This is a genomic window from Staphylococcus sp. HMSC072E01 (assembly GCF_001814125.1).
Lineage (GTDB): Bacteria > Bacillota > Bacilli > Staphylococcales > Staphylococcaceae > Staphylococcus > Staphylococcus hominis.
This window is the reverse complement of the sequence record NZ_KV814959.1, coordinates 1-115,343: the sequence shown is the minus strand read 5'-3', so window position 1 is coordinate 115,343 and position 115,343 is coordinate 1. Positions and strand designations below refer to the sequence as shown.

The window sequence follows — 115,343 nt, the reverse complement described above, 5'->3', positions numbered from 1 at the left end:
CTAGAAACAGGTTATTTTTTAGATATGACAACACAAGCGATTATTGGCACTCAAGAAGGAATTAAAGTAATTAATAAGAAGTAAAAAAGAGAGGAACATGTTTAAGTTCCTCTCCTTTTATTTATTAGATTTATGGATGTCATTGATTTCTTCTTTTACATTATCCACTACAGATGAGCGTCTATCTTCTGTATATTTAGAAGATGATTTTAAATGATGATCACTGTCTTGGATTTCAGATTCATTAGTCTGTGTATGAGTCACATTATTTTCTTGTAACGATTGATGTGACGTTTCTTTTTTATCCAATTCACTATTAGATGTCTTATTTGAATCATCTGTGTCATCATTTACATGGTCTAAATAATTATTAGGTTCTACTTCATCTAATGATTGGTTTGTTGTTTTATATAAGATAAAACGAATGACTAAACTTAAAAGAATGAAAATAATACCAACAATTGTAGTACTTAAAGCAATGACTTTCATAGAGAATAAGTCGCCAGTTTCTTCGCTAAATAAGAATACTTGAGCAAATGTCATTGCAGCATGGAATAGCATTGCAATATAAATCGTACGACCTTTAGTTGCTCTAATTAATTCACCGACAATCATTGAAAACATAAATGTATATAAGAAGTGATAACCTGCATATTGCATTCCATATGTTGTGTTAATAGTCCAAATAGAATACATTAAACCTACAATGATTGAAGCAAAAAATGTATTGACTTTACTTTCAACAATATTTTGTAAATATGAACGGAATCCAAATTCAGCAAAGAAAGCCATGAAAATATGACCAACAATAATTGTAAATACAGATACTGATAAATCATTGGCTTGTAATAAAATAAAACTATCAGCAAATCTATTGAAACTCATCATTCCAATAATAAAAATAATGAGTGGCAAAATTAACGCAAGTATTATACGTTCAATAACTCTAATATCAATAGAGAAATTCAAACCAGCTAGTTGAGTACGCTTATTTTTAAATGCAATAATACAAATTATTGCAGCAATAAAAGGCGCTAAATTATTAATACTAAACACAAAACGTTTAATACCAATAGATGCTTGAAAGTCTCGCAGGATTAAAGACAATGCCATTGTAACAACGAAAAATACAAAAATTGTTAAAGCCCATTGAAATCCTGAAATACGTTTCGTCTTCATGTATGTAACCTCCATTAGGGTAACCATATATATTCTTTCCTTAATATTATACATATTACAAGGGGATAAATAAATTGTCCATTTTAAATATCATTAAAATGTAATAGTATTGAATTATTTTTAAATTTTTGAAACTAATATTTAATGTCTGAATCATAAATTAAAGAGTGAATAATTTAATAAAAATGGGTATTGATTGTATAAAATATGTTATATGATTAAGGTAACCTTAAATAATTAGGAGGCATCTAATATTATGTACAGTAAAAGCAATCCAAAATTATGGAAAGGAAGAGTAGATAGTCAAAATGACCCTAAGCAGTTTAAGCATTTTCAGACCGTCACATTTGCTAATTTAGAAAATATAGAAAATCAATTTGATAAAGTTGGTGTAGGTTTGTTAGGCTATGCCGTTGATAAAGGGATAGAACTGAATGAAGGAAGAATTGGTGCTAAAAAAGGACCAGACGAAATAAAAAAAGCGTTTGCCCAATTACCGGATTTAAGTGAATGTGAATCTCTTGTTGATTATGGAAATGTAGAATATACAAAAGGTTCTCTAAGTGAAGTTCAAGAAGAAATGGGGCATTTGGCTGCTCGAGTTATTCAACAGCATCACCAATCTTTTTTTATTGGTGGAGGACATGATATCGCATACGCACAATATCTAGCAACGAGACAGATTTATCCTGATACTTCTATTGGCATTATTAATATCGATTCGCATTTCGAGACGCGTGCTGATGTACAATCTAATTCTGGTACAATGTTCAGACAAATTTTAGAAAAAGATGATAATATTGATTACTTAGTTTTAGGTTTATCTCAAGGTAGAAATACACGTTCTTTATATGAATATGCTGAAGAAAAAGGAATTATCTATGTATATGCAGATGAAATTTTAAATGATTTGTCTCCAACCATTAAAGATAAAATTGAACGTTTTATTCATCAGCATGAAACGATTATGTTTACAATTAGTATGGACGCCATCGATAGTGCATTTGCGCCTGGAGTAAGTGAACCTACTGTACTCGGATTGAATCCTCATTCTGTATTTGATATAGGTAAACGCGTCATATTAAGTGGAAAGACGTCTTCTATTAGTATTGCTGAAGTTAATCCAAATTATGATATTGATCATCGTACTGCTCAACTTGCAGCGAATTTTATTCACCATTTTATAGAGTAGTTATTTTAAAAATCGAAGTGAACTTTTAGATAAGAGTAGTCCACCATTCTAAGTAATGGGTATCTACTCTTATTTAGTTATAAGAAAAGTTTGATAATTATGATACTATAGACTATACAACATTTTGTTGGACTTAGAGAAAGGGAAGTGACATTGATGACAAGTTTTAACGACGTTGTAAAATGGAGACGCATGTTTCATCAATATCCTGAGTTATCAAAATACGAATATAAAACGACGCAACGTATAAAAGATATATTAACTTCATACAATATTAAAATGATTGACATTCCAATGGAAACGGGTCTAGTAGCAGAAATAGGACAAGGAGAAAAGTGTATCGCTGTTCGTACTGATATTGATGCGTTACCTATTCAGGAGCAAGTTAGTCAAGACTTTACTTCTACTAATGATGGAGTGATGCATGCTTGTGGACATGATATTCACATGGCTAGTATCTTAGCTATTGCTACCAAGTTAAAAGAAGAAGAAGAACAATTAAATGGAAGAGTAAGGTTTTTATTTCAGCCAGCCGAAGAACTTGGATATGGAGCTAAAGTCATGGCTAAAACCAATGCACTAGATGATGTACAAGCGATTATTGGATTTCACAATTATCCAACATTAGATATTGGAGAATTTGCAATTAAATCAGGTCCTATTACTTCTGCTGTAGATCGTTTTGAATTTAAAATTCATGGCAAAGGAGCTCATGCTGCCAAGCCAGAGCAAGGCAATGACCCTGTAATGGCGTTAGGGCAATTAATTACAAGTTTGCAAACAATTATTAGTCGTAATTTATCTGCCTTTGATAGTGCTGTCATTACAATAGGGGAAGTGTCTTCAGGTAATACTTGGAATGTTATAGCAGATAATGCTTATGTTCAAGGTACGGTACGTTCATTCAAACCTGACGTACAAGATTATATTGAACAACGTATGCATGACATTGCTAAAGGATTAGAACAATTATTTAATATAGAGATTGAATTAATTTATACACGTTTACCAGGCGCAGTTATTAATGACGTAGAGCTTACAAAACATGCTAAAGAAGCGGCAAAAAAAGTAGGATACACAGTAATTGATTTAGAACATCCGTATACAATTGGAGAAGATTTTTCTGGTTTATTAGAGCATCATCCAGGGGTATTTGCATTTATTGGATCGAATAGCGAATATGATTTACATCATCCAAAATACAATCCAGATGAACGTATTTTAGAAAAAACACCTGATTATTTTATAGAACTGATTTATCAATTATTAGCATAATATTTATTAGAAAATTTTTGGAATTATGATTTAATTACTATTTAATGTGGTAAAGCTGTATTGAGTGATTAAATAGGAGATGATTTTAATGGGTGCACAAGATCCAAGAACTAAATTTAAAGATTCTGATTATAAAAAACAAGAACAAGAAACACCAGGTTATCAATATAAAATGTCACCTAAACCAGATTGTGGTGAAGAATCATATGAAGGTCATGGCCGTTTACAAGATTATAAAATGCTAGTAACTGGTGGCGATTCTGGTATTGGACGTGCAGCAGCAATTGCTTATGCTAAAGAAGGCGCTGATGTAGCTCTTAACTACTTACCAAGTGAAGAACAAGATGCACAAGAAGTTAAAGAAGTCATCGAAAAAGCTGGAAGAAAAGCAGTGCTTATCCCTGGAGATGTGAGAAATGAGCAGTTTAACTATGATTTAGTAAAACAAGCTTATAATGAATTAGGTGGCTTAGACAACATTACTCTTGTTGCAGGTCATCAACAGTATCATGATGATATTCATGGATTTACGACTGAACAATTTGCTGAAACATTTGAAACAAATGTGTATCCAATTTTTTGGACTGCTCAAGCAGCAACTAAATATTTAAAACCAGGTGCTTCAATTACAACGACATCTTCAGTGCAAGGGTATAAACCTGCTGCAATTTTACATGATTATGCCGCTTCTAAAGCAGCAATTATTTCATTAACAAAAAGTCTTTCTGAAGAATTTGGAGATAAAGGTATTAGAGTGAATAGTGTAGCGCCAGGACCATTTTGGTCACCTTTACAAATCAGTGGTGGACAACCTCAATCAGCAATACCAGAATTTGGCCAAGCTACTCCACTAGGTCGTGCAGGTCAACCTGTTGAATGTGTGGGACCATATGTATTATTTGCTTCAGAAGATGGTAGTTATTTAACTGGTCAAGTTCATAGCGTTACTGGTGGTATTCAAATCGACTAATTTAGTTAAACGTTAAGTATACTGGCGAGAGATTTTTAGAAATCTCTCGCTTTTTATTTTATAAAGTAGAATTAAAAATGAAAGGGATTAATCCAAATCAATTATCAGATATTCAAAATTATAAATTATTAAGTGGTTCAGTTATACCTAGACCTATTGCGTTTGTAACATCGGAAGATGAAAAAGGTAATTTAAACGGTGCACCATTTAGCTTTTTCAATGTAGTGAATAATAAGCCACCTATGATAGCAATTGTAGCACAAAGAAGTAATGGTAAGCGTAAAGATACTGCTATAAATATTGAAAAAACAAAAGAATTTGTTGTGCATATTACAGATGAATTCAATATTGAAGATATCAATGAGACGGCTGCACCTTTAAAATACGAAGACAATGAATTAGAACGCACATCATTGACTCTTATCAGTTCATCTATTAAACAGACGCCTGCTGTGAAAGAAGCTAATATTCGTTTTGAATGTAAATTAGATCAAATGATTCAATTAGGTACTAAAAATGATGGTGCGGATTTAATTATAGGAGAAGTTGTTATGTATCATATAAATGAAGATGTCTATTTTGAGGATAGTAAAATTGATTTTAATCAGCTTAAACCCGTAGCACGTTTAGCGGGGAATAATTATTCTAAACTCGGAGACACATTTACAATTAAACGTCCAGAATCATAATAATATGAATTTTACATGTAATTGTATTGACGATGATATATGAATCTTGTACCTTTAAATATAAATTCAATTAGTATTAAGGAAAGTAGGTTAAATATGGAAGAAGGGAATAAAGGGCATGCATGGGCACTACTACCTCTTGTGCTATTTATTGCATTATTTTTAGGAATAGGAATCGCTACTGGAGATTTTAGTAATATGCCTTTAAATGTTGCGATAACGATTACTGTGATTGTAGCATTAATGATGAATAGAAAAGAAAAATTTTCAAAAAAGATTGAAATATTTACCCAAGGAGCAGGGCATTCAAATATTGTCCTAATGGTTTTCATCTTTATCTTAGCAGGTGCATTTTCAACTACTGCTGAAAAAATGGGTGGTGTTACGTCTACAGTTAATTTAGGACTATCACTCATACCACAAAATTTTATTATTGTAGGATTGTTTATAATTTGTATGTTTGTCTCTATCTCTATGGGAACCTCAGTTGGAACTATCGCAGCACTTGCACCTGTAGGATTTGGATTTTCTCAGGCAACTGATATTTCAGCTATGTTAGCGATGGGAACAGTAGTAGGCGGTGCGATGTTTGGTGATAATTTATCAATGATATCAGATACCACAATAGCAGCAGTACGTACTCAAAAAACAAAAATGAGCGATAAGTTTAAAGTTAATTTTTGGATTGTTTTACCAGGTGCAATTCTAACAATTATCATTTTATTTTTCTTAACAAATGGTGTACATATTGATCATTCTAAGCAATATGATTATAACTTAGTGAAAGTCATTCCTTATATTTTAGTGCTTGTTTTAGCCGTCATTGGTGTGAATGTTATCGTAGTTTTAATTAGTGGTACTATACTTTCTGGAATCATTGGTCTTATTGATGGTTCTTTCAATTGGAAAGGTTTATTAACTGCTATATCAAAAGGAATTATTGGAATGGAAGATATTGCAATTATAGCTTTACTTATTGGTGGGCTTGTTGGTCTTATTCAACATAATGGCGGTGTAGAATGGTTGCTTAATTTTGTGAAATCGAAAGTGAAATCGAAACGTGGTGCTGAATTTGGTATCGCTAGTCTTGTGAGTGTAGCGGATATCGCTACAGCAAATAACACAATTTCAATTATTATGTCAGGACCATTGGCTAAAAATATTGCCGATGAGTATGAAGTAGATCCTCGTAAATCAGCAAGTCTTCTTGATATTTTTGCTGGATGTTTTCAAGGTCTGTTACCCTATAGCCCTCAACTTATTGCAGCAGCGGGTGTCGCTGGAATATCTCCTTTTAGTATGATGCCATATTGTATTTATTCAATTTTATTAGGCATTTGTGGAATTCTAGCAATTGTATTTAGATTTCCACGTCTTAAGACGAAATAAATGATGTATAACAAGTTAAAATCATCTAAATTTATATTTTTTTTAATTTCTGATAGTTGAAATTTTGGTAGTATTTATAAATGCGTTAAAATATAACTAAGAGTGAAAGTAGGTGAGATGAGTGGCAAAATATAATGTAGAAAATGAACAAGTTGAGATTCATATTGAGCGTTTATTTAAATATTCTCCAGAATTGGTTTATAGTGCTTGGACAGATATAAACTTATTAAAGCAATGGTTTATGACCTCCCAACGAACAAATAAGTTATTTGATGCAGATATTCATGAAGGTGAACAATATCGTATAGTAGATGCTCGTAATGGTAAACAAAATGTAATTCAAGGTAAATATGAAGAATTAGTATCCGATGAATATATCAAAATGACTATTGGAATGCCAGAATTAAGCGATAGTCAAGATGTTATTGAAGTAGAATTTGAAGAGCGTGAATCAGGCGGTACGCAAATGTTCTTTTACTATCAATCTATAGTAGAAAAAGAACGTCGTTTAACGGCTTTAGAATATAAACATAAAAAGAAAGAATATCATGATTCTACTGCACATGGTTTAGAATTAATGTTTGATCGAATGAATGAAGTTTTAGATCAATATGTAGAGGACAATGATATGTTACTTTAATTAAAATGAAAAGACCTATTGAGTAAAAGTAAATTATTACTTAATAGGTCTTTTTATTTATTGTAATTCACCGTTTTCTTTTCGCTCATTATATTTTCTTAGTAGCGTTTCAAAGAAGATATGATAATTAATAAAGCTAGAATAATCTATATCATTGTATAAATAAAATGTATGACTAGAAACGTAAACATTATAATTTGCCTTTTGTGCTAATGTATTGTCTTTCATGGTTGTAACAGAAATAAAATAACGTTGGCGCAATTGAAGTAAATTAGTAATCTCAGTTAATTGGTGAGTTTCTCCAGATAAAGAAATCACAAAAAATAAGTCATCTTCATTAGAGTAGTTAAGTACCATTTTAATCTCATGTTCATCATGCAATACAATTACATTTTTATGCATAGTTAATAAGATACGTTGTGCCTCTTCAGCTACATTTTTCTGAGCTCGTCCAGTACCATATAAGTATACATTGGTAGCTTTATCAATTTTTTCAGTAATAAGGTTAAAATTTACCCTTTCTAGGTAAGTAAATGTTGTTTCAATTTCTTGTTTAAATTGTTTGATTGAATCGGTAGGAACTTCATGTAAAGATTGACTTTCAAATTTTAAATAAGATTTAAAATCACTATAGCCATCAAAGCCTAATTTACGGGTGAAACGATGAATCGTTGCGTTTGATGCATGTGTATGTTGCGATAGTTCTTGTATTTTTAAAGTTTTACATTGTTCTATATGTGTATTAACAAAATGAGCTATATGAAGATCATTATCATTTAATTTATCAAAGTTAGCATTAACTCTCTCATCTAATAACATATAAACACCTCAAGTTATAGTATTGAAAATTTTTTCATCTATAGAAAACATAAACTGATTATACAAAAATATTTCAAAATGAGTCAATGCCATTGTATATGTGAAAGCGTTTACTATAATAGGGTTAAGACATTAAGAAAGCGCTTAAAAAAGTGCAATATTATATGAATAACTATGATATTTAGATTTGGGGGTCAACATATGAACGCAATAAAACGTTTTGGGAGCGCAATGATAGTTCCAGTATTAATGTTTGCATTCTTCGGGATTATATTGGGGTTTGCAACACTATTTAAAAACCCAACGATAATGGGTGGTTTGGCAGACAGTCACACATTTTGGTTTAAATTTTGGTCAGTCATTGAATCTGGTGGTTGGGTTATCTTTAATCACATGGAAATTGTATTTGTAGTAGGGTTACCTATTTCACTTGCTAAAAAAGCACCAGGTCACGCAGCATTAGCAGCTTTAATGGGTTACTTAATGTTTAATACATTTATCAATGCCATTTTAACGCAATGGCCACATACGTTTGGTGCAAACTTACAAAAGGGTGTTGAAAATGTTACAGGTTTAAAAGCAATTGCAGGTATTCCAACATTAGATACTAATATTTTAGGTGGTATCATTATTTCAGCTATTGTAACTTGGATACATAATAGATATTACAGTAAGAAATTACCTGAAATGCTTGGTGTTTTCCAAGGTTTAACATTTGTAGTCACTATTTCATTCTTTGTTATGTTACCAGTAGCAGCCATTACATGTGTAGTGTGGCCAACGATTCAAAGCGGAATTGAATCATTACAACACTTCATTATTGCTTCTGGTTATATAGGCGTATGGTTATACCATTTCTTAGAACGTGTATTAATACCTACTGGACTTCACCATTTTGTTTATGCACCAATTGAAGTAGGTCCAGTTGTAGCAAAAGATGGTTTAAAAGCAGAATGGTTTAGACATTTAAATCAATTTGCCGAAAGTAGCAAACCATTAAAAGATCAATTCCATTATGGTTTCATGCTTCAAGGTAATGGTAAAGTATTTGGCGCAATTGGTATTGCTTTAGCAATGTATTCTACAACACCTAAAGAAAATCGTAAAAAAGTAGCTGCATTATTGATACCTGCTACATTAACTGCTGTTGTAGTTGGTATTACAGAACCATTAGAATTTACATTTTTATTTATTGCACCATTCTTATTTGTTATTCATGCATTATTAGCTGCAACAATGGATACAATCATGTATGGTTTTGGGGTAGTTGGTAATATGGGTGGAGGACTGCTTGACTTTATTGCAACAAACTGGATTCCACTTGGACAAAATCACTGGATGACTTATGTAGCTCAAGTTATTATTGGTTTAATTTTTTCAGCAATTTACTTCTTTGTATTTAGATATCTTATTTTAAAATTTGATATTCCATTACCAGGACGTCGTGCTGAAGAAGAAGTGAAACTATTTTCTAAAAAAGATTATAAAGAGAAAAAAGGAGAAGATAGTACAGACACTTCAGGTTTTAAGCCTAGTAATGAATATGAAGAAAAAGCATATTATTATTTAGAAGGTTTAGGTGGAAAAGAAAATATTAAAGATGTGACAAATTGTACAACACGTTTACGCTTAACTGTTAATGACGAATCAAAAGTAGAAGATACTGCATATTTTACACATCAACAAATGGCACATGGACTTGTAAAAAGTGGTAAGAATGTACAAGTAGTTGTAGGAATGACCGTACCACAAGTACGAGAAGCATTTGAACACTTAGTGTTTGATGAAAATGATAAAAAATAAGATACCAAAAGGGTCGAAACAAAATGTTTCGACCCTTTAACTACTCTAAGAAATACGTGCATTATGTAATGCGCGAGTTTTATATGTGGCTGATAAAATATCAATATTTCGACAAGCAATAAACTGAATGAGTTTCGAGAATATTTCTGGTTTACAACATACGCTAGCATAATTATTGTTTAATGTATAAGTTAAATCATATTGATTAGAGAAATATGTCATTATATCAATAACTTTATCTTTAATAAAAGCATCTTGTAATCCATCTATACATAAATTAAAGCGTTTAGAAGAAGAATAATGTTGTCCAGAATCCAATAAGATGTGTGTATTTCTAGAAGAGAGAATTTGGTAAATAGAAATTTGGTAAAAACTTAAAAAACTAATGAAATAGGGTAATTGTTGTTTAGGTAAGCTAATTTCAAGGGCTGGAGTATTGTTATATTTAATAATGTTGTATTGAAATGATTCGCAAAATTGAACATTTCTGCAAATTTTCATTAATTGTCTTTTAGTCGATCTTGATTGCAAACCTACAATATTTAGAATGTAAGTTTCAAATTTATCTATCCACATGCAAGAACCTCCCAATTCTTAATAATATGTAGTATTCATGTCATTATCATTCTTAAAATAAAACACGTCGTTCCTATATACAGTCTGATTGTATCACTCTTTATTATGATTATCACTACGACTTTTGAATGAATTTTAATTTAATATTTTTGTAATACAGTCGTAACTCTATTTAAAAAAGAAAAAATAAAAATATACATATTTTTTAAATATTCTGAAAATTTATTGTTTTACTTTTTCTCCTGTGATACTCTTATTTCATTATTTAAAATAAGAGGGTGACGTCATGTTAAGTAAAGTAAGTGAATTTGCAACTAAGACATTTTTATTGTGGATGTTTATTGCTGCTATTATAGGTTTTATATTTCCAATTCAACTAGCGACGATTGGTCAATTCGTCCCATGGCTATTAGGAATTGTGATGTTAGGCATGGGAATGACAATTAAACCTAGTGATTTTAAATTGGTTTTTAAAGAGCCGAGGTCTGTTATTATCGGAGTGATCTTACAATTCACTATTATGCCTATCTTGGCCTATACTATTGCGAAAATATTTCATTTACCAGCTGAGTTAGCAATTGGAGTGATTTTAGTTGGATGTTGTCCTGGCGGAACATCAAGTAATGTCATGAGTTATCTAGCTAATGCTAATGTTGCGTTATCTGTAGCGATTACAAGTGTATCTACTTTATTAGCACCATTTGTAACACCTGCTTTAATTTATTTGTTTGCTCATGAGTGGTTACATGTATCATTTTTAAGTATGCTATGGTCGGTCATTCAAGTTGTTTTATTACCAATAATCATAGGATTCATTCTACAACTTGCTTCCAAAAAAGTAACTCGAGAAGCTACTAAAATTTTACCAATTATTTCTGTAGTAGCGATTTCATTGATTTTAGCGGCAGTTGTTGGAGGGAGTAAATCACAAATTCTTAAAACTGGATTACTTATTTTTATTGTAGTCATTTTACATAATGCAGTGGGCTATTTATTAGGTTATGTTTTAGCACATGTATTCAAACTTGATAGAAGAGACAAAAAGGCGGTTTCTATTGAAGTTGGAATGCAAAATTCAGGTTTAGCTGTGTCTTTGGCAACTGTACATTTTAATCCACTAGCAGCAGTGCCAGGAGCCGTATTCAGTTTTGTTCATAATATTTCTGTACCTATTCTTGTCAAATATTGGTCTAAACGTTAATGTAATATGTTAAACTTACCTATAATATTAAGTTTAAAGGAGAAATATCATGTATAAAGCAATAGTATTCGATTTTGATGGTACAATTGTCGATACTGAACAACACTTATTTAATATTATTAATAAGCATCTAATTAGTCATAATGCAACACCAATTACACTCGATTTTTACCGTGAAAATATTGGTGGAGAAGCAAAGGATTTACACGAATATTTGGAACAGACGATTGGAAATGATAATAAAGAAACTATTTATAAAGAACATCATCAAACAAGCAATCAATTAGAAATTAATCCTACGATTAAACAATTGATGAAATACTTAAAGCAACGTCATATTCCTATGGCAATTGCGACAAGTAGTTATAAAAAGGATATTTTTCCAGTATTTAAGAGTTTAGGTTTAGATGAATATATAAATATTATTGTTGGAAGAGAAAGTGTAGAATATGTAAAACCAGAGCCAGAACTTTATTTGACTGCGGTTCAGCAGCTTAATTATTCTCCAACGCATTGTTTAGCTATTGAAGACTCTGTAAATGGTGCTACAGCTGCTTTTCGCGCTGGATTAGATGTTATAGTAAATACAAATTATATGACTCAAACACAAGATTTCTCAACTATTCCATATATTGGTAAAGATTTAAATAACGAAGAAATTATAAATCGTTTTTTTGAAAAGGGACATGTGTGAATGAAATGTCGTGGCAATTAATTATCTTCTTTTTAGCTGGACCCATTATTATCGGAATAGGAAATCTTGTTTTAGGTCCAATATTTAATAAACGTATTCCTTTTAGAGTTCGTATACGTTCATTCATGTTAGGATCAATGATATATCTTATACTTGCTTTTATAGCGTATTTCTTTTTGTTACAAGGCAAATTATAAAGTGATCGACCAATATAACAGTAAAAAAGGAACCTTTTTCTAAGGTTCCTTTTTTATTAAATAATTATTTTTAGAATAATTGTAAAGACTAATAAAACAATTAAAATCGCATCAATACCTACCATTACGGTAAATCTAGTACTTTTAGATCCTTGAGATTTAGCTTGTTTCATTGCATTATAATTTGGTATGAGACTTAAAAATAATAAAACAATAATTAATATTATACCGATAGTGACTGACATATATATTTATTCTCCTTTTCTTTTTTCAATCCATTCCCATATAAATCCTGCAATAATACCTACACAGATTCCTGTTAAAACACCGAACTTTGGAGAAGATAATACGATTCCTATAATTAAAAAGATTATAACAGCGATAGATAAAGTAATACTAAATTTTATTTTACGTTGATCAGAATTAAAGATTGAAAATACAATTAAGTATAGTAAGAAAAATGCTAAAGTTGCTAAAAGCGTTCGTAGTATAAGCGAACTTACCATGTGCTGTTGTTCACTAAAAAAGTTCAGTAAAAAGAACACAATAGCAAAAATAATAGATATTTTTATATCCTTTTTTAATAAATGCTGCATAAGGTTAAACTCCTTTAAGTCTATATAAGCAGTATAGCATACTGCTAAAGTATCAATTAAATATATTAATTTAGTAATATGATTCTCAACTAAAAATAACTCAATAATACAAATATTAAAGTATTCATTTTTGTAAAAAGTAAAAATATTTTAATTAAATTAAGGAAAACGCTTTCATAAGGATTTAAAAAATATATTTTATTTTCTGAAAATTATAGTATAATAACTTCAATAAGGTAAAGGATATGTCGACTAAGAAAACGTAATAAATATTTTCTAAAGTTTAAAAGTATCGCACCTTAGTCCAAATAGAGATGGGGTATTTTTATGGATAATAATGAATTACATAGGGGACTGAGTGCACGTCAAATTAGAATGATTGCGCTTGGTGGGACAATCGGTGTAGGTTTATTTATGGGGGCAACAAGTACAATTAAATGGACTGGACCGTCAGTTATTTTTGCGTATTTAATCGCAGGAATATTCTTATTTTTAATAATGAGAGCAATGGGGGAAATGATTTATTTAAATCCAACAACAGGTTCATTTGCAACATTTGCTAGTGAATACATACATCCAGCTGCTGGCTATATGACAGCGTGGAGTAATATATTCCAATGGATTGTCGTTGGGATGAGTGAAGTCATTGCCGTAGGTGAATATATGAATTATTGGTTCCCTCATTTACCACAATGGATACCAGGCGTGATTGCAGTAGTAGTATTATTAATAGCAAACTTAGCTTCAGTTAAGGCGTTTGGAGAATTTGAGTTTTGGTTTGCAATGATAAAAGTGGTAACAATCATATTAATGATTATTGCTGGATTAGGATTGATTTTTTTTGGAATTGGTAATGGAGGACACCCTCTCGGTATTTCTAACTTATGGAGACATGGTGGATTTATGCCAAATGGATTAGTTGGTTTCTTCTTTGCACTTTCAATCGTTATTGGTTCTTATCAAGGAGTTGAGCTAATTGGTATTACTGCAGGTGAAACAAAGAATCCTCAAGAGAATATTAAAAGTGCTGTAAATGGTGTTATATGGCGTATATTAATTTTTTATATAGGTGCTATTTTTGTTATCGTTTCAATATACCCTTGGAATCAATTAGAAAGTATTGGTAGTCCTTTTGTAGCTACATTCTCTAAAATTGGTATTACATTTGCTGCAGGTTTAATCAATTTTGTTGTATTAACTGCTGCATTATCAGGATGTAACTCTGGTATTTTTAGTGCAAGTCGTATGATATATACACTTGCTCAAAAAGGGCAAATGCCTAAAATCTTTACACGTGTAATGAAAAATGGTGTGCCATTTTATCCTGTATTAACTATTGCAATTGGTATTTTAATCGGAGCATTATTAAATGTTATTTTACCTTTATTTATAAAAGGCGCTGATAGTATTTTCGTGTATGTTTATAGTGCATCTATTTTACCAGGTATGATTCCATGGTTTATGATTTTAATCAGTCATATTCGTTTTAGAAAATTACATCCAGAACAGGTTGAAAATCATCCATTTAAGATGCCAGGAGGCTCAATTTCTAGTGTTATGACAATTGTCTTTTTACTCATTGTTTTAATTGGTATGTTATTTAATAAAGACACAGTTATTTCAGTAGTTATAGGTATTATTGTCTTAGCAGGGGTTACAGTGTATTACTTTATTCGCGGTCACCACAAAAATGATGCTATAAAAAAGAGTAAAATAACGATAAAACTATATATTAAAAAATCTGAGACATGCATAAACGTCTCAGATTTTTTAACGTTTGGATAGTAAATCCCTAAGTTAAACATAGACTAATATCAAGTTTTTCAATTGTAGACCGAGACCCTAACATAAAGCCATTCAAAAAGAAAGTCGACGACCAACGTAAGTTAGGAATGAAGTGGAACAATGAGTTCTATCCCACTCCTTTTTTACTAATGTTTAAATTCAATTTTTGATAAATATTTGTGATAATTATCTAATGAAATCTTTGACTGTGTTATATAGTCTAAAGAATCGTGATAATTACGTGCTATAAAGCGGTAAAAGATAATATCAATCGTATATAATTGTGCAAATAATGCAGTCGTCGCACTCATACACAGTTCGTTTTTATAATCTTCATTATACGTTAAAACTAAATCAGAATCTTTTGCAATTGAATTATTGTTAGAACTTGTAATAGTAATCATTGAAAGATTAAAATCTTTAACGACTTTTACCATTGCTTGTAGTTCGCTCTGTTCACCACTATTTGTAATAAAAACGACACAGTCATTTTTATTATGTGTAGACAACATTGTAGTAAGTAAATGTGTATCTTGAACTAATTGAATATTGAGACCAATACGGGATAATTTCTGATAAAATTCAAGCGCACACACATATGAACTCCCATAACCATATAAAAAAATGGTATGTGCCTGTTTAAATGTTTCACAAATAGCGTCAATAGTTTGATGATCTATAAAATGATTACTTTGTTTTAACGACGTTTTAGTTTGAAAATATAATTTTTGTTTTAAACTTTCTACTGATTCATTTTCTACTAACTTGATATTATACGGTGTAACTTGCTTAGGAAACCATTGCTTAATTTCATCGCGTATAGCTTTAAAATTTTGATTAATTAATTTTTGACTATAACGATTCATAGTAGATATACTAATATTAAGCTCATCTGCAATTGCTTCATTAGACATTGAAACTAATTTGTGTGGAGAATTTAATATGAAACGTGAAAGTTTCTGTTCACTTTTAGAAGACGAAGCGTAGACTTCATCTATCCTACTTAAAATATTTGTCATCCAATCACCTAATTTATTAAAAGTTTTTCTTTCATCATAAATAGATAGATGAAAATGAAAACATCTCTATCTAGGCATGTGAATACATCATATATTACATCTAAATTCCCACAAATATCGATAAATAACTGTAAAGTGATTAAGTTAAGTAAAGGTTTACGTAACAGGATTACCGAAATAATATGATATTCTCCCATCAATATGACATTATTTCGAGAATTAAAAAACAGTATGCATTTTTACTTAATATTAATCAAGCATTATTATACATACTATCAATTACAATGACAATTCACCTACTAAACTTATCAAAAAAATAAGGTTATTGATAATTATTAATCTGATTATAAACTTTATAAATATGATTTTGACGTTCTTGCAAATCAACGATTAAATTTCCATTTTTAAAATTTTGAAGAGGGATTTGTTTTAAGTGAGTCACCAATTCATTGTATTGCTCGAAACAATACATTTGTGAATCAGAACAATGAGATGAAATACTATTTATTTGATTATGTTTAAAATGAGCACGGCAATGAGTAATAAAATTATTGTAATCTTTAATTCCCAAAGATAAATGTGCTATGTCCATAAAATAATAATATTTAGCTTTTTCTAGTAAAATTAATAATTGAATTAAAATGTGTTGATCGTATATTAAGGTTTTATAATGCATGGTACACTCATCCTTTAAAAGAGAATGTTAAGGATATATGGTGTGTAAGCATTTAGTATTTAAGAATGAAAGTGAGAATATATGGAAATTTCTTCAATACTCACTTTATTCATTATTCACTGTTTTTAGGCTGTAGAAATTCCTTATAGTTATGAATAGTAATATCGTATGTTTGAATCTTTTTTTCAAATGAATAAGAAATATCAACAATATTTAATATTGATAATTCACGAGTTCTACCGAATCCAATTTCATAAACAATAGCAAACCATTGACCGTTACGGCATAGTAAACCGATGAATATCACATTTTCTGCAGTAATTTCATTATTTTCTAAAAAGTCAACAAGCATAACATGTCTTTCGTTACTATAAATTAAAATATCTGAAAATAGATGTGGTAATGTTAGAGAATGTGTATCTTCTAGTTTAATATTATTGGAGATATGTTTCAGTATTTTTAGCATTTGTGTATTAGGTGTTTTTAAACATTGGTTCATAATTGAATGAATGTCTTGAGTGTAAGGTAATGTAGAGTAAGATTGACTTTCTTGCAAAGTTAAAAATAGTGCAATAAGTTCGGATTCATTTAATTTAAGTTGAAAATAATGATCAGTATTTTGAATTTCATATCCACCGCGTCTTCCTTTATGAGCGTATATATGAACCCCTTTAGATTCTAAGTCATCAATATCTCTAGTAATTGTACGGGTAGAGACATTAAATTGTTTTGCTAAATCAGACGCATTGATTTTATGTCCTTGTTGAATGAATGAAATAATTTGATTTTGTCTTTCCATTTTATTCAATATACTCACCACCTATGAACATTACATATTACATTAATTATAACATAAGACTGGTATTCAAGACATTTCTAATAATAAGTTGATTGAAAGTGTAATAATAAACTATTTTTCTTTTGGAAAACGCTTACAATTTTTAGGTAATTATGCTATTATAATATTTGTAACAGGGTAGAACGATTTCAAACAAAGGGGTAGGAGCTATATAACAGATAGCTCAGGGTGAGTCGTTCGGGTTACATCGAAACATCTTCAATATTTATTACTTACTTTCCTTTCTATTTTGTCGGCTAGCAAATGACTAGCCGATTTTTTATTTTAAAAAAATAATATGTTGTATGATAAGATGAATAAAAACGTTGAGGTGACATCATGCAAAATCAACAACTTCAATTTATAGATAAGCATATTACGAATTGGTTCCAGCATTTAGATGATATTATTCCTAATTTAATTAAAAACATGGTTACAGAAACAAAAGAAAATCGATTCGATTTAGTTACAAATGTAGATAAACAAATACAAAATGATTTCGAAGCCTATCTTGAAAAGTATTTTCCTACACACCAGTTATTAGCTGAAGAAAAAAATAATGAGGGTATTGAACCCTATCAGGGGCACCTTTGGATTATGGACCCTATTGATGGAACAGCCAATTTAGTGAAACAACAAGAAGATTATTGTATTATTTTAGCTTACTTTGAAAATGGACAACCTAAATTATCTTATATTTATGACTACGCTCATAAAATTATATATAAAGCAATTGAAGGTAAGGGCGCCTTCATGAATAATGTCAAACTTGAGTCTCCAGAAGTATTATCGCTTAAAGATACTATTGTTTCATTTGGTTCAGAATATGTGAGTGAAAATTTAAGTAAAGCTTTGTATCAATCGTCTTTTAGTGTGAGATATATAGGAGCTTGCGGATTAGATTCAGTGCGAGTAATTAAAGGACAATTTGGAGCACATTTTAATACCAATCCTAAACCTTGGGATATCGCAGCACAGTTTTTATTCGCTAAAGAATTAGGATTAGTGATGACGCAAATGGATGGGCAACATCTTGATTTCGCTAAAGGTGGTCCCTTTATTATTAGTAATAAAGGGTGCTACGAGGAGATATTAGCTATTATTAATGATGAACACTAATACTTCTATTCTTAGTTATTTGATATATTTCCTACTAAAGTTGTATAGTAAATTAAATCATTTAATATATAATAATGGAGATATATTTTAATATAAATAGAATAGGAGGAGGAAGATGCAACGTCCTGATAAGAAAAAACATTCCTCTAGTAAAATAATGAAATGGGTTATTAGTATACTTGTTGTGTTAGCTATCGTTGCTGTAGCCATTATCGCAGCGACGATATTGATAACAGGTAATAAAATTCATAACCCACTTCATCGTCAACAATCTGAATTGCGTTCTCATAATGTTAATTTAAGAAATGGAGATCCATTTACAATTGCCTTATTTGGTGTTGACTCTAATGTACAACGTAAAAGCACAAATGATGGTGAACGTAGTGATACAATAATGGTTTTATCAGTGAATCCAAAGAAAAAAACGACTGAGCTTGTAAGTATTCCACGTGATACTCAAGCGGAAATCGTAGGAAGAGGTACAACTGAAAAAATTAATCATGCTTATGCTTATGGGGGTCCTACCATGGCAGTTAAATCATTAGAAAAACTAATGAATGTGCCAATAGATCACTATGCTACTATTGATATGGATGGATTACACGACATGATTGATTCGGTAGGCGGTGTTAACATAGTAAGTAATGATACATTTACAGTTCAAGGTACAACATTTACTAAAGGGCAATCTACTCATGTTGATGGAGATACAGCCATGGCATTTATTAGAAGTCGTAAAGAAACTGGTGCAGGTGGCGATTTTGGACGTCAAGAACGTCAACAACTAGTTTTACAAGCTATGGCAAATAAAATGGTGAGTTCTTCAGCGATTACACATTTGCCATCATTAATTACTCAAATTCAAAAGAACGTCACAACCGATTTAACATTAGGTGACTTAAATGAAATTAGAAGTCATTATAAAGAGGCTAATGATACAGTTAATCGTCATCAGCTAGAAGGTACAGGTAGTATTCAAAATGATGGATTATGGTATTTTATTCCTAATGAAAGTTCAAAAGTACAAATGACAGAGGTATTAAATAATAATTTGAAAAAATAAAAGATTTATATAGAAATTAAAAAATCTGAGACTCATTTATATGTCTCGGATTTTTTATTTAAAGAGATAAAAATTTAAGAGCATATTCTTTATTTAAAAGAATAAAAAAAGATCAATAGATATGATTGAAAGCCTTAACATGATATGATTTTAGTTATACAATAATATTAATTCTGTATTGAATATGGGGAAACAATACAGAATCTTAATGAAATTAGTTGTGTATGGAATATAAATATAAGGTGGGGAAAGCAATGCAAGAACATTTAGTTTTAACCCTAGATGATGTGGATTACCTTGTAGAACCTGGAACAAATTTACTGGAATTTATTAAATCTCGTGATACTTTCGTACCTTCAATTTGCTATAACGAATCCATGGGTCCAATTCAAACCTGTGATACTTGCGTGGTTGAAATTGATGGTAAAGTTGAACGAGCGTGTAGTACAGTAGTTGACCGTCCGATGTCAGTCAATACTCAAAATAAACGAGTGAAAGCTAGCCAAAAAGAAGCATTAGATAGAATTTTAGAAAAGCATATGCTGTATTGTACGGTATGTGATTATAATAACGGTGATTGTGAGATTCACAATGCCATGGATGCATGGGGATTACAAGAACAATCATATGAATATAAAACAAAACCTTATGAAAAAGATTATGGTCCTTTCTATCGTTATGACCCAGACCAATGTATCCTATGTGGCAGATGTGTAGAAGCATGTCAAGATGTGGAAGTTAACGAAACACTTTCTATAGACTGGGATCGTGAGCACCCACGTGTGATTTGGGATAATGATGTTCCAATAAATGAATCGTCTTGTGTATCATGTGGTCAATGTGCGACAGTATGTCCATGTAATGCAATGATGGAAGTCAATATGGAGGGTAATGCAGGATATTTAACTGATACAGAACCGGGTTCATTAGCATCTATGATTGATTTAACTAAAAAAGCTGAACCAGGAGATGGATTGTTATTTGCTGTGTCGGATTCTGAGGCAGAGATGCGCAAAGAAAGAATTAACAAAACTAAAACAGTATGTACATATTGTGGTGTAGGATGTTCATTTGATGTATGGACAAAAGATAGAGAAATCTTAAAAGTTCAACCATCACACGACTCTCCAGCAAATAAAATCTCTACTTGTGTAAAAGGTAAATTCTCATGGGGACACATTAATTCGGATCAACGTTTAACTAAACCTTTAGTACGTAAAAATGGTGAATTTCATGAGGTTGAATGGGAAGAAGCCCTTGATGTTATAGAAGAGAACTTTAAGCGCATTAAAAATAAATATGGTGGCGATCATCTAGCATTTATCGCCTCTTCAAAAGGTACAAACGAAGAGTCATATTTAATGCAAAAACTTTCTCGCCAAGTATTTGGTTCAAATAATATTGATAATTGTTCGAGGTATTGTCAAGCACCTGCTACAAAAGGATTATTTAGAACGGTAGGACATGGCGGGGACTCAGGTTCTATTGATGACTTGGAAAAAGCAGCTATGACGGTACTTATTGGTACAAATACAGCAGAAGCACATCCAGTTATTGCTTCAAGAATTAAACGTGCACAGAAATTGTTTGGACAAAGAATGCATGTCTTTGATATTCGTAAACATGAAATGGCTGAACGTGCAGATGAATTTTATCAACCTAAACCTGGTACAGACTTAGTATGGTTGAGTGCTGTGACAAAATATATTATCGATCATCATTTACATGATATCGAATTCATTAAAAAGTGGGTTGACAATTTTGATGAATACTATGAGTCGTTAACTCCATTTTCATTAGAATTTACTGAAGAGGTTACAGGAATTTCAAAAGCGCGGTTAATTAGTTTCGCGGAAGAATGCGCAAAAGCAGAATCTGTAGCTATTTGTTGGGCAATGGGTGTCACACAACAAGATATTGGTAGTGATACAAGTACAGCAATTTCAAATCTTCTTCTTGTAACAGGTAACTATAGAAGACCTGGCACAGGAGCTTATCCATTACGCGGCCACAATAATGTTCAAGGTGCAAGTGATATGGGAAGTATGCCAGATCAATTTCCAGGTTATCAAATGATACACAATGATGAAATTAGAGCGAAATTTGAGAAAGAGTATGGTGTCACATTGAATCCAACGCCTGGTCGTGATAATCATCAAATGATGGATGGTATTCATGAAGGACAAATTCATTCACTATATTTGTATGGTGAAGATACAGGAATTGTAGATTCAAATATTAACTATGTACAATCTGCATTAGAAAAAGTTGAATTTTTGGTAGTTCAAGATGAATTTTTAACATTTACAGCAACGTATGCGGATGTTGTGTTACCAGCTAGTCCTTCGTTAGAAAAAGATGGCACATATACAAATACAGAGCGTAGAATTCAACGTATTAATCAAGCATTATCACCTTTAGGTGACTCAAAACCTGACTGGGTAATTTTCCAATTGATTGCTAAAAGAATGGGCTTTGATTGGAATTATAGTCATCCTTCAGAAATTATGGACGAAATTGCACGCTTAACACCTTCTTATTCAGGTGTCAGCTATGAAAGATTAGAAGGTTTTAACAGTTTACAATGGCCTGTAGCACCAGATGGTATAGATCAACCTACATTATATCTTGATGGCTTTAATTTCGATAATAAACGTGCAAAATTATTTAAATTAACATTTGATAATTTCTTTAAAGAAGATGAAGTATATGATTTACATGTGAATAATGGTCGCGTACTAGAACATTTCCATGAAGGAAATATGACATATCAAACAGAAATGATTAAATATAAAATGCCTCATGCATTTGTAGAAATTTCACCTGAATTAGCAAAAGATCGCGATATCCATGAGGGTGCAGAAGTAAAACTTATTTCTGATACAGGAGAAACTACTTTAGTTGCTACAATTACTGATAGAGTTAAAGGAAAAGAAATATATATTCCTTTAAATAATGATGCTATGAGTAATGGCGATATAGGCGCTATAAATAAATTAACTAATAGTGACGTGGATTATGCTACACACACGCCATCTTATAAACGTACACATTGTCGTTTAGAGGTTATAACTAGAAAAGGTAAGTCGCCTTTAAATCCAACGAATTTCCGTGTAGATAAACATCGTCATCCGCAATATAGTGTCCAAGTTCAGAAAAAATGGAAACGTAAGGATTATATTTTCCCGGGAAACGTGGTGGATTAATATGGCTGAAAGAATAACTAAAATTAATCGTCTTGAAAAATCAAAAGAACAACTTAAATTGGAAAGTTTGAATGAAGTTACAGATGCAATTGTTGAAAATAAGGATAGTATTTTAAAAGCTATTCGTATTATTAAAAATTTAGATGATGCAAAACTCTTAGATGCTGTTAACGGTGGTATTAAAGGTCGTCAAGTTATTATAAATAAATTCGCTACAGAATTAAATAAAGAGATGTATACTGGACTCATTACAAATTTAGCTCCAATGGTATTTATGCTTGGAAATTTAGAAGTTAAAGAACTAAATCAATTTTTAAATAAACTTAATAGTGGCTTACACGTAGCTAATCAAGCAAGTCCAAATGCCAAAACGACGATACGAAGCTTAATGAGTGTATTAAAAGATGATGATATGAATCGTAGCTTAACGTACATGCTAAATTTACTTAAAGGTATGTCTAGAAAATAAATTGAATATATATGACTCCTTAATATAAGAATGAGATGACTTATGTTAAGGAGTTTTTTTAGAAATGAATTTGTAAAACATAGTATACATCTATTATGATAAAGTAGAGTGTATAAATTAAAGTGTAAGGAGAGAGGACTTATTCATCCAAATATTATTAAAATAATGACTATTATTTCTAATATTTTTGTTGTATTAGGAATTATATTTTTAATTATGATGAAATTAATGTTAGCGATAGCAATGTTTGCCGTTTCATTGGCAATTAGTCTTGTTATTTTTAATGTATTATTTCGAGATCGTACGGGCATGAAAATTATTATTAATATTTCGTTTGCCATCGTTGTTATTGCTATTATAGTTGCATACAGTATGTTATCTAAATAAGACAATTAGAGGAATTTCAATTTATGAAATATAGAAATAGTAATCATTTACGTTTATCTATTATACTTTTTATGTTTGTTCTCATCATATTGATTGTATTACTTTGTATCAATCATAAGGATATACTACGTAATGATCGAAGATACAGTTTTCAAAAGGCCTTTCAAAAGCAAACCCAATCAAACCAATTAAATACCATTGATAAAAATAATCAGTTTGTTCTAGCGAATAATAATGAAGTGAAAAGAGCAATGAGTATTTCTAAAAAAGATAATGATTTAAAATATATGGATTTATCTAAAACGGTTCCAATGAATGAAGATGAGGTAAAACATATACTTAAAAATAAAGGTGTTTTAACAGATCAGGCTCAAACATTTTTAAAGGCCCAAGATAAGTATCAAGTGAATATTATATATTTAATGAATCATGCAATAATAGAAACAGCAAATGGTCAATCCGAACTAGCTAATGGTATTAAAGAGAATAATCATAAATACTATAATTTTTTTGGAATTGGTGCATTTGATCAAGATGCCATTGCTACGGGCCATAGTTATGCTAAAGAGCATAAATGGACAACACCCAGTAAAGCAATTATGGGCGGTGCAGCTTTTATTCGTCATCAATATTTTGAAAACGAACAAATTACGCTTTATCAAATGAGATGGAATCCTAAAAATCCAGGAGCTCATCAATATGCGAGCGATATTGAGTGGGCAGATAAAATTGCAGATAATATGAAAAAAGATTATGAACGTTTGGGTATAAAAAAAGATAAGATACGTAGGAATTACTATATATCTAATAAATAGAGATATTGAGGTGTAATAGAATGAAAGTTGCAGTGATAGGTGCTGGTATCGGAGGTTTAACGGTTGCAGCCCTTTTACAAGAACAAGGGCATGATGTCAAAGTCTTTGAGAGAAAGACTGATATTAAAGAAGTAGGTGCAGGTATTGGTATCGGTGATAACGTTTTAAAAAAACTTGGTAATCATGATTTAGCTAAAGGTATCAAAAATGCAGGACAAAATTTAAAATCATTAAATATTTATAGCGATAAAGGTGATTTGCTTACATCTGCTAAGTTGAAAGAGGGAACATTAAATGTGACGTTATCTCGTCAATCATTAATAGAGTTAATATATTCATATGTAAAACCTAATACTGTATTTACAGATTATGAAGTGACTAAAGTGGATGTTCAATCTGAACTGCCAATGCTTCATTTCTCAAAACATGCAAGTCAGACGTTTGACTTATGTATTGGAGCAGATGGTATTCATTCAGTTGTTAGAAAAGCATTATTCCCAGATTCTAAAGTGATTTATCAAGGTTATACGTGCTTTAGAGGAATGGTAGATGAAGCGGACATAATGAATCAATATACAGCAGATGAATATTGGGGAAGACGTGGACGCGTGGGCATTGTGCCTCTAATTAATAATCAAGCTTATTGGTTTATTACAATTAATGCAAATGAAAAAGATGCTAAATATGTATCATTTGAAAAACCACATTTGCAGGCTTATTTTAATCATTATCCTAATCAAGTGAGAGCATTGTTAGATAAACAAAGTGAAACAGGTATTATTAAAAACGATTTATATGATTTAAAACCTTTAACTTCATTTGTACATCGTCGTACAGTCTTACTAGGCGATGCTGCCCATGCAATGACGCCAAACATGGGGCAGGGCGCAGGACAAGCAATGGAAGATGCTATCGTTTTAGCTAATTGTATCGCTTCTTATGACTTAGAAAAAGCATTACAGCGATATAATAAATTACGTGTAAGACATAATAAAAAAGTAATAAAACGCTCTCGAAAAATCGGAAATATCGCTCAAAAAGATAATAAACTAGTTGTTGCATTGCGCAATTCTATCATGAAACATATGCCAAAACGATTTTTTAGTGGTCAAACTAAATTTTTATATAAGACAAAAGATAAATAAGGAGTTATCATAGAATTCACTATGGATTCTATGATAACTCCTTATTTTATTTAATCTTATTTTTTATTAACAACAAATTGCGGTTCTTCACCATTCAATTTTTTAATTGTATCATTAGCTACAATTTTAGACATCATTTCACGAGCTTCAAATGTAGCATTACCGATGTGTGGCGTAATGACTACGTTATCTAAAGATTTCAACCCCTCAGTAATATCTGGCTCGAATTCATACACATCGAGAGCTGCACCTTCAATATCTTTATGTTTCAATGCATCAACAAGTGCCTGTTCATTAACGATTGGTCCACGTCCTGCATTGACTAAATAAGCAGTAGATTTCATTTTTTTAAATTGTTCTGAATCAATCATATGATGTATATCTGGATTGTAAGCAGCGTTGATTGTAATAAAATCAGAGTGTTCTAATAATGTATCTAAATCAACGTATTTAGCACCAATTTCACGTTCTTTTTCCTTTTTTTGGTGAGGTCCTGTATAAAGGATATCCATATCAAATCCTTTTGCACGTTTAGCTACTGCACTACCAATTTCTCCAAATCCGATAATACCAAGTGTTTTGCCTGAGACTTCACGGCCTCTAAAGAATAATGGCGCCCAACCATCAAATCCTTTTGTACGAGAAAGTTTGTCACCTTCAACGATACGACGAGCAATTGCTAATACTAAGCCGAATGTTAATTCAGCAGTTGCAGCAGTAGATGCCTTTGGTGTATTTGTAACATCAATATTTTTTTCACGTGCATAATCTACATCTACATTATTAAATCCAGCACCATAATTGGCAATAATTTTAAGATTTTTACCACTGTCAATCACTTCTTTGTCTACATTAGTGGATAAAATGCTAATTAAAGCAGAAGCATCTTTGACACCTTTTTTTAATGTTTCTTTATCGATGATACCTTCACCTTCATACATGTTTACTTCAAAATGTTCTTTAAGTAGATTTAAACCAGCTTCTGGAATTTTACCAGCTATATATACTTTTTCCATCCATCTCACTCCTTTGTATTCTTTCAAATTAAGTATAATGGAAGAAAGATAGGGACACAAAGAATTTATATGAATAAAGTTACTGTATTATTTTTAAAGCAATTACCGATATTAAGATTAAAGCAATACAAAATATGCGAATAAATTTTTTTGATTCATTATAGAAAATCATACCTACAATGGTACCTCCAGCAGTCCCGATTCCTGTCCATATTGCATAGGCAGTTCCCATCGAAATCGTGTGCATAGATAGTTTTAAAGTACTAAAACTAAATATAAAAGTAAGCGCACCTAGTAGAATATATATTTTTTTATGCGTACGATTCAGTTCATTTAAGAAGACAACACCTAAAATCTCAAAGCATCCTGCAACTAAAAGGTATAACCACGCCATTTTATAGACCTCCTTCAGATTGGTCATCAGTAGAAAGCTTTAATCCGATAATACCTATAATTAATAAAATAATAAATAATAATTTCATAAGTGAAATAACGTGATTAATAAATAACATATCAACGATGACTGTTCCTGCAGCGCCTATACCAACAAAAACAGCATAAACAGTACCTACTGGAAGTTGTTTTGTAGCAGAAAGCATTAAATAAAAACTTAAAGCAATAAATAATAAAGTGATAAGCCAAGTAAACGTATTATGAGCGTAATTTAAACACGTAACCCAAACAACTTCTATCAATCCAGATAAAATGACCTTTAACCATTGCATTACATCCATTACTCCTTATAGTATTTTTGATAAGTAAAAACATTTTCTCAAACAATTATGAGTTATGCAATTTTAGAAAATAAAAAAGTGAGAAAGAATTCATTATGAATTCATTTTCTCACTTTTAAATTAATGAAAATATAATCTTAAAGGTGATATTAAACGGTAATATTAAACGGTAATATATTTATATTCAAGTTATATTAATCTTAGATATTTATGATAAATGAATATAATTATAAGAACGTACTTCGCTTGCTGAAATTGTACGTGTATCAGTCACGTATGTACACTTGTATAATTCATTTCTGAAATTGTAATTGATCCATCACTATTTACACTTTCTACATAAGCCACATGTCCTAAACTTCCTGCTGTCAGTGTTGATAATGTAATTCATTTTTTCATAAATAAAGTCCTCCCAAATACTATTCAACAATAGGATAATTTTAGCGATATGTTGAATATGTTTTAACATTAACTTGTCGCTGTTAACGATAAGTCATACTTTATCAGATGAAAACATGTAGTAGGGCATTGTTACTTTACCGTAAATGAAATTCAAAATTCTTGCACAACTATGTAATAAAAATCTGTTTAATATTTCTTAATGAAATATTTCTTGCAAACTGCATGTTTGCTATACATTTTCTAATTTTTTGAGAATATTAATAGAATTTATATTACAGCACCTTGTAATAAACTTATTTTATATAAAGATATATACATAAAGGATAAGCGGTTACATTTATGGAGATTTATTTGATATCATACTACTAATAGTGTTTGTAAAAATTTAAATTAGGCTATAGAATAAAATAATACTATTTTGAAGATGCAGTATTTATATCTGCATCTTTATTTATTGATAATAATTTTTTAGATGACTATTAAAAATTCTAAATAAAGAAATGAGGAATGATAACTATGAAAATTGCAATAGTAGGTTCAGGAAATGGTGCGGTTACAGCTGCAGTAGATATGGTCAATCAAGGGCATGAAGTCAAATTATATTGTCGAAATTCATCAATTCACAAATTTGATAGAGCGTTAGAAAAAGGTGGATTTGATTTTAATAATGAAGGCCATGAAACGTTTGTACCTTTTACAAATATTAGTGATGATATTCAATATGTGTTAAAAGATGCAGAAGTGATACAAGTAGTAATTCCTTCATCTTACATTGAATATTATGCGAAAGTGATGTCTCATTATATAACGGAAGAACAAATTATTTTCTTTAATATCGCAGCAGCTATGGGATCAATTCGATTTATGAATGTATTAGAAGAACGACATATTAATATTCAACCTAAATATGCAGAAGCTAATACCCTTACTTACGGAACACGTGTAGATTTTGAAGAGGCTCGAGTGGATTTATCTCTTAATGTAAGAAAAGTCTTTTTCTCAACATACAATAAGAGAGAGTTAAATGAATGTTTTGATAAAGTGAGCCAATTGTATCCACAATTAGTAAAAGAAGAAAGTTTGTGGAAAACGAATCTAGAAAATGGAAATCCTGAAGTTCATCCAGCTCCTACACTATTAAATGTAGGTCGTATAGATTATGCAGATACATTTGCATTATATAAAGAAGGTATCACAAAACATACAGTGCGACTTTTACATGCTGTAGAATTAGAACGTCTAACTTTAGGGCGTAAATTAGGATTTGAATTATTAACTGCTAAAGAAGCGCGTATTCAACGAGGTTATTTAGAACGTAAAGACGAGGATGAACCGCTAAATCGTTTATTTAATACAAGTCCTGTATTTTCACAAATTCCAGGACCGAACTCTGTAGAAAATCGTTATCTTACTGAAGATATCGCATATGGACTTGTATTATGGTCAAGTTTAGGACGTGAAATTGGTGTAGATACACCGAATATTGATGCGATAATTACCATTGCCTCTACTATTCTCGAACGTGATTTCTTTAATGAAGGATTAACAGTAGAAGAACTTGGTTTAGATAAATTAGGATTAAAATAAGTATAATGTTTGGTATGGAAAAGAGGTCTTAAGAAAAAAGAAAAAGGAGCAGATATATGAAAAGAAAACCCACATTTCTAGAAGCAATATCTACAATTATTGTCATGGTAATAGTTGTTACAATTGGATTTGTTAAATTCAATATCCCTATTCAAGTATTGTTACTTATCGCTTCAACCTACGCTGCTTTTATTGCTATGCGTGTCGGTTTAAAATGGAAAGACTTAGAAGAAGGAATTACACATCGATTGACAACAGCTATGCCTGCTATTTTCATTATTTTGGCTGTAGGTATCATTGTAGGTAGCTGGATGTACGCAGGCACTGTACCTGCATTAATCTACTATGGGCTTAAGTTTTTGAATCCTAGTTATTTTCTAATTTCAGCATTTATCATTTCGGCTATATGTAGTTTAGCAACCGGGACAGCTTGGGGATCTGCATCTACAGCTGGGATTGCCTTAATATCTATTGGGAGTCAACTTGGTATAAATCAAGGGATGGCAGCAGGTGCAATTATTGCAGGTGCAGTATTTGGAGATAAAATGTCACCTTTATCAGATACAACCAATCTTGCTGCACTCGTAACAAAAGTAAACATTTTTTCTCATATTAGAGCAATGATGTGGACAACCATTCCAGCATCAATCATTGGATTTATCGTATGGTTTTTTGCTGGATTAAACTCCCAAGGTAATGTAAATACAAAGCAAATAAAAGTACTTTTAAATGAACTAGCTAGTATTTATAATATTAATTTTTTCGTATGGATTCCCTTAATTGTGATTATCATTTGTTTAATACTAAAAATTTCAACTGTTCCATCTATGCTTGTTTCAGCGTTGAGTGCTATTTTTATAGGTAAGTTTAATAATGGATTTAAATTTGTAGATGGTTTTAAAGCAACGTTTGATGGCTTTACATCATCTATGACTGGTCATTCTCATGTCACCGAAAATGCAAAAACATTGATTGAACAAGGTGGAATGATGAGTATGACACAAATCATTGTGACCATTTTTTGTGGTTATGCATTTGCAGGTATTGTAGAGAAATCTGGTTGTTTAGATGTAATGTTACAAACTGTTGCAAAAGGTGTTAAATCTGTTGGTACCCTCGTTCTTATTACTGTTCTATCGTCTCTAATGTTGGTATTTGCTGCTGGTGTGGCGTCAATTGTTATTATTATGGTTGGGGTACTTATGAAAGACATGTTTGAAGATATGAATTTAGATAGAAGTAATTTATCTCGTACATTAGAAGATTCCAGTACTATGGTCCTACCATTAATTCCTTGGGGAACATCAGGTATTTACTATGCGCAACAATTAGGAGTTTCAGTTGATCAATTCTTTATTTGGGCAATACCATGTTATTTATGTGCTATATTAGCAATTATTTATGGATTTACTGGCATTGGAATACGTAAAAAAATAAATTAAATGATTAATTTGATGTTTAATTCCCCTATAATATGGAAATAACAAATTAGGATTAAAGTATTGATGAGCAACATAGTAGCGATGTTATTTAAAAAATACATTAATTTTAGATATCCTAAAAAATGAATTAAAAGTGGATTTAATTTTTGTGGCGAGAATTCAATCCATAATAATGAATTTGATTAATATTATAACTTAAAGCGTTCGAAACACTAAATTAAAGTAAAGTTTCGAACGTTTTTTGTATTATGCATAAAAAAAAGATTTAGAATTCATATTGAATTCTAAATCTTTTTTCTTTATCAATTTAATTAATGAATGAAATTATATGAAGCAGCTTCACTTGAAGAAAGTGTACGAGATGTTACTACACCTACACCATGTCCATAATTCATTTCAGACACTGTGATTGAACCATTACTATTTACACTTTCAACATATGCTACGTGACCGTAAGCACCAGCAGTAGATTGCATAATTGCGCCTGCAGATGGACGGTTATTTACTGTGTAACCAGCAGATGCTGCAGCATTTGCCCAGTTATTTGCGTTACCCCAAGTCGAACCGATTTTACCACCTACACGGTCATATACATAATATGTACATTGGCCAGAAGTATAGTAGTTTCTACCTGAGCTAACAGAGTTAGAAATTGAAACACCTGTTGATGACGGTGCAGTTACAGTAGTTACTTTTACATTATTATTAGAAGTAGAAGCAGAACCTAAACCACCAGTGTGTTGATTATTTGTTGTGTAAGATTGTGTTGGATTACTAACAACTTGATTTGAGTTATTAGTATTATAGTTGTTATAACTATAAGTTGAATTTGTATTAGAATAATTATTATATGTATTGTAGTTATAATTGTAATTATAGTTAGAATGATTTAAACGATCTGGGCTCCAGTTACCTTTCCAAGTGTAATGGTAGTTACCTTGTTGATCGATAGTGTAAGAGTAGCTATATGAAGTAGGATCATTTGGATTATATCCTTGTTCAGCTGCATGAGCTTCATGTCCTTGTCCGGCGATAGCAATTGCGGCAACTCCTGCAGTAGCGATTGTAGCTGTAGCGATTTTTTTCATTATAAATTTCCTCCTGAGAATTAAATTAATATTATTTTATATTTAATAGTCATTTGTTAACTTAGTCTTTAAATCATTTTACTTAACGACAAGAAATACTTTATCAAAAAAATTACAATTTGTGGGGAATGTTAATGATTTGTAATTTTTCGATAATATAAAAGCTTGTAAATTTAATTCTTAGTAATATTTTTTAATATAAAAAAAGCTATTATGACAGTGTTTGCAGAAGAATATGAAAAAAATACTCATTTTCTTGTAATCTTTTTGTAAAATAATAGAAAAATAAGTTAAAACAAAATAATTCAGCCTATTGAATTATTACTTGATTAAACAATTACTAAAAAATCATTTTATATGTCATCCTTATATATAAATAAAGTAAGTTTATATTGAAAAATAATAAAATCATACTATAAGATAATAAAGTGATAAAATAAGTCAAAATATTGCTACTGCTAATACCGAAATAAAACATAAAATTGTATATGAAGATAGATCTCCGATACGCATACATAAGTATCGAGGCGATAATTCAATAGAATTAAGTGGTGAATAAAGGGGAGAAATGTCATCGCTTATATCTAGTCTTTATATTACAAACGAGAGGAAAGACGTATGATAGATAATTTTTCGGTAAAGCTTTTAAAAAATACGAGAATATTAAAACAAAAAGAATCCAATATCAAACTTATATATTGGTTAAAGGGTTCTGGAAAAATAAATTTAGACTTAGATACATATAATATGAAAAAAAGAGATCTCGTATTTATTATGTTAAATGATTTATATTCGATAGAAGGCGAAACGAACTCTGTTATTGCAATAATTGAAATTTCATTCACAGATTATTTAAGATTTGCAGACGATTATATCAGACAAAAAGGATATAAATTTTCTTCTATTGAACGAAAACAATTAGAATCATTTATTATTAATCTTCTTGAATTTGAAAGTCGAAAACCTCGACTTCCACACATAAGGGATAAATTAGTTAAACATTTATGTGTAGAATTAGGTTATATTCAAAGAAAACATCGTCAAAACTATAAACTAGACAATCCACTTGTAGATGAAGTTCATGAATATATTATCGAACATCATCATGAAAAGATTAATAAACAAGCATTAGCGAATTCACTTGATATGTCTAACAAAGAGTTAAGTCAAGTGATTAAATTTCATACACCTTATCATAATATTGCTCAATATATTAATGATATTCGTTTGAAATTATGTTTACTTGATATTTTAGATAGTAGTGAATTTATTCAAGATATTGCTTATAAACATGGATTTAATCATTTTCCGAGATTTATTGCATTATTTAGTAAGAAATATGGGATGACTCCAGGTCAAGCACGAAAAAAACAATTTGCTCCAATATATAAGACTACCGAAACGGTTGAAATATCTTTAGATTATGAAGCACAGTTACTTATAGCTGAGGCCAAAAGTAACTATCATACCTAAAATAGGATTAAGTCCATTAATAAGTAAAAAGATAAAGTATTTAGACCTTTACTCATACTTAATATGAAGTAAGTATATGTATGATATAAAGATAAACTGGTAACACTTTAAAATTGTATCGCAATACTAAAGTCTGTCTTCTAGAATTGTTGTATAAATTGCGAGGTGGCAACTATCATGACAAAAAATGATATGAATGTACTATTATTTTATCTTTTATTTTATAAAGCAGTCGATGAACTTTTAAAATATTCTAAAAACCTAAATATTGAACACCTAAATGTACTATATGCTATTATTGATTATCATAAAACGAACCATCAAGGTATGGATATTGAAACATTAATGAAAAAAACGTGTTTATCTAAACGAACTTTATTCCATCTTGTTAGCCATTTATACCACGAAAATTGGATTTTTAAATCTTATGATGCAAATGATCAACGAAGATTAAGAATCTTACCTGTAGAAGTATATGAAAGAAAAATGAATCATTTATTATTAGAAATTGGAGAATTACTTGAAAATAACTATCTTAAAACATCAATCAAGAATATGAATTATTGTAAGTTAACATATCTAATTACTATTTATAAAGTTTTAAATAAGATTGAAAAAAGTATTAAGCATTATCAGTTAAGTTTAAATGATTTGCTTGTTTTAGGCATTATTTGGTCGAATCAAAATGACATCTCGTTGAAATCGATAAACTATTTTTCGCGTTGTCAGTCTATAAATATAAATTTAGTAATTAAACGATTACAACAAGGTGGTTATATTTTGAAAGAAAGAGATGTTATAGATGAACGTAGAGTGTGTATAAAGTTAAATATGTCAAAAAAGGAAGAGATTCATTATATCTTGAGACATTGTAGTAAAATGATAAAAAAGGAATTAATATTATAATTTGTTCTAAAAATAAAAATAACTAGTGATGTAAGAAAGGCTTGTCTCTTACATTACTAGTTATTTTAGGTGTATAACACATGAAATAATTATGTATAATTTAATTTGGCAAATGAGATTTTAATATATAATATCATTTTAATTTCATAAAAATATTGAAATATTATACTTAAATGTTATAAAATAATTTTTATAGCATAAGAAATGTTTAGTGTTGTAGTAGTTAGTATACATGAACCTTGTAGCAACTAGATGTACATCAGAGGAGTGGTTTAGAATATGGGACAAATTAAAGACATCAATGATTTAGTTAACGCAACATTTCAAGTGAAAAAGTTTTTTAAAGACACTAAGAAAAAATATAATCTGAATTATGAAGAAATTTATATTTTAAATTATATTGTTAAAAGTAAAAAAGATGAAATTACTTCAAAAGAAATTGCAACGTATTCAGAATTCAAACCTTATTACTTAACTAAAGCATTACAAAAATTAAAAGATTTACAATTATTATCAAAAAAACGTAGTATACAAGATGAAAGAACAGTTATTGTTTATGTAACAAAAGAGCAACGCGAGAGAATTAATGCTTTAATTGCTGAATTAGAGAAATATATACAATAGAATGATGATGGGGTAAATGAGTGAGACAGAATTTCTGTCCACTCTTTTTTAATTCTAATATACTATGTTAATGAGATACTTTATATTATTAAAACCGAGTGTTAAACTATGATTAAATATATCAAATATCGAATAGGTGATAGTCATGTTAGATTCATTTTTAATAAGTAGTGATATTCAAAGAAAATGGATTAAAAAATTTAAAACAATTGAAGATACATTTAAACAAAGAGCAGCAGAAGAAGATATTGACTCTAAATTCCCATTTGACAATATAAAATGGCTTGTAGAGGAAGGTTATAGTGTGTTAACTTTACCTAAATCATATGGTGGAGAAGGTGCAACAATAGAAGATATGGTCGTTTTACAATCGTATCTTGGAGCTATAGATGGTGCTACAGCACTGTCTATAGGCTGGCATCTAAGCGTTGTAGGACAATTATATCAACAACATATGTGGAGTCAAACTATGCTTGATCAATTTGCAATAGAAGTAAAAAATGGTGCGCTTGTAAATAGAGCAGTAAGTGAAGCGGATACTGGTAGTCCTACTCGTGGTGGGAGACCTGCTACCCATGCAATAAAAACTAAAGACGGATATAAATTAAATGGTGTAAAAACGTTTACTTCTATGAGTAAAGCATTGACACATTACATTGTTGCTGCATTTGTAGAAGATATTCAAGAAGTAGGCTTCTTTTTAATTCCTAGAGAGACTAAAGGTTTAGAAATTGCAGATAATTGGAATATGTTAGGGATGCGTGCAACGGAAAGTCATGATTTAGTATTAAATGATGTTATAGTTCCGTTTGAAAACTTTGTAGAAACAAAACATAAACCGCAACCCAATGGATGGATTTTACATATACCAAGTGTATATTTAGGTATTGCCCAAGCAGCGAGAGATTATGCTATTGAGTTTGCCAAAATACATTCTCCTAATAGTATTGAGGGAACAATTGCTACGCTACCTACTGTACAACAAAATGTTGGGAAAATGGAATCACTCTTATTATCTGCACGTCATTTTTTATGGAGTACAGCTAGAGGTTACAATCAATATAATGAAACACTTAATATTTGGAATGAAACATCTGCAAGTAAAATTTTAGTCATGAATCAAGGATTAGAAGTAGTGGATCTTGCTATGCGAATAGTAGGGGCAAAAAGTTTAGAAATGGATCGTCCATTACAACGCTATTATCGTAATATGCGTGCTGGCCTACATAATCCTCCTATGGAAGATGCAGCATATACGAATATTGCAAAATCTATACTTGATTTAATGTAGAATGAATTTTTTATTTATAATATGTTTAAAGAAAGCTATGATTACGTATAATGTAGTCATAGCTTTTTTTACATATTTTTTGGAGGGATTTAATGACTAAAATATATTTTAATCATGATGGCGGCGTTGATGATTTAATATCGTTATTCTTATTACTACAAATGGATAATATTGAATTAGTAGGTGTAAGTACAATCGGTGCAGATTGTTATTTAGAACCTTCTCTAAGTGCTTCATGTAAAATTATAAATCGTTTTTCAAATTTATCTATTGATGTAGCTCCTTCATATGAAAGAGGAGTTAACCCTTTTCCGAAAGACTGGAGAATGCATGCCTTTTTTATGGATGCGCTGCCTATTTTAAATGAGGAATGGATTGATAAACGTTCTATAACGAGTACATTTGAAGCTTATGAGGATATGATTAATGTATTAAATAATAGTAAAGAAAAGGTGACTTTATTGTTTACTGGTCCGTTAACTGATTTAGCCAAAGCAATCAAATATGATAAAGCAATAGTAAACAATATTGAAAAGTTAGTTTGGATGGGAGGAACATTTTTAGAAAAGGGCAATGTAGAAGAACCCGAACATGATGGCACAGCTGAATGGAATGCTTTTTGGGATCCTGAAGCTGTTAAAACAATATTTGATACGTCTATCAAGATAGAAATGGTAGCGTTAGAAAGCACTAATCAAGTACCATTGACACCAGCTATTCGTCAAATGTGGGCAAATCAACGTCAGTTTATAGGAGTTGATTTTTTAGGCATCAGTTATGCAGCTGTACCTCCTCTTACTCATTTTGTCACCAACTCTACTTACTTTTTATGGGATGTATTGACGACTGCTCAAATTGGTAAAGAAAACTTAACAGATTCTATAGAACTTAAAGTAGATGTATGTACAAAAGGACCAAGCCAAGGACGCACATATGAGAGCGATGATGGACGTATGGTGCGTGTCGTTAATCATGTCAATCATGATGAATTCTTCAACTATATCACATCTTTAGCTAAAAAAGTATCTCATTAACTTTAAATGTAAACTTTTTATATAAAATAGTTTACATAAGTGGTATAATTTTCTTCATAAAAGGAGGAAATCAAATGAGTACAAAAAATTTAGTATATACAGCGTTAATGACAGCGGTTATTTGTATTTTAGGCCTAGTACCCGGAATACCGTTACCATTTATGCCTGTACCAATTGTATTACAAAATATAGGTATCTTTTTAGCAGGAGTTATATTAGGACGTAAATACGGCGCACTCAGTGTTATTATCTTCTTATTATTAGCAGCCACAGGTTTGCCATTATTATCAGGTGGACGTGGTGGAATAGGTGTGTTTGCAGGTCCTTCAGCAGGATTTTTATTCTTATATCCGGTAGTGGCATATCTTATAGGTTTAGTAAGAGATCATTTTAAAAATCATATTAATTTCTTTACATTATTTATTGGTATGCTTATATTTGGTGTTTTATTATTAGATATTGTAGGAACAATCATTATGGGATTCATTATACATATGCCTATAAGTAAAGCATTCTTATTATCATTTACATTTATTCCAGGAGATATCATTAAAGCAATTATTGCAAGTTTAATCGGCACAACATTACTTAACCATTCACGTTTTAAGAATTTGATATAATAGTACAAAATATACATAGTTGGGTGATGGTTGCTATGACATACATAACAATGAAGCAGATTAAAGAAAATGGAAAAATATACTTAGAAGATGAGTTGAATATTATATATTTAACACCTTCTGATCCAATTACATATCACATGAATAAGTGGCAGTACAAAATGTTACCTTCAATTAATCAGTGGTATTCAGATATAGAGAAACAACGAATTTTGCATAAAAAACAACATTCTTCTCATTTATCTTTTACATTTCCAGAGAACCAGTTACTTCATTCTACATGGTTAGAAGCGATACGCAATGAAGGATTTCAATTAGGACTACTTGAATTGTATGCGATAGATAGTGTTACATTAAAACAATTTGAGAGAAATATTCAGGTAGATATTGAACCCGTAACTTCATTTAATATGGAAGATTATTTAAGTGTTTACAATGAATTTTCAAAACCGTATGGCGAAGCGTTTGTTAAAGAAAGTGAAGAACGAACGAGAGAGGCAATATTAAATCAAATAGATGATGTCACTCGTATAGTTGCATATTATCTTCATAAACCTGTGGGGATTTTGGATATTATAGTTACAGATGAAACCGTTGAAATTGATGGGTTCGGCGTTTTAGAAGACTATCGTCATAAGGGAATAGGTACTACGATGCAGTCCTATGTAGGCCATTTAGCTGGTTCTCGACCAGTTATATTAGTGGCAGATGGCGATGATACAGCAAAAGATATGTATATAAAACAAGGCTATATTTTTCAAAGCTTTCAATATCAGATAGTCAAAGAAGATGCAATATAAATAAAAGTAGGGAGTGAAAAATGAATTTATAATAAATTCTATTTCACTCCTTTTACACGTTCTGGATGACTATAAATATTAAAAGAATTACCTCTAATAAAACCAATAGCAGTAATATTTAAGTCATGTGCCAGTGTTACTGCTAATGTGGTAGGTGCAGATTTTGATAATATAACACCAACACCGATTTTAGCTGCTTTTAGTAAAATTTCAGATGATATACGTCCACTAAAAATAAGCACTTTATTTCTAACAGGAATTTGATGAGTAAGACAAAAACCGTAAAGTTTATCTAAGGCATTATGTCTACCTATATCTTGACGATGTTCAAAAAATGCCTCACCATCACTAATCGCTGCATTATGCAAGCCACCTGTTTGTTTAAATAAAGTACTTGCACTTTGTAAACCTGTCATCATATTTAAAATTTGTTTTGGAGTGAGAACGATATTAGACATAGATGTTTTAGCAATTGCCGCATCATTTTGAAAATAAAATTCTCGACTTTTTCCACAACATGAAGCAACCATGCGCTTTGTAGAATACTCAAAACGATCACTTAATGACTTAGTTAATTCTACATGAGCAAACCCTTTACTATCATCAATTTGTAAATATTTAATTTCTCCTTTTTTATAAATGGCTCCTTCAGATGCTAAAAATCCTATGACTAACTCTTCTAAATGTGTCGGACTGCAGATTACTGTAGCAAATTCTTTTCCATTTACCATAATCGTTAATGGAAATTCGGTTACATAGCTGTCTTCAGTTTCGATGAGTTGCTCATCTTCATACCTAATAATTGGTTGATTTTGAACGGCATCTTTATCCATGAATATCTCCCCTTTGGTTATAACTACTTTATACTGTATCATTATATTCACAAAAAGTATTTCAATATTGAATGATTATATAAAACTTTATATTTCAAAATTTAGAAATAAATATAAAATATGGTGAAACTTTTCAAAAGATATAAAAAGCGTATAATATTTGATTGAATAGGGGGCATAAAAATAAATGACTGTAAAACGATTATTAGCGGTGTTAGGGACTTTCATTATCATTATGGCAGGTTGTTCAAATTCAAAAGATAATGAGAATAGCAAGCAATCTTCAAAGTCAAATAATAGTGATAATCCTAAAACTGAATTGAAAGTGTCAGCAGCAGCAAGTTTAAGTGGTGTAAGTAAAGCATTAAAGAAAGAGTTTGAAAAAACACACAAAAATGTAAATGTAACATTTAATTATGGTGGATCAGGGGCCTTAAGACAACAAATTGAAAAAGGTGCACCAACTGATGTCTTTATGTCTGCAAATACGAAAGATGTAGATATGTTGAAAAAACATAATCAAGCTCATAATACATATAAATACGCACATAATCAGTTGGTATTGATTGGTGATAAAAACAGTGATCAAGCTTCAGTAAAAGATTTAAAAGACAACGAAAAATTAGCTATTGGTGAAGTGAAAACTGTACCAGCAGGTAAGTATGCGAAACAATATTTAGATGATCAACATTTATATAGTGATGTAAAAGGTAAAATTGTGTATGCCAAAGACGTTAAACAAGTATTAAATTACGTTGAAAAAGGTAATGCTCAAATGGGATTTGTATATGAGACCGATTTATATACGAATAATGAAAGAACAGATAAAGTAAATGAGATTAAAAAAGCGGATTTGAAAAAATCTATCACTTATGAAGCGGGAGCAACATCAGATAACAAATTTGCTAAAGAATGGATGGAATTTTTAAAATCTAAAAAAGCGAAAAATATTTTAAAAGAATATCACTTTAAAGTATAGGGGGATGACATATGCCTGATTTAACACCTCTATGGATTTCTATTAAAGTAGGATTTATCAGTACGATAATTGTCTCTATATTAGGAATTTTTATTTGTAGAACGTTATATAAAAGAAAAGGGCATGCAACTCAATTTCTTGAAAGCTTAATATTATTACCTATTGTTTTACCACCGACAGTACTAGGGTTTATACTTATTATTGTTTTTTCACCTAGAACATTTGTGGGACAATTCTTTCAAAATATACTTCATTTACCCGTAGTATTTACAATGACAGGTGCAGTAATTGCATCTGTCATTGTTAGTTTTCCACTAATGTACCAACATACTATTCAAGGATTTCGAAGTATTAACCCTAAAATGTTAAATACTGCACGAACAATGGGAGCAAGTGAACGTAAAATCTTCTATCGTTTAATTCTACCATTATCTAAACGTTCAATTATTGCGGGTATTATGATGAGTTTTGCGAGAGCTATTGGAGAATTTGGTGCAACATTGATGGTTGCAGGATATATTCCAAATACAACCAATACCCTGCCACTTGAAATCTATTTTTTAGTAGAGCAAGGAAAAGAAAATCAGGCATGGTTATGGGTACTTGTACTCGTTGCTTTTTCTATTACAGTCATTAGTATGTTGAATTTTGCGAATCGTGATAAAGCTCAGGAGGTAGACTAGATGTTACAAGTTAAATTAAAACATCAGTTAAAACAAACATTGATTCATATTAACATTGAAGATACAAAAGCTAAAATATATGCAATACAAGGTCCCTCCGGCATTGGAAAAACAACAATATTAAATATTATTGCGGGATTAAGACAACCAGATGAGGCCTATATCAATATTGATAATCATCTATTAGTGGATACTGAAAACCATATTAATGTAAAGATTCAACAACGCCAAATTGGCTATTTATTTCAAGATTATCAACTTTTTCCTAACATGACGGTTCTCCAGAATATTACATTTATGACTAAACAGTCTAAACATATTGATGAGCTTATTCAACGTTTAAATATTAGCCATTTAATGAATCAATTTCCGCCGACACTGTCTGGTGGGGAAGCTCAACGTGTAGCACTCGCTCGAACTTTAAGCACGAAACCCAATTTAATTTTACTTGATGAACCTTTTTCAAGTTTAGATGATATTTCTAGAGATGAAGGCATCCATCTAGTTAAGCAAATTCATGAGGAATGGTGTATACCTATTATTTTTGTAACGCATTCTAATTATGAAGCAGAAGTATTAGCAGATGAAATTATTCAAATTAAATAAATAAGAGTAGGATATCGAAGTCTAGAATGTTTTAGATTTCTGTCCTACTCCTATTTCGTTATAATAAAAAGAAGAGAGAATGTTGAGAGAGGTTTCAAATAATGACTCAAGAACGTTATTCAAGACAAATTTTATTTAAAGATATTGGAGAACATGGACAACAAACCATTAATCAGAAACATGTATTGATTGTTGGAATGGGCGCTTTGGGCACCCATGTAGCTGAAGGACTTGTTCGTGCTGGTATTCGAGAGTTGACTATTGTGGATAGAGACTATATTGAATATAGTAATTTACAAAGACAGACATTGTTTACAGAAAGTGATGCAGATCGTATGTTGCCAAAAGTGGTTGCTGCACAAGATCACTTAAAACATATTCGCTCTGATATAAAAGTGAATAGTTATATTGAACATGTAGATGCCCCATTTTTAGAGCAATATGCCACGAGTGTAGATTTGATTATTGATGCAACGGATAATTTTGAAACAAGACAATTAATCAATGATTTTTCCTACAGATATCGCATTCCTTGGATTTATGGTGGAGTAGTTCAAAGTACCTATGTAGAAACTGCATTTATTCCAGGTCAAACACCTTGCTTTAATTGTTTAATGCCTCAGTTACCAGTGATAAATCTGACATGTGATACAGTCGGTGTGATTCAGCCAGCCGTAACGATGACCACAAGTTTTCAATTACGGGATGCTTTAAAGATATTGATTGGTAAACAGATTCCCACGAAGCTGACATATGGAGATATTTGGGAGAATACACATTTTTCTTTTGGTTATAGTAAAATGCGTCGTGATGATTGCCCAACTTGTGGCAAAAATGCTAGCTTTCCGTATTTATATACTCATTCGACTTCATATGCAACTTTGTGTGGTAGAGATACAGTTCAATATGAAAATAAAGACATTACAAAAAAAGTATTGGTTGATTTTCTTATAGCACTCGATATTCGTTATCATGAAAACCAATATATGTTAGTATTTGAATTTAAAAAACATAGAATTGTATATTTTGAAGGTGGGCGAATGTTGATTCATGGTACAACTAAGAAATCTGAAGCAATACATTTAATCAATCAACTATTTGGATAAGGAGAGAATGATGATGCATCAGCATGAAAATAAAGAAGTTAAAAAAACAATTCAATGTGCAGTGTTAACAATTTCTGATACACGAAATAAAGAAACAGATAAAGGCGGTCAATTAGTTCAAAAGTATTTGAAAGAACTGAATATAGAAGTGACAGAAGAACACTATAATATCATTAAAGATGACAAGGAAGACATCCAATCTCAAATTGAGGAATGGTTAGCATCAGATATTGATGTCATTATAACGACTGGAGGTACTGGTATAGCACAACGTGATGTGACTATAGAAGCTGTAAAACCACTTTTAGATAAAGAAATTGAAGGATTCGGCGAACTTTTTAGATATTTAAGTTATACGGAAGATGTAGGAACAAAAGCGCTTCTCTCAAGAGCATTAGCGGGAACTGTTATGAGTAAATTAATCTTTACGTTGCCGGGATCAACTGGGGCAGTAAAGTTAGCAATGACTAAACTCATTATTCCGGAATTAAATCACATGGTTTATGAACTCAATAAATAAAATAGTCATAAAAAGCATTGTAAATCATAGGTTTCCCTAATTGAAAATGCTGCTTATGACTATCATAATAGAAGACAATCATATAGATTAATCTAATTGACGGTGATAATCTCCAGATTTGCCTCCAGATTTTGATTCAAGGTATGTATCACCAATGATCATTCCTTTATCAGCTGCTTTTGTCATATCGTATACTGTGAGAGCTGTAACTGAAGCAGCTGTTAAAGCTTCCATTTCAACACCAGTCTTACCTGTAGTAGAAACTGTAGCAGTAATGCTTAATTTATAGTGGCGTGGTGTGTTCGCTTGATTCCAAGAGAATTCAATATCTATTCCAGTTAAGGGCAATGGATGACACATTGGAATAATAGTCGAAGTATTTTTAGCAGCCATTATACCTGCAATTTGAGCAGTATTAAGTACATTACCTTTTTTATTTGTATTGTCAATAATTTGATGGTAAATCGCTTCATTCACTGTGATGCTTGAATGCGCTTTAGCAATACGTTTTGTAATACTTTTATTCGAAACATCAACCATTTTTGCATTACCTTGATGATTGATATGTGTAAAATTTGACATAAATAGCCTCCTATAGAAGTATCTAAAAAATCATAACATAAAAATAAAGTTATAAACATTTATTTTGAATGAGTTCTTCATTATCTTACTGAGTTTATAAAATAGTATAGCATGAATTTATCGTGTAATTGGAGTTGATAAAATGGTAGTTGAGAAAAGAAAACCAATACCTATTAAAGAAGCAATTGAACGTATTGTAAAACAAGATATATATACTCAACAAAGTAATATATCATTAGAGGACAGTTTAGGATATGTCTTAGCAGAAGACATTGTAGCAACTTATGATATACCACGTTTCAATAAATCACCGTATGATGGTTTTGCTATAAGAAGTGAAGATTCGGCTGGTGCCTTTTCAAAAAATCGTAAAACATTTAAAGTGATAGATCATATTGGTGCAGGCACAGTATCTCATAAAACAGTTGGAGAAAATGAAGCAGTTCGTATTATGACAGGCGGTCAAATTCCTGAGGGTGCAGATGCAGTAGTGATGTTTGAACAAACTGTCGAAAACGGAGATACATTTACTATTAGAAAACCGTTTGAAGAGAATGAAAATGTGTCGCTAAAAGGAGAAGAAACTAAAACAGGAGATATCATTTTAAAAAAAGGACAAGTCATTAATCCTGGAGCTATTGCAGTACTAGCGACCTATGGTTATACAGAAGTGCCTGTGTTTTTAAAACCAAGTATTGCAGTCATTGCTACTGGAAGCGAATTATTGAATGTAGACGAAGAATTACAACCAGGAAAAATTAGAAATTCTAATGGTCCGATGATACAAGCGTTAGCTGATAAAATGGGATTAACGATAGAGCCTTATAGTATACAACAAGATGACTTAGAAAGTAGTATTCAAATCATTACTAAAGCAATGAAAGATCATGATATTGTCATTACTACTGGAGGTGTTTCGGTAGGGGATTATGATTTTTTACCAAAGATATACAAAGCAATTCAAGCAGAAGTGTTATTTAATAAAATTGCGATGCGTCCTGGAAGTGTGACAACTGTGGCAGTTGCAAATAATAAGTATTTATTTGGTTTATCTGGGAACCCATCGGCTTGTTTTACTGGTTTTGAATTATTTGTTAAACCAGCAGTGCAACATATGATGCAAGCCAAAGCAGTTTACCCTCAAGTTGTGAAAGCAACATTAATGGAAGATTTTGCGAAAGCCAATCCATTTACAAGATTTATTCGAGCAACTGCATCTTTGACTCATAATTGTGCGACTGTGGTTCCATCCGGATTTAATAAATCGGGTGCTGTAGTAGCAATAGCACATAGTAATGCAATGATTATGTTGCCAGGGGGGACAAGGGGATTTAAAGCCGGTCACACTGTAGATGTTATTTTAACTGAATCGAATGTTTTCGAAGAGGAACTATCATTATGATTTTACAAATAGTCGGTTTTAAAGATTCGGGTAAAACAACATTGTTACAACAATCTATTACATTTTTAAAATCTCAAGGCTATCACATTGTGACGATTAAACATCACGGACATGATAAAGATGATATTACGCTTCAATCTTCTAATGTGGATCATATGAAACATTTTGAAGCTGGTGCAGATCAGAGTATTGTTCAAGGATCTGCTTATCAACAAACGGTAACACGTAGAAATCAGCCATCGCTTGAACAGCTGATAAAAGAAAGTGTAACTATTCGTTATGACGTTATTTTAGTTGAAGGATTTAAAAATGAGGATTATGACAAAATCGTGGTATATAAAACCCAAGAAGAATTAGAAAAACTGAGACTTCTTACACATGTTCAATATTTTTATAATTATAATAATGAGAATGCTTTAAAAAACTATGAGCAATGGTTACTAAAATGGTTGAAACAAAAGGATGAATATAAAAATGAAACAATTTGAAATCGTGAAGAATCCAATTGAGCCCGAACAATACAGAACATTTACTTTAAATGAACATCAAGGAGCTGTTGTTGTCTTTACAGGTCATGTTCGCGAATGGACTAAAGGGGTGAAAACAGAATATCTTGAGTATGAAGCTTATGTTCCAATGGCTCAAAAAAAACTAGAACAAATTGGAGAAGAAATTACACAGCGTTGGCCAGGAACGATAACAACGATTGTACATCGTATTGGTCCCCTACACATTTCTGATATTGCAGTATTGATTGCTGTCTCTTCGCCACATCGTAAAGACGCCTATCGTGCAAATGAATATGCGATTGAAAGAATTAAAGAAATTGTGCCGATTTGGAAAAAAGAAATTTGGGAAGACGGTGCAGAATGGCAAGGACATCAAAAAGGAGATCACAGTCAAGCAACTAAAGGAGGGGCTTAAATGAGAGTGTTATATTTTGCAGAAATAAAAGAAATATTAGAAATGAATTCAGAGGACATTGATTTAATAGAAGATATTACAGTAGAAACATTTAAAGAATTATTATTTGAACGTCACCCATCCATTCGTAATAAAAAATTTCAAGTAGCTGTGAATGAAGAATTTGTTCAACTTAATGATATTGTAAAGCAAGATGATATTGTTGCGTTAATACCTCCAGTTAGTGGTGGTTAAATATGAAAGCAATTATTCTAGCTGGGGGACACTCTAAACGTTTTGGTACTCCTAAAGCATTTGCTTGTATTCACGGGCAAATGTTCTATAAACGAATTATTAACACATTAACAGAAACGAATTTATTTGACGATATTATTATAAGTACAAACAAACAACTTAAAAATGAATTTGAGTATAAACATATTATGGTAGATGAAGAAACACATGCAGATAAAGGCCCGTTATCAGGGATCTACACAGTTATGAAACATTATAATAATGAAGAATTATTTTTTGTGGTCTCTGTAGATACTCCTATGATTACTAAAGAAGCAATAAGTCAACTATATCAATTTACAATTTCACAGCGTATTGAACACCAAGCTGATATTATAGCTTATTCAGACAATGATAAACCTATACCGACCATTGCGTTTTATAGTCGAGGAGTCATTTCGAATATTGAAAAAGCACTCAATTCTAATGATTATAGTTTACGGCATGTATATAAAAATGTGATAACATGTTTTCTAGATACTAAAGAGGTTCAACCTTTAAAAAATTGGTCTAAAAATATTAATTATCAAGAGGATTTGAATACTTTACTTCATCAGATTAATGATTAAAGGGGGACGCGTTAATGACGATCCAAATTAAAGATAAATTAGGACGTCCTATAAGAGATCTACGAATTTCTGTAACAGATCGTTGTAATTTCCGATGTGATTATTGTATGCCAAAAGAAATATTTGGTGATGATTTTGTTTTTTTACCTAAAGAGGAATTACTTACATTTGATGAAATTACAACAATTGCCAAAGTTTATGCTGAATTAGGCGTGAAAAAATTAAGAATCACTGGTGGAGAACCCTTATTACGACGTGATTTATATAAATTAATTGAAAAACTCAATCGTATTGAGGGTATTGAAGATATTGGTATGACCACTAATGGTTTACTTTTAAAAAAACATGGTCAAAAGTTGTATGATGCAGGATTACGTAGAATTAATGTAAGTTTAGATGCAATTGATGATGAAGTATTTCAAGCAATTAATAACCGTAACATTAAAGCTTCTACCATCTTGCAACAAATTGATTATGCGATATCTATTGGGTTTCATGTAAAAGTAAATGTAGTTATACAAAAAGGGATTAATGATGATCAAATTCTACCTATGATTGAATATTTTAAAGATAAACATATTCAAATAAGATTCATTGAATTTATGGATGTAGGTAATGACAATGGTTGGGATTTTAGTAAAGTTGTGACGAAAGAAGAAATGCTATCGACTATTGAAGAAGAGTTTGATATAGAACCACTTCCACCTAGATATTTTGGTGAAGTTGCCACATATTATAAACATAAAGATAATGGTGCACAGTTTGGTCTAATCACAAGTGTTTCAGCTTCATTTTGTTCTACTTGTACAAGAGCAAGGCTATCATCTGATGGAAAATTTTATGGATGTTTATTTAGTGTGATTGATGGTTTTGATATTAAATCATTATTGCGTAGTGGTGCTACACATCAAAAATTAAAAGATACGCTCATTTCATTATGGCAAGCACGTGATGATCGTTATTCAGATGAACGTACAGAACAAACAGTAAAAAATCGACAACGAAAAAAAATTAATATGAATTATATTGGCGGTTAATCTATACAGAAGCAAGTGATAATCATATGTGATATCACTTACTTCTGTATTTTAATTTGATAGTATCTTTAAGTAATTTTAATAATTTCAAAGTAATTTATATTAATCACTAAACAGATATAAATTAATATTTGTAATAGATTAAATTGTACATATGTTATATAATTAAATTAAGCAATTTTATTATATTATGTATTTATACAACTTAGAATCAACTTTGGAGGCATGTACTATGAATAATAAAGTGACTCGCTTTATTGAAGCGGAAAGAGAACTTAGTCAATTGAAACATTGGTTGAAAATGACGTATAAAATTTCTATTGAGGAATTTGTCGTTTTATTTAAAGTGTATGAAGGTAAAAAAATTAGTGGAAAAGAGTTACGCGATACATTACATTTTGAAATGTTGTGGGATACAAGTAAAATTGACGTAATCATCCGTAAAATTTACAAAAAAGAATTAATTTCTAAATTACGTTCTGAAACAGACGAGCGACAAGTATTTTATTTCTTTAATGCGTCTCAACAAAAAGTATTAGATAAAATGAAAAATGAAATTGAAGCTATTAGTATTGCAAATTAATTAAATAAAAAGAGCACCTCTAATATTCTATAACGAATAATAGGGGTGCTCCTTTTTATATATTAAATGAAATATTAATACGTATTACCATTCACTTTTCTACCATGAACAATTAAATAAAGTACCGTACATAAAGCGGCTACAATGGCCATAATGAGATAAACTTGAGTATACGTAATTGCACCTGTAAATAACCCAAGCAACGATGGACCAAAACCAATACCGATATCTAATCCAATAAAGTAAGTTGAAGTGGCAATTCCATATTTACTTGAAGGTGAGACTTTAATTGCAATGGCTTGCATTGAAGATGAGAGATTTCCATAGCCAATACCTAAGAACACGCCAGCAAGTAATAATACCCAACCATTATAGCTAAATACTAATAAAACAAATGTAATAATTAAGGCAAGAAATGCTGGATAAACCACAACGTTTTCATTTTTTGCATCAATCATTCTACCAGCAATAGGTCGAGTGATTAATGAAGCGACCGCATAGAAAATAAAGAAATAACTAGATGCTTCTAACAAATGACGTTGCTCAGCAAAGGATTTTAAAAATGTTAGGATTGATGCATAGTTTACCCCGATAATCATCATAACAATTGCTACTGGTATAGCTTCTTTAGCAATGAAATGATGAATGCTGAAACCAGAAGCTTGGGCTACTTTTCTATCAATTGCATTTTTAGTAGGATTAAAGTCAATTTTAATAAAGACTGAAACAATTAAACTTGCAATTCCTAGTATAAGACAGATAAGAAATAGTAAATTAATTGAGAATGATTTCAATAATAAAATTCCAAAGAAAGGACCAATGGCTGATCCAAGAACAAGACTTAGTGAAAATAAGCTAATGCCTTCACTTTTACGTTCTACAGGGGTAACATGTGCAGCAATTGTACCTGTAGCTGTCGTTGCGATAGCTGTAGCAATTCCATTTAGGAGTCGTACTAACATCAAGATGGTTATCGATCCTGGGATAAAATAAAGTAACTGAGTAATGATTAGAAAAATTAAACCAGCAATTAAAATCTTTTTAGGACCAAAACGATTGACATACTTTCCCGTTCCAAAACGTCCTATCAATGATCCAATAATAAATAGTCCTACAACAAGTCCAGATAAGCTGTCTGACACATGGTAGGATGTTTTAGAATAATCAGCGATGATAACTAATAATAAGTACATACATAAATAAACAAAGAAGTTAATAATAAAATTGATCGTAAAACTTTTAGTAAAAATAGGTTGTTTAGTGGTACTAGTCTGATTCATGAGGATCCCCCTTCGATAATGTATAATGTAATTTTTTCATAATTGCTATAACGTGATCCAAGTCATCATTAGATATATTAGATTGATGGATTAAATCTTCTTGAATAGGTGTAATACAAGTATTAATATCCTTAAATAATTGCTGTCCTTTTTCAGATAAACTTAATAGCTTTTCACGTTTGTCAGTCCCTGGAGTAACCAAAAGTAAATCTTTTTCAAATAGTACTTTAATAATTTTACGCGCAGTCGGTTTTTCAATAAAACGACGTTTAGATATTTGAACTAAAGTCGTTTGATCATATGTAGCAATATCTTTAAGCACTAACCACTGCCCTGTATGTAGGTCAAATTGATCTAATATAGGTTGAGTACGTTTAATATAAGGACGATAAATACCAATAAAACTATTGAAAAATTCATTTGTGAGCATTTTGAATTATCTCCCTCGAAAATAGTTAGCAAGGCTAACTAATTGATGCCGAAAAATATTATACGCCGATTTCATTCGTTTTTCAACACTAAATATAAGTTATAGAGTAAAGTATAGTGAAATTTGTTAAAATACAATTAAGTTTAAATTAGTAAAGGGGATATTGATAAATGAAGTTGAAATTTGATCATATGATTCATTACGTCGATCAATTAAAAGGATTTAAATATCCAGGTGAGTTATTAAAAATTCATTCTGGAGGCAAGCACCATCAATATGGCACTTTCAATCGTTTAGCTTATATAAATGGAAATTACATCGAACTCTTAGATGTTGAAGATGTTGAAAAGTTAAAGAAAGAAGCTAAAACTGAAGAGGGTAGAGTCGCTTTTGCAACGAAAATTGTTCAAGATGATTTTAAGCAAGGATTTAAAACAATGGCATTTAGAACGGAAGATATAGAGAGAGTAAAACAATCTTTAAACGAACGTCATATTGATACGATTGGTCCTATAAATATGGACAGAGAAAATAAAAAGGGTGAAAAGATAAGATGGAAGTTACTCTACATCGCTGATCCCGACTATATGGTAAGGCCTCCTTTTTTTATTGAGTGGAATAAAAATAAAGTCGATCATATGCAAAATTTGGATTCATTTTTTCAGAAACAATTTAAAATTGATAAAATTATTATAGATAGTTCTAAACGCTCTAAAACCTTAACTAAGTGGCAAAGCTGGTTTAATATGGATATTATAGAAGAAAATGAGAACTACACTGATTTAAAATTAGAGGGGGATACTATCGTTTATCGGATTCAAGATGCGGCTCAATCTGGATACAATACCATTGTTTTTAAAGATAATGAGACTATGACTCCTTATTCAATCATTATTAAAGGAGCCAAATATCGTTTCGAACCTAATGAAGGAACTAATTAAATAGATAGGTATAAGTACTATGTGCAATAAAAGCAATATGAATAAAAACTAGTACTAAAGAAATTAAGCTTAGTATTAAAGAAAAACGATTTGTTTTTAATAGTATAAATAAAATGGTAAGTACAAGTGATAAAGCGACAAACATCACTCTCAGACTAAAAAAATTTATAGTTAATGGATGAGCCATTGTATAAATTATTGCAATAGCATTACATACAATAAATATAAGTAAAATAATATTTCTCAAATTTAAAAACCTCTTTAATAAAAAATAGTAGTATTTTTCATTCATTAAGTATAACAAAAAGAATAGCTTTTTGAAGAAAATACAACTTCTATTATGAGTTTGTCGACACTCTCAAATCTACAATGTATAATGATAAGTAATGCAAAGATAAAGGAGTTTTATATAGCATGGAAAAGATGAATATCACAAATCAGGAACATGACGAATTTGTAAAAACTCATCCGAATGGTGATTTATTGCAACTGACAAAGTGGGCAGAGACAAAGCGCTTAACTGGATGGTATTCAAAACGTGTGGCAGTAGGTGAAAATGGTGAAATTAAAGGTGTAGGACAGTTATTATTTAAAAAGATACCGAAGTTACCATTTACATTATGCTACGTATCACGTGGATTCGTAGCCGATTATAATGATAGAGACGTACTGAGAGCACTTTTAAATGAAACAAAAAAAATTGCTAAAGAAGAAAAAGCGTACGCGATTAAGATTGATCCAGATGTTGAAGTAGAACATGGCACAGAAGCACTTAAAAATTTAAGAATGCTTGGATTTAAACATAAAGGGTTTAAAGAAGGATTATCAAAAGACTATATTCAACCTCGTATGACAATGATTACACCTATTGATAAAACCGATGATGAAATTATTCAAAACTTTGAACGTCGTAATCGTTCTAAAGTTAGATTAGCGCTTAAACGAGGTACTAAAGTTGAACACTCAAATCGTGAAGGGCTTAAAACATTTGCGAAATTAATGCAAATTACGGGTGAACGTGATGGCTTCTTAACACGTGATATTAGCTATTTTGAGAATATTTATGACTCATTACATGAAGATGGGGATGCAGAATTATTCTTAGTGAAATTAGAGCCACAACAAGTGCTTGATGGAACGAATAAAGATTTAGAAGCTCAAGAAGCAGAAAAAGCTAAATTAGAAGCGAAGTCAGAAGCACGGCCAAATGATAAAAAAACAGCTAACAAATTAAATGATGTAAAAAATAAGATTTCTAAGACGACTGAATTAAAAGAAGATTTAGAAAGATTAAATCAAGAACATCCAGAAGGCGTATATTTATCAGGCGCATTACTTATGTTTGCAGGTGAAAAATCATATTACTTATATGGAGCTTCTTCAAATGATTATCGTGATTTCTTACCGAACCATCATATGCAATATGAAATGATGAAATACGCAAGAGATCATGGTGCAACAACGTATGACTTTGGTGGCACAGACAATAATCCATCAAAAGATTCTGAACACTATGGATTATGGGCTTTTAAACGTGTATGGGGCACTTATTTAAGTGAAAAAATTGGTGAGTTTGATTATGTCTTAAATCAACCATTATATCAATTAATCGAACAAGTTAAACCAAGACTTACAAAAGCCAAAATTAAACTTTCTCGCAAATTAAAACGTAAATAATTAATTTACAGTATTGTAGATACAGTATTTAATCTGAACGATTCTATGAAGAAACGTTCAGATTTTTTTACCAATATTAATAACTTATTATAGGAGAAATAACTAAATGATTAAAAAGATGCTTCAATTTTCATTAGGTAATAAGTTTGCTATTTTCTTAATGGTTCTTTTAGTTATTATAGGTGGCATATATTCAAGTGCTAAACTTAAATTAGAATTATTACCTGATGTTGAAAACCCAATTATTTCTGTCCAAACGACGATGCCAGGAGCTACACCTCAAACGACACAAGGTGAAATTAGCTCGAAAATTGATAAACAAGTCAGATCACTCGCTTATGTAAAAAGTGTAGAAACACAATCGATATCTAATGCTTCAATTGTGAAAGTTGAATATAACAACGGAACTGACATGGATAAAGCTGAAGAAGTACTGAAAAAAGAAATAGACAAAATCGATTTTAAGGATGGAGTAAGTGAACCAGAATTAATACGTAATTCCATCGATGCCTTTCCTATCGTAGCTTACTCATTTACAAATGAAAGTAATGACTTAAGAACTACTACAAAGGAAATTAATGAACAATTAATACCTAAACTTCAAACTGTTGATGGTGTTCAAAGTGCACAACTGAATGGACAAACTACACGTCAAGTTACTTTAAAATTTAAACAAAAGGAATTGGATAAAGTAAGGTTATCTGCGGATGATGTTGAAAATTACATTAAGACAGCGACAAGAGAAACACCACTCGGTTTATTCCAATTTGGAAATAATGAAAAATCCCTTGTTGTGGATGGTCAATTTAAATCAGTCAGTGCATTAAAAGATTTAAAAATCCCGCTTTCTATAGCAGGCCAAGGACAATCAAGTGATTCTAACGATAATAGTATTAGTAGTACTGGCCAAGAGGGTAGTCAATCATCTAGTTCAAGTCAATCGCAAGCGAATAGCTCTTTAAAAGGAACAAGTGGTCAAATGCCAAGCGTGCCACTTAGAGATTTAGCTAAAATCACTGTGGGCGATGAACGAGATTCTATTTCAAAAACAAATGGTAAAGACGCAGTTAACGTACAAGTAATGAAAGCACAAGATGCAAATACAGTTCAAGTGGCTAGAGCAACGCAAAAGAAAATAGATGAGTTTGTTAAAAATAATAGTGATATCAAAGCCACAAAGACAATGGACACAGCTAAACCAATTGAAGATTCACTATATACTATGATTGAAAAAGCGGCATTAGGTACCATCGTCGCAATTATTGTTATTTTATTATTCTTAAGAAATATTAAAACAACAGCGATATCTATCGTTTCAATTCCGTTATCTATTTTGATTGCACTTATTGCACTGAAATTAAGTAATGTATCACTTAATATTTTAACTTTAGGTGCATTGACTATTGCGATTGGTCGAGTCATAGATGATTCTATTGTTGTAGTAGAAAATATCTATCGACGATTATCAGATCCAGGTGAACAATTAAAAGGGGACAATTTAGTTATTAATGCAACGAGAGAAGTATTTAAACCTATTTTATCTTCTACGATTGTTACAATTATAGTTTTCTTACCGCTAGCTTTTGTTTCAGGCTCAGTAGGTGAAATGTTCCGACCATTTGCGTTAGCTATCACATTTAGTTTACTAGCTTCGCTTCTTGTTTCTATTACTGTTGTGCCAGCCCTTGCCTCAACGTTCTTTAAAAATGGAATAAAAATAAATAGCAATGTTAATGAAGAAAATAAATTAGGGGGGATGAGTAAGGGATATAAACGAGTACTTGGTTGGTCACTTAATCATAAATGGCTTGTTCTTATTATTAGTATTGTTATATTAATTGCGAGTATAGGAATTGGTGCAGCTAAATTAGGAACAAGTTATATTTCTACAGGGGAAGATAAGTTTTTAGCGTTAACTTATACGCCTAAACCAGGAGAAACTGAAGAAGCAGTACTTAAACATGCTGAAAAAGCTCAAAAATACCTTCAAAGTAAAGATAAAGTTAAAACAGTTCAATTTTCTGTAGGTGGACCTTCTCCAGCGGATCCAACGGGAAGCACGAATAGCATGGCTATTATGGTGGAATATGATTCGGATACGCCTCACTTTGAGGAAGAACCAGATAAAGTGGTTACATATCTTTCTAAAATGAAAGGCCCAGGTGAATGGAAAAATCTAGACTTAGGTACAGGAGCTGGAAACAATTCAGTGGACGTAACTGTTAAAGGACCTTCTACTGATGCAATTAGAAGTACAGTAACTAAAGTTGAAAGTAAAATGAAATCCATTAAAGGTGTAGCAGATGTCAATTCAGATTTATCACAGACCTATGATCAATATGAAATCAAAGTAGATCAAAATAAAGCAACAGATAAAGGTATTTCAGCTGCACAATTAGCATTGAATTTAAATGAAAACTTACCAGAAAAAACAATTACAACTGTTAAAGAAAATGGTAATAATATAGATGTAAAAGTAAAACAGAATAAACAAACAAATTGGTCTCAAAATAAACTAGAAAACATTGACTTACATGCACCAAGTGGAGAAACTGTTAAATTAAAAGATATCGCACGTCTAAACAAAACAACAACACCAAGTAAACTTGTTCAAAAAGATGGCGATTATGCTACAACAGTTTCAGGTAAGATTACCGCTTCTGATGTTGGTGGAACCTCTAGTAAAGTGATGCGTGAAATCAATACAATTGATAAACCTAATAACGTTAAGTTTAATGTTGGCGGTGCAACAGATGATATTAATACAGCAATGAGCCAACTCGCTTTTGCAATGCTTATTGCTATTGTTATTGTGTATCTTGTGTTGGTTATCACATTCAAAGGTGGTTTAGCACCATTTACAATTCTATTCTCATTACCATTTACAGCTATTGGTATAGTATTTGCATTATTGATTACCAGAGAAACCATTTCAGTACCAAGTTTAATTGGTATGTTGATGTTAATTGGTATTGTTGTTACAAATGCAATTGTATTAATTGATAGAGTGATTTCAAATGAACATCAAGGTATGTTAATGAAAGAAGCTTTAATTGAAGCGGGTGGAACTCGAATTAGACCTATTTTGATGACTGCAGTTGCAACAATCGGTGCATTATTACCATTGTTATTTGGGCAAAATAGTTCAATTCTAATTTCTAAAGGAATGGCTGCTACAGTCATAGGTGGATTAGTATCATCAACACTACTAACCTTAATCGTAGTGCCTGTTATCTATGAAATACTCTTTACTTTAAAAAACAAACTTACACGTAAATAAAGATAAATTTAGGATAAGTCAAAAAAAGCAATTGAGACGTATGTACATACGTTCAATTGCTTTTTTATTAATACATAGTAAAAGTTAAAATAATATATATTACAAAAATAATGATAGATATAATATTTAAAATCGAAACACCTTTATGATCGTTTTTAAGTGCTTTAAAAGCTGTAACTTCTACATTTCCTACAAGAAGAAGCAATACAACAAATACCCACCAATTTTCACTAGGAAATTGGATCGTAGTGATAGCTACTACAAATAATAATAATATTCCCATAATAATACGTAAAATATGTACGAACATTGATTTCATTTTAAAAATACTGATATAACTTACAATAAGATACAGTATGGGTAATAAAATTAAGTATATTTTCACTTGATGACATCCTTTCTATTACGACTAATATCATAGCATTCATGAACTTTAATGCCTAGATATATTGAAAAATTATTTCTGACGTAATTTTGAACGTATGTCTGAAATTTCTTTTTCAATTTCTTCTAATTGTTTTACTAAAGGATCAATCTGTTGATTTAGTGATTCTTTTTTCTCTAAATCATTTTGTAAACGAATATAATCGTATTTAAGCTCAGCTAATTGTGATTCTAAGTCCATGTCTAGTCGAACTCCTTATTTATTAATATGATTAGTAATGATTATAGCATGAAACAAGTAACTTCTAAAAATACTGTTAATTGTGTTAGAGTAATTAGTTGTAATGGAATATTAGGGAAGAAGGGATGAATTGTGACTGAGCAATTTATAATCATTATTTTGTTAATTGCATTAGGTTACTTACTTAAACGTATTAACTTTATTAAATCTGCAGATAGTCAAGTATTGTCTACGCTTGTATTGAATGTCACATTACCTTCTTTAGTTATTGTCAATTTAAATAGTGCGAATCTTGATTTATCATTTTCTATTTTACCAATTATGATGCTCATCTATGGCATATTAGCCAAAGTAATTATGGTTGCATTATTTAGAAAATATGATAATCATGTCAAGGGTTCAGTAGGTATGATGGCAGCGTCATTAAACATTGGTTTATTTGCTTATCCACTTGTAGAAACAATTTGGCCTAAAAATGGTATGATTTATTTTGGTATGGCTGATATCGGTGGGGCAATTATTATGTTTGGAGTCACTTACTTTGTAGGTAGTTATTACAGTGAAGGAAGCGATCAATTTAATTTCAAATTTTTAGGAAAAAAGTTAATTTCTTCAGTACCACTCGTTACTTATATTGTAATGTTTATACTTAATATGGCTAATATTCATTTACCAAAAGCTTCAATTGACTTTTTTACAATAATTTCTAAAGCGAACATGCCATTATCAATGATTTTACTTGGAATTATGTTGAGCTTCAGAATTGAAAAACAATTTTTACCAATTGCAGTGAAATATTTAATTGTCCATTACGGACTTGGATGTATTGCTGGTTTATTAGTCCACTTTTTCTTACCAACATCAGATGATATGATTAAAACAACGTTATTAATTACATGGTTACTTCCTGTGGGTGTGGCAATTATTCCATATTCAATTCAATTTAAATATAAAACATTACCGTTAGTGGGAATGGTTACTAATATTTCTATTGTGATAAGTATTATTATTATATATATTTATCAAGCTATCTTTGTATAAAAACTACATATATACATGAAAAAAGCAAGCGATTTTTAATTATCGCTTGCTCTTTTACTTTATAGTATGATTACCCTTTTCCACCCATAAATGCAGGATAGTTCATCATACCACCATCAACATATAATGTTGTTCCATGAACATAGCTAGCTAAATTAGAAGCTAAGAACAATGCACCGTTTGCTACATCTTTTGCATCACCGATTTCTCTAGCTGGAATCATTTCTAATGTTTCGGCACGTGTTTTTGGATCGGAGAATTTTTCTTTTGTATGCTCAGTCACAACGGCACCTGGAGAGATATTATTAATACGAATGCCATATTGGGCATATTCCATTGACATTGTTTCCATCATTAACTTAAGACCGCCTTTACTTGCAGCATAGTTAACGTAATTTGGCCAAGGAATTGTATCATGCACGCTTGAAGTATTAATAATAATACCTTTCTTATCTTCTTTTAAAAATTGTTTTACCGCTTCACGTGAACCAATAAATGCACCTGTTAAGTTAATATCAAGGACTTTTTGCCATTCAGCCATAGACATTTCATGACTTGGAGTGGCTTTTTCAAAACCAGCATTATTAATCATGATATCAACTGTTCCAAATTCTTTAACAGCCGTTTCTACTAATCGTTTCACATCTTCTTCGACTGAAACATCGGCTTGCACCGTAATTGAGTCACCGCCAGATTTTTTGATTGTTTCTTGAAGGGCATCAAGTTCTTCCATATGATTTTCTGATCTATAATTTAAGACTACTTTCGCTTTTTCTTTACCAAAAACTTCCGCCATTGCTTTTCCTATGCCACTGCCAGAGCCAGTAATAACCACAACTTTATTTTCTAATTCAGAAAACATTGTATGACCTCCTCAATATACCTATTTTAAGTTTCCTAATATAATTGCTGCGATGATAATCAACGCAATACCTGACCAAATCCCAATCATTTGGCGTCGATCTTTTTTCTCACCTAATAAGAATATACCACCAAGAGTAGAAACTATAACTAATAATTGTGATAATGAGAAACTTGTTGCTACACCAACTTTAGGTTGAGAATAGAACATAAATAAGTTACCTATTCCCCAAACAATCCCTGGAATAATATTAAGTGCGGTAGACTTAATATTTGTTTCATGTCTCATTGAAAGTAAAAATCCACCAATAGCCATACCAACTGATTGGAAGAATAAGGCATCAGTACCATTTACGCCAAATATATTGCCGATTACTACATAACCTACATAACCTAATGTACCTACCACTAGAATAACCATTGCTTTACTAAAATTAGGATCTTTTGTAGAACGCTCATTTTTTCCTTTTAGTGATGTAAGTGTAATCCCTGTTACTAATAAAACCATTGCAATAAGTCCTAACGTAACTTGTAATCCAGTACTCCATTCACCTAAAAAGATAGCACTAAATAAAGTTGTACCTACTAATTGTAAACCAGTAGAAATAGGCATTGTTTTAGATACGCCGACAAGGTTAACAGATTGTAATTGAGTTCCTTGACCGAATGCCCACATTGCACCAGAAATTAACCCTACAATGATGACAGTAGGGTTATCAAATTGTGCATGACCTGTAAGAAGTAAGATTAGACCAATAACCAGTGTACCTAACGTTGTACCTCTAATTTGATTGTATGGACCTCCTCCTACAAATACATTGATTAATACGAGACTTCCCCAAAATAATGCAGGTAATAAGGCGATTAATATGTTAATAATCTGCATTTATTACTCACTCTCCTTTTCAAAAATAAGTGCTTTCCTTTCCATAACACTTGGTGAATATTTTATATTATTTGTGATTGATATAAAACGCAATTGCTCATTTTTTTATAAAATATAAAAGACTAATATTATAAAAATGTATAGCCTAAGTATTTTAGTAAGCTGAATTTAAATATAGGGGTTTTACTTTAAATTAATAAGATGAGATGGAAAGTAACACTATTGCTATACATGTTACAATATTAAACGTATGAAAATAAAAAGTAAGAATGTGAAAGGAAATTTGAATGAAATCATTAATTCTAGCGGAAAAACCCTCAGTAGCGAGAGATATTGCAGAAGCACTAAATATTAAAGAAAAACATAATGGATATATTGCAAATCAGCGCTATATAGTGACATGGGCTTTAGGTCATTTAGTAACAAATGCTCAACCAGAACATTATGACAAAACATATAAAGAATGGAAATTAGAAGATTTACCTATACTACCTAAGCAAATGCATACTGTGGTCATAGGGAAGACAAGTAAACAATTTAAAATTGTAAAATCTTTAATATTAAATAAAGATGTGAAGGACATTATTATTGCTACAGATGCTGGGCGTGAAGGAGAGCTAGTAGCACGTCTCATCTTAGATAAAGTAAAAAATAAAAAGCCAATTAAACGTTTATGGATTAGTTCGGTGACTAAAAAAGCAATACAACAAGGCTTTAAACATTTAAAAGATGGACGTGAATATAATCACTTGTATCAAGCAGCTCTTGCACGAAGTGAAGCGGACTGGATAGTGGGTATTAATGCTACTAGAGCACTGACAACTAAATATGATGCTCAACTTTCATTAGGAAGGGTACAAACACCAACGATTCAACTGGTTTATCATCGACAACAAGAAATTAATCATTTTAAACCTCAAAAGTATTACACACTTTCTTTAAATGTAAATGACGCTACATTTGATATTCAAACTAATAAAAGATTTACTAATAAAGAAGAAATACAAAAATTATCTGAAAAAATAGAAGGACAATCAGGTCAGATTGAAGATGTTTCAATTAAGCAAAAAAAATCTTACGCAAAACCTTTATATAATTTAACTGATTTACAACAAGCATCTTACCAACGATTTAAAATAGGACCCAAAGAAACTTTGAATATTTTACAGAGTCTTTATGAACGTCATAAATTATTAACATATCCAAGAACAGATTCTAACTACTTATCTAACGATATGACAGATACCATACAAGAACGTCTCCAAGCCTTATTAGCGACTGATTATAAATCACATGCTCGTCAGTTAATGACTAAGTCATTTACAACTAAGATGCATATTTTTAATAATCAAAAAGTGTCAGACCATCATGCGATTATTCCAACTGAAATTAGACCCAACTTTGATACATTAACTAACAGAGAAACAAAAATATATTTAATGGTTGTACAACGATTTTTAGAAACATTAATGGATCCTTATCAGTATGAAGCGACACAGGTTATTTTAAAAGTGGGAGAATATCAATTTAAACATGCCGAAAACGTCACACGTAAATTAGGATTTAAAGCACTTAGTAACAATGATTCTACTTCTAATAAGACTATCACTTTTAGCAAGAATGAAACCTATCATGTACAACAAGTCAAAGTAAGCGAACATGAAACCACACCGCCTGAATATTTCAATGAAGGTAGCTTACTTAAGGCGATGGAAAATCCACAAAATTATATTCAATTGAATGACAAAAAGTATGCTAATACCCTTCATAAGACGGGAGGAATTGGAACAGTAGCGACGCGCGCAGATATTATTGAAAAACTATTCAAGCTTAATGCAATAGAATCAAAAGATGGGAAATTAAAAGTGACATCTAAAGGAAAGCAAATATTAGAGCTTTCTCCTAAAGCGCTGACTTTTCCTTTAATGACTGCGGAATGGGAAGAAAAATTACTTTCTATTGAGAAAGGTAAATATAATGCTAAACAATTTATTAATGAGATGAAAGATTTTACTAAAGAAATTGTTGGGGAAATCAAACATAGTGATCAAAAATATAAACATGATAATTTAACTTCTACTGAATGTCCTAATTGCGGTAAATTTATGATAAAAGTAAAAACGAAAAACGGGCAAATGCTAGTGTGTCAAGATCCTACCTGTCATACTAAAAAGAATATTCAACGTAAAACGAATGCACGTTGTCCTAACTGTAAAAAGAAAATGACATTGTTTGGAAGAGGAAAAGAAGCGGTCTACCGATGTGTATGCGGTCATACTGAAACACAAGCACAAATGAATCAACGATTGAAAAATAAAAATAATGGTAAAGTTTCTAAAAAAGATATGAAAAAATATATGAATAATCACGATGAATTGGATAATAATCCTTTTAAAGATGCATTAAAGAACTTGAAACTTTAAATAAAATCGAACTTATAATGAAATAAATCGATAAAAGTTCGTTTTTAGTATTGTTTTTTTAAGTAAGTAATATTAAACTGTTAAAGTATTTTAAAAAAAGGAGTTTAAAGCTGTGAAAAAATACTTCCAATTCGACGAGTATGGTACTAACTACAAAAGAGAAATCATCGGTGGTATCACAACTTTCTTATCAATGGCTTATATATTAGCCGTGAATCCTCAAGTCTTAAGTTTAGCAGGTGTTAAAGGTATATCTGGGGATATGAAAATGGATCAAGGTGCCATTTTTGTAGCGACAGCATTAGCAGCCTTTGTAGGATCTTTATTCATGGGACTAATTGCAAGATATCCGATTGCGCTTGCCCCAGGGATGGGGTTAAATGCGTTCTTTGCATTTACAGTTGTTTTAACAATGGGAATTCCTTGGCAAATCGGTTTAACAGGTGTGCTGTTTTCAGGTATATTCTTTGCGATATTAACAGCAACTGGATTGAGGGAAATAATTATTAATGCAATACCCTATGAAATGAAAATGGCAGTTTCGGCAGGTATAGGGCTATTTATTACTTTTGTAGGTTTACAAAGTGCAGGTATTATTGTAAAAAATGATTCAACGCTTGTAACATTAGGTCATTTAACTAAACCATCAGTACTTTTAGCTATATTTGGGATTGCTATAACAATCATTTTATATGCTAGAAAGGTTCCAGGTTCAATCTTTATTGGTATGATTATAACTGCAATTGTAGGGATGATTACAGGTCAAATTCATACACCATCAGGCATTGTAGGTAAAATTCCAAGTATTACACCTACATTTGGAGCAGCTTTTGAAGCATTTAAAGATCCAGGCCAATTATTTACAATCCAATTTCTTATTGTTATTTTAACGTTCTTCTTTATTGATTTCTTTGATACTGCAGGTACTTTAGTAGCAGTAGCAACCCAAGCAGGTATAATGAAAGACAATAAGTTACCAAGAGCTGGAAGAGCATTATTTGCAGACTCACTTGCTACAATTGTTGGGGCTATTTTTGGTACAACTACAACAACCTCTTATATTGAATCTACTTCTGGTGTTGCAGTAGGAGCACGTACAGGTTTTGCAAGTATCATAACTGGTTTTTGTTTCTTATTAGCATTATTCTTTAGTCCGCTAATTGAAGTCGTTACAAGTGCAGTAACAACACCAGCGTTAGTTGTAGTTGGTATTTTAATGGCGGCAAACTTTGCTGAAATTAATTGGAAAAAATTTGAAGTAGCAGTACCAGCATTTATTACAATCATTATGATGCCTTTATCATATTCAATTGCTACAGGTATTGCATGTGGGTTTATCTTCTATCCAATAACAATGTTAATTACTAAAAAACATAAAGAAGTTCATCCTATCATGTATGTATTAATGGTATTATTTATTTTATACTTCGTGTTTGTACACGGTTAGACATAAAAAGACACATTTAATTTTTGAATTAAATGTGTCTTTTTAATATTGAAATTATTAATTGTTTTTATCATCTTTGTATTGAGTATAAATAACTTTAGAATCTTTATTTGGAATGTAAGTTGGTGCGTTGAGCACAACAAATATAAAGAATACCATTAAGAAAAAGAGTACCCAATGCGTAAACATACCAATAAAAGGTAGAAAAGCAACAAATGATCCAATTAATCCAATAAATGGGATCATTGCCATTGGCTTAATTGTATTTTGAGAATCTACTAATAGAATGATGCCTAAAATAAGATAAAGTAAAGCATTTAATAACAAAGGTTGCCAACCAAAGCTAAGAATAACTGTGCCTCCTAAAAAAGGAATACCATAGAAAAATTCGCTAGCTATTAAGAAAATACTAATGATTGATAAAGTAAGTTTCACATTTCTTTTCATTTATATAATATTCACCTCCGATAAAGTTCATGAATTTTAAAATAATTAACATTAAAAAAATATAGTTGCAATTTCAAAATTCATTACTCTCTATATCTATTATAAAGGTTTATAGAAAAAAGGGAAAAAATTTACTCAAAATGGTTGAACTACATAAAAATTTTCAGTACAATACTTAAGTATGTGTTAGACGTAAATAAAAAAAGTTAAAGAAAAACCTTGATTTATTAGTGTTTTTCTTGTAACATATTTAATGTTGGACTTGAAGAAAGCGATGAAGCGAAAGGTTACTGACACACCCGGCCGCTTTGCCATGGCGTTGTGTGAGATAGTTTTCGTGGAGAAGTCTATCACTTCAATGTAGACGAACAAGGAGGGAAAATTATGGCAAAACAAAAAATCAGAATCAGATTAAAAGCTTATGATCACCGTGTAATTGATCAATCAGCAGAAAAGATTGTTGAAACTGCTAAACGTTCTGGTGCAGATGTGTCTGGACCAATTCCGTTACCAACAGAAAAATCTGTTTATACAATTATTCGTGCGGTGCACAAGTATAAAGATTCTCGTGAACAATTCGAACAACGTACACATAAACGTTTAATCGACATTGTTAACCCAACACCAAAAACAGTTGATGCTTTAATGGGCTTAAACTTACCATCTGGTGTAGACATCGAAATTAAATTATAATAGATCAATTTAGGAGGTGGACTTTCGATGACCAAAGGAATCTTAGGAAGAAAAATTGGGATGACACAAGTATTTGGAGAAAACGGTGAATTAATCCCTGTTACAGTAGTAGAAGCAAATCAAAACGTAGTATTACAAAAGAAAACTGAAGAAGTTGATGGCTACAATGCTATCCAAGTAGGTTTTGCAGACAAACAAGCATATAAAAAAGATGCTAAATCAAATAAATATGCAAATAAACCAGCTGAAGGTCACGCTAAAAAAGCTGGCGCAGCACCTAAGCGCTTCATTCGTGAATTCAGAAACGTTAATGTTGATGAATACGAAGTAGGTCAAGAAGTCACAGTAGATACTTTTGAAGCTGGAGACATTATTGATGTTACAGGAACTTCAAAAGGTAAAGGTTTCCAAGGTGCAATTAAACGTCATGGTCAAGGTCGTGGACCAATGGCTCACGGTTCTCATTTCCATAGAGCTCCAGGTTCAGTAGGTATGGCTTCAGATGCTTCAAGAGTATTTAAAGGTCAAAAAATGCCTGGACGTATGGGCGGTAATACAGTTACAGTTCAAAACTTAGAAGTTGTTCAAGTTGATACTGATAACAATGTTATTTTAGTAAAAGGTAATGTACCTGGACCTAAAAAAGGTTTTGTAGAAATTAAATCTTCAATTAAAAAAGGTAATAAATAATAAGTAGCGAAAGGAGGAAAAAGCATAATGGCTAATTATGATGTATTAAAAGTAGATGGATCAAAATCTGGTTCAGTTGAATTAAGCGATTCAGTTTTCGCAATCGAACCAAACAACAGTGTTCTTTTCGAAGCAATCAATTTACAACGTGCTTCTTTACGCCAAGGTACACACGCAGTGAAAAATCGTTCAGCTGTTCGTGGTGGTGGACGTAAACCATGGAGACAAAAAGGTACAGGACGTGCACGTCAAGGTACAATCCGTGCTCCACAATGGCGTGGTGGTGGTATCGTTTTCGGACCAACTCCAAGAAGTTATTCATACAAAATGCCTAAGAAAATGCGTCGTTTAGCATTACGTTCTGCATTATCTTTCAAAGTTCAAGAAAACAACTTTACAATCGTTGATACTTTTGGCTTTGATGCACCAAAAACAAAAGAATTCAAAAACGTTTTAAATACACTTGAACAACCTAAAAAAGTGTTAGTAGTAACAGAAGACGAAGATGTAAATGTTGAATTATCTGCACGTAATATTCCTGGCGTTCAAGTAAGTACAGCTCAAGGATTAAACGTATTAGATATCACTAGCGCTGACAGTGTAATCATTACTGAATCAGCTGCGAAAAAAGTTGAGGAGGTGCTCGGATAATGGAAGCTAGAGATGTTCTTAAGCGCCCCGTAATCACTGAAAAATCTTCTGAAGCAATGGCTGAAGATAAATATACTTTTGATGTAGATACTCGTGCTAACAAAACTCAAGTTAAAATTGCAGTTGAAGAAATTTTCGACGTTAAAGTTGAAAGTGTAAATATCATCAACTACAAACCAAAGAAAAAACGTATGGGCCGTTATCAAGGCTATACAAATAAAAGAAGAAAAGCGATTGTAAAACTTAAAGAAGGTTCAATCGACTTATTCAACTAAAATAAAATAATATTACCATTAAGGAGGTAAGCGACAATGGCTCTTAAAAAATATAAGCCAATTACAAATGGTCGTCGTAATATGACTACGTTAGACTTCGCTGAAATCACGAAGACTACACCTGAAAAGTCATTATTACAACCGCTTCCGAAAAAAGCGGGTCGTAACAATCAAGGTAAATTAACAGTTCGTCACCATGGTGGAGGACATAAACGTCAATATCGTGTAATTGACTTCAAACGTAATAAAGACGGAATCACTGCTAAAGTTGATTCAATTCAATATGATCCAAACCGTTCAGCTAACATTGCTTTATTAGTATATGCTGATGGTGAAAAACGTTACATTATTGCACCAAAAGGATTACAAGTAGGCCAAACAGTTGAAAGTGGTGCTGAAGCAGATATCAAAGTTGGTAATGCTTTACCATTACAAAATATTCCAGTTGGTACTGTAATTCATAATATCGAATTAAAACCTGGTAAAGGCGGACAAATTGCTCGTTCAGCAGGTGCAAGTTCACAAGTACTTGGTAAAGAAGGTAAATATGTATTAATCAGATTACGTTCTGGTGAGGTACGTATGATTTTATCTACTTGCCGTGCTACAATCGGTCAAGTTGGTAACTTACAACATGAACTTGTTAACGCTGGTAAAGCTGGTCGTTCAAGATGGCAAGGTATCCGTCCAACAGTTCGTGGTTCTGTAATGAACCCTAACGATCACCCACACGGTGGTGGTGAAGGTCGTGCTCCTATCGGTAGACCATCTCCAATGTCACCATGGGGTAAACCAACGCTTGGTAAGAAAACACGTCGCGGTAAAAAATCATCTGATAAACTTATCGTTCGTGGACGTAAGAGAAAATAATAACAACTTATTTGAGTGTGCGGCTTAACAGCTGCACGCACACAATAAGAAGGGAGGCGCCCAAATGGCTCGTAGTATTAAAAAAGGACCTTTCGTTGATGATCATTTAATGAAAAAAGTAGAAGCTCAAGACGGAAGTGAAAAGAAACAAGTAATCAAAACATGGTCACGTCGTTCTACAATTTTTCCAAATTTCATCGGTCATACTTTTGCAGTATATGATGGTCGTAAACATGTACCTGTTTATGTAACTGAAGATATGGTTGGTCACAAATTAGGTGAATTTGCTCCAACTCGTACATTTAAAGGACATGCAGCTGACGATAAGAAAACTAGTAGATAATAATATATATAAGTAGAGGAGGATATCCTAATGGAAGCAAAAGCGGTTGCTAGAACAATCAGAATCGCACCTCGTAAAGTAAGATTAGTTCTTGATTTAATTAGAGGTAAAAATGCTGGAGAAGCTATTGCTATTTTAAAATTAACTAACAAAGCTTCATCACCAGTAATTGAAAAAGTATTAATGTCCGCTTTAGCAAATGCTGAACATAACTATGACATGAATACAGATGAATTAGTTGTTAAAGAAGCATATGCAAATGAAGGACCAACTTTAAAACGTTTCCGTCCACGTGCACAAGGTCGTGCAAGTGCAATCAATAAACGTACAAGCCACATTACAATCGTCGTAAGTGACGGTAAAGAAGAAGCTAAAGAAGCTTAATAACTATTTAAGGAGGGAATACTGTGGGTCAAAAAATTAATCCTATCGGACTTCGTGTTGGAGTTATCCGTGATTGGGAAGCTAAATGGTACGCTGAAAAAGATTTCGCTTCTTTATTACACGAAGATTTAAGAATCCGTAAATTCATTGATAACGAATTAAAAGAAGCGTCAGTTTCTCATGTTGACATTGAACGTGCTGCTAACCGTATTAACATCGCAATCCACACTGGTAAACCTGGTATGGTAATTGGTAAAGGCGGTTCAGAAATTGAAAAACTTCGTAATAAATTAAATAACTTAACTGATAAAAAAGTACACATCAACGTTGTGGAAATTAAAAAAGTTGATATAGATGCTCGTTTAGTAGCAGAAAATATCGCACGTCAATTAGAAAATCGTGCTTCATTCCGTCGTGTACAAAAACAAGCTATAACTAGAGCTATGAAACTTGGTGCAAAAGGTATCAAAACTCAAGTATCAGGTCGTTTAGGCGGAGCTGACATCGCTCGTGCTGAACAATATTCAGAAGGAACTGTTCCACTTCATACTTTACGTGCTGACATTGACTATGCACATGCTGAAGCAGACACTACTTATGGTAAATTAGGTGTTAAAGTATGGATCTATCGTGGTGAAGTTCTTCCTACTAAGAATACTAGTGAAGGAGGAAAATAATAATGTTACTACCAAAACGTGTTAAATATCGTCGTCAACATCGTCCAAAAACAACTGGTCGTTCTAAAGGCGGTAACTTTGTAACATTTGGTGAGTATGGTTTACAAGCTACAACAACTTCTTGGATCACATCTCGTCAAATCGAATCTGCTCGTATCGCTATGACACGTTACATGAAACGTGGCGGGAAAGTTTGGATTAAAATCTTCCCACATACGCCTTATACTAAAAAACCTTTAGAAGTACGTATGGGTGCTGGTAAAGGTGCTGTTGAAGGCTGGATCGCAGTTGTAAAACCAGGTCGTATTTTATTCGAAATCGCTGGTGTATCTGAAGATGTAGCTCGTGAAGCATTACGTTTAGCAAGTCACAAACTTCCAGTTAAAACTAAGTTTGTAAAACGTGAAGAATTGGGTGGTGAAACAAATGAAAGCTAAGGAAATTAGAGACTTAACCACTTCAGAAATCGAAGAACAAATCAAATCTTCAAAAGAAGAGCTTTTTAACCTACGCTTTCAGTTAGCTACAGGTCAATTAGAAGAAACTGCACGTATTCGTACAGTTAGAAAAACAATTGCACGTCTAAAAACTGTTGCTCGTGAAAGAGAAATTGAACAAAGTAAAGCTAATCAATAAAGTATAAGAAAGAGGAGGTTACAAAAGTGAGTGAAAGAAACGATCGTAAAGTTTATGTAGGTAAAGTTGTTTCTGATAAAATGGACAAAACAATTACTGTACTTGTTGAAACTTACAAAACACACAAATTATACGGTAAACGAGTAAAATACTCTAAAAAATATAAAACTCATGATGAAAACAATTCAGCTAAATTAGGAGATATTGTTAGAATTCAAGAAACTCGTCCTTTATCAGCATCAAAACGTTTCCGTTTAGTAGAAATTGTTGAAGAATCAGTAATTATTTAATACAAGATTAGAGATAAGGGAGGTTTAACTAATGATCCAACAAGAAACGCGTTTAAAAGTAGCAGACAACTCTGGTGCTCGTGAAGTACTTACAATCAAAGTATTAGGTGGATCTGGTCGCAAAACAGCGAACATTGGCGATATCATCGTATGTACTGTTAAAAATGCAACACCAGGTGGCGTTGTTAAAAAAGGCGACGTTGTGAAAGCTGTTGTTGTTAGAACTAAATCAGGCGTACGTCGTAACGATGGTTCTTATATCAAATTTGATGAAAATGCATGTGTCATTATTCGTGATGACAAAGGCCCACGTGGTACTCGTATCTTTGGTCCTGTTGCTCGTGAATTACGTGAAGGTAACTTCATGAAAATCGTATCATTAGCACCAGAAGTACTATAATTTATTAAAACCATAATATTTAAGGAGGTGCCCACATGCATATCAAAAAAGGTGACAACGTTAAAGTTATCGCAGGTAAAGATAAAGGTAAAGAAGGTAAAGTAATCGCTACTGAACCTAAAAAAGACCGCGTCGTTGTGGAAGGTGTTAACGTTATTAAAAAACACCAAAAACCAACTCAATTAAATCCTGAAGGTGGAATCTTAGAAACAGAGGCAGCAATCCATGTTTCTAATGTACAATTATTAGATCCTAAAACAAATGAACCTACTCGTGTTGGTTACAAATTTGTAGATGGTAAAAAAGTTCGTATCGCTAAAAAATCTGGCGAAGAAATCAAATCTAATAATTAATAACTAGTTGAAAGGAGGATCCACTTTGAACCGTTTAAAAGAAAGATACAATACTGAAGTTACTCAAAACTTAGTTAAAAAATTCAACTATAGTTCAGTAATGGAAGTACCAAAAATCGAAAAAATCGTTGTAAATATGGGTGTTGGTGATGCAGTTCAAAACTCTAAAGTGTTAGATAATGCTGTTGAAGAGTTAGAATTAATCACTGGACAAAAACCATTAATTACTAAAGCTAAAAAATCAGTTGCAACATTCCGTTTACGTGAAGGTATGCCAATCGGTGCAAAAGTAACACTTCGCGGAGAAAGAATGTATGAATTCTTAGATAAATTAATCGCAGTTTCATTACCTCGTGTACGTGACTTCCAAGGTGTTTCTAAAACAGCTTTCGATGGTCGTGGTAACTACACTTTAGGAATTAAAGAACAATTAATTTTCCCAGAAATCGATTATGATAAAGTAAGTAAAGTAAGAGGAATGGATATTGTTATCGTAACAACTGCTAACACTGACGAGGAAGCTCGTGAATTGTTAACAAACTTCGGTATGCCATTTCGTAAATAATCTCTAAAAGGAGGCTAATTAAGTGGCTAAAACTTCTATGGTTGCTAAGCAACAGAAAAAACAAAAATATGCAGTACGTGAATATACTCGTTGTGAACGCTGTGGTCGTCCACATTCTGTATATCGTAAATTTAAATTATGCCGTATTTGTTTCCGTGAATTAGCTTATAAAGGCCAAATTCCTGGCGTACGTAAAGCTAGCTGGTAAGATTAAAGAGTTTGAAAGGAGGCAACAATAAATGACTATGACAGATCCAATCGCAGATATGCTTACTCGTGTAAGAAACGCAAACATGGTGCGTCACGAGAAATTAGAATTACCTGCATCAAATATTAAAAAACAAATTGCTGAAATCTTAAAAAATGAAGGTTTCATTAAAAACGTAGAATACATTGAAGATGATAAACAAGGTGTTATTCGTTTATTCTTAAAATATGGTCAAAACAATGAACGTGTTATCACAGGATTAAAACGTATCTCAAAACCAGGTTTACGTGTATATGCTAAAGCGAACGAAGTCCCTAAAGTATTAAATGGTTTAGGTATCGCATTAGTTTCAACTTCTGAAGGTGTCATCACTGATAAAGAAGCTAGAAAACGTAACATTGGTGGAGAAATCATCGCATACGTTTGGTAATAATAAATAAGGAGGTGCCATAACATGAGTCGTGTTGGTAAGAAAATTATTGACATCCCTAGTGACGTTACAGTAACTTTTGATGGACAAACTGCTACTGTAAAAGGTCCTAAAGGTGAATTAACTAGAACTTTTGATGAAAGAATGACTTTTAAACAAGATGAAAACACTCTAGAAGTTGTAAGACCTACTGATTCTAAAGAAGATAGAACAGTTCACGGTACAACTCGTGCGTTATTAAATAATATGGTACAAGGTGTTTCTCAAGGTTTTGTAAAAACTCTTGAACTTGTTGGTGTAGGTTACCGTGCTCAAATGCAAGGTAATGACTTAGTATTAAACGTTGGTTACTCTCATCCTGTTGAAATTAAAGCTGAAGATGGCATTACTTTCGCAGTAGAGAAAAATACAACTGTTACAGTATCTGGTGTATCTAAAGAACAAGTTGGAGCTATCGCTTCTAATATTCGTTCAGTAAGACCTCCAGAACCTTATAAAGGAAAAGGTATTCGTTACCAAGGTGAATATGTTCGCCGTAAAGAAGGTAAAACTGGTAAATAATAGATAACTCTCTAAAGAAAGGAGTAATACAATGATTAGTAAAATTGATAAAAACAAAGTGCGTTTGAAAAGACATGCTCGTGTGCGTACTAAATTATCAGGTACAGCTGAAAAACCACGTTTGAATGTATATCGTTCAAACAAACACATTTACGCACAAATTATTGATGATGCTAAAGGTGAAACTTTAGTACAAGCTTCATCTCAAGATAAAGATATCGCTAGTGATTCTACTTCTAAAGTTGATTTATCAACTAAAGTTGGTGAAGTAATCGCTAAAAAAGCTTCAGATAAAGGTATCAAAGAAATCGTATTTGATCGTGGTGGTTATTTATATCATGGTCGCGTTAAAGCGTTAGCTGAAGCTGCGAGAGAAAACGGATTAGAATTTTAATTTAAAGGAGGGACAAATACATGGCTCGTAGAGAAGAAGAAACGAAAGAATTTGAAGAACGCGTTGTTACAATTAATCGTGTTGCTAAAGTTGTTAAAGGTGGACGTCGTTTCCGTTTCACTGCATTAGTAGTAGTAGGAGATAAAAATGGTCGTGTAGGTTTCGGTACTGGTAAAGCTCAAGAGGTACCAGAAGCTATTAAAAAAGCTGTAGAAGCAGCTAAAAAAGATTTAGTAGTAGTTCCACGTGTAGAAGGAACAACTCCTCACACTATCACTGGCCGTTATGGTTCTGGTAGCGTATTTATGAAACCAGCTGCACCTGGTACAGGAGTTATCGCTGGTGGTCCAGTACGTGCCGTATTAGAATTAGCAGGTATCACTGATATCTTAAGTAAATCATTAGGTTCAAATACACCTATCAACATGGTACGTGCGACATTAAATGGTTTACAAAACCTTAAAAACGCTGAAGATGTTGCGAAATTACGTGGCAAATCAGTAGAAGAATTATATAATTAAGGAGGGAAAATAAATAATGGCTAAATTACAAATTACCCTCACTCGTAGTGTTATTGGTCGTCCTGAAACACAACGTAAAACTGTTGAAGCGTTAGGTCTTAAAAAGACTAATAGTTCAGTAGTTGTTGAAGATAACCCTGCAATTCGTGGGCAAATCAACAAAGTTAAACACTTATTAACAGTTGAAGAAAAATAATTAAGGAGGTGCCTAAATAATGAAATTACATGAGTTAAAATCAGCTGAAGGTTCACGTCGTGTACGTAACCGTGTAGGTCGTGGTGCTGGTTCAGGTAATGGTAAAACTAGTGCTCGCGGTCAAAAAGGTCAAAAAGCACGTTCAGGTGGTAGCGTAAGACCAGGATTTGAAGGTGGACAATTACCTTTATTCCGTCGTTTACCAAAACGAGGTTTCACTAACATTAATCGTAAAGAATATGCTATTGTTAATTTAGACCAACTTAATCAATTTGAAGATGGTACTGAAGTAACTCCAGCTTTATTAGTTGAAACTGGTGTGGTTAAGAATGAAAAATCTGGTATTAAAGTACTAGGCAATGGTTCACTTGATAAAAAATTGACAGTGAAAGCTCATAAATTCTCAGCTTCAGCGGTTGAAGCTATCGATGCTAAAGGTGGAGCACACGAGGTGATCTAATGTTTCAAACGTTTATGAGCTTCTTTAAAACTAAAGAAGTTCGAAACAAGATTTTCTTCACATTAGCAATGTTAGTAATATTCAAAATAGGAACTTATATTCCGGCTCCTGGAGTTAATCCTGAGCCTTTTGAACAACAAGGTTCTGATCAAGGTGTCGCTGCTCTTCTTAATACGTTTGGTGGCGGAGCCTTAAAGAACTTTTCTATCTTTGCTATGGGTATAATGCCGTACATCACTGCTTCTATCGTAATGCAATTATTACAAATGGACATTGTCCCTAAATTTACTGAATGGGCTAAACAAGGTGAAGTAGGTAAAAGAAAACTTAGCAATGTAACACGTTATTTCGCTATTATATTGGCATTTATACAATCAATTGGTATGGCATTTCAATTTAATAACTATTTAGGCGGTAAATTGATTATTCATCAATCTGTCATGAGTTATTTATTGATTGCTGTAGTTTTAACAACTGGAACTGCATTTTTAATTTGGCTTGGTGATCAAATTACACAATTTGGTGTAGGTAATGGTATTTCAATCATTATCTTTGCAGGTATTTTATCGACGTTACCATCATCAATTATCCAATTTGTGCAACAAGCATTTGTTGGTAATGACGATACAACGTTAGCATGGTTAAAAGTTATTGGTTTAATTGTTGGATTAATTTTATTAACAATTGGAGCGATTTATGTATTGGAAGCGAAACGTAAAATTCCAATTCAATATGCTAAAAAACAATCTGCACAACGTTTAGGATCACAAGCAACATATCTACCTTTAAAAGTAAACTCTGCAGGGGTTATTCCAGTCATCTTTGCAATGGCATTCTTCTTATTGCCAAGAACATTAACATTGTTCTTCCCTAAAGCTGATTGGGCGCAAAATATTGCAGAATACGCTAACCCTTCAAACACTTATGGTATGATTGTTTATGTTATATTAATTATTGCATTTGCATATTTTTATGCCTTTGTTCAAGTTAATCCTGAAAAAATGGCTGACAACTTGAAAAAACAAGGTAGTTATGTACCAGGAATTAGACCTGGGGAACAAACAAAAAAATATATTACTAAAGTACTTTATCGCTTAACTTTTGTAGGCTCTATTTTCTTAGCAGTTATTGCTATTCTTCCAATTATAGCGACAAAATTTATGAATTTACCTCAATCAATTCAAATTGGTGGTACAAGTTTATTAATCGTTATTGGTGTAGCAATTGAAACTATGAAATCACTTGAAGCACAAGTGAGTCAAAAAGAATATAAAGGCTTTGGTGGTAGATAATTTGTAGGAGGGCAATTTATGAATATCATTTTAATGGGTTTACCTGGAGCTGGTAAAGGTACTCAAGCGAGTGAAATTGTTAAGAAATTCCCAATACCACATATATCTACTGGTGACATGTTCAGAAAAGCGATTAAAGATGAAACTGATTTAGGTAAAGAAGCTAAATCATATATGGATCGTGGAGAATTAGTCCCTGATGAAGTTACTGTAGGTATCGTTAAAGAAAGAATTTCTGAAGACGATGCAAAAAAAGGTTTCTTATTAGATGGATTCCCTAGAACGATTGAGCAAGCTGAGGCATTAAACAACATTATGTCTGAGCTTGACAGAAATATTGATGCTGTTATCAATATTGAAGTTCCTGAGGAAGAGTTAATGAATCGTCTTACAGGTCGTCGTATCTGTGAGAAATGTGGTACAACTTATCATCTTGTATTTAATCCTCCAAAGGTTGATGGTGTTTGTGATATCGATGGTGGAAAACTTTATCAACGTAAAGATGATAATCCAGAAACAGTATCTAATCGTTTAAGCGTTAATGTTAAACAATCTAAGCCAATTTTAGAGTATTACGATGAAAAAGGCGTATTGAAAAATATTGATGGCGCGAAAGATATTGACGAAGTAACCAAAGATGTCATTGATATCTTAGATCAATTAAAATAGATCAACTAATGTGCGATCTAGATTTATGTGAACTTTGATTAGGTTTCTCTGGCAAGAATTTATTTTTTGAGTGTCGTATGACGATCATAATTCCCGCATTTTGTTAAACTTATAATAACTATTCACTATATTAGATTCGTATCGTTGAAGTTGTCTATTGACGATTACCTTACTATTGTAAAAAGGGGGAAGTTAATCAATGGCGAAACAAGATGTAATAGAATTAGAAGGTACAGTACTTGATACTTTACCAAATGCTATGTTTAAAGTAGAATTAGAAAATGGTCATGAAATTTTAGCACATGTAAGTGGTAAAATTAGAATGAATTATATTCGTATTCTACCTGGCGACAAAGTAACAGTAGAAATGTCTCCGTATGATTTATCACGCGGTAGAATTACGTATCGTTATAAATAATCGTCACTCCATAATATAGGGAGGTATAAAAATGAAAGTAAGACCATCAGTAAAACCTATTTGCGAAAAATGTAAAGTCATTAAACGTAAAGGTAAAGTTATGGTAATTTGTGACAATCCTAAGCACAAACAAAGACAAGGTTAATAAAAGAGAGGTGTAAAAATATATGGCACGTATTGCAGGAGTAGATATTCCACGTGAAAAACGCGTAGTTATTTCATTAACTTACGTATATGGTATCGGTACTTCAACAGCTAAAAAAATTGTTGAAGAAGCTAACGTATCAGCTGATACACGTGTAAAAGATTTAACAGATGACGAATTAGGTCGTATCCGTGAAGTAGTTGACGGTTATAAAGTAGAAGGTGACTTACGCCGTGAACAAAACTTAAACATTAAACGTTTAATGGAAATTTCATCATACCGTGGTATTCGCCACCGTCGTGGTTTACCAGTTCGTGGTCAAAAAACTAAAAACAATGCTCGTACTCGTAAAGGCCCAGTTAAAACTGTAGCTAATAAGAAAAAATAATAGGTAAAGGAGGCAAAATATAAATGGCACGTAAACAAGTATCTCGTAAACGTAGAGTTAAAAAGAATATTGAAAATGGTGTAGCACACATCCGTTCAACATTCAACAATACAATCGTAACTATCACTGATGAATTTGGTAATGCTTTATCTTGGTCATCAGCTGGTGCATTAGGTTTCAAAGGATCAAAAAAATCAACACCATTCGCTGCTCAAATGGCATCTGAAACTGCTTCAAAATCAGCAATGGAACATGGTTTGAAAACTGTTGAAGTAACAGTAAAAGGACCTGGACCAGGTCGTGAATCAGCGATTCGTGCATTACAATCAGCTGGTTTAGAAGTAACAGCAATCAGAGACGTTACTCCAGTACCTCACAACGGTTGTCGTCCACCAAAACGTCGTCGCGTATAATTTTTATTGATTGTTATTGTTACAAATCACTGAGCGAAACAATTTTAAAATTAATTCGACGTTATTAAGGAGGATTTTGTAAATGATAGAAATTGAAAAACCTAGAATTGAGACAATTGAAATTAGTGAAGATGCTAAATTCGGTAAGTTCGTTGTTGAACCACTTGAACGTGGCTACGGTACTACACTAGGAAACTCCTTACGTCGTATCCTACTATCTTCATTACCAGGTGCAGCCGTTAAGTACATCGAAATTGAAGGTGTTTTACACGAATTTTCAGCTATAGACAATGTTGTTGAAGATGTTTCTACAATTATTATGAACATCAAAAAATTAGCATTAAAAATCTATTCTGAAGAAGATAAAACATTAGAAATTGATGTGAGAGATGAAGGCGAAGTAACAGCAAGTGATATTACTCACGATAGTGATGTTGAAGTTCTAAACCCAGAACTTAAAATTGCGACAGTGTCTAAAGGTGGACATTTAAAAATTCGTCTTGTTGCTAATAAGGGTAGAGGTTACGCATTAGCAGAACAAAATAATACTAGTGATTTACCAATTGGTGTAATTCCTGTAGATTCACTATATTCACCTGTTGAACGTGTAAACTATACAGTTGAAAATACACGTGTAGGTCAAAGTAGTGATTTTGATAAATTAACTTTAGATGTTTGGACTAATGGTTCAATTACTCCACAAGAGTCTGTTTCATTAGCTGCTAAAATTATGACTGAACATTTAAATATTTTCGTTGGTCTTACAGATGAAGCGCAAAATGCTGAAATCATGATTGAAAAAGAAGAAGATCAAAAAGAAAAAGTACTTGAAATGTCTATCGAAGAATTAGACTTATCAGTACGTTCATACAACTGTTTAAAACGTGCAGGTATCAATTCTGTTCAAGAATTAGCTGACAAGTCTGAAGCTGATATGATGAAAGTGCGTAATTTAGGTCGTAAATCTCTTGAAGAAGTTAAATATAAATTAGAAGATTTAGGATTAGGTTTAAGAAAAGAAGATTAATAGGTTAAAGGAGGTTAACTCATGGGTTACAGAAAATTAGGTCGTACTTCTGATCAACGTAAAGCTATGTTACGTGACTTAGCTACATCACTTATCGTAAGTGAGCGTATTGAAACTACAGAAGCTCGTGCAAAAGAAGTTCGTAGTGTTGTTGAGAAATTAATCACTTTAGGTAAAAAAGGTGACTTAGCATCTCGTCGTAATGCTGCTAAAACATTACGTAATGTTGAAATCTTAAATGAAGATGAAACTACACAAACTGCACTTCAAAAATTATTTGGTGAAATTGCTGAACGTTATGCAGAACGTCAAGGTGGATACACTCGTATTCTTAAAGTAGGTCCTCGTCGTGGTGACGGTGCGGAATCAGTTATCATCGAATTAGTAGATTAATTTTATATATAAATACACTAACTACTTGTATTTAAAGCAAATGAGTGCAACGATAATGTTTGCCACATACAAATATTGTCTAGCTCAGAGTACCCCATCAACTAAATACTAATATAAAGCGTGAACTCAACTAAAATATGATGGGGTGCGCGCTTTTTTAATTTTAATGAATCTATACTGATTAAAAAGAGTCGTGCTTTTGAGGCATGACTCTTTTTATATATGAAAGACGTTTATTCATGTACATCTAGTTTTTATTCATGTAAACTATTGTAGTAACTATTAATAAAGGAGGAAGGCTGTGAAAACTGATAATAACAATATCATCGAACTTAAACATGTACATTTTCAATATCAAAACGATGCGGCCTTCACTTTAGAAGATGTGTCATTTAATATACCAGAACATCAATGGACATCCATTGTAGGACATAATGGTTCGGGGAAATCTACAATTGCAAAACTTATAGTAGGTATAGAACAAGCAACTGAAGGAGAAATTTTTTATAACAATCATTTAGTTACTCCTGATTATTTAAGAGAGGTTAGACGCCATATTGGTATTGTCTTTCAAAATCCAGAAAATCAATTTGTAGGTTCAATTGTGGAATATGATGTAGCTTTTGGACTCGAGAATCACGCAGTATCTCATGACAAAATGAAAGCAATCGTCATTCAATCTTTAGATAATGTAGATATGAAAGAATATATGGAATATGAACCACATTCTTTATCGGGAGGCCAAAAGCAACGCGTGGCTATTGCAGGAGTCTTAGCACTAAGTCCAGATGTCATCATTCTTGATGAAGCAACCTCTATGTTAGATCCCCAAGGTAAACAGTCTTTACTTTCATTAATTAAACAAGTTAAACAAGAGAAAAATTTAACGATTATTTCTATTACTCATGATTTAAGTGAAGCGTTAGAAAGCGATCATGTCGTCATTATGAATAAAGGCAAAGTTTACAAAGAAGGTAAGCCAAATTTTATTTTTTTAAATACACAGTATTTAGTAGAGATTGGCTTAGATTTACCATTTGCAATGAAAATGAATCAAAAGCTAGGCTTTAAAGATGAATTCACTACATATGAAGGGCTGGTTGATAAATTATGACCATTCAATTTAATCATGTTTCATATATTTATCAAAAAGGCACTCCTTATGAATATCAAGCCTTAAATGATATCAATCTCAAAATTGAGCAAGGTAAATACTATGCGATTGTTGGTCAAACAGGAAGTGGTAAATCCACACTCATTCAACATTTTAATGGGCTATTAAAACCAACAAAAGGTAGTATTACTTTTGATAATAAGGAGATTACTCATAAAACAAAAGACAAGCATCTACGAGAATTAAGACAACAAGTAGGTTTGGTTTTTCAATTTCCTGAATCACAATTGTTTGAAGATAGTGTGGAAAGAGAAGTAGCATTTGGTCCTAAAAATTTTAAGATGAATGTGGAACAAGTTAAGTCTTATGCGTATCAGTTACTCTTAGATTTAGGTTTTGATCATCATATTATGGAACAATCGCCATTTGAAATGTCAGGTGGTCAGATGCGTAAAATTGCATTAGTTTCTATCCTTGCAATGAAACCGAATATAATTATTCTTGATGAGCCTACTGCTGGACTTGACCCAAAAAGTCGTCAGCAAGTGATGGAATTAATAAAATCAATTCAAGTCAATCATCATAAAACAATCATATTAGTGTCACACGATATGAATGATGTGGCGCGATATGCAGAAGAAATCATTGTAATGAGACAAGGGAAAGTAATAGAACAGTGCTCTCCTAAATCATTATTCAGACAACACGAAAAACTGAAAGATTGGCACATTGCATTGCCTGATGTAGTACAACTGCAATATGATGTTGAAGATAAATATCAAACCATGTTTAATGATATTGCCTTAAATGAAGATGAGTTTGTAACATTGTATCAGGAGTGGCAAGAACATGAAAAATAAACTTATTATAGGACGTTATTTACCTAATAATTCTGTGATACATCGTCTTGATCCTAGAGCAAAGTTGATTTTTGTATTTGTATTTATTATTTTTATCTTTTTTGCTCATTCTTTTGCTACATTCGCTTGGGTAATATTATTAATTCTATGTTTTATGAAAATGGCTAAAATTCAATTTTGGTTTTTAATTAAAGGATTAACACCGATATTTTTCTTCTTAATCTTTACGTTTGTAATGCACATCTTCTTTACTCACGGCGGGACTACGCTATTAGAAATAGGTTTTATTAAAATTGATAGTACAGGGGTATTAGAAGGTATTTTTATTTCTTTAAGATTAATAACGATTGTTATGGTTGCGACAATTATGACATTATCAACAAGTCCAATTGACTTGACTGATGCTTTTGAAAAGTTAATGGCCCCATTGAAACTATTTAAAATTCCTGTGCATCAATTAAGTATGATTATGTCAATTGCTTTAAGGTTTATTCCAACATTGATGGATGAATTAGATAAAATTATCCTTGCTCAAAAATCAAGAGGTTCTGAAATCAGTTCGGGGAGTTTAATGACAAGAATTAAAGCTTTCATCCCATTAATGATACCGCTATTTATTTCTGCCTTTCAAAGAGCTGATGAATTAGCCATTGCAATGGAAGTTAGAGGATATGATGCTAATGTACAACGTACAAGTTATCGTAAGTTGTCATGGCATAAGAGAGATACTTTGAGTCTATTCAGTCTGATACCTATTGGAATGATATTATTTATATTAAAATATATGGGAGTGTAAGACATTGCGCATACTAGTAAATATTGCGTATCAAGGACATGGATTTCTTGGTTTTCAAATTCAACAACAAGGTAGAACTGTTCAACAACAATTTGAAAAAATTTTAAAACGTATGCATCGCCGACATGTGCGTATACATCCATCAAGTCGCACAGATCGTGGTGTGCATGCTTATGAACAGTATTTTCATTTTGACACAGAATTGAATATTGAGCCTAAACAATGGAAATATGCGATGAATAGTGCGTTACCTGAGGATATTTACGTGAATAGTGTAAAACAAGTAGATGACACGTTTCATTGTCGTTATGATTGTGTAGGTAAGAGATATCGCTATAAAGTGTATCAAGCGGAACATCGCAATCCATTTGAAAGTGGTCTTAAGACATTTATAAAAGATGACTTAGATTTAGATAAGATGAATGAAGCGGCTAAACACTTTATTGGAACTCATGATTTTACTGGATTTTGTTCACAAAAGACTGAAGTTGAAAGTAAAGAACGTACACTATACCAAAGTGAAGTTGTAAAAACGGACGAAGGTTTTGACTATATCGTCACAGGTTCTGGTTTCTTATATAATATGGTGCGTGTACTTGTAGCTTTTTTAGTAGAAGTAGGTAAAGGGAAGCGACAACCTAACGTAGTTCCTGAACTGCTTAAAGCTAAAAATAGAGATAATGTGCCTTTTACAGCACCCGCTGAAGGATTATATCTTGAAAAGATATATTTAGATCCAGAAGCACTTAAAAATGACTTTGGTGAGGATGTAAAAATACATTATAAAAAATCATTACAAAATGACTAATATGCATTGACAAATGGGCTTATAAAATATAAGATAGTTAACGGTATTGTTTTATATCATCCCACGATAAGCCCCGGAAACTTATTGTGTTACAAGATATATAAGCAGATTAGACAGGAATAAAATAAATGAACATTACGCTTTGAAATCGTAACAGAATGACCTAGATTGCAGGCCTCGTTCGTAGGTTCGACTGCGATGAGTACCTGTAATCTAAGACGAAGCATTTATTTTTAGGAGGATAATTATTATGCGTCAAACATTTATGGCAAATGAATCAAACATTGAGCGCAAATGGTATGTTATCGATGCTGAAGGCCAAACATTAGGTCGTTTATCATCTGAAGTAGCATCTATCTTACGCGGTAAAAATAAAGTAACTTATACACCACACGTTGATACTGGTGACTATGTAATCATCATCAACGCTGAAAAAATCGAATTAACTGGTAAAAAAGAACAAGATAAAGTTTACTACCGTCACTCAAATCACCCAGGTGGTATTAAATCAGTGACTGCTGGTGAATTAAAACGTAATAACCCTGCTCGTTTACTTGAAACTTCTATCAAAGGAATGTTACCAAGTTCACGTTTAGGTGAAAAACAAGGTAAAAAATTATTTGTATACAGTGGCGCTGAACACCCACACGCTGCACAACAACCAGAAAACTACGAATTACGTGGTTAATTAGAAGGAGGAAATTACATTGGCACAAGTTGAATATAGAGGCACAGGCCGTCGTAAAAACTCAGTAGCACGTGTACGTTTAGTACCAGGTGAAGGTAATATCACTGTTAACGATCGTGACGTACGCGAATACTTACCATTCGAATCATTAATCTTAGACTTAAACCAACCATTCGATGTTACAGAAACTAAAGGTAACTATGATGTATTAGTTAACGTATACGGTGGTGGTTTCACTGGACAAGCTCAAGCTATCCGTCATGGTATCGCTCGTGCATTATTAGAAGCTGATCCAGAATACAGAGGTTCTTTAAAACGCGCAGGTTTATTAACTCGTGACCCACGTATGAAAGAACGTAAAAAACCAGGTCTTAAAAAAGCACGTCGTTCTCCACAATTCTCAAAACGTTAATATTGGAAATGTTGCAAACTTGTTTGCTTACAAGTTCAGTATGCGAATTGCGTAAGCAATTTGTGTTCAATTAAAATGTTTAAAGCACTTCTCAACTTTGAGAAGTGCTTTTTTATATAAAAAAGGCTAGTCGTTTTAAAAAACACTAGCCACATGTCTATCTATTTATTTTTCATAACTTCATCAATCACTTCTGTCATGTCATTATGAATAACTAAACTTGCTTGTCTATCATACGGTGTAGCGTCTCTATTAATAATTACAAGATTGTCTCCTGTAAAGTTAGAAATAAAGCCAGCAGCAGGTTGTACGACCAAGGATGAACCTAACACAATGACAGTATCTGCTTTTTGGATTTTATCTAATGCTCTAAAGACAGTAGGCTGATCGAGCATTTCACCGTATAATACGATATCAGGGCGAATGACATCACCGCAGTTCTCACAATATCTTAATTTGTGTTCCATAACATATGATTTCGTATATTCTTTTCCACAATTGATGCAATAAAAGCGATTTAGTGTACCATGAATTTCATCAATATGTTCACTTCCAGCATCTTCATGTAACCCATCGATATTTTGGGTAATCACACCTAAAGATTTGCCTTCTTTTTCTAACTCTGCAATCCATTCATGGACGATATTAGGTTTTTTATCTGCTACTAGTAGTCGTTTATGATAAAAGTCGATAAAGCTTTCTTTATTATCATTTAAATGATCAATACTTAATAAATATTCAGGTGAATAACCCTCTTTTGAAATTTCATCAAATAATCCACCCATGGAGCGGAAATCAGGTATACCACTTGCAACCGATACACCCGCACCAGTAAAAAATACAATTTTGTTTGATTTATCAACAATTTCTTTTAATTTTTCAATTTTATTACTCAATCTGAGCACCTCGTTTATAATAATGACTAATATAACTTTTTTAAAATGAATTTTATACTATTATTACAACATATTTTTACCTTTATTTTCTAGTTTTAAAACAAGTAATAGTATAGAATGAAATTGCGCTTAAAATCTTTATGAGATATATGTGTTCATTTTATATGGACATGTTTAATAAAATAAGTTGGATGTGAGAATTTGAATGAATAAATACGATCGTTTAGAAGAAATTACTAAACTCGTAAATCAAAAAGGAACAGTTAGGACAAATGAAATCGTTGAGGATCTTAATGTATCTGACATGACAGTACGTCGTGATTTAGCTGAACTAGAAGAAAAAGGATTACTAACTAAAATACATGGCGGTGCACGTAGTAATTCAGCTTTTCAAATTAAAGAAAAGTCTCATCAAGAAAAGCACACAGAGAATATTGAAGAAAAACGTGCTGTCGCAAGGAAAGCTGTTAACTTAATTGAAGAAAACGATACGATTTTTTTGGGACCTGGAACAACAATCGAGTTACTGGCTCAATTAATAGATCGAGAATCATTAACAGTGATTACGAATTGTTTTCCAGTATTTCAAATATTATTTGAAAAGCGTTCGCTAAATTTTAAAGTTTACTTATTAGGTGGAGAAATGAGAGAACTTACTGAATCATTTGTAGGTGAAATGACGAATACGCTCCTTAAAACAAAACGATTTAGTAAAATGTTTTTTAGTTGTAATGGAATAAAAGATGCAGATGTGCTCACTTCTACAATTGACGAAGCGTATACACAACAACTTGCACTTCATCGTTCACTTGAAAAGTACTTATTAATTGATACTTCAAAAATTGGAAAAGAAGATTTTACCCAATTATGTCATTTAGAAGATTTAACAGCAGTTGTTGTAGATAAAAATGATGAAGATAATGTACAAAAATTAAAAGCTTATACAGAAGTGATACATTAATTGAATGATACCAAGATTGTTTATTTAAACAATCTTGGTATTTTTTTAGATAATTGAACGCAATTAAACATAAAAATAAAACATTTTGTTTAAAGAAACGAAATTTCAAACAATATTCGAACATTTATTGTTGATTATTTGTTTATTTATGTTTATAATTTAGGTGTAAAGATTTGAAAGCGCTTTTTCAAACACATGTGTTTAATTATCTTATTTTCAAAGGAGAATCATTATGACAATTTTTATTGGTTCAGATGTCGCTGGTCAACGTCTTAAAGATGTTGTAAAAACATTTTTAAAAGAAAATAACCATGATGTAGTAGATGTAACAGAAGGAAAAGAATTAGACTTTGTAGATTCAACATTAGCAGTTGTACACGAAGTACAAAAGAACGATGATAATTTAGGAATTGCAGTGGATGCTTATGGTGCAGGTAGTTTTATTGTTGCTACAAAAGTAAAAGGAATGATTGCTGCTGAAGTATCAGATGAACGTTCAGCATATATGACACGTAGTCACAACAATGCACGCATGATTACAATGGGTGGTGAAATTGTAGGCGATACATTAGCTAAAAATATTGCTAAAGAATTTGTAAATGGACACTATGATGGCGGACGTCACCAAATCCGTGTAGATATGTTAAATAAAATGTGCTAATTGGAGGAATAAATAATGAAAATTGCTATAGGTTGCGATCACATTGTAACTGATACAAAAATGGAAGTTTCACAACACTTAAAAGCTCAAGGACACGAAGTTATTGATGTAGGTACGTATGATTTTACACGTACACATTATCCTATCTTCGGTAAAAAAGTAGGAGAAAAAGTTGCTAGTGGAGAAGCAGATTTAGGCGTATGTATTTGTGGTACTGGCGTTGGTATTAGTAATGCAGCAAACAAAGTCCCAGGTGTAAGAACAGCATTAGTACGTGATATGACATCAGCACTTTATTCAAAAGAAGAATTAAATGCTAATGTTGTTAGTTTCGGCGGTAAAGTAGCAGGCGAATTATTTATTTTCGATATCGTTGATGCATTTATTAAAGCGGAATACAAACCTACTGAAGAAAATAAAAAATTAATTGCTAAAATTAATCATTTAGAAGCACATAACGATAATCAAGCTAATCCTCACTTCTTTGATGAATTCTTAGAAAAATGGGACAAAGGTGAATATCACGATTAAGGAAGATGTGAAATGATTCTAACATTAACTTTAAATCCTTCAGTTGATATCTCTTACCCATTAGAACAGTTTCATCTAGATACTGTGAATAGAGTTAAAAAGACGAGTAAAACTGCTGGAGGAAAAGGATTAAATGTAACACGTGTATTATCAGAATTTGGCGAAAATGTGTTAGCAAGTGGCTTTTTAGGTGGCGCATTAGGTCAATTTATTGAAGAACAATTAATGGATGCTCAAATTGAACAGTCTTTCTTCAAAATAAAAGGAGAAACGCGAAATTGTATCGCTATTCTACATGAAGGACAACAAACTGAAATACTCGAACAAGGACCAACTATTGACAAGGAAGAAGCAGACAGCTATAAAGCACATCTTTTAGAACTATTTAAAAGAGCTAATGTTATAGCGATGTCTGGAAGTTTACCTAAAGGTCTTAATACAAATTACTACGCTGATATTGTGAAGTTAGCAAATGAACAAGGTCTACCTACGATTTTAGATAGTTCTGGTCAATCATTAATGGATGTATTGTTGAGCGAAAATAAGCCTTCAGTGATAAAACCTAATATTGATGAATTATCTCAATTATTACACACTACTGTCACTACAGATATTGATAGTTTAAAAGAAGCGGTTACTCAACCCATCTTCAAAGGTATTGAATGGATTATTGTTTCTTTAGGTGGCGATGGCGCTTTCGCTAAACATCATCAAACATTTTATAAAGTAAATATTCCAAAAATAAAAGTCGTTAATCCTGTAGGGTCTGGTGATTCTACAGTGGCAGGTATTGCCTCAGGTCTTGTTCATCAACAATCCGATGAAGATTTACTGAAAAAAGCTAATGCATTTGGAATGTTAAATGCAATGGAGCATCAAACAGGTCATATCAATGTAGATAAATTTAAAGAACTATTCAAACAAATTGAAGTTATAGAGGTGTAATTCATGACAAAATCACAACAAAAACTAGCATCAATCGAACAATTAAGTAATCAAGATGGGATTATTTCAGCTTTAGCATTTGACCAACGTGGGGCATTAAAAAGAATGATGGCTGAACATCAAACAGAACCTACTACAGTTGAACAAATCGAACAATTAAAAGTACTTGTATCAGAAGAGTTAACACAATATGCATCTTCTATTCTTTTAGATCCTGAATATGGCTTACCTGCTTCTGATGCACGTAATAAAGAGTGTGGTTTATTACTTGCATATGAAAAAACTGGATATGACGTGAATGCAAAAGGTCGTTTACCAGATTGCTTAGTAGAATGGTCTGCTAAACGTTTAAAAGAACAGGGTGCCAATGCAGTTAAATTCTTACTTTATTATGATGTAGATGATTCAGAAGAAATTAACATTCAAAAGAAAGCTTATATTGAACGAATTGGTTCAGAATGTGTTGCTGAAGACATTCCATTTTTCTTAGAAGTGTTAACTTATGATGATAATATTCCAGATAATAAAAGTGCTGAATTTGCAAAAGTAAAACCTCGTAAAGTAAATGAAGCAATGAAGTTATTCTCTGAAGATCGATTCAATGTTGATGTGCTTAAAGTTGAAGTACCCGTAAATATGAATTTTGTCGAAGGATTTACAGAGGGTGAAGTTGTATACACAAAAGAAGAAGCAGCACAACATTTCCGTGATCAAGAAGCAGCGACACATTTACCTTATATTTATTTAAGTGCTGGTGTATCAGCTGAATTATTCCAAGACACATTAACATTTGCACATGATGCAGGTGCACATTTCAATGGTGTGTTATGTGGGCGTGCGACATGGTCTGGTGCAGTTAAAGTTTATATTGAACAAGGAGAACAAGCTGCAAGAGAATGGTTACGTACAACTGGTTATAAAAACATTGATGATTTAAATAAAGTACTAAAAACAACTGCAACATCTTGGAAAGCAAAATAACTTAGGGGAGGTTATTCATATGAACAGAGAAGAAGTACAATTACTTGGTTTTGAAATTGTCGCATATGCAGGAGATGCACGTTCAAAATTATTAGAAGCATTAAACGCTGCTAATGAAGGTGATTTTGATAAAGCTGAACAACTTACGGAGGAAGCAAATGAATGTATTGCAAATGCACATAAAGCTCAAACAAACTTATTAGCTCAAGAAGCGCAAGGTGATGACATTGCATTTAGTATTACAATGATTCACGGTCAAGACCATTTAATGACAACGTTATTATTAAAAGATTTAATGAAGCATTTAATTGAATTATACAAAAAAGGGAGCTGACCCCTATGAATAAGTTAATAGCATGGATAGAAAAAGGAAAGCCGTTCTTTGAAAAAATATCTCGTAATATTTATTTAAGAGCGATTCGTGATGGATTTATTGCAGCAATTCCAATTATCTTGTTCTCAAGTATATTTATTTTAATCACATATGTACCTAACGTGTTTGGCTTTACTTGGAGTAAAACGATGGAAGGTATATTGATGAAACCATATAACTATACCATGGGAATAGTTGGTTTGATTGTAGCTGGAACAACAGCTAAGTCTTTAACCGATTCCTACAACAGGAAATTAGATAAAACCAATCAAATTAACTTTATTTCTACAATGATGGCTGCGATGAGTGGATTTTTATTCTTAGCAGCAGATCCTATTAAAGAGGGTGGATTTTTAAGTGCATTTATGGGCACAAAAGGATTATTAACAGCCTTTATTTCAGCCTTTATTACCGTAATTGTTTATAATTTCTTTATTAAAAGAAATATTACAATAAAAATGCCTAAAGAAGTACCACCAAATATTTCTCAGGTATTTAAAGATATCTTCCCGTTGTCAGCGGTTATTATCATTATTTATGCATTAGATTTATTATCAAGAACATTTATTCATACAAATGTAGCGAACGCCGTATTAAAAATCTTTGAACCATTATTTACTGCGGCAGATGGCTGGATTGGTGTCACACTTATCTTCGGTGCTTTCGCATTCTTCTGGTTTGTAGGTATACATGGTCCATCTATTGTTGAACCAGCAATCGCTGCAATTACTTATGCAAATCTTGAAACAAACTTAAATTTGATTCAAGCAGGAGAACATGCAGATAAAATTATTACACCTGGTACACAAATGTTCGTTGCAACTATGGGGGGTACCGGTGCTACATTAGTCGTGCCATTTATGTTTATGTGGTTAACTAAATCAAAAAGAAATAAAGCCATTGGTAGAGCATCAGTTGTACCAACATTCTTTGGAGTAAATGAACCAATTTTATTTGGTGCACCACTCGTATTAAACCCAGTATTTTTCATACCATTTATTTTTGCACCAATAGCAAACGTATGGATCTTTAAATTCTTTGTTGATGTACTTAAAATGAATAGTTTTAGCATCTTCTTACCATGGACGACACCAGGGCCTCTTGGTATTGTGATGGGTACAGGATTTGCATTTTGGTCATTTGTGTTAGCAATTGTATTAATCGTAGTTGACGTTATGATTTATTATCCATTTTTAAAAGTATATGATGAACAAATTCTTGAAGAAGAACGAGGCAACAAAGAAGTAAATAATGAATTAAAAGAAAAAGTATCAGCAAACTTTGATACGAAAAAAGCAGATGCAATTTTAGCAACTGCTGGTGCAAATGAAGCGACAACAACTGAACCAGCACCTTCCGATGAGGAAGTATCGGCTAAAGAGTCACCAAATTCAATTAACGAACAAACTAACGTTTTAGTCTTATGTGCCGGTGGCGGTACAAGTGGATTACTTGCAAATGCGTTAAACAAGGCTGCTGAAGAATATCAGGTACCTGTAAAAGCGGCAGCTGGTGGTTATGGTGCACATATGGATATTATGAAAGACTATCAATTAATTATTTTAGCGCCTCAAGTTGCTTCTAACTATGAAGATATAAAACAGGATACAGATCGATTAGGTATTAAATTAGCAAAAACTCAAGGTGTTGAATACATTAACTTAACTCGTGATGGCAAAGCAGCATTAGACTTCGTTCAACAACAATTTGAAAAATAATTAGGAGATGAAAGTATAATGAAAAAATTACCAGAAGATTTTATTTTCGGTGGTGCAACAGCAGCTTATCAAGCAGAAGGTGCGACTCAAACAGACGGAAAAGGTCGTGTAGCCTGGGACACTTATCTAGAAGAAAACTATTGGTATACAGCTGAACCTGCAAGTGACTTTTATCATAAATATCCAGTTGATTTAGAATTAAGTGAAAAATTTGGTGTGAATGGTATCCGTATATCTATCGCATGGTCAAGAATTTTTCCTACAGGTTATGGAGAAGTTAATCAAAAAGGTGTAGAATTCTATCACAATTTATTTAAAGAGTGTCATAAACGACACGTTGAACCGTTTGTTACATTACACCATTTTGATACTCCAGAAACACTTCACAGTGATGGAGATTTCTTAAACCGTAAAACGATTGATTATTTTGTAGACTATGCAAAATTCTGTTTTGAAGAATTTACTGAAGTCAACTATTGGACTACTTTTAATGAAATTGGTCCTATTGGTGATGGCCAGTATTTAGTCGGTAAATTCCCACCAGGTATTAAATATGATTTTGCAAAAGTATTCCAATCTCATCATAATATGATGGTCGCACATGCGAAAGCAGTTAAACTATTTAAAGACAATGGATATAATGGGGAAATTGGAGTCGTTCATGCATTACCAACTAAGTATCCATACGATTCTTCAAATCCGGAAGATGTTAGAGCAGCAGAACTTGAAGATATTATTCATAACAAATTTATCTTAGATGCAACGTATTTAGGAAAATATTCTCGTGAAACTATGGAAGGGGTACAACATATTCTTTCTGTCAATGGCGGTAAATTAGATATTACCGATGAAGATTATGCTACATTAAATGCTGCAAAAGATTTAAATGACTTCCTAGGTATCAATTACTATATGAGTGATTGGATGAGAGGATATGAAGGAGAATCAGAAATTACACACAATGCTACTGGAGATAAAGGTGGCTCTAAGTATCAACTTAAAGGTGTAGGACAACGTGAATTTGACATAGATGTTCCTCGTACTGATTGGGATTGGATGATTTATCCACAAGGTCTTTATGATCAAATTATGCGTGTTATAAAAGATTATCCTAACTATCATAAAATTTATGTTACTGAAAATGGGCTTGGGTATAAAGATGAATTCGACGAAGAACGTAAGACAGTTGATGATGATGCACGTATCGACTATGTTAAAAAACATCTTGAAGTCATTGCTGATGCGATACGTGATGGTGCCAATGTAAAGGGCTATTTCTTATGGTCACTTATGGATGTGTTCTCATGGTCTAATGGTTATGAAAAACGTTATGGTCTATTCTACGTTGATTTTGACACACAAGAACGTTATCCGAAAAAAAGTGCATATTGGTATAAAGCATTAGCTGAATCTAAAGAAATTAAGTAATTTTATAAATTTGACAGGACAGAAACGAAATTTCTGTCCTGTTTCTTATTTTATTGAGATACTAGTATTAAAAAATAAGGAGTATAATTTTCTCGTACATTCTATGGAGTATTTATCTTTCACGTATTTTATGAAAAGTGATGGTAATCATCCACCATTTCCGATACTAAATAAAAAAGAAGTCAATATGGCTAGAACATATAATGGCGTTCTTAAATTAAATGAAAAGGTGAATGAAATTCAAGTTGATCAAAATGGCAAACCAAACAAAATGAGTGAAGATGATAAAAAGTGACTTGGATTAAAGAATATTTATAAAGGTAAACAAATAGAAGATTTAAATATTTATGAAGATAATCAAAATGGTATGCATTTTGACGTTAAAGTATCTAATAGCTCACCTCGGACTTTAAAATCTCTGTTAGAAGCAAGTCCAAAAACGTATAAAAAATCTTAATATACAGAATCGGCGACTCAACATAGCCAATTTCATGAAAATAAAGATGTTGCAAATGAAAACATTAAAGTTTATGAAACAAATAAAAATTAGGAGCGTTCATAATACTGACGCTCCTAATTATCTAGACAAGCCTGAGCTATAAGTTCAATTAATTTAGTACGATGAGTATGTCCATATACATTAGGAAGAATCATGATTTCATCGACTTCAAATTCGTTTTGTAATTGTATTAACTGCTGAGCTACTTCATGTGGTAAGCCACTAATCATTCGACGTTTATTTTTTTCTATTTTTTCTCGATCTCTTTCAGAATAATGGCGTTGCTGTGCTGTTTCAATAGAAGGATATACTTTAGGTTGTTTAAGATAGTTAATACGTATTAACCACAAATTTAATGCATCTAATAATTGCTTAATCGTTAATTCATTTTCTGCCGTAACGACAAAAGTAGCTAAAATAATATAGGGTGAATCCGAATGACCATGATACTCTGTAAAACGCGATTTATAATGTCGAATGACATGTGTTAAATTTGCGTTCGATTGGCCCATATGAGCAATCACAAAAGGTAAGCCTTTTTTTGCGGCAAGCTCAGCACTTTGTTCACTCATTCCTAAAATAAACATCTCAGGTGAATGCTCTGTGTATGGAGTAGCTTCTAAAGTTTTGAAACGATGTGAATGAATAGTGTCATTCGTAAAGTATTTGTTCAAATCATCTACTTGTTGAGATAGTTCGGGTTTTTGAGTTTTAAATTCATTTAGCGCTTCGTTTACATTTTTGAAGCTAGGAGAGCGCCCAATTCCCATATCAATTCGGCCGGGATGTTTGACTTCCATAATTTTAAATTGTTCTGCAACTTTGTAAGCACTATAATGGGGGAGCATCACACCGCCACTTCCAATATGAATAGAGTGTGTATGTTCAAGTAACATAGCCATTACGATTTCAGGAGCGCTTGATACAACAGAAGGAACTTGATGATGTTCTGCTACCCAATAACGTGCATAACCAAGTTTCTCTGATAGTTGAGCAAGTTCAATTGAATGATTTAAAGCTTCTTGTGGTGTATCACCTTCAAAGAGTGGTACATAGTCTAAGATACTTAATTTCAAGTTTAAGACCTCACTTTGCTTGGTATAATAAAGTATTAAGTGTTGTCATACTAGACATTATAAAGTGAAAGCAGTTGAATTGCGATAAAATTGTTTGTGATATGACACTGTTTTTGAATACTGAAAGGAGTCTTTTATAATGAATAATGAGCAAGTTTTATTAGCAAAATATCCTGAAGGTATGCCTCAAGATGATACATTTAAATATGAAAATATTGACATAGTTGATCCAAAAGAAAATGAAATTCAAATTGAATCTTTATATATATCTGTCGATCCATATATGCGTGGAAGAATGACTCAAGCTGATTCTTATGTGGAGCCTTTTAAAATTGGCGAACCTATTCAAAGTCACATTGTAGGCAAAATTATTAAATCAAATTCTGAAAAATTTAATGAAGATGACATTATTGTAGGTATGTTGCCATGGAAGCGTATTAATACAGTAAATGAAGAGAATGTAAGTAAAATATCTAATACAGATGTACCACTTTATTTATATTTAAGTACGTTAGGTATGACAGGTCAAACAGCTTATCACGGTTTATTAGAGATTGGTCAACCAAAAGAAGGCGACACTGTAGTAGTTTCAGCAGCTTCTGGTGCAGTAGGTGCTGTGGTTGGTCAAATTGCTAAAATCAAAGGTGCTACAGTAGTAGGTATAGCTGGTGGAGATAAAAAAGTGAATTATCTAACAGAAGAATTGGGTTTTGATGCAGGCATTGATTACAAAAAGGATGATTTTGCAGAAGCATTAGCAAAAGCCGTACCGAATGGCGTAGATGTTTATTTTGAAAATGTAGGTGGCACAATAGCCGATGAAGTTATGAAACATCTCAACCGTCATGCACGTATTCCTGTTTGCGGTACGATTTCTAATTATAATAATACTGAACAAGAAAAAGGTCCACGTGTACAAAGCACATTAATTAAACATCAAGCACTGATGCGTGGTTTCTTGGTAGCGGAATTTGCCGATGACTTTGAACATGCAAGTAAAGAACTGGCAACGTGGATACAAGAAGGAAAAATTAAAACAAAAGTATCTATAGAAGAAGGATTTGAATATTTACCAAAAGCGTTCAGAAACTTATTTACAGGTGAAAACTTTGGCAAACAGATCGTTAAAGTGTCAGAGAATGTATAATTTAAAATTCAGTAAAAGGTAGGTATATACTTATGAAAGCTATAGGATTTAAACAACCATTTAAATTAGAAGAAGGAAATGTATTTGAAACATTTGAATTAGATATGCCCCAGCCATCTTCTAGAGAGTTGCTTGTTAAAATACAAAGTATAAGTGTAAATCCGGTTGATACAAAACAACGCCTTACTGAAGTTAAAAATTCTCCGAGAATTTTAGGTTTTGATGCAGTAGGGACGATTCAAAAAACTGGAACAGAGGTTACAATGTTTAAGGAAGGCGATATTGTATTTTATTCTGGTGCGCCTAATCAACATGGTTCAAATCAGGAATATCAACTTATTGATGAACGATTAGTCGCAAAAGCACCTAAAAATCTTTCGGCAGAACAAGCTGCTAGTCTTCCGTTAACTGGTATTACAGCGTCAGAAACTTTATTTGATGTGTTTAAAATTTCAGAGGATCCAAATCAAAATAAAGGGAAATCATTACTTATTATCAATGGCGCAGGTGGTGTTGGAAGCATTACGACTCAAATTGCTAAGGCATATGGTCTAAAAGTCATTACAACTGCGTCACGTCAAGAAACAATCGATTGGTCAAAAAAGATGGGTGCAGATATCGTACTCAATCATAAAGAAGATTTAAAATCTCAATTAGAACAACAGCACATTGAAGCGGTAGATTTCGTATTTTGCACGTTTGATACAGATATGTATTATGAAACAATGATAGATATAGTGAAACCAAGAGGACATGTTGCTACGATTGTAGCTTTTAAAGGATCACAAGATTTAAATTTATTAAAAACAAAAAGTGTTTCCTTTACACATGAATTTATGTTTACAAGACCTATTTTTCAAACAGAAGACATGATTAAACATCATTATTATTTAGAGGATATTGCTAAAAAAATTGAGAATGGTACGTATCAAAATACAACGACAAAAGTCATCAATGGCTTAACAGCAGAACATTTATATGAAGCACATCAAATATTAGAATCCAATTCAATGATAGGAAAACTTGTTATAAATGTAGAAGAATAGAGAATGATTTAACACCTCTTAGTGTCTATAAATAAGACATTAAGAGGCGTTTTTATTATTTTATAATATATCAATTTGATTAATTATAAAAATTCCAATATATCGTTAGATATAACATGAATAGGGTATAGTATTTCTAACTATCAGAAAGGAGAATAATATAATGCGAAAAAAATCTATAAGCATTGTATTTTGGATTGCATTAGCTATCTGTACATTATTTGTAGTGTATGGAGCGATACTACCTAAGCAATTAGAAGCAATCACGCAAAATATTACATCGTTTATTGCAGTTAATTTTTCTTGGTATTATCTTTTACTAGTTTTAATTATATTTTTTATTTGCGTATACTTATTATTTTCAAGATATGCATCCATTACGTTAGGTGTGGAAGGAGAAGAACCAGAATTTTCATTACTTTCTTGGTTTGCTATGTTGTTCAGTGCAGGAATGGGAATAGGATTAGTGTTTTGGACTACAGCTGAGCCAGTTAGTCATGCCTATAAAGCAACGCCTATACATAAAATTGGTACACAAGCAGCAATTAATGATGCGTTCCAGTTTGCTTTCTTCCATTGGGGAATTCATGCGTGGGCAGTGTATGGCATTGTTGCATTAGTTTTTGCTTATTTTAATTTTCATAAAGGATATCCAGGTTTAGTGAGCGCAACGCTTGTTCCGATTTTTGGAGAAAAAAGAATGAGAGGACCAATCGGAAGTGCTATAGATGTTTTAGCTGTTATTGCAACGGTTACAGGTGTAGCAGCTACCTTAGGTTTTGGTGCTTTACAAATTAATGAAGGTCTTCACTACTTGTTTAAAGTACCGAATAATTTCGGCACACAAGTCATCATTATTATTATTGCAACTATTTTATTTAGTTGGTCTGCATGGTCCGGAATTGATAAGGGAATAAAAACTTTAAGTAATATTAATATGATTTTAGCTTTTATTGTATTAATAGGATAGGACCTACTTTATATATTTTAAATACATTTACTAACGGATTAGGAAATTATATTTTTAATTTCTTTAGTATGAGTTTGCGTATTCCAATGGATGGTGGCGCAAAATTTCAATGGGTACAAAATTGGACTATATTTTACTGGGCATGGTGGGTGTCTTGGGCACCATTTGTAGGAATATTCATTGCACGTGTATCACGTGGTAGAACAATTAAAGAATTTATTTTAGGAGTGTTATTTGTTCCAGCTCTTGTATCTTTCTTTTTCTTTGCAGTGTTCGGAGGAGCAGCAGTGTATCTTCAGCATAGTGGAATTGCTAATATTGCTAAAGAAGCAACAGAAACTGCAACATTTGCCACTTTAGAGCATTTTCCATTGGGATTTGTATTAAGTATTGTTACTTTAATCGTTATTATGATTTTCTTTGTAACTTCTGCAGATTCGGCTACTTATGTACTTGGAATGTTAAGTAGTAAAGGAGATATTAATCCTAACTCTTTCGTTAAAGTAAGTTGGGGTATTATTATGGCCTTATTTGCGATGATAATGATTTATACCGGAGGAACACAAGCAATTCAGAACTTATTAATTATTGCAGCACTCCCATTTTCCGTAGTTATTATTCTTATGATATGGTCTTTATTTAAAACGTTGAGTTCAGATCATCCGCGGGTATCAAAGAAAGATGTTTTAATGAAAAAAGATAATTTAAAATACAAAAAAACGAATAATATAAAAAAACGAAAATAATTATGAAAAATAGGTTTTTATTGTGTTAAATTTGGGAATATTTAATCTAGAAGGTAAACTTTAATAAATTTAAAAAAATTAAATAAAAAATTTTAATGTTAACGTTTTAAAAAATTTTTAAAGGGTACTTAAATTTTATAATTAAATAATTTCAACAATGACTAAGGAGGTGTGTTTAGAGGTGCATAGATTTAAAAACTTTATCCTTGGCCTATTAATAGTTGCGATTGTTGGTTTCTTATTGTTTATGTACATAGATGATAGTCGTATTAAGCGTTATCAAGACTATTTCTTACAATTCAATTGGTTCCAACCACTATTAATTGGTTTATCTGCTTTACTCGTATTAATTGGTATTATATTGGTATTTAGCATCTTTAAACCAACATATAGAAAACCAGGTCTTTATAAAGATTATAATGATGGACATATTTATGTATCACGTAAAGCAGTCGAAAAGTCTGCATACGATACATTAACTAAATACGATGAAATCAGACAACCAAACGTGGTTACTAAACTTTACAATAAGAAAAACAATTCTTACATTGATATTAAAGCTGATTTCTTAGTACCTAATGATGTGCAAGTAAAATCATTAACTGAGAGCATTAGATCTGACATTAAACATAATGTTGAGCATTTTACTGAAATGCCTGTTAGAAAATTAGAAATTAATGTTAGAGATCAAAAATCTGCCGGACAACGCGTACTATAAGGGAGGGATAACATGGCTGATAATAATCAAAATAGTCAAGATTCTACTCAACAAATTATCGACTTCCTAAAGTCGTATAAATGGCGAATTATAGGTTTCTTTGCATTCTTAATTATTGCAATCTTATTCCTGACTTTAGGGTTCTGGAAAACAATTTTAATTATTGTTTTATGTTTAATCGGAATTGGCGTTGGGTATATGAAAGACCGTACACAAGATTTCATGAACTTCTTAAATCGATGGAGTTAACATTCATTATTTAAGAATTCATATAAATTAAAAAATTAAGTATTAAAAATTAAATTTTATTTAAAAAGGAGAATTCACATGGCTGTAGATAATAACAAAGCTAAACAAGCATATAATAACCAAACTGGAGTAAATGAAAAAGAAAGAGAAGAACGTCAAGAACAAGCACAACAATACAGAGAAGAACGTCAAAATAATCAACAACATTTTGAAAATAAATTAACGTTCTCTGATGAAGTTATCGAAAAAATTGCTGGTATCGCTGCTCGTGAAGTAAGAGGTATCTTAGATATGAAAGGCGGATTCACTGACAGTATTTCTAGCGCATTCTCAAGCGGTAACAACGTAACACAAGGTGTTTCTGTTGAAGTTGGTGAAAAACAAGCGGCTGTAGACTTAAAAGTAATCTTAGAATACGGTGAATCAGCTCCAAAAATCTTCCGTAAAGTAACTGACTTAGTTAAAGAACAAGTTAAATACATTACTGGTTTAGATGTTGTTGAAGTTAACATGCAAGTTGATGACGTAATGACTAAAAAAGAATGGGCACAAAAAAACCAAAAAAATAACAACAACAATAACAATAATAACAACAATAATAATTTCGAAAGATCAGATTTACAATAAGCTTATTGAAAAAAGACCTTGGAATGTTCCAAGGTCTTTTTTATGGTTAATATCATTTTTTAACAAGAGACGGAATAACATTCAATTTGAATGTTATTCCGCTTCTTAATTTTAATGTAGTGGATTATTAACTTTAATATAAGTGTAATGATGTGCTTCATCTTCTAAACGCATAGTGGTTACACACTTATAATCAATTGTTGCAGCAAATAAAGTATGAGTAATCTTTTGTATACGTCCTGTATCAACGTCAGTCAACTTAGCTAATATATCTTGAATAATATGACTGATATGATGCCACATTATTTTTTCAAAATCCATATTTTCTACTTTTTCAGTAATTGTTAATATTAATTCAGCTAGATGATTTTGAACAGTTGAATAGAATACTTTATTAAAAACAGATGTAGTAGATTGAGTAAGAATTCTAGATTTCTTATGGAAATGTGATGTTTTATACCCCATTTTGTTTAATTGAGTTTCATCAATACGTAATCCTTCGAAATCTCGAATATAGATTTTACTTAAACTACCATCTTGATTAAATGTAGCAATAGAATTTTGTAAGTGTGCCTCTAGTGCGATTCCATATTTTACATATAGTGGAATAACTATTCCTAATAATTGAGTCGCATAATCTTGAATCCATGTATAAGCCGCTTTTTCAAATGTCTTAAATTGATGTGTATATTGATATCGTTTTATTAAGCTTTCAATTGGCGGTTCAGTATTGTTTGGATAATAAACAACCAGACTAGAAGGTATGACAGGTATTGTATCTTCTTCGATTAATGTATAAATATTTTCTCTAAATAATGTTCCCAGTTGTTCACTACGTTCAGTTTGGATTGTTGAATGATCTTTAGAATTATAAAAATGAATGCCAGCAATTTCATCTAATGTTTCTATGCGATAAGGTTGAAAATCAGGGTCGTTTTTTAAAATATCATTCACAATTTTAGTAACTAAAGGTCCATTATGCGTTGTTTGTTCAGAAAGCGTCCGTATTTCTCCAGTAATATGAACATTTGTAGAAAGTTTAATATGCGGGAATAGTTTAGGATATTTTGGCATTAATGTTCTGAATGATAAGCCAGCATAATAAGGTAAGGTCATATCAATAGGAATAATAAGTTGTTCATCTAGTTCTTGTTGATATTGACTAAGTAAAATATGTTCGAATTGCCAAGGATGGACAACCATTAAATGATAATCTTCAATTCTTATATCATTATAGTTATTTAAAAGGTGAGTAAATAATTTATGAAAAGATTGGTGAAGTATATCATTATAGGTTGAAGATAAGGATTGAACATTTGCTATACTATTATGTATGAATACACATTTTAATTGAATTTCTTGACCGTATTCTGAACTATAATGAATATTCTCTTTAGCACTCATCCCTTTACGAAGCTTTGCGCCTGGATGAAGGGGATGACCTTCTATAACTGATTGTTCCGAACGTAAATAACTATCGTCACTTTTTGCAATCAATTCCCATAAGGATTCGTAGTTTGAATGCATATGTTTAGCTTGATAACTTAGTGCCAGAATCATATTAGCAGCACTATTATTTAAATCTTCTCTAAACTGTTCACTAGCAGCGTTATCAAGTTTTGGCGCTTCAGCTAAAATTAAATCTAGAATATCATTTGGATGTTGGATTCTTTCATATTCGTGATTACGATGTTTTAAGATATAAAAGGGGCCTTCCACATCTACCCGGTCGAAGGCATATCTACCTTTTATTTGACTGTAAATATCGATATTTGATTTTGGAAAATGAATACATAATACGTCTTTATCTTTAGAAAACATAGATACGGTTAATTTGGTAGGTCTAATAATCTGACTATTATCTTTAGCGTGTATTAAGTTTTCGCGATATAAAGATGTAATAAGACGTTGAGAAATTTTATCTCTACCTATTAAAATATATTGTTTAAAATGATCGATTAAATCAGGATAAAATTCATTTAAATATGTATAAACATCATATTCTTCATTAGTAAGTTGTAAGTTATGATTATTAATAGTTGTATTTTGATTCATATAACACCTCATTCACATTCTACAAAATTATAAATAGTTTGTATAATATCTAACTCTAAAATTAAACCTTTGTAAAAGATAGTTTAAATTTAAGACACAATATTTTAATAAATTCTAAGTTCATGTCATTGCTAGTACCCTTAATTAAATTTATAATTATTAAACTAGTTAAACTTAATTATGAAAACGAATGATAAGGCGGAGGATTTAAAAATGTTAAACGAGTGGAAGCATGCAGATAGAAATATGCAATACAGAGTAATAAATGCTCTAATAAAGGAAAATATATGGACTCATTCAACTGCCATTTTTAAAGAAAATCATTATATAACGATTGAGTTTGAACAAGTGCTTCTAAACGTTCATTATAAATACGAAAGTGCATTATCTCGATATGAATTTGATGGGCCGATAATATATATAAATCATCAACATAAAGAATCAGTGGATAGTCTAGAAAAACTATTAGACATACTAGTAACAGACTTTCATATTGATATACCATTCCATTTAAAAAGTGAACTTATTCATAGCAGAGATAGTTTCATTGAAGTATATAAAGCATTCGATACACGTCATGAGTATCTTCAAAGACATGATAAATATATAAATGCCTCAGAACGTTTAAATTTTTTTACTTGGCTAGAAAAGTTGAAAAAAGATAATGATATAGATGACGTACTATATTCTGAAAGCTTAATATTTGAAGGTCATCCTACACATCCACTTACTAAAACAAAATTACCTTTATCAATGGAAGAAGTGAGAACCTATTCGCCAGAATTTGAAAAGATTATTAATTTGAAAGTGATGCTAATACATAATGAGTATGTAAATGTTACAACCATTTTTGATCATTCTCAGTTTATTTTAAATGAGGTTATTCCTGAATATATTGACGAATTACATACATTCATGAATGATAGAGAACGTTTGCTTAAAGACTATAAAGTCATTTTAGTTCACCCATGGCAATATGAACATACTATTCGTAATAAATATAAGGAGTGGCTACAAGATCATATTTTGATATCTACTCCATTTCATGTTCCATCTAAAGCAACATCTTCTTTTAGAACAATGTCGCTAATCAATCATCCTTATCATGTGAAATTACCAGTCAATGTTCAAGCTACTAGTGCAGTTAGAACAGTGTCCCCAGAAACAACAATTGATGGACCCAAATTAAGTCAAGCATTACATCGTGAATTAAATCAGTATACACAATTAGAATTAGATGTTGCACTTGAGCCCTATGGTTTATTTGCTAAAACAGACAGTGACGATGCTAGACAACTTGCTTGTATTATTCGTGAAAAACCTTTTACAAAAGATGATGGTATTTTATTAGTTACAGGTGCATTAGTAAATAAAAATGTAGTAGATAATGAAATCACAGTAGATAGTTACCTTAAATGGATGAATGATGACATTAATCAACATACCATTCATCAGTTTATGCGAAATTATACTCGTCAACTGGTAACACCTTTATTAGCTTTAATACAAGATTATGGTATAGCTTTAGAAGCACATATGCAAAATACACTAGTGCATTTAGGACCAAAGTATCAAATACAATTTATAGTGCGAGATCTCGGTGGCTCTCGAATAGATATTAAAACACTAAGTCAAAAATTAAAGCATATAGAAGTGGAAAATAAAAGTTTACTTGCAGACTCAATTGAAGAAGTCATTATGAAATTTCAACACGCAGTCGTTCAAAATCAACTGGCAGAATTAATTTTTCATTTTAAAAAGTATGACTTTATAAAAGAAGAAGAACTTTTTAATATAATTCAAGAAGAAATAGAAGTAGCAATTAATGATACTAAGCCTCATGCAGATACATTAAGAAAAGTTTTATTTGGACCTACAATTACAGTAAAAGCATTGTTGAAAATGAGAATGAAAAAGAAAGTGAAAAAATATCTGAATATTAGTTTAGATAATCCAATAAAAAGAGAGGTGAATTAAGTGTCTCGTATTGTAATCAATTTATCAAAGATTGAATATAATGCACATGTATTAAAAATGTTGTTTGACAGCAAAAATATAGCCATTATACCTGTGATAAAAAGTATTGCTGGAGATGAACATATCATTAAACGATTAATGAAAGTAGGATTTAACTACTTTGCAGAATCTCGACTAGAAAATATACCGCAGCAATTTACAAAAGATTGTCAATTTTTACTTTTGAGATCTCCTTTAAAGCGTCAGTATGAAGATTTGATTAAAGAAAGTTACGTAAGTATTCAAACAGAAATGGTAACAATACGTCAGTTAAATCATATTGCAACTGAAATGAGTAATCAACATCAAGTTATATTGATGGTTGATTGGAAAGATCAACGTGAAGGTGTATTACCTTATCATATAGTTGAATATATTAATGAAATAAAACTAATGAATAATATAAAACTTTTAGGTCTTGCATTTAATTTCATGTGTTTTAAGTCTAAAGCTCCAACATTAAATGATATTGACGAAATAAATCAATTTGTTCACCATGTACAATACGAAACAGGGGTATCATTTGAAGTTATTTCTGGAGGTAACTCAAGTATGCTTCCATTGTTAAAACAATATGATTTAGGATGTATTAATGAGTTGAGAATAGGAGAAACATTATTTCGTGGTGTGGATACAACTAATAATGAAAATATACCTGAGTTATTTCAAAATGCAATATTACTTGAAGCGGAAATTATTGAAATTAAACCTAGGTATACAAAGACGAAAGAAAGTTACTTACAAGCTATTGTAGATGTGGGATATATTGATACTGTGATTGAAAAAATAAAACCACTCAATCATCGAATAGAAATTATGGGTGCTTCAAGTGATCATTTAATGATAGATTTAAAAGAAGAAATTAACTATAAAGTAGGAGATTGCATACCATTTTCATTAGAATACGAAGCGCTATCACAACTAATGTATTATCAGAGAATGGAAAAATATTATAGTGAAGAACAAGCTATTTCTCAACGTATTAACAATTTGAAGCAATCAAAATATATCAACAACATATAACTTATTATATAGAATCTGAGACATCAATAGTGTCTCAGATTTCTTTATGCGTTAGTAGTCAACATTTTCGGGATGGGCCAACGAATTCAAAATAAATTCTGTGCCAATCCTTATTTTTATATTTTATTGACAATGATAATCGTTATCAATAAAATGAAGGTATACCTCAATACATATTAAGGAGTGTCATCATGAAAAAAACAACAATTTTTGGAATCATTTCAATATTATTGACTTTAGTATTAACAACTGCATGTGGAAAGGTAAGTAACAATGGATCAAATTCATCTAATCAAATTTCGTCATCTAAAGATATTATGGAGATTAAACATGATTTAGGAACAACTAAAGTACCTAAAGATGCTAAGAGAGTAGTAGCTTTAGAATTTTCATTTGTTGATGCATTAGTAGCTTTGGATGTTAAGCCTGTAGGAATAGCAGACGATAATAAAAAGAATAGAATAATTAAACCGTTAAGAGATAAAATTAGAAATTATACATCTGTTGGTACGCGTAAACAACCAAATTTAGAAGAAATAAGTAAATTAAAACCTGATTTAATTATTGCTGACAGTAATCGACATAAAGGAATTTATAAGGAATTAAGTAAAATTGCTCCAACAATAGAATTAAAAAGCTTCGACGGCGACTATAATGAAAATATCGGAGCGTTTAAAGTTATAGCTAAATCTCTTAATAAAGAGAAACAGGGTAAAAAACGTTTAGACGAACATAAGAAAAAAATAGCTCAATATAAACAAGAGATTCAATTTGATAAAAATGAAAAAGTACTTCCAGCTGTAGCTTCTAAGTCTGGGTTACTAGCGCATCCAAGTGAATCTTATGTGGGACAGTTATTAGGTGAATTAGGTTTTAAAGAAGCATTAAATAAAGATGTGACGAAAGGATTAAGTAAATATTTACAAGGACCTTATTTACAACTCAATTCAGAAACATTATCTGAAATCAATCCAGAACGCATGTTTATTATGACAAATGGTGCAAGTTCTAAAGAACCTTCTTATCAAGAATTGAAAAAAGATCCTATTTGGAACAAACTTAATGCAGTTAAAAATCATAAAATAGATGTGGTTGATCGTGATACATGGGCCCGCGCACGTGGTTTAATCTCTTCAGAAGAAATGGCTAAAGAAATTGTAGAAATCTCAAAAAAAGATAGAAATAAATAGGATGGATTGACAATGACTATACAAAAAAGTAATCGTCTTTCTGCTAATAAAAGATCAATCAAGAAGCGTATGACACTCACCTTTTCAGTGAGTGTTTGCCTTCTTGTTATTTTTGTTTATCTTAATTTAGCCACTGGAACTTTAAATATTCAAACTAAAGATATGTATCATTACTTTTTTACTTCAATTGAAAACAAGCAGACGTTTATCATTCAAAATGTTAGAATGCCAAGGATGATTGTTGCCATACTTGTGGGAGGTGCCTTAGCTTTGGCTGGTTTACTCATGCAATCTATAACTAGAAATCCATTAGCATCTCCGCAAATATTTGGGGTCAATGCGGGGGCTTCATTTATTATCGTATTAGTGACAGTATTAATGCCTACGATGGGAAACTATGCAACCTATTTAGCGTTTATTGGGGCATTTATTGGTGGGTTAACTGTGTATTTATTATCTGGTTCTACGAAAAAAATAACACCAGTGAAATTAGCTTTAGCAGGAATGGCAGTACATTTGTTTTTTAGTAGTCTTACACAAGGTGTTATTTTACTTAATGAAGATTCTAATTCTACTGTTATGTTTTGGTTAGTTGGCTCTTTAAATGGAATGAAATGGAAAGATGTAATGATAATTTGTCCTTGGATTCTTATGGGACTTATCATACTAATTGCATTTGCAAGACAACTTACAATAATGGAATTAGGTGATACACTAGCCAAAAGTTTAGGTCAAAAAACTGAAGTGATAAGAATCATTATCGGATTACTTGTTATTATATTTGCTGGGACATCTGTCTCTATTGTAGGACCTATTGGATTTATAGGATTAATCGTGCCACATATAGTAAAACGTTATGCACCGCATAATTACTTCATTTTAATTCCGTTAACATTTATAGTTGGCGCAAATTTATTGTTATTATCTGATACATTGAGTCGTTTAATTACATATCCCTATGAATCACCAGTTGGAATTGTTACTTCATTTATAGGAGCATTTTATTTCTTATTTATTACTTTAAGGAGAGTGAAACGAATATGACACACCACTCATTAGCTATTCGTTATGCACTTGTCGTTACTATATTAATCATAAGTATATTTATTAGCTTATGTGTTGGCGCAACAATGTATCATCCCATTAAAGTAATAAATAGTTTATTGATACAAGATGATTTTATTCTAAATGAATATCGTATACCCAGAACACTTTTAGGATTAATAGTAGGAAGTAGTTTAGCTATTTCAGGAACAATCATACAAGGGGTAGTAAAAAATCCTCTCGCTTCTCCAGATGTTATTGGAATGACTAAAGGTGCGAGTTTAGCAGCGATTATTATTATTATGGTTTTTCCTAATGCTCCTTTAATCATTTTACCTCTGGGTTCATTTGTTGGTGCATTAATAATCAGTTTAATTTTATCTTTTTTAATATCTCAATTTAATATTAAAGGGTCTACGTTGGCATTAATTGGCTTAGCAATTGGTGCTATATGTACAGCAATTGCACAATTTTTACTAATACGAAATCCCATGGATGCAAATAATGCGCTTATATGGTTAACAGGTAGTCTCTATGGTCATACGATAGAAAATGTATATTCAATTTTACCTTGGTTTATCATTACGACTCCAATCGTCATTGCTTTAAGTCATCAACTCGATATCTTAAACCTAGGAGATTCAATAGCGATAGCATTAGGTACACGAATAAAACGTATTAAAATGATATTGTTGATTTTATCAGTGATGTTAGCAGGAGCATCTATTTCAATAGTTGGAGGAATCAGTTTTCTTGGATTAATTGCGCCACACATAGCTCGAAAAATTGTCGGTTATCGTCATGTTCACGTAGTGATGATGTCTGGTTTAATTGGAGCAATCCTTATTTTATTTAGTGATGGATTAGCAAGAGGTATTCATCCACCACTTGATATACCAGTAGGCGTAGTTATTGCCATTGTTGGTGTTCCATACTTTTTATTGTTACTTAGAAGAATTTAAATATTAAAAGAGTGAGATCGTATTCACAGTGAATGCTATCTCACATTTTTTTGTGAAATTTTAAACTTTTGTATATTGCAAGTTATTTGAAAATAAGATATAGTAAAGTACATATTATTTATAAAAATACATATAAAGTTATATTTATATAATTAATAGATGTTAATTTCGATGAAAATACAAAATGAATGAATAAATACAATTACCTATATAAATGGAAAGAAGGGTGAATATTGGAGAATTATAACAAACAGGAGAAAATAAAAGGAAGAATAAAATTTATATCGATGTCAATCATTGGTATTATTTTATTTTTAATACCCATTCCAATTGTACAAGATGGGGAGAAACAAACGACATTACCAGTGGCATTTTTGGCAAATTGGTTAAAAGATTTATTAGGACCTGCAATGTCAATTCTCATTATGACAATCATTACATTATCGGCTATTTTGACTATTTTATTTTCAACAATTTTAAAGAATAAAGTAAAACCAGGTGGTCTTATCGCGAATGCATTTCAAGTCGGCCCAGTGTGGATGATATTAAGAGTACTTGCAGTTGTATTTGTCTGGATGACTTATTTTAAAATTGGAAGTAAAGTGATCTATTCAGAAGATACGGGCGGATTAGTATTTAATGATTTATTACCTACATTAGTAGCAGTATTCCTTTTTGCTGCCTTATTTTTACCTTTATTAATGGAATACGGTTTATTAGAATTTTTAGGACCATTGTTTAGACCAATCATGAGACCATTATTTACTTTACCAGGACGATCAGCAGTTGATAATTTAGCCTCATTTATAGGAGATGGAACAGTAGGCGTGCTTATTACAAGTCGTCAATATGAAAAAGGTATTTATTCAAAAAGAGAATCAATAGTCATTTCTACAACTTTTAGTGTTGTATCAATCACGTTTGCTATTGTTATTGCTCAAACTATTGGATTACAACAAAAGTTTTTTGTATTTTATTTAACAGTGATCGTTTCTTGCTTAGTTGCAGCGATAATTATGCCAAGAATATGGCCACTAAATCAAATTCCCGATGATTTTACGAAAGAAGTATCTGAAAGTACACGACTTGAAAAACTTCCAGAAGGAAAAACTGCATTAGCTCATGGTTTTGATGAAGCTACAATTGTAGGGCTAAAAGCGCCAGGAGTTAAAGCATTTTTTAAAACGGGAATTAAAACGGTGATTGATATGTGGTTTGTTATTTTACCAGTAGTGATGAGTATAGGGACTATTGCCACGATAATAGCAAATTATACACCAGTATTTGAAATCATAGGAAAACCATTTATTCCTATATTACAATTACTTCAAATTCCTGAAGCTGCAAAAGCGTCTGAAACTTTACTTATTGGTTTTGCAGATATGTTTTTACCTTCTATCTTAATAGCGACGGTACACAGTGAATTGACACGATTTGTGATCGGTGCTTTAAGTATATCTCAATTAATTTATCTATCTGAAGTGGGCGGTGTTATTTTAGGTTCTAAAATCCCGGTCAGTCTCGGAAAATTATTTATGATATTTTTAATCAGAACTGCAATCACATTACCAATTATTGCTTTAATGGCACATGTATTACTATAAAAAAAGAAGCAGGGTAAGGATTGATGAATGCAATTCCAATTCCTTCCTGCTTCTTTTTTTATTCTAAAGTTGATAGTACGTTTGCTTTTACAATTTCACTTGTTACTACTGGTGAATCTTCTGTTGAAGATTTTCCAGTATTTTTATGCGCTTCTTTAAACGCATCACTTTGGGTCCAAGCTTTGAAGTTTTCTTCACTGTCCCACCATGTATTAACAAACATATATTCAGTATCATTAGTATTATCAATTTGCCAAACTTCAATTTTTCTGAAACCTTCTAGTTGTTCAATCTTACCACCTTTAGTGAAACGTGGTGCCATTTTTTCAGCAAATCCTTTTTTTACAGTAATACGATTTGTAACAACAAACATAGTCAGACCTCCTTATTTATTTTAATAATATACAAATTCAAAGATATATCAAATAAAATACTTGTAATAAATAAGAAAAATAAACGTTTAAAGAAAAGTATCTATATACCGAAAATATGTTCGTATTTTAGGGCTATTTATGTTAATATATTTTTAATAAAGGAGAAGATAAATGACAGGAAAAACGCATGTAGCTGCTGGTTTGCTTGTAGGAGCAATAACAGTTGATCATTATCATACAGATCTATTTTCTACTGTAACAGTAATTTGTTTAGCAATATCAGGAAGTTTACTTCCAGATATTTGTCATACAAGAAGTAAGATTGGAAGACAATTTAAAATTCTTAGTTTGCTCGTTAGTACTATCTTCGGACATCGAACATTTACGCATTCATTGTTATTTTTAGGTATGATAGGTTTTTTACTTATTTTAATTCAAACTCCGACTTATTATTTAGTTACTATTATCGGTGCAATGGCTTCTCATGTTATACTAGATATGTTGACACCTAGAGGGGTAAAGTTACTTTATCCAATACCTCTATCGATTAAGTTTCCTTTTACTTTCAAAACTGGTGGTTTTTTAGATGCATCTTTATCAACAGCTTTTAGTATTGGAGCAATATACATAATATTTCAGGAGTTTATAAATGAAATCTTGAAATATGTGAGCCATTCATTGCCCGGATGATATCAATGAATATGATGGATCATCTTTCTTGTCTTAATATCAAATTTATAATTAATATGATAAATATATTTGAATGACACGAACTATCTATAAGGAGAGTTAGTAATGCTAGATCAAAGTAAATTAGAAAAATACAATCAAGAACATTTAATTGAATATGAGAAAATGATGAGTAGTAATGAAAAAGAGCAATTAGATGAAAAAGTGAACTCATTAGATTTAGAATTTATTCAAGAACTTTATCAAAGTTTATATGTTAATCGTAAAACAATTACAGATGTTACTGCAGTTTCTGAAGTTGATTATAAAATTAAGGAAGCATTCACGGAGCAAGATCGTGAATATTATGAACATAAAGGAATAGAAGCAATAAGAAATGGAGAATTTGCTGTTGTTCTTATGGCTGGTGGTCAGGGCACACGTTTAGGTTATAAGGGACCTAAAGGTTCTTTTGAAATTGAAGGTGTAAGCTTATTTGAACTTCAAGCAAGACAACTATTGCATCTAAAAAATGAAACAGGACATTGTATTAATTGGTATATTATGACTAGTGATATTAATCATGAGGAAACATTACGTTATTTTGAAAACCATGATTATTTTGGTTATAACCCAGAACGTATTCACTTTTTTAAACAAGACAACATTGTGGCTCTAAGTGAAAATGGTAGACTTATTTTTAATGAAAAAGGCTATATTATGGAAACACCTAATGGTAATGGCGGGATATTTAAATCGCTAGAGCATTATGGTTATTTAGATAAAATGGAGAAAGATGGCGTAAAGTTCATTTTCTTAAATAATATTGATAATGTGTTAGTAAAGGTTCTTGATCCTGTATTTGTAGGGTTTACAGTAGTAAATGATAAAGATATCACTTCTAAATCTATTCAACCTAAAAAGGGTGAAAGTGTTGGACGATTAGTTAGTAAAGATAATAAAGATACTGTACTTGAATACTCAGAACTTGATGAAAATGTAGCGAATACATTTGATAATGCAAATATTGGCATTCACGCATTTAAGTTATCGTTTATAAATCAAGCGGTAAATAATGATTTACCATATCATTTAGCTATTAAAAAATTGAAACAACTGGATGATGACTTTGGTTTAATTGAAAAAACATCTTTAAAATTTGAACTATTTTATTTTGATATTTTCCGATATGCGAATAGCTTTATTACATTACAAGTTCCAAGAAAAGAAGAATTTTCACCTTTGAAAAATAAAGAGGGAAAAGACAGTGTAGAAACTGCAACTGATGATTTAAAACGAATGAATGTCATTTAAAGGATGGTGGAATACGATGTCTAAATCATCTCAGCATACAAAAGATAATGTAATTGAATCATTTAAAGACATCATTCCACTATCTTTTGGCGAGGAAATTGGTAATGCAACTTCACATGGTGTTGCTGCACTAATGACTTTATTTTTACTGCCTTATGCAGCAGTACATAGTTATAATGAGTATGGAACACTAAGTTCTATTAGTGTTTCTATCTTTGTTATTAGTATTTTCATGATGTTTATTTCCTCTACTGTATATCATTCAATGAAAAATAATACATCGCATAAGTATATATTAAGAATTATTGACCATAGTATGATATATGTAGCAATTTCTGGAACGTATACACCTGTCTTACTAACAGTTGTTGGAGGTTGGTTAGGATGGCTGGTCTTTTTGTTATTATGGGGAACAACAATATGGGGTATTCTATATAAGTCAATTTCAACTCATGTAAATCCCAAATTAAGCTTAATCGTATACTTAGTTATGGGATGGGTTGGCATTATATTTTTACCTGTGATTATTATTAGAACATCTTGGTTATTTATTTTATTTATCGTATTAGGTGGTCTTTCTTATACCATTGGAGCGTGGTTTTATGCACAAAAAAACCGTCCATATTTTCATATGATATGGCATATTTTTATTGTTATCGCATCACTCTTTCATTTTATAGGAATCGTATATTTTATGTAGACCTAGCTGAAAGGTTATATCATTGAGAATAACTTAGTTTATTAAGTGCTTATTTAGAAACAGGACTATGAATTCAAAAAGAATTCTACCCTGTTTTTTCTTTTTTTAATAATACATTAAAGTTGTTTATGAATATAATTAAGAATATTCTATATTATGAACTTTTTAAATACATAGGAGGGCAAAGATGAAATTAAAATCAATAGGTATTGTAGTGACTTTGGTTTTAACAATGTTTATGGCAGCAATTGAAAGTTCAATTATTTCACTAGCATTGCCTACCATTCGTAAAGATTTGAATGCTGGTACAGCAGTGCCATTAGTCTTTACCGTTTATTTTATAGCACTTGTTGTAGCAAATCCTATTGTGGGTGAACTTCTCACAAGATTTAAGATTCTATATATAGCTGTAGTCGGCATACTATTATTTGGTGTTGGAAGTTTTGTGTCAGGTATGAGTGAAACGTTTACAATGTTAATTATTTCAAGAGGCATCCAGGGACTTGGCGCAGGAGTTATGATGTCTTTGACTCAAATTGTACCAAAACTAGCATTTGAAATTCCGCTTCGTTACAAAATAATGGGCATCGTTGGAAGTGTCTGGGGAATTTCAAGTATTCTTGGACCGTTATTAGGTGGTGGAATATTAGAAGTTGCAACATGGCATTGGTTGTTTTATATCAACATACCCATAGCATTGATAGCTATTGTTTTAGCTTTTCTTACTTTTCATTTTCCAGAAGAAGCGGAAGTACAACACATACAATTTGATGGAAAAGGATTATCCTTGTTTTATATATTTATAGGACTTCTTATGTTTAGTTTATTAAATAAAACAGGTGTTACTTTTAATATTATTGCATTAATATTAGCAATAGTTATATTATTCATTTTATTCAAATATGAAAATAAAAAAAATATGCCTTTTTTACCAATAAGTGAATTTAATAAATCAATTTCACTGGTATTTATAACTGATTTACTTATAGCAATATGTCTAATGGGGTATAACTTATATATACCTGTTTATTTACAAGATTATTTAAAACTATCTCCAATACAAAGTGGATTAGTTATATTTCCACTTTCTGTTGCATGGTTAGCTTTAAACTTCAATTTAGCTAAAGTAGAATCAAAATTTTCAAGAAAAAAATTATATATCGGAGCTTTCATATCATTAATTTTAAGTAATATGATTTTAGTATTTGGACTTCATATTCCTCTTATTATTGCGGGAGCTGTGATTCTTGCAGGATTGAGTTTTGGTTTCGTTTATACTAAAGACAGTGTAATTGTGCAAGAAGAAACAAGTCCTAAATATATGAAAAAAATGATGTCATTCTATGCATTAACTAAAAATTTAGGATCATCTATAGGATCTACATTGATGGGGTCATTATATGCACTTCAATTTGGTTTGTTAGGAGGTAACTTTTATAATATATTAACTGTAATCACAATTGTTGCGCTTATATTAATTTTAATGTGGGTATTTTTATTTAAAGAGAATAAAGAAAGTATAAAATAATAATTTTAAGTTACTATATATAAATGATAAAGTATCATTATAAAGTATTATTGATGAAAAGAGGAGGAAAGAGAGGAATGAAATTTTCTAATCAAAAATTTAACGGTATCTTTCCGGCTCTTCTTATTCTTATTATTTTTATTCTATCAGGTTGTATATTTTTAATATTTTTAGGATTTGGGTTATTTGGATTAAGTCGAATTCTTATTTTTTTTAAATTAGGATTTTTTACATACAATAAGGATTTATTCAGCAATTTAGTATATTACGGTAGCTATATAGTATTTGGATACTTTTTGCTATTTGCTGTTGAGCATTTAATGGATTACTTTAGAAAGCAATTACCTAATAATCCATATTTTAATGGAACACTATTTCATTTAATTTCATATGTAATTACGACTATCCTATTCTATTTTGTTATTCATATTCATTACGTATATATTAAAATTGAATTTTGGGTTATTGCATTAATTATTGGAATACTATATTTATGTAAAATGATTTTTTATCCAGATAGTGAAGACTTGAATGATAAGAAGTAGATATAAGTTATAAATTCTTGATAAATTCAGCACAGATTGTAAGTAAATTTGTTAAAATATGAATATAAAGAAATTTAAGGGGGATAATGAGTTGTTAACGGTAGAACAAGTAGAAAAAATAGTGGGAGACTTAAAAGATCCAATTATTAATGTGTCTTTAAAAGAAACAAAGGGAATTGTAGAAGTAAAAATAAAAGAAGAAATTCAACATGTAAGTGTTAAAGTTGCTATGGCTCAATTAGGTGGACAACCACAGCTTGATTTGCAAATGTCAGTGGTTAAAGCTTTAAAAGAAAATGGTGCAAATACAGTGGGCATTCGTTTTGAGGAACTACCTGCCGAAGTTGTGGAAAAATATACAGGAAAAGAAAAAGAGAAACCTAAGACAATTGAGGGATTATTGTCACAGAATAATCCAGTGGAGTTTATTGCAATTGCTTCTGGTAAAGGGGGAGTAGGAAAATCAACTATAGCCGTAAACTTAGCAGTAGCATTAGCAAGAGAAGGTAAAAGAGTGGGACTCATAGATGCTGATATTTATGGTTTTAGTGTTCCAGATATGATGGGTATAGATGAAAAGCCTGGTGTTCAAGGAAAAGAGATTATTCCTGTAGAACGTCATGGTGTTAAAGTGATTTCAATGGCATTTTTCGTTGAAGAAAATGCACCAGTTATTTGGCGTGGTCCTATGTTAGGAAAAATGTTGACGAATTTCTTTGTTGAAGTTAAATGGGGAGAGTTAGATTACTTATTACTTGATTTACCTCCTGGAACAGGGGATGTAGCTCTTGACGTTCATTCAATGTTACCAAGTAGTAAAGAAATAATAGTAACCACACCACATCCAACAGCAGCATTTGTAGCAGCAAGAGCTGGAGCTATGGCTAAGCATACAGAGCATTCTATTTTAGGTGTTATTGAAAATATGAGTTATTTCGAAAGTAAAGAAACTGGAAAAAAAGAGTATGTATTTGGTAAAGGTGGAGGACGTAAACTTGCGGACGAGCTCAATACCCAATTGTTAGGAGAACTACCTCTTGAACAACCTTCTTGGAATCCTAATGATTTTTCACCATCTATTTATCAAGAAGAAGATCGATTAGGAAAAATCTATAAAACAATTGCACAAAAAGTAATTACTACAACAATAAAATAATAAATAAAAATTAGTGTAAAAGTGCTCGAAAAAAATATCATTTTGAGCGCTTTTTCTATTGCAAAATATAAAAATTCTGATAGAATATCTTTTTGTGAGCAAGTTAGAAGAATTGCTTAAAACAAAAATAAAATTATTAAAATAATTTGTTGACACTAAATGAATTGTTTGATAAGATATAAAAGTCGTTTTAAAGAAGTGTTAATACATTTTAAAAAATGTAAATTCGGTGTAAAATTTACCATTGCAAAATCTTGAAAAACGATATAAAATATTAAAAGTAATCAAAATTAGTTATTGACTTTCGAAATTGAAATTGATATAATTTAATAGATTACATTTTAAATGAACATTGAAAACTGAATGACAATATGTCA

General features: G+C 31.6%; 130 protein-coding genes and 4 pseudogenes (1 of these 134 running past the window's edge). 108 read left to right on the top strand and 26 right to left on the bottom strand.

Annotation, left to right across the window (positions count from 1 at the left end; all coding sequences use genetic code 11):
* On the top strand, positions 1-84 hold the 3' portion of the coding sequence (locus HMPREF2953_RS01475; RefSeq protein WP_070671426.1) for a ribose 5-phosphate isomerase A. 606 nt of this gene lie to the left of the window's left edge; 84 of the gene's 690 nt are visible here — the last part of the coding sequence; the start codon falls outside the window, past its left edge; it ends in the stop codon at positions 82-84.
* 266 nt (positions 85-350) lie between these two features.
* On the opposite strand, the pseudogene HMPREF2953_RS01470 reads toward HMPREF2953_RS01475, so the two are convergent.
* Positions 351-1,179: pseudogene (locus HMPREF2953_RS01470) on the bottom strand (lysostaphin resistance A-like protein); the annotation flags it as partial.
* Between the two features lie 256 nt (positions 1,180-1,435).
* Between HMPREF2953_RS01470 and hutG the strand changes: the two are divergent.
* The 6 genes from hutG (at position 1,436) to HMPREF2953_RS01440 (ending at position 7,334) form a co-directional block, all read left to right on the top strand.
* A complete protein-coding gene (gene hutG, locus HMPREF2953_RS01465) occupies positions 1,436-2,371 on the top strand; it encodes a formimidoylglutamase (protein WP_070671422.1) in 936 nt (311 codons plus the stop codon).
* Between the two features lie 156 nt (positions 2,372-2,527).
* Positions 2,528-3,646 (top strand): amidohydrolase, encoded by a 1,119-nt coding sequence (locus HMPREF2953_RS01460; protein ID WP_070671420.1) that lies wholly within the window; start codon positions 2,528-2,530, stop codon positions 3,644-3,646.
* 88 nt (positions 3,647-3,734) lie between these two features.
* On the top strand, positions 3,735-4,616 hold the full coding sequence (locus HMPREF2953_RS01455; protein WP_019835630.1) for an SDR family oxidoreductase: 882 nt from the start codon (positions 3,735-3,737) through the stop codon (positions 4,614-4,616).
* 77 nt (positions 4,617-4,693) lie between these two features.
* A complete protein-coding gene (locus HMPREF2953_RS01450) occupies positions 4,694-5,305 on the top strand; it encodes a flavin reductase family protein (RefSeq protein WP_070671418.1) in 612 nt (203 codons plus the stop codon).
* A 96-nt stretch (positions 5,306-5,401) separates the two neighbouring features.
* Positions 5,402-6,694 carry a Na+/H+ antiporter NhaC family protein gene (locus tag HMPREF2953_RS01445; protein WP_070671416.1) on the top strand — a complete coding sequence of 431 codons (1,293 nt, stop codon included), beginning with the start codon at positions 5,402-5,404 and terminating at the stop codon, positions 6,692-6,694.
* A gap of 121 nt (positions 6,695-6,815) precedes the next feature.
* Positions 6,816-7,334 carry an SRPBCC family protein gene (locus HMPREF2953_RS01440; RefSeq protein ID WP_070671414.1) on the top strand — a complete coding sequence of 173 codons (519 nt, stop codon included), beginning with the start codon at positions 6,816-6,818 and terminating at the stop codon, positions 7,332-7,334.
* A 57-nt stretch (positions 7,335-7,391) separates the two neighbouring features.
* Here the strand turns inward: HMPREF2953_RS01440 and HMPREF2953_RS01435 are convergent, their stop codons facing one another.
* Positions 7,392-8,153: a MurR/RpiR family transcriptional regulator gene (locus HMPREF2953_RS01435; RefSeq protein WP_049334607.1), complete on the bottom strand. Its 762-nt coding sequence runs from the start codon at positions 8,151-8,153 to the stop codon at positions 7,392-7,394.
* 201 nt (positions 8,154-8,354) lie between these two features.
* On the opposite strand from HMPREF2953_RS01435, the gene HMPREF2953_RS01430 reads away from it, so the two are divergent.
* Complete coding sequence (locus tag HMPREF2953_RS01430; protein WP_049334606.1) at positions 8,355-9,956, top strand: alpha-glucoside-specific PTS transporter subunit IIBC; 1,602 nt, start codon at positions 8,355-8,357, stop codon at positions 9,954-9,956.
* Between the two features lie 45 nt (positions 9,957-10,001).
* On the opposite strand, the gene HMPREF2953_RS01425 is transcribed toward HMPREF2953_RS01430, so the two are convergent.
* On the bottom strand, positions 10,002-10,532 hold the full coding sequence (locus tag HMPREF2953_RS01425; protein WP_002454979.1) for a hypothetical protein: 531 nt from the start codon (positions 10,530-10,532) through the stop codon (positions 10,002-10,004).
* A 286-nt stretch (positions 10,533-10,818) separates the two neighbouring features.
* Between HMPREF2953_RS01425 and HMPREF2953_RS01420 the strand changes: the two genes are divergently transcribed.
* Genes HMPREF2953_RS01420 through HMPREF2953_RS01410 form a run of 3 tightly spaced genes read left to right on the top strand, consistent with a single transcriptional unit; the run spans position 10,819 to position 12,624 of the window.
* A complete protein-coding gene (locus HMPREF2953_RS01420) occupies positions 10,819-11,733 on the top strand; it encodes a bile acid:sodium symporter family protein (protein WP_070671412.1) in 915 nt (304 codons plus the stop codon).
* 49 nt (positions 11,734-11,782) lie between these two features.
* Entirely contained in the window at positions 11,783-12,427 is a 645-nt protein-coding gene (locus HMPREF2953_RS01415) for an HAD-IA family hydrolase (protein ID WP_002448575.1), read from the top strand.
* Positions 12,428-12,432: 5 nt separating this feature from the next.
* Positions 12,433-12,624 carry a hypothetical protein gene (locus tag HMPREF2953_RS01410; RefSeq protein ID WP_002454981.1) on the top strand — a complete coding sequence of 64 codons (192 nt, stop codon included), beginning with the start codon at positions 12,433-12,435 and terminating at the stop codon, positions 12,622-12,624.
* A 56-nt stretch (positions 12,625-12,680) separates the two neighbouring features.
* Here HMPREF2953_RS01410 and HMPREF2953_RS01405 read toward each other — a convergent pair whose 3' ends face one another.
* On the bottom strand, positions 12,681-12,869 hold the full coding sequence (locus tag HMPREF2953_RS01405; RefSeq protein WP_002448560.1) for a hypothetical protein: 189 nt from the start codon (positions 12,867-12,869) through the stop codon (positions 12,681-12,683).
* Positions 12,870-12,875: 6 nt separating this feature from the next.
* A complete protein-coding gene (locus HMPREF2953_RS01400; RefSeq protein ID WP_049334604.1) occupies positions 12,876-13,220 on the bottom strand; it encodes a hypothetical protein in 345 nt (114 codons plus the stop codon).
* A 327-nt stretch (positions 13,221-13,547) separates the two neighbouring features.
* On the opposite strand from HMPREF2953_RS01400, the gene HMPREF2953_RS01395 reads away from it, so the two are divergent.
* Entirely contained in the window at positions 13,548-15,005 is a 1,458-nt protein-coding gene (locus tag HMPREF2953_RS01395) for an amino acid permease (protein WP_070671410.1), read from the top strand.
* A gap of 146 nt (positions 15,006-15,151) precedes the next feature.
* Here the strand turns inward: HMPREF2953_RS01395 and HMPREF2953_RS01390 are convergent, their stop codons facing one another.
* From HMPREF2953_RS01390 to HMPREF2953_RS01380, 3 genes are all read right to left on the bottom strand, one after another.
* On the bottom strand, positions 15,152-16,024 hold the full coding sequence (locus HMPREF2953_RS01390; protein ID WP_002454983.1) for a MurR/RpiR family transcriptional regulator: 873 nt from the start codon (positions 16,022-16,024) through the stop codon (positions 15,152-15,154).
* Between the two features lie 322 nt (positions 16,025-16,346).
* Positions 16,347-16,700 (bottom strand): hypothetical protein, encoded by a 354-nt coding sequence (locus HMPREF2953_RS01385; protein WP_049334601.1) that lies wholly within the window; start codon positions 16,698-16,700, stop codon positions 16,347-16,349.
* A 112-nt stretch (positions 16,701-16,812) separates the two neighbouring features.
* Positions 16,813-17,508: a helix-turn-helix transcriptional regulator gene (locus tag HMPREF2953_RS01380; RefSeq protein WP_070671408.1), complete on the bottom strand. Its 696-nt coding sequence runs from the start codon at positions 17,506-17,508 to the stop codon at positions 16,813-16,815.
* 369 nt (positions 17,509-17,877) lie between these two features.
* On the opposite strand from HMPREF2953_RS01380, the gene HMPREF2953_RS01375 reads away from it, so the two are divergent.
* The 7 genes from HMPREF2953_RS01375 (at position 17,878) to HMPREF2953_RS01345 (ending at position 25,742) form a co-directional block, all read left to right on the top strand.
* Positions 17,878-18,657: an inositol monophosphatase family protein gene (locus HMPREF2953_RS01375; protein ID WP_049334599.1), complete on the top strand. Its 780-nt coding sequence runs from the start codon at positions 17,878-17,880 to the stop codon at positions 18,655-18,657.
* Positions 18,658-18,772: 115 nt separating this feature from the next.
* Positions 18,773-19,720, top strand: coding sequence for an LCP family protein (locus HMPREF2953_RS01370; RefSeq protein WP_070671407.1), 948 nt, complete (start codon positions 18,773-18,775; stop codon positions 19,718-19,720).
* Positions 19,721-19,974: 254 nt separating this feature from the next.
* A complete protein-coding gene (gene fdhF / locus HMPREF2953_RS01365; RefSeq protein ID WP_049334597.1) occupies positions 19,975-22,926 on the top strand; it encodes a formate dehydrogenase subunit alpha in 2,952 nt (983 codons plus the stop codon).
* A gap of 1 nt (position 22,927) precedes the next feature.
* Positions 22,928-23,395, top strand: coding sequence for a helical membrane plugin domain-containing protein (locus tag HMPREF2953_RS01360; RefSeq protein ID WP_049334596.1), 468 nt, complete (start codon positions 22,928-22,930; stop codon positions 23,393-23,395).
* Between the two features lie 165 nt (positions 23,396-23,560).
* Complete coding sequence (locus HMPREF2953_RS01355; RefSeq protein WP_049334595.1) at positions 23,561-23,782, top strand: hypothetical protein; 222 nt, start codon at positions 23,561-23,563, stop codon at positions 23,780-23,782.
* 23 nt (positions 23,783-23,805) lie between these two features.
* Positions 23,806-24,597, top strand: a complete 792-nt coding sequence (locus HMPREF2953_RS01350) for an N-acetylglucosaminidase (RefSeq protein ID WP_070671404.1) — start codon at positions 23,806-23,808, stop codon at positions 24,595-24,597.
* A gap of 20 nt (positions 24,598-24,617) precedes the next feature.
* Complete coding sequence (locus HMPREF2953_RS01345) at positions 24,618-25,742, top strand: FAD-dependent monooxygenase (protein WP_070671400.1); 1,125 nt, start codon at positions 24,618-24,620, stop codon at positions 25,740-25,742.
* A gap of 56 nt (positions 25,743-25,798) precedes the next feature.
* Here HMPREF2953_RS01345 and HMPREF2953_RS01340 read toward each other — a convergent pair whose 3' ends face one another.
* The 4 genes and pseudogenes from HMPREF2953_RS01340 to HMPREF2953_RS11585 all read right to left on the bottom strand — a co-directional run.
* Positions 25,799-26,758 (bottom strand): 2-hydroxyacid dehydrogenase family protein, encoded by a 960-nt coding sequence (locus HMPREF2953_RS01340; RefSeq protein ID WP_070671399.1) that lies wholly within the window; start codon positions 26,756-26,758, stop codon positions 25,799-25,801.
* 79 nt (positions 26,759-26,837) lie between these two features.
* Positions 26,838-27,152: a DMT family transporter gene (locus tag HMPREF2953_RS01335; RefSeq protein WP_049334591.1), complete on the bottom strand. Its 315-nt coding sequence runs from the start codon at positions 27,150-27,152 to the stop codon at positions 26,838-26,840.
* A gap of 1 nt (position 27,153) precedes the next feature.
* Positions 27,154-27,483, bottom strand: a complete 330-nt coding sequence (locus tag HMPREF2953_RS01330) for a DMT family transporter (RefSeq protein ID WP_048681895.1) — start codon at positions 27,481-27,483, stop codon at positions 27,154-27,156.
* A 217-nt stretch (positions 27,484-27,700) separates the two neighbouring features.
* Positions 27,701-27,855: pseudogene (locus tag HMPREF2953_RS11585) on the bottom strand (CHAP domain-containing protein); the annotation flags it as partial.
* Positions 27,856-28,410: 555 nt separating this feature from the next.
* Here HMPREF2953_RS11585 and HMPREF2953_RS01325 point away from each other — a divergent pair.
* The gene (locus tag HMPREF2953_RS01325; protein ID WP_069723748.1) at positions 28,411-29,481 is read left to right on the top strand and encodes an NAD/NADP-dependent octopine/nopaline dehydrogenase family protein; all 1,071 of its coding nucleotides are present in this window, start codon (positions 28,411-28,413) and stop codon (positions 29,479-29,481) included.
* A gap of 56 nt (positions 29,482-29,537) precedes the next feature.
* Positions 29,538-30,923 carry a Na+/H+ antiporter NhaC gene (nhaC, locus tag HMPREF2953_RS01320; RefSeq protein WP_049334587.1) on the top strand — a complete coding sequence of 462 codons (1,386 nt, stop codon included), beginning with the start codon at positions 29,538-29,540 and terminating at the stop codon, positions 30,921-30,923.
* A gap of 311 nt (positions 30,924-31,234) precedes the next feature.
* Here the strand turns inward: nhaC and HMPREF2953_RS01315 are convergent, their stop codons facing one another.
* Positions 31,235-32,011, bottom strand: a complete 777-nt coding sequence (locus HMPREF2953_RS01315; protein ID WP_049334586.1) for a CHAP domain-containing protein — start codon at positions 32,009-32,011, stop codon at positions 31,235-31,237.
* A 618-nt stretch (positions 32,012-32,629) separates the two neighbouring features.
* Here HMPREF2953_RS01315 and HMPREF2953_RS01310 point away from each other — a divergent pair.
* From HMPREF2953_RS01310 to HMPREF2953_RS01280, 7 genes are all read left to right on the top strand, one after another.
* Entirely contained in the window at positions 32,630-33,484 is an 855-nt protein-coding gene (locus HMPREF2953_RS01310) for a helix-turn-helix transcriptional regulator (protein WP_049334585.1), read from the top strand.
* A gap of 177 nt (positions 33,485-33,661) precedes the next feature.
* Positions 33,662-34,390 (top strand): transcriptional regulator, SarA/Rot family, encoded by a 729-nt coding sequence (locus tag HMPREF2953_RS01305; RefSeq protein WP_049334584.1) that lies wholly within the window; start codon positions 33,662-33,664, stop codon positions 34,388-34,390.
* Positions 34,391-34,669: 279 nt separating this feature from the next.
* Positions 34,670-35,014 (top strand): transcriptional regulator, SarA/Rot family, encoded by a 345-nt coding sequence (locus tag HMPREF2953_RS01300; RefSeq protein WP_002448494.1) that lies wholly within the window; start codon positions 34,670-34,672, stop codon positions 35,012-35,014.
* A gap of 145 nt (positions 35,015-35,159) precedes the next feature.
* Positions 35,160-36,305: an acyl-CoA dehydrogenase family protein gene (locus HMPREF2953_RS01295; protein WP_049334583.1), complete on the top strand. Its 1,146-nt coding sequence runs from the start codon at positions 35,160-35,162 to the stop codon at positions 36,303-36,305.
* A gap of 92 nt (positions 36,306-36,397) precedes the next feature.
* Positions 36,398-37,339, top strand: coding sequence for a nucleoside hydrolase (locus HMPREF2953_RS01290; protein ID WP_049432401.1), 942 nt, complete (start codon positions 36,398-36,400; stop codon positions 37,337-37,339).
* Positions 37,340-37,413: 74 nt separating this feature from the next.
* Positions 37,414-37,959, top strand: coding sequence for a biotin transporter BioY (locus HMPREF2953_RS01285; protein WP_070671397.1), 546 nt, complete (start codon positions 37,414-37,416; stop codon positions 37,957-37,959).
* 35 nt (positions 37,960-37,994) lie between these two features.
* Complete coding sequence (locus HMPREF2953_RS01280) at positions 37,995-38,759, top strand: GNAT family N-acetyltransferase (RefSeq protein ID WP_070671395.1); 765 nt, start codon at positions 37,995-37,997, stop codon at positions 38,757-38,759.
* 38 nt (positions 38,760-38,797) lie between these two features.
* On the opposite strand, the gene fdhD is transcribed toward HMPREF2953_RS01280, so the two are convergent.
* On the bottom strand, positions 38,798-39,592 hold the full coding sequence (gene fdhD, locus HMPREF2953_RS01275) for a formate dehydrogenase accessory sulfurtransferase FdhD (RefSeq protein ID WP_070671393.1): 795 nt from the start codon (positions 39,590-39,592) through the stop codon (positions 38,798-38,800).
* Between the two features lie 187 nt (positions 39,593-39,779).
* Between fdhD and modA the strand changes: the two genes are divergently transcribed.
* From modA to HMPREF2953_RS01250, 5 genes are all read left to right on the top strand, one after another.
* Complete coding sequence (gene modA / locus HMPREF2953_RS01270) at positions 39,780-40,571, top strand: molybdate ABC transporter substrate-binding protein (protein ID WP_070671391.1); 792 nt, start codon at positions 39,780-39,782, stop codon at positions 40,569-40,571.
* A gap of 11 nt (positions 40,572-40,582) precedes the next feature.
* Positions 40,583-41,254: a molybdate ABC transporter permease subunit gene (gene modB, locus HMPREF2953_RS01265; RefSeq protein WP_002448583.1), complete on the top strand. Its 672-nt coding sequence runs from the start codon at positions 40,583-40,585 to the stop codon at positions 41,252-41,254.
* Positions 41,255-41,860: an ATP-binding cassette domain-containing protein gene (locus HMPREF2953_RS01260; RefSeq protein WP_070671389.1), complete on the top strand. Its 606-nt coding sequence runs from the start codon at positions 41,255-41,257 to the stop codon at positions 41,858-41,860.
* Between the two features lie 101 nt (positions 41,861-41,961).
* A complete protein-coding gene (locus HMPREF2953_RS01255) occupies positions 41,962-42,966 on the top strand; it encodes a ThiF family adenylyltransferase (RefSeq protein WP_049334576.1) in 1,005 nt (334 codons plus the stop codon).
* 13 nt (positions 42,967-42,979) lie between these two features.
* Entirely contained in the window at positions 42,980-43,486 is a 507-nt protein-coding gene (locus HMPREF2953_RS01250; protein WP_049334575.1) for a MogA/MoaB family molybdenum cofactor biosynthesis protein, read from the top strand.
* An 87-nt stretch (positions 43,487-43,573) separates the two neighbouring features.
* Here the strand turns inward: HMPREF2953_RS01250 and moaC are convergent, their stop codons facing one another.
* A complete protein-coding gene (gene moaC, locus HMPREF2953_RS01245; RefSeq protein WP_070671387.1) occupies positions 43,574-44,068 on the bottom strand; it encodes a cyclic pyranopterin monophosphate synthase MoaC in 495 nt (164 codons plus the stop codon).
* Between the two features lie 142 nt (positions 44,069-44,210).
* Here moaC and glp point away from each other — a divergent pair, with 142 nt between their 5' ends.
* From glp to HMPREF2953_RS01210, 7 genes are all read left to right on the top strand, one after another.
* Positions 44,211-45,470, top strand: coding sequence for a molybdopterin molybdotransferase MoeA (gene glp / locus HMPREF2953_RS01240; protein ID WP_070671385.1), 1,260 nt, complete (start codon positions 44,211-44,213; stop codon positions 45,468-45,470).
* Positions 45,467-45,958: a molybdopterin-guanine dinucleotide biosynthesis protein B gene (gene mobB / locus HMPREF2953_RS01235; protein ID WP_049334572.1), complete on the top strand. Its 492-nt coding sequence runs from the start codon at positions 45,467-45,469 to the stop codon at positions 45,956-45,958. The genes glp and mobB overlap by 4 nt, the downstream gene beginning before the upstream one ends.
* Positions 45,945-46,394, top strand: coding sequence for a molybdenum cofactor biosynthesis protein MoaE (locus HMPREF2953_RS01230; protein ID WP_049334571.1), 450 nt, complete (start codon positions 45,945-45,947; stop codon positions 46,392-46,394). The genes mobB and HMPREF2953_RS01230 overlap by 14 nt, the downstream gene beginning before the upstream one ends.
* The gene (gene moaD / locus HMPREF2953_RS01225) at positions 46,395-46,628 is read left to right on the top strand and encodes a molybdopterin converting factor subunit 1 (protein ID WP_049334570.1); all 234 of its coding nucleotides are present in this window, start codon (positions 46,395-46,397) and stop codon (positions 46,626-46,628) included.
* A gap of 2 nt (positions 46,629-46,630) precedes the next feature.
* On the top strand, positions 46,631-47,236 hold the full coding sequence (gene mobA / locus HMPREF2953_RS01220) for a molybdenum cofactor guanylyltransferase MobA (protein WP_049334569.1): 606 nt from the start codon (positions 46,631-46,633) through the stop codon (positions 47,234-47,236).
* Positions 47,237-47,250: 14 nt separating this feature from the next.
* On the top strand, positions 47,251-48,273 hold the full coding sequence (moaA, locus tag HMPREF2953_RS01215; RefSeq protein ID WP_049334568.1) for a GTP 3',8-cyclase MoaA: 1,023 nt from the start codon (positions 47,251-47,253) through the stop codon (positions 48,271-48,273).
* Between the two features lie 232 nt (positions 48,274-48,505).
* Positions 48,506-48,856 (top strand): SarA family transcriptional regulator, encoded by a 351-nt coding sequence (locus HMPREF2953_RS01210; RefSeq protein ID WP_017174859.1) that lies wholly within the window; start codon positions 48,506-48,508, stop codon positions 48,854-48,856.
* A gap of 74 nt (positions 48,857-48,930) precedes the next feature.
* Here HMPREF2953_RS01210 and HMPREF2953_RS01205 read toward each other — a convergent pair whose 3' ends face one another.
* Complete coding sequence (locus HMPREF2953_RS01205) at positions 48,931-50,136, bottom strand: MFS transporter (protein ID WP_049334567.1); 1,206 nt, start codon at positions 50,134-50,136, stop codon at positions 48,931-48,933.
* Positions 50,123-50,566, bottom strand: a complete 444-nt coding sequence (locus tag HMPREF2953_RS01200) for a MarR family winged helix-turn-helix transcriptional regulator (RefSeq protein ID WP_049334566.1) — start codon at positions 50,564-50,566, stop codon at positions 50,123-50,125. Before HMPREF2953_RS01200 ends, HMPREF2953_RS01205 begins: the two co-directional genes overlap by 14 nt.
* 170 nt (positions 50,567-50,736) lie before the next feature.
* On the opposite strand from HMPREF2953_RS01200, the gene HMPREF2953_RS01195 reads away from it, so the two are divergent.
* From HMPREF2953_RS01195 to HMPREF2953_RS01180, 3 genes are all read left to right on the top strand, one after another.
* The gene (locus HMPREF2953_RS01195; RefSeq protein WP_049334565.1) at positions 50,737-51,507 is read left to right on the top strand and encodes a VOC family protein; all 771 of its coding nucleotides are present in this window, start codon (positions 50,737-50,739) and stop codon (positions 51,505-51,507) included.
* 414 nt (positions 51,508-51,921) lie between these two features.
* Positions 51,922-53,184: a lipid II:glycine glycyltransferase FemX gene (locus HMPREF2953_RS01185; RefSeq protein ID WP_049334563.1), complete on the top strand. Its 1,263-nt coding sequence runs from the start codon at positions 51,922-51,924 to the stop codon at positions 53,182-53,184.
* Between the two features lie 106 nt (positions 53,185-53,290).
* Complete coding sequence (locus tag HMPREF2953_RS01180; protein ID WP_070671383.1) at positions 53,291-56,464, top strand: efflux RND transporter permease subunit; 3,174 nt, start codon at positions 53,291-53,293, stop codon at positions 56,462-56,464.
* Positions 56,465-56,531: 67 nt separating this feature from the next.
* Here HMPREF2953_RS01180 and mspA read toward each other — a convergent pair whose 3' ends face one another.
* Together mspA and HMPREF2953_RS11205 are read right to left on the bottom strand one after the other, a co-directional pair.
* Positions 56,532-56,849 carry a membrane stabilizing protein MspA gene (gene mspA / locus HMPREF2953_RS01175; RefSeq protein ID WP_002448383.1) on the bottom strand — a complete coding sequence of 106 codons (318 nt, stop codon included), beginning with the start codon at positions 56,847-56,849 and terminating at the stop codon, positions 56,532-56,534.
* 72 nt (positions 56,850-56,921) lie between these two features.
* Complete coding sequence (locus HMPREF2953_RS11205) at positions 56,922-57,089, bottom strand: SE1832 family protein (protein ID WP_017174852.1); 168 nt, start codon at positions 57,087-57,089, stop codon at positions 56,922-56,924.
* A gap of 132 nt (positions 57,090-57,221) precedes the next feature.
* Between HMPREF2953_RS11205 and HMPREF2953_RS01170 the strand changes: the two genes are divergently transcribed.
* On the top strand, positions 57,222-58,130 hold the full coding sequence (locus HMPREF2953_RS01170; protein ID WP_017174851.1) for an AEC family transporter: 909 nt from the start codon (positions 57,222-57,224) through the stop codon (positions 58,128-58,130).
* A gap of 70 nt (positions 58,131-58,200) precedes the next feature.
* On the opposite strand, the gene HMPREF2953_RS01165 is transcribed toward HMPREF2953_RS01170, so the two are convergent.
* Positions 58,201-58,992 carry a glucose 1-dehydrogenase gene (locus HMPREF2953_RS01165; RefSeq protein WP_049334561.1) on the bottom strand — a complete coding sequence of 264 codons (792 nt, stop codon included), beginning with the start codon at positions 58,990-58,992 and terminating at the stop codon, positions 58,201-58,203.
* Positions 58,993-59,013: 21 nt separating this feature from the next.
* Positions 59,014-59,877 (bottom strand): GRP family sugar transporter, encoded by an 864-nt coding sequence (locus tag HMPREF2953_RS01160; protein WP_049334560.1) that lies wholly within the window; start codon positions 59,875-59,877, stop codon positions 59,014-59,016.
* A gap of 287 nt (positions 59,878-60,164) precedes the next feature.
* Here HMPREF2953_RS01160 and HMPREF2953_RS01155 point away from each other — a divergent pair, with 287 nt between their 5' ends.
* Both HMPREF2953_RS01155 and HMPREF2953_RS01150 read left to right on the top strand, forming a co-directional pair.
* The gene (locus HMPREF2953_RS01155) at positions 60,165-62,300 is read left to right on the top strand and encodes a DNA topoisomerase III (protein ID WP_070671382.1); all 2,136 of its coding nucleotides are present in this window, start codon (positions 60,165-60,167) and stop codon (positions 62,298-62,300) included.
* Positions 62,301-62,412: 112 nt separating this feature from the next.
* A complete protein-coding gene (locus HMPREF2953_RS01150) occupies positions 62,413-63,747 on the top strand; it encodes an NCS2 family permease (RefSeq protein WP_002448576.1) in 1,335 nt (444 codons plus the stop codon).
* A gap of 57 nt (positions 63,748-63,804) precedes the next feature.
* Here HMPREF2953_RS01150 and HMPREF2953_RS01145 read toward each other — a convergent pair whose 3' ends face one another.
* On the bottom strand, positions 63,805-64,194 hold the full coding sequence (locus HMPREF2953_RS01145; protein WP_070671380.1) for a hypothetical protein: 390 nt from the start codon (positions 64,192-64,194) through the stop codon (positions 63,805-63,807).
* Between the two features lie 384 nt (positions 64,195-64,578).
* On the opposite strand from HMPREF2953_RS01145, the gene rpsJ reads away from it, so the two are divergent.
* The 35 genes from rpsJ to rpsI all read left to right on the top strand — a co-directional run bounded on the left by rpsJ (position 64,579) and on the right by rpsI (position 83,214).
* Positions 64,579-64,887: a 30S ribosomal protein S10 gene (rpsJ, locus tag HMPREF2953_RS01140; RefSeq protein WP_001118667.1), complete on the top strand. Its 309-nt coding sequence runs from the start codon at positions 64,579-64,581 to the stop codon at positions 64,885-64,887.
* A gap of 27 nt (positions 64,888-64,914) precedes the next feature.
* Positions 64,915-65,577, top strand: a complete 663-nt coding sequence (gene rplC / locus HMPREF2953_RS01135; RefSeq protein ID WP_002448523.1) for a 50S ribosomal protein L3 — start codon at positions 64,915-64,917, stop codon at positions 65,575-65,577.
* A 27-nt stretch (positions 65,578-65,604) separates the two neighbouring features.
* Complete coding sequence (rplD, locus tag HMPREF2953_RS01130; protein ID WP_070671378.1) at positions 65,605-66,228, top strand: 50S ribosomal protein L4; 624 nt, start codon at positions 65,605-65,607, stop codon at positions 66,226-66,228.
* The gene (gene rplW / locus HMPREF2953_RS01125; RefSeq protein ID WP_002448403.1) at positions 66,228-66,503 is read left to right on the top strand and encodes a 50S ribosomal protein L23; all 276 of its coding nucleotides are present in this window, start codon (positions 66,228-66,230) and stop codon (positions 66,501-66,503) included. The genes rplD and rplW overlap by 1 nt, the downstream gene beginning before the upstream one ends.
* Before the next feature lie 36 nt (positions 66,504-66,539).
* Entirely contained in the window at positions 66,540-67,373 is an 834-nt protein-coding gene (gene rplB / locus HMPREF2953_RS01120; protein WP_049334557.1) for a 50S ribosomal protein L2, read from the top strand.
* 64 nt (positions 67,374-67,437) lie between these two features.
* Positions 67,438-67,716: a 30S ribosomal protein S19 gene (rpsS, locus tag HMPREF2953_RS01115; RefSeq protein ID WP_002448348.1), complete on the top strand. Its 279-nt coding sequence runs from the start codon at positions 67,438-67,440 to the stop codon at positions 67,714-67,716.
* Positions 67,717-67,746: 30 nt separating this feature from the next.
* On the top strand, positions 67,747-68,100 hold the full coding sequence (gene rplV / locus HMPREF2953_RS01110) for a 50S ribosomal protein L22 (RefSeq protein WP_001829734.1): 354 nt from the start codon (positions 67,747-67,749) through the stop codon (positions 68,098-68,100).
* Between the two features lie 23 nt (positions 68,101-68,123).
* Positions 68,124-68,777 carry a 30S ribosomal protein S3 gene (gene rpsC / locus HMPREF2953_RS01105; protein ID WP_002448525.1) on the top strand — a complete coding sequence of 218 codons (654 nt, stop codon included), beginning with the start codon at positions 68,124-68,126 and terminating at the stop codon, positions 68,775-68,777.
* Between the two features lie 2 nt (positions 68,778-68,779).
* Positions 68,780-69,214, top strand: a complete 435-nt coding sequence (rplP, locus tag HMPREF2953_RS01100; protein WP_002448374.1) for a 50S ribosomal protein L16 — start codon at positions 68,780-68,782, stop codon at positions 69,212-69,214.
* Entirely contained in the window at positions 69,204-69,413 is a 210-nt protein-coding gene (rpmC, locus tag HMPREF2953_RS01095) for a 50S ribosomal protein L29 (RefSeq protein ID WP_000644737.1), read from the top strand. Before rplP ends, rpmC begins: the two co-directional genes overlap by 11 nt.
* Before the next feature lie 26 nt (positions 69,414-69,439).
* Positions 69,440-69,703: a 30S ribosomal protein S17 gene (gene rpsQ / locus HMPREF2953_RS01090; protein WP_002448443.1), complete on the top strand. Its 264-nt coding sequence runs from the start codon at positions 69,440-69,442 to the stop codon at positions 69,701-69,703.
* Between the two features lie 31 nt (positions 69,704-69,734).
* On the top strand, positions 69,735-70,103 hold the full coding sequence (rplN, locus tag HMPREF2953_RS01085; RefSeq protein ID WP_002432661.1) for a 50S ribosomal protein L14: 369 nt from the start codon (positions 69,735-69,737) through the stop codon (positions 70,101-70,103).
* Positions 70,104-70,138: 35 nt separating this feature from the next.
* Complete coding sequence (gene rplX, locus HMPREF2953_RS01080; RefSeq protein WP_002448459.1) at positions 70,139-70,456, top strand: 50S ribosomal protein L24; 318 nt, start codon at positions 70,139-70,141, stop codon at positions 70,454-70,456.
* Between the two features lie 25 nt (positions 70,457-70,481).
* On the top strand, positions 70,482-71,021 hold the full coding sequence (gene rplE / locus HMPREF2953_RS01075) for a 50S ribosomal protein L5 (protein WP_002448593.1): 540 nt from the start codon (positions 70,482-70,484) through the stop codon (positions 71,019-71,021).
* A gap of 22 nt (positions 71,022-71,043) precedes the next feature.
* Complete coding sequence (locus tag HMPREF2953_RS01070) at positions 71,044-71,229, top strand: type Z 30S ribosomal protein S14 (RefSeq protein ID WP_001140799.1); 186 nt, start codon at positions 71,044-71,046, stop codon at positions 71,227-71,229.
* A 31-nt stretch (positions 71,230-71,260) separates the two neighbouring features.
* Positions 71,261-71,659, top strand: coding sequence for a 30S ribosomal protein S8 (gene rpsH / locus HMPREF2953_RS01065; protein WP_070671375.1), 399 nt, complete (start codon positions 71,261-71,263; stop codon positions 71,657-71,659).
* A gap of 24 nt (positions 71,660-71,683) precedes the next feature.
* Positions 71,684-72,220 (top strand): 50S ribosomal protein L6, encoded by a 537-nt coding sequence (rplF, locus tag HMPREF2953_RS01060; protein WP_002448579.1) that lies wholly within the window; start codon positions 71,684-71,686, stop codon positions 72,218-72,220.
* A gap of 31 nt (positions 72,221-72,251) precedes the next feature.
* Positions 72,252-72,614, top strand: coding sequence for a 50S ribosomal protein L18 (rplR, locus tag HMPREF2953_RS01055; RefSeq protein WP_002448369.1), 363 nt, complete (start codon positions 72,252-72,254; stop codon positions 72,612-72,614).
* Between the two features lie 20 nt (positions 72,615-72,634).
* The gene (gene rpsE, locus HMPREF2953_RS01050; RefSeq protein WP_002448405.1) at positions 72,635-73,135 is read left to right on the top strand and encodes a 30S ribosomal protein S5; all 501 of its coding nucleotides are present in this window, start codon (positions 72,635-72,637) and stop codon (positions 73,133-73,135) included.
* 16 nt (positions 73,136-73,151) lie between these two features.
* Positions 73,152-73,331, top strand: coding sequence for a 50S ribosomal protein L30 (gene rpmD / locus HMPREF2953_RS01045; protein ID WP_001096576.1), 180 nt, complete (start codon positions 73,152-73,154; stop codon positions 73,329-73,331).
* Between the two features lie 19 nt (positions 73,332-73,350).
* Positions 73,351-73,791: a 50S ribosomal protein L15 gene (gene rplO / locus HMPREF2953_RS01040; RefSeq protein WP_002448533.1), complete on the top strand. Its 441-nt coding sequence runs from the start codon at positions 73,351-73,353 to the stop codon at positions 73,789-73,791.
* Positions 73,791-75,083 (top strand): preprotein translocase subunit SecY, encoded by a 1,293-nt coding sequence (secY, locus tag HMPREF2953_RS01035; RefSeq protein WP_002448596.1) that lies wholly within the window; start codon positions 73,791-73,793, stop codon positions 75,081-75,083. The genes rplO and secY overlap by 1 nt, the downstream gene beginning before the upstream one ends.
* An 18-nt stretch (positions 75,084-75,101) precedes the next feature.
* Positions 75,102-75,752, top strand: coding sequence for an adenylate kinase (locus tag HMPREF2953_RS01030; RefSeq protein WP_002448556.1), 651 nt, complete (start codon positions 75,102-75,104; stop codon positions 75,750-75,752).
* A 199-nt stretch (positions 75,753-75,951) separates the two neighbouring features.
* A complete protein-coding gene (infA, locus tag HMPREF2953_RS01025; RefSeq protein ID WP_001829792.1) occupies positions 75,952-76,170 on the top strand; it encodes a translation initiation factor IF-1 in 219 nt (72 codons plus the stop codon).
* A 31-nt stretch (positions 76,171-76,201) separates the two neighbouring features.
* Positions 76,202-76,315, top strand: coding sequence for a 50S ribosomal protein L36 (gene rpmJ / locus HMPREF2953_RS01020; RefSeq protein ID WP_001829709.1), 114 nt, complete (start codon positions 76,202-76,204; stop codon positions 76,313-76,315).
* A 22-nt stretch (positions 76,316-76,337) separates the two neighbouring features.
* Positions 76,338-76,703, top strand: a complete 366-nt coding sequence (rpsM, locus tag HMPREF2953_RS01015) for a 30S ribosomal protein S13 (RefSeq protein ID WP_002448629.1) — start codon at positions 76,338-76,340, stop codon at positions 76,701-76,703.
* Between the two features lie 23 nt (positions 76,704-76,726).
* A complete protein-coding gene (gene rpsK, locus HMPREF2953_RS01010) occupies positions 76,727-77,116 on the top strand; it encodes a 30S ribosomal protein S11 (RefSeq protein WP_000101625.1) in 390 nt (129 codons plus the stop codon).
* Between the two features lie 82 nt (positions 77,117-77,198).
* Positions 77,199-78,143, top strand: coding sequence for a DNA-directed RNA polymerase subunit alpha (locus tag HMPREF2953_RS01005; protein ID WP_002448356.1), 945 nt, complete (start codon positions 77,199-77,201; stop codon positions 78,141-78,143).
* A gap of 21 nt (positions 78,144-78,164) precedes the next feature.
* Complete coding sequence (gene rplQ, locus HMPREF2953_RS01000) at positions 78,165-78,536, top strand: 50S ribosomal protein L17 (protein WP_002448491.1); 372 nt, start codon at positions 78,165-78,167, stop codon at positions 78,534-78,536.
* A gap of 301 nt (positions 78,537-78,837) precedes the next feature.
* Positions 78,838-79,650, top strand: a complete 813-nt coding sequence (locus tag HMPREF2953_RS00995; RefSeq protein WP_070671373.1) for an energy-coupling factor transporter ATPase — start codon at positions 78,838-78,840, stop codon at positions 79,648-79,650.
* Positions 79,647-80,510 carry an energy-coupling factor transporter ATPase gene (locus tag HMPREF2953_RS00990; protein ID WP_070671371.1) on the top strand — a complete coding sequence of 288 codons (864 nt, stop codon included), beginning with the start codon at positions 79,647-79,649 and terminating at the stop codon, positions 80,508-80,510. Before HMPREF2953_RS00995 ends, HMPREF2953_RS00990 begins: the two co-directional genes overlap by 4 nt.
* On the top strand, positions 80,500-81,306 hold the full coding sequence (locus tag HMPREF2953_RS00985) for an energy-coupling factor transporter transmembrane component T family protein (RefSeq protein WP_002448411.1): 807 nt from the start codon (positions 80,500-80,502) through the stop codon (positions 81,304-81,306). Before HMPREF2953_RS00990 ends, HMPREF2953_RS00985 begins: the two co-directional genes overlap by 11 nt.
* A 4-nt stretch (positions 81,307-81,310) precedes the next feature.
* The gene (gene truA / locus HMPREF2953_RS00980; protein WP_070671370.1) at positions 81,311-82,114 is read left to right on the top strand and encodes a tRNA pseudouridine(38-40) synthase TruA; all 804 of its coding nucleotides are present in this window, start codon (positions 81,311-81,313) and stop codon (positions 82,112-82,114) included.
* 250 nt (positions 82,115-82,364) lie between these two features.
* Positions 82,365-82,802, top strand: a complete 438-nt coding sequence (rplM, locus tag HMPREF2953_RS00975) for a 50S ribosomal protein L13 (protein ID WP_002448612.1) — start codon at positions 82,365-82,367, stop codon at positions 82,800-82,802.
* Between the two features lie 19 nt (positions 82,803-82,821).
* Positions 82,822-83,214, top strand: a complete 393-nt coding sequence (gene rpsI / locus HMPREF2953_RS00970) for a 30S ribosomal protein S9 (RefSeq protein ID WP_002448344.1) — start codon at positions 82,822-82,824, stop codon at positions 83,212-83,214.
* 161 nt (positions 83,215-83,375) lie between these two features.
* On the opposite strand, the gene HMPREF2953_RS00965 is transcribed toward rpsI, so the two are convergent.
* Positions 83,376-84,110: an NAD-dependent protein deacylase gene (locus HMPREF2953_RS00965; protein WP_070671368.1), complete on the bottom strand. Its 735-nt coding sequence runs from the start codon at positions 84,108-84,110 to the stop codon at positions 83,376-83,378.
* Between the two features lie 205 nt (positions 84,111-84,315).
* On the opposite strand from HMPREF2953_RS00965, the gene HMPREF2953_RS00960 reads away from it, so the two are divergent.
* From HMPREF2953_RS00960 to HMPREF2953_RS11410, 9 genes and pseudogenes are all read left to right on the top strand, one after another.
* Entirely contained in the window at positions 84,316-85,071 is a 756-nt protein-coding gene (locus HMPREF2953_RS00960; RefSeq protein ID WP_019835773.1) for a DeoR/GlpR family DNA-binding transcription regulator, read from the top strand.
* 232 nt (positions 85,072-85,303) lie between these two features.
* The gene (gene lacA / locus HMPREF2953_RS00955; RefSeq protein ID WP_070671366.1) at positions 85,304-85,732 is read left to right on the top strand and encodes a galactose-6-phosphate isomerase subunit LacA; all 429 of its coding nucleotides are present in this window, start codon (positions 85,304-85,306) and stop codon (positions 85,730-85,732) included.
* A gap of 15 nt (positions 85,733-85,747) precedes the next feature.
* Positions 85,748-86,263, top strand: coding sequence for a galactose-6-phosphate isomerase subunit LacB (gene lacB / locus HMPREF2953_RS00950; RefSeq protein WP_002448324.1), 516 nt, complete (start codon positions 85,748-85,750; stop codon positions 86,261-86,263).
* 12 nt (positions 86,264-86,275) lie between these two features.
* Positions 86,276-87,208, top strand: coding sequence for a tagatose-6-phosphate kinase (locus tag HMPREF2953_RS00945; protein WP_070671364.1), 933 nt, complete (start codon positions 86,276-86,278; stop codon positions 87,206-87,208).
* Positions 87,209-87,211: 3 nt separating this feature from the next.
* Positions 87,212-88,189: a tagatose-bisphosphate aldolase gene (gene lacD, locus HMPREF2953_RS00940; protein WP_070671362.1), complete on the top strand. Its 978-nt coding sequence runs from the start codon at positions 87,212-87,214 to the stop codon at positions 88,187-88,189.
* 19 nt (positions 88,190-88,208) lie between these two features.
* Entirely contained in the window at positions 88,209-88,523 is a 315-nt protein-coding gene (locus HMPREF2953_RS00935; RefSeq protein ID WP_002448512.1) for a PTS lactose/cellobiose transporter subunit IIA, read from the top strand.
* A gap of 5 nt (positions 88,524-88,528) precedes the next feature.
* Complete coding sequence (locus HMPREF2953_RS00930; RefSeq protein ID WP_049334549.1) at positions 88,529-90,280, top strand: lactose-specific PTS transporter subunit EIIC; 1,752 nt, start codon at positions 88,529-88,531, stop codon at positions 90,278-90,280.
* Positions 90,281-90,295: 15 nt separating this feature from the next.
* Positions 90,296-91,708: a 6-phospho-beta-galactosidase gene (gene lacG / locus HMPREF2953_RS00925; protein ID WP_141754062.1), complete on the top strand. Its 1,413-nt coding sequence runs from the start codon at positions 90,296-90,298 to the stop codon at positions 91,706-91,708.
* Between the two features lie 10 nt (positions 91,709-91,718).
* Positions 91,719-92,165: pseudogene (locus HMPREF2953_RS11410) on the top strand (alpha/beta hydrolase).
* Between the two features lie 116 nt (positions 92,166-92,281).
* On the opposite strand, the gene HMPREF2953_RS00915 reads toward HMPREF2953_RS11410, so the two are convergent.
* Positions 92,282-93,283: an LLM class flavin-dependent oxidoreductase gene (locus HMPREF2953_RS00915; protein ID WP_070671358.1), complete on the bottom strand. Its 1,002-nt coding sequence runs from the start codon at positions 93,281-93,283 to the stop codon at positions 92,282-92,284.
* A 139-nt stretch (positions 93,284-93,422) separates the two neighbouring features.
* Between HMPREF2953_RS00915 and HMPREF2953_RS00910 the strand changes: the two genes are divergently transcribed.
* The 6 genes and pseudogenes from HMPREF2953_RS00910 (at position 93,423) to HMPREF2953_RS00885 (ending at position 98,786) form a co-directional block, all read left to right on the top strand.
* On the top strand, positions 93,423-94,430 hold the full coding sequence (locus tag HMPREF2953_RS00910) for an NADP-dependent oxidoreductase (protein ID WP_070671357.1): 1,008 nt from the start codon (positions 93,423-93,425) through the stop codon (positions 94,428-94,430).
* A gap of 32 nt (positions 94,431-94,462) precedes the next feature.
* Complete coding sequence (locus tag HMPREF2953_RS00905) at positions 94,463-95,476, top strand: zinc-binding alcohol dehydrogenase family protein (RefSeq protein ID WP_070671355.1); 1,014 nt, start codon at positions 94,463-94,465, stop codon at positions 95,474-95,476.
* 163 nt (positions 95,477-95,639) lie between these two features.
* A pseudogene (locus HMPREF2953_RS00900) lies at positions 95,640-97,192 on the top strand (BCCT family transporter).
* Positions 97,193-97,373: 181 nt separating this feature from the next.
* Complete coding sequence (gene amaP, locus HMPREF2953_RS00895; protein ID WP_002448415.1) at positions 97,374-97,910, top strand: alkaline shock response membrane anchor protein AmaP; 537 nt, start codon at positions 97,374-97,376, stop codon at positions 97,908-97,910.
* A 12-nt stretch (positions 97,911-97,922) separates the two neighbouring features.
* Positions 97,923-98,159 carry a DUF2273 domain-containing protein gene (locus tag HMPREF2953_RS00890; RefSeq protein WP_002448488.1) on the top strand — a complete coding sequence of 79 codons (237 nt, stop codon included), beginning with the start codon at positions 97,923-97,925 and terminating at the stop codon, positions 98,157-98,159.
* A 78-nt stretch (positions 98,160-98,237) separates the two neighbouring features.
* Entirely contained in the window at positions 98,238-98,786 is a 549-nt protein-coding gene (locus HMPREF2953_RS00885) for an Asp23/Gls24 family envelope stress response protein (RefSeq protein ID WP_002448598.1), read from the top strand.
* 111 nt (positions 98,787-98,897) lie between these two features.
* Here the strand turns inward: HMPREF2953_RS00885 and HMPREF2953_RS00880 are convergent, their stop codons facing one another.
* Positions 98,898-100,841: an IucA/IucC family protein gene (locus HMPREF2953_RS00880; RefSeq protein ID WP_070671352.1), complete on the bottom strand. Its 1,944-nt coding sequence runs from the start codon at positions 100,839-100,841 to the stop codon at positions 98,898-98,900.
* 213 nt (positions 100,842-101,054) lie between these two features.
* Between HMPREF2953_RS00880 and HMPREF2953_RS00875 the strand changes: the two genes are divergently transcribed.
* The 6 genes from HMPREF2953_RS00875 to HMPREF2953_RS00850 all read left to right on the top strand — a co-directional run bounded on the left by HMPREF2953_RS00875 (position 101,055) and on the right by HMPREF2953_RS00850 (position 108,680).
* Positions 101,055-102,818, top strand: a complete 1,764-nt coding sequence (locus HMPREF2953_RS00875) for an IucA/IucC family protein (protein ID WP_070671350.1) — start codon at positions 101,055-101,057, stop codon at positions 102,816-102,818.
* Positions 102,819-103,880 carry an alanine racemase gene (locus HMPREF2953_RS00870; RefSeq protein WP_070671348.1) on the top strand — a complete coding sequence of 354 codons (1,062 nt, stop codon included), beginning with the start codon at positions 102,819-102,821 and terminating at the stop codon, positions 103,878-103,880.
* A 191-nt stretch (positions 103,881-104,071) separates the two neighbouring features.
* Positions 104,072-105,070 carry an ABC transporter substrate-binding protein gene (locus HMPREF2953_RS00865; protein WP_070671346.1) on the top strand — a complete coding sequence of 333 codons (999 nt, stop codon included), beginning with the start codon at positions 104,072-104,074 and terminating at the stop codon, positions 105,068-105,070.
* A 12-nt stretch (positions 105,071-105,082) separates the two neighbouring features.
* Positions 105,083-106,114 (top strand): FecCD family ABC transporter permease, encoded by a 1,032-nt coding sequence (locus HMPREF2953_RS00860; protein WP_070671344.1) that lies wholly within the window; start codon positions 105,083-105,085, stop codon positions 106,112-106,114.
* On the top strand, positions 106,111-107,076 hold the full coding sequence (locus HMPREF2953_RS00855) for a FecCD family ABC transporter permease (RefSeq protein ID WP_070671341.1): 966 nt from the start codon (positions 106,111-106,113) through the stop codon (positions 107,074-107,076). Before HMPREF2953_RS00860 ends, HMPREF2953_RS00855 begins: the two co-directional genes overlap by 4 nt.
* A gap of 287 nt (positions 107,077-107,363) precedes the next feature.
* Positions 107,364-108,680, top strand: coding sequence for a YjiH family protein (locus tag HMPREF2953_RS00850; protein WP_070671338.1), 1,317 nt, complete (start codon positions 107,364-107,366; stop codon positions 108,678-108,680).
* Positions 108,681-108,738: 58 nt separating this feature from the next.
* Here HMPREF2953_RS00850 and HMPREF2953_RS00845 read toward each other — a convergent pair whose 3' ends face one another.
* Positions 108,739-109,053: a heme oxygenase gene (locus HMPREF2953_RS00845; protein WP_049334535.1), complete on the bottom strand. Its 315-nt coding sequence runs from the start codon at positions 109,051-109,053 to the stop codon at positions 108,739-108,741.
* Positions 109,054-109,225: 172 nt separating this feature from the next.
* Between HMPREF2953_RS00845 and HMPREF2953_RS00840 the strand changes: the two genes are divergently transcribed.
* From HMPREF2953_RS00840 to HMPREF2953_RS00815, 6 genes are all read left to right on the top strand, one after another.
* Positions 109,226-109,744, top strand: a complete 519-nt coding sequence (locus HMPREF2953_RS00840; RefSeq protein ID WP_070671336.1) for a metal-dependent hydrolase — start codon at positions 109,226-109,228, stop codon at positions 109,742-109,744.
* A 105-nt stretch (positions 109,745-109,849) separates the two neighbouring features.
* On the top strand, positions 109,850-111,037 hold the full coding sequence (locus HMPREF2953_RS00835) for a UTP--glucose-1-phosphate uridylyltransferase (RefSeq protein ID WP_070671334.1): 1,188 nt from the start codon (positions 109,850-109,852) through the stop codon (positions 111,035-111,037).
* 16 nt (positions 111,038-111,053) lie between these two features.
* Positions 111,054-111,737, top strand: a complete 684-nt coding sequence (locus tag HMPREF2953_RS00830; RefSeq protein ID WP_017175367.1) for a PAQR family membrane homeostasis protein TrhA — start codon at positions 111,054-111,056, stop codon at positions 111,735-111,737.
* Between the two features lie 187 nt (positions 111,738-111,924).
* The gene (sdrM, locus tag HMPREF2953_RS00825) at positions 111,925-113,265 is read left to right on the top strand and encodes a multidrug efflux MFS transporter SdrM (RefSeq protein ID WP_070671332.1); all 1,341 of its coding nucleotides are present in this window, start codon (positions 111,925-111,927) and stop codon (positions 113,263-113,265) included.
* A gap of 77 nt (positions 113,266-113,342) precedes the next feature.
* A complete protein-coding gene (locus HMPREF2953_RS00820; protein ID WP_070671329.1) occupies positions 113,343-113,810 on the top strand; it encodes a SepA family multidrug efflux transporter in 468 nt (155 codons plus the stop codon).
* A gap of 91 nt (positions 113,811-113,901) precedes the next feature.
* Positions 113,902-114,966, top strand: coding sequence for an Mrp/NBP35 family ATP-binding protein (locus tag HMPREF2953_RS00815; RefSeq protein WP_070671328.1), 1,065 nt, complete (start codon positions 113,902-113,904; stop codon positions 114,964-114,966).
* Positions 114,967-115,343 lie beyond the last annotated feature (377 nt).

What these genes read in the sequence shown, in the direction of transcription:
- hutG (WP_070671422.1), top strand. Translation starts at nt 1,436, where the DNA reads ATGTACAGTAAAAGCAATCCAAAATTATGGAAAGGAAGAGTAGATAGT.
- HMPREF2953_RS01460 (WP_070671420.1), top strand. Translation starts at nt 2,528, where the DNA reads ATGACAAGTTTTAACGACGTTGTAAAATGGAGACGCATGTTTCATCAA.
- HMPREF2953_RS01455 (WP_019835630.1), top strand. Translation starts at nt 3,735, where the DNA reads ATGGGTGCACAAGATCCAAGAACTAAATTTAAAGATTCTGATTATAAA.
- HMPREF2953_RS01450 (WP_070671418.1), top strand. Translation starts at nt 4,694, where the DNA reads ATGAAAGGGATTAATCCAAATCAATTATCAGATATTCAAAATTATAAA.
- HMPREF2953_RS01445 (WP_070671416.1), top strand. Translation starts at nt 5,402, where the DNA reads ATGGAAGAAGGGAATAAAGGGCATGCATGGGCACTACTACCTCTTGTG.
- HMPREF2953_RS01435 (WP_049334607.1), bottom strand. Translation starts at nt 8,153, where the DNA reads ATGTTATTAGATGAGAGAGTTAATGCTAACTTTGATAAATTAAATGAT.
- HMPREF2953_RS01430 (WP_049334606.1), top strand. Translation starts at nt 8,355, where the DNA reads ATGAACGCAATAAAACGTTTTGGGAGCGCAATGATAGTTCCAGTATTA.
- HMPREF2953_RS01425 (WP_002454979.1), bottom strand. Translation starts at nt 10,532, where the DNA reads ATGTGGATAGATAAATTTGAAACTTACATTCTAAATATTGTAGGTTTG.
- HMPREF2953_RS01420 (WP_070671412.1), top strand. Translation starts at nt 10,819, where the DNA reads ATGTTAAGTAAAGTAAGTGAATTTGCAACTAAGACATTTTTATTGTGG.
- HMPREF2953_RS01415 (WP_002448575.1), top strand. Translation starts at nt 11,783, where the DNA reads ATGTATAAAGCAATAGTATTCGATTTTGATGGTACAATTGTCGATACT.
- HMPREF2953_RS01410 (WP_002454981.1), top strand. Translation starts at nt 12,433, where the DNA reads ATGTCGTGGCAATTAATTATCTTCTTTTTAGCTGGACCCATTATTATC.
- HMPREF2953_RS01405 (WP_002448560.1), bottom strand. Translation starts at nt 12,869, where the DNA reads ATGTCAGTCACTATCGGTATAATATTAATTATTGTTTTATTATTTTTA.
- HMPREF2953_RS01400 (WP_049334604.1), bottom strand. Translation starts at nt 13,220, where the DNA reads ATGCAGCATTTATTAAAAAAGGATATAAAAATATCTATTATTTTTGCT.
- HMPREF2953_RS01395 (WP_070671410.1), top strand. Translation starts at nt 13,548, where the DNA reads ATGGATAATAATGAATTACATAGGGGACTGAGTGCACGTCAAATTAGA.
- HMPREF2953_RS01390 (WP_002454983.1), bottom strand. Translation starts at nt 16,024, where the DNA reads ATGACAAATATTTTAAGTAGGATAGATGAAGTCTACGCTTCGTCTTCT.
- HMPREF2953_RS01385 (WP_049334601.1), bottom strand. Translation starts at nt 16,700, where the DNA reads ATGCATTATAAAACCTTAATATACGATCAACACATTTTAATTCAATTA.
- HMPREF2953_RS01375 (WP_049334599.1), top strand. Translation starts at nt 17,878, where the DNA reads ATGCAAAATCAACAACTTCAATTTATAGATAAGCATATTACGAATTGG.
- HMPREF2953_RS01370 (WP_070671407.1), top strand. Translation starts at nt 18,773, where the DNA reads ATGCAACGTCCTGATAAGAAAAAACATTCCTCTAGTAAAATAATGAAA.
- fdhF (WP_049334597.1), top strand. Translation starts at nt 19,975, where the DNA reads ATGCAAGAACATTTAGTTTTAACCCTAGATGATGTGGATTACCTTGTA.
- HMPREF2953_RS01360 (WP_049334596.1), top strand. Translation starts at nt 22,928, where the DNA reads ATGGCTGAAAGAATAACTAAAATTAATCGTCTTGAAAAATCAAAAGAA.
- HMPREF2953_RS01355 (WP_049334595.1), top strand. Translation starts at nt 23,561, where the DNA reads ATGACTATTATTTCTAATATTTTTGTTGTATTAGGAATTATATTTTTA.
- HMPREF2953_RS01350 (WP_070671404.1), top strand. Translation starts at nt 23,806, where the DNA reads ATGAAATATAGAAATAGTAATCATTTACGTTTATCTATTATACTTTTT.
- HMPREF2953_RS01345 (WP_070671400.1), top strand. Translation starts at nt 24,618, where the DNA reads ATGAAAGTTGCAGTGATAGGTGCTGGTATCGGAGGTTTAACGGTTGCA.
- HMPREF2953_RS01340 (WP_070671399.1), bottom strand. Translation starts at nt 26,758, where the DNA reads ATGGAAAAAGTATATATAGCTGGTAAAATTCCAGAAGCTGGTTTAAAT.
- HMPREF2953_RS01335 (WP_049334591.1), bottom strand. Translation starts at nt 27,152, where the DNA reads ATGGCGTGGTTATACCTTTTAGTTGCAGGATGCTTTGAGATTTTAGGT.
- HMPREF2953_RS01330 (WP_048681895.1), bottom strand. Translation starts at nt 27,483, where the DNA reads ATGCAATGGTTAAAGGTCATTTTATCTGGATTGATAGAAGTTGTTTGG.
- HMPREF2953_RS01325 (WP_069723748.1), top strand. Translation starts at nt 28,411, where the DNA reads ATGAAAATTGCAATAGTAGGTTCAGGAAATGGTGCGGTTACAGCTGCA.
- nhaC (WP_049334587.1), top strand. Translation starts at nt 29,538, where the DNA reads ATGAAAAGAAAACCCACATTTCTAGAAGCAATATCTACAATTATTGTC.
- HMPREF2953_RS01315 (WP_049334586.1), bottom strand. Translation starts at nt 32,011, where the DNA reads ATGAAAAAAATCGCTACAGCTACAATCGCTACTGCAGGAGTTGCCGCA.
- HMPREF2953_RS01310 (WP_049334585.1), top strand. Translation starts at nt 32,630, where the DNA reads ATGATAGATAATTTTTCGGTAAAGCTTTTAAAAAATACGAGAATATTA.
- HMPREF2953_RS01305 (WP_049334584.1), top strand. Translation starts at nt 33,662, where the DNA reads ATGACAAAAAATGATATGAATGTACTATTATTTTATCTTTTATTTTAT.
- HMPREF2953_RS01300 (WP_002448494.1), top strand. Translation starts at nt 34,670, where the DNA reads ATGGGACAAATTAAAGACATCAATGATTTAGTTAACGCAACATTTCAA.
- HMPREF2953_RS01295 (WP_049334583.1), top strand. Translation starts at nt 35,160, where the DNA reads ATGTTAGATTCATTTTTAATAAGTAGTGATATTCAAAGAAAATGGATT.
- HMPREF2953_RS01290 (WP_049432401.1), top strand. Translation starts at nt 36,398, where the DNA reads ATGACTAAAATATATTTTAATCATGATGGCGGCGTTGATGATTTAATA.
- HMPREF2953_RS01285 (WP_070671397.1), top strand. Translation starts at nt 37,414, where the DNA reads ATGAGTACAAAAAATTTAGTATATACAGCGTTAATGACAGCGGTTATT.
- HMPREF2953_RS01280 (WP_070671395.1), top strand. Translation starts at nt 37,995, where the DNA reads ATGACATACATAACAATGAAGCAGATTAAAGAAAATGGAAAAATATAC.
- fdhD (WP_070671393.1), bottom strand. Translation starts at nt 39,592, where the DNA reads ATGGATAAAGATGCCGTTCAAAATCAACCAATTATTAGGTATGAAGAT.
- modA (WP_070671391.1), top strand. Translation starts at nt 39,780, where the DNA reads ATGACTGTAAAACGATTATTAGCGGTGTTAGGGACTTTCATTATCATT.
- modB (WP_002448583.1), top strand. Translation starts at nt 40,583, where the DNA reads ATGCCTGATTTAACACCTCTATGGATTTCTATTAAAGTAGGATTTATC.
- HMPREF2953_RS01260 (WP_070671389.1), top strand. Translation starts at nt 41,255, where the DNA reads ATGTTACAAGTTAAATTAAAACATCAGTTAAAACAAACATTGATTCAT.
- HMPREF2953_RS01255 (WP_049334576.1), top strand. Translation starts at nt 41,962, where the DNA reads ATGACTCAAGAACGTTATTCAAGACAAATTTTATTTAAAGATATTGGA.
- HMPREF2953_RS01250 (WP_049334575.1), top strand. Translation starts at nt 42,980, where the DNA reads ATGCATCAGCATGAAAATAAAGAAGTTAAAAAAACAATTCAATGTGCA.
- moaC (WP_070671387.1), bottom strand. Translation starts at nt 44,068, where the DNA reads ATGTCAAATTTTACACATATCAATCATCAAGGTAATGCAAAAATGGTT.
- glp (WP_070671385.1), top strand. Translation starts at nt 44,211, where the DNA reads ATGGTAGTTGAGAAAAGAAAACCAATACCTATTAAAGAAGCAATTGAA.
- mobB (WP_049334572.1), top strand. Translation starts at nt 45,467, where the DNA reads ATGATTTTACAAATAGTCGGTTTTAAAGATTCGGGTAAAACAACATTG.
- HMPREF2953_RS01230 (WP_049334571.1), top strand. Translation starts at nt 45,945, where the DNA reads ATGAAACAATTTGAAATCGTGAAGAATCCAATTGAGCCCGAACAATAC.
- moaD (WP_049334570.1), top strand. Translation starts at nt 46,395, where the DNA reads ATGAGAGTGTTATATTTTGCAGAAATAAAAGAAATATTAGAAATGAAT.
- mobA (WP_049334569.1), top strand. Translation starts at nt 46,631, where the DNA reads ATGAAAGCAATTATTCTAGCTGGGGGACACTCTAAACGTTTTGGTACT.
- moaA (WP_049334568.1), top strand. Translation starts at nt 47,251, where the DNA reads ATGACGATCCAAATTAAAGATAAATTAGGACGTCCTATAAGAGATCTA.
- HMPREF2953_RS01210 (WP_017174859.1), top strand. Translation starts at nt 48,506, where the DNA reads ATGAATAATAAAGTGACTCGCTTTATTGAAGCGGAAAGAGAACTTAGT.
- HMPREF2953_RS01205 (WP_049334567.1), bottom strand. Translation starts at nt 50,136, where the DNA reads ATGAATCAGACTAGTACCACTAAACAACCTATTTTTACTAAAAGTTTT.
- HMPREF2953_RS01200 (WP_049334566.1), bottom strand. Translation starts at nt 50,566, where the DNA reads ATGCTCACAAATGAATTTTTCAATAGTTTTATTGGTATTTATCGTCCT.
- HMPREF2953_RS01195 (WP_049334565.1), top strand. Translation starts at nt 50,737, where the DNA reads ATGAAGTTGAAATTTGATCATATGATTCATTACGTCGATCAATTAAAA.
- HMPREF2953_RS01185 (WP_049334563.1), top strand. Translation starts at nt 51,922, where the DNA reads ATGGAAAAGATGAATATCACAAATCAGGAACATGACGAATTTGTAAAA.
- HMPREF2953_RS01180 (WP_070671383.1), top strand. Translation starts at nt 53,291, where the DNA reads ATGATTAAAAAGATGCTTCAATTTTCATTAGGTAATAAGTTTGCTATT.
- HMPREF2953_RS11205 (WP_017174852.1), bottom strand. Translation starts at nt 57,089, where the DNA reads ATGGACTTAGAATCACAATTAGCTGAGCTTAAATACGATTATATTCGT.
- HMPREF2953_RS01165 (WP_049334561.1), bottom strand. Translation starts at nt 58,992, where the DNA reads ATGTTTTCTGAATTAGAAAATAAAGTTGTGGTTATTACTGGCTCTGGC.
- HMPREF2953_RS01160 (WP_049334560.1), bottom strand. Translation starts at nt 59,877, where the DNA reads ATGCAGATTATTAACATATTAATCGCCTTATTACCTGCATTATTTTGG.
- HMPREF2953_RS01155 (WP_070671382.1), top strand. Translation starts at nt 60,165, where the DNA reads ATGAAATCATTAATTCTAGCGGAAAAACCCTCAGTAGCGAGAGATATT.
- HMPREF2953_RS01145 (WP_070671380.1), bottom strand. Translation starts at nt 64,194, where the DNA reads ATGAAAAGAAATGTGAAACTTACTTTATCAATCATTAGTATTTTCTTA.
- rpsJ (WP_001118667.1), top strand. Translation starts at nt 64,579, where the DNA reads ATGGCAAAACAAAAAATCAGAATCAGATTAAAAGCTTATGATCACCGT.
- rplC (WP_002448523.1), top strand. Translation starts at nt 64,915, where the DNA reads ATGACCAAAGGAATCTTAGGAAGAAAAATTGGGATGACACAAGTATTT.
- rplD (WP_070671378.1), top strand. Translation starts at nt 65,605, where the DNA reads ATGGCTAATTATGATGTATTAAAAGTAGATGGATCAAAATCTGGTTCA.
- rplW (WP_002448403.1), top strand. Translation starts at nt 66,228, where the DNA reads ATGGAAGCTAGAGATGTTCTTAAGCGCCCCGTAATCACTGAAAAATCT.
- rplB (WP_049334557.1), top strand. Translation starts at nt 66,540, where the DNA reads ATGGCTCTTAAAAAATATAAGCCAATTACAAATGGTCGTCGTAATATG.
- rpsS (WP_002448348.1), top strand. Translation starts at nt 67,438, where the DNA reads ATGGCTCGTAGTATTAAAAAAGGACCTTTCGTTGATGATCATTTAATG.
- rplV (WP_001829734.1), top strand. Translation starts at nt 67,747, where the DNA reads ATGGAAGCAAAAGCGGTTGCTAGAACAATCAGAATCGCACCTCGTAAA.
- rplP (WP_002448374.1), top strand. Translation starts at nt 68,780, where the DNA reads ATGTTACTACCAAAACGTGTTAAATATCGTCGTCAACATCGTCCAAAA.
- rpmC (WP_000644737.1), top strand. Translation starts at nt 69,204, where the DNA reads ATGAAAGCTAAGGAAATTAGAGACTTAACCACTTCAGAAATCGAAGAA.
- rplN (WP_002432661.1), top strand. Translation starts at nt 69,735, where the DNA reads ATGATCCAACAAGAAACGCGTTTAAAAGTAGCAGACAACTCTGGTGCT.
- rplX (WP_002448459.1), top strand. Translation starts at nt 70,139, where the DNA reads ATGCATATCAAAAAAGGTGACAACGTTAAAGTTATCGCAGGTAAAGAT.
- rpsH (WP_070671375.1), top strand. Translation starts at nt 71,261, where the DNA reads ATGACTATGACAGATCCAATCGCAGATATGCTTACTCGTGTAAGAAAC.
- rplF (WP_002448579.1), top strand. Translation starts at nt 71,684, where the DNA reads ATGAGTCGTGTTGGTAAGAAAATTATTGACATCCCTAGTGACGTTACA.
- rplR (WP_002448369.1), top strand. Translation starts at nt 72,252, where the DNA reads ATGATTAGTAAAATTGATAAAAACAAAGTGCGTTTGAAAAGACATGCT.
- rpsE (WP_002448405.1), top strand. Translation starts at nt 72,635, where the DNA reads ATGGCTCGTAGAGAAGAAGAAACGAAAGAATTTGAAGAACGCGTTGTT.
- rpmD (WP_001096576.1), top strand. Translation starts at nt 73,152, where the DNA reads ATGGCTAAATTACAAATTACCCTCACTCGTAGTGTTATTGGTCGTCCT.
- rplO (WP_002448533.1), top strand. Translation starts at nt 73,351, where the DNA reads ATGAAATTACATGAGTTAAAATCAGCTGAAGGTTCACGTCGTGTACGT.
- secY (WP_002448596.1), top strand. Translation starts at nt 73,791, where the DNA reads ATGTTTCAAACGTTTATGAGCTTCTTTAAAACTAAAGAAGTTCGAAAC.
- HMPREF2953_RS01030 (WP_002448556.1), top strand. Translation starts at nt 75,102, where the DNA reads ATGAATATCATTTTAATGGGTTTACCTGGAGCTGGTAAAGGTACTCAA.
- infA (WP_001829792.1), top strand. Translation starts at nt 75,952, where the DNA reads ATGGCGAAACAAGATGTAATAGAATTAGAAGGTACAGTACTTGATACT.
- rpmJ (WP_001829709.1), top strand. Translation starts at nt 76,202, where the DNA reads ATGAAAGTAAGACCATCAGTAAAACCTATTTGCGAAAAATGTAAAGTC.
- rpsM (WP_002448629.1), top strand. Translation starts at nt 76,338, where the DNA reads ATGGCACGTATTGCAGGAGTAGATATTCCACGTGAAAAACGCGTAGTT.
- rpsK (WP_000101625.1), top strand. Translation starts at nt 76,727, where the DNA reads ATGGCACGTAAACAAGTATCTCGTAAACGTAGAGTTAAAAAGAATATT.
- HMPREF2953_RS01005 (WP_002448356.1), top strand. Translation starts at nt 77,199, where the DNA reads ATGATAGAAATTGAAAAACCTAGAATTGAGACAATTGAAATTAGTGAA.
- rplQ (WP_002448491.1), top strand. Translation starts at nt 78,165, where the DNA reads ATGGGTTACAGAAAATTAGGTCGTACTTCTGATCAACGTAAAGCTATG.
- HMPREF2953_RS00990 (WP_070671371.1), top strand. Translation starts at nt 79,647, where the DNA reads ATGACCATTCAATTTAATCATGTTTCATATATTTATCAAAAAGGCACT.
- HMPREF2953_RS00985 (WP_002448411.1), top strand. Translation starts at nt 80,500, where the DNA reads ATGAAAAATAAACTTATTATAGGACGTTATTTACCTAATAATTCTGTG.
- rplM (WP_002448612.1), top strand. Translation starts at nt 82,365, where the DNA reads ATGCGTCAAACATTTATGGCAAATGAATCAAACATTGAGCGCAAATGG.
- HMPREF2953_RS00960 (WP_019835773.1), top strand. Translation starts at nt 84,316, where the DNA reads ATGAATAAATACGATCGTTTAGAAGAAATTACTAAACTCGTAAATCAA.
- lacA (WP_070671366.1), top strand. Translation starts at nt 85,304, where the DNA reads ATGACAATTTTTATTGGTTCAGATGTCGCTGGTCAACGTCTTAAAGAT.
- lacB (WP_002448324.1), top strand. Translation starts at nt 85,748, where the DNA reads ATGAAAATTGCTATAGGTTGCGATCACATTGTAACTGATACAAAAATG.
- HMPREF2953_RS00945 (WP_070671364.1), top strand. Translation starts at nt 86,276, where the DNA reads ATGATTCTAACATTAACTTTAAATCCTTCAGTTGATATCTCTTACCCA.
- lacD (WP_070671362.1), top strand. Translation starts at nt 87,212, where the DNA reads ATGACAAAATCACAACAAAAACTAGCATCAATCGAACAATTAAGTAAT.
- HMPREF2953_RS00935 (WP_002448512.1), top strand. Translation starts at nt 88,209, where the DNA reads ATGAACAGAGAAGAAGTACAATTACTTGGTTTTGAAATTGTCGCATAT.
- HMPREF2953_RS00930 (WP_049334549.1), top strand. Translation starts at nt 88,529, where the DNA reads ATGAATAAGTTAATAGCATGGATAGAAAAAGGAAAGCCGTTCTTTGAA.
- HMPREF2953_RS00910 (WP_070671357.1), top strand. Translation starts at nt 93,423, where the DNA reads ATGAATAATGAGCAAGTTTTATTAGCAAAATATCCTGAAGGTATGCCT.
- HMPREF2953_RS00905 (WP_070671355.1), top strand. Translation starts at nt 94,463, where the DNA reads ATGAAAGCTATAGGATTTAAACAACCATTTAAATTAGAAGAAGGAAAT.
- HMPREF2953_RS00890 (WP_002448488.1), top strand. Translation starts at nt 97,923, where the DNA reads ATGGCTGATAATAATCAAAATAGTCAAGATTCTACTCAACAAATTATC.
- HMPREF2953_RS00885 (WP_002448598.1), top strand. Translation starts at nt 98,238, where the DNA reads ATGGCTGTAGATAATAACAAAGCTAAACAAGCATATAATAACCAAACT.
- HMPREF2953_RS00880 (WP_070671352.1), bottom strand. Translation starts at nt 100,841, where the DNA reads ATGAATCAAAATACAACTATTAATAATCATAACTTACAACTTACTAAT.
- HMPREF2953_RS00875 (WP_070671350.1), top strand. Translation starts at nt 101,055, where the DNA reads ATGTTAAACGAGTGGAAGCATGCAGATAGAAATATGCAATACAGAGTA.
- HMPREF2953_RS00865 (WP_070671346.1), top strand. Translation starts at nt 104,072, where the DNA reads ATGAAAAAAACAACAATTTTTGGAATCATTTCAATATTATTGACTTTA.
- HMPREF2953_RS00860 (WP_070671344.1), top strand. Translation starts at nt 105,083, where the DNA reads ATGACTATACAAAAAAGTAATCGTCTTTCTGCTAATAAAAGATCAATC.
- HMPREF2953_RS00855 (WP_070671341.1), top strand. Translation starts at nt 106,111, where the DNA reads ATGACACACCACTCATTAGCTATTCGTTATGCACTTGTCGTTACTATA.
- HMPREF2953_RS00850 (WP_070671338.1), top strand. Translation starts at nt 107,364, where the DNA reads ATGTCAATCATTGGTATTATTTTATTTTTAATACCCATTCCAATTGTA.
- HMPREF2953_RS00845 (WP_049334535.1), bottom strand. Translation starts at nt 109,053, where the DNA reads ATGTTTGTTGTTACAAATCGTATTACTGTAAAAAAAGGATTTGCTGAA.
- HMPREF2953_RS00840 (WP_070671336.1), top strand. Translation starts at nt 109,226, where the DNA reads ATGACAGGAAAAACGCATGTAGCTGCTGGTTTGCTTGTAGGAGCAATA.
- HMPREF2953_RS00835 (WP_070671334.1), top strand. Translation starts at nt 109,850, where the DNA reads ATGCTAGATCAAAGTAAATTAGAAAAATACAATCAAGAACATTTAATT.
- HMPREF2953_RS00830 (WP_017175367.1), top strand. Translation starts at nt 111,054, where the DNA reads ATGTCTAAATCATCTCAGCATACAAAAGATAATGTAATTGAATCATTT.
- sdrM (WP_070671332.1), top strand. Translation starts at nt 111,925, where the DNA reads ATGAAATTAAAATCAATAGGTATTGTAGTGACTTTGGTTTTAACAATG.
- HMPREF2953_RS00820 (WP_070671329.1), top strand. Translation starts at nt 113,343, where the DNA reads ATGAAATTTTCTAATCAAAAATTTAACGGTATCTTTCCGGCTCTTCTT.